The following is a 115343-nucleotide window of genomic DNA, read 5'->3' as shown; positions in this document are numbered from 1 at the left end:
TCCGCGCCGCTCCAGCGGAACTCATTGCTGCTCCAGCGAATCCATCAGGCAGGCCCGTCGCAGATAGGTCCGCGAGGCAGCCGGATCGGCCGCCAATTCACGGAGTCCACGGCGGTATTCGGCATCATGGGTGCGCAGCTGCGACCAGTTGTTGCGGCTGGTGCGTTGCACATGCTCCACCGCGACCGTGCGGCGGCGTCGGGCGGCCTGTTCGAGCACCTCGTCCGGCTCGCCGGACAGGACGTCTGCCAGCGCGTGCGCCATGCGTACGGCGTCGTGGATACCGCTGTTCATACCCAGACCGCCGAGTGGGTTGTTGACGTGCGCGGCATCGCCCATGAGCAGCACCCGGCCGTCGCGGAAGTACGGCACCACACGCTCGTGCACGTGATAGAGGGAGGCGTGGGCGATGTGCCAGGGCCTGCCGAGATCCACGACACCGGCCAAACGTTCGGGCAGACGGCGCAATTCGAGATCGTCGGGAGTATCCGCCGGTGTGGGCAGCAGCACTCGCCAGTGATCGGGTGTGCGCAGCAGCACGAGCCACTCCCGCGGATCGAAAACGTAATTGATGAGCGCGATCCCGGGCAGTACGGCCTCGAGGTCCTCGTCCACGGAGGCCACCAGGAACCGCTCCGGATACGTACTGCCCTCGAACTCCGCGCCGATCCCGCGCCGTACCGCCGAATGCGCCCCGTCCGCGCCGATCAACCAATCACACTGCACCACACCGCGAGTGGTCTTCACCCGCACCCCGCCGGGCCCGGTCTCGACACCCTCGACGGCATGTGCGAACCGCACCTGAGCCGAATCCGGCAACGCTTCCAGCAGTATCGGCGTCAGCTTGCTCTGTTCGCACTGCACCCGGAACGGGAATTCGGTGTCCTGCGACAACACCCCGAGATCCAGCGTCGCCACCGGATCACCGCCGCGCTCGCGGTACTGAAAAGTCCGGGCCACCAAACCCTTTCGCATCAACGCGGGCGTGATGTCGAGATCGCGCAGCATCTCCAGGGTGGGCGGATGGAACGTGGACGCACGAGATTCACCCGCGAGTGCCTCGCCCTGCTCCAGCACCGTCACATCGATCCCGCGCCGGGCCAGCACGAGCGCGGCGGTCAACCCCACCGGCCCCGTCCCGGCGATGGCGACGGTAGTCATGAGGTGTGCAGGGCGAAACGCCCCTCCACGCCGACGACCCGAGCCCCGGTGAAGAACCGCAGCGTCTCGGCCGTACCCTCTTCTCCCACACCGGAAATGCCCCATGCCGGGCGCGGCGTCATCAGATCCAGGCTCATGATCGAGGAACCGTTCACCTTGACCTCACCGGCCCGGATCCGCCGCGCCACGGTGCGCGCGAATTCGGTATCCGACCCGCACACATAGGCTTCCAGCCCGTAGGGGAGGGCATTGGCGAGTTGCACGGCATCCTCGACCTGCTCGTACGTCACCACCCCGGCGACGGGGCCGAAGATCTCCTCGGTCGAATCGCCGTCCAGAAGTGTGGGGGCGAGGAAATTGCCGTGCGCCGGAACATCGCCGAACGACCGGGCCGCACGCCCCTGGATCGCGTGACGAATCGTCGCCACATGCCGCGAGTGCACGAGCGGACCCAAATCGGTCTCGGTATTCAATGGCTCACCGGCACACAGTGATTCGAGTCGCACGCCGATCGCCTCGCGCAGCTCGTCGGCCAGCGCCGCCGGGACGATCAGCCGCCCCAGCGCACGGCACCATTGACCGTTGAGCGTGGTGAGCAACTCGGCGGCCATCCGCGCGGCGGTGTCGAGGTCGGCGTCGGGCAGGACGACCAGGGGGTTGTTCCCGCCCAATTCCAGCTGGCACGGCCGGAACAGCGGTGCCGACTCGGTCGCCACCGCGCGCCCGCCCGCCACCCCGCCGGTGAACGAGACGGCCTTGATCCGCGGATCGGCCACCAGCTGCGCGCCGGTGCGAGCGTCACCGTGCACGAGCTGGAACATCCCGGGCGGCACGTGCTCGGCGATGGCCTCGGCAAGCACGATCGAGCCGTAGGGAGCCAGTTCACTGACCTTGAGGATCACCGGGCAGCCCGCGGCGAGCGCGTTGGCGACCTTGTGCGCGGCCATCGGGGTGGGCGCGTTCCACGGGACCAGACACAGCGCCGGGCCGAGCGGCAGCCGGTGCACCTCGACCCCGTCGCGATCCTCGCGGAGTGCGCCGCCGCGAATCTGGGCGGCGGCCAAGCGAAACGAACCGGCGACGATCACACCCAGCAGCCGCGTCTGCCGCAGCGGCACCCCGGTCGCGAACGCGTCCAGCATCGCGATCCGTTCGAGGCGCTCCTCGAGGGTGTCGGCGACGGCCTCGAGCGTATCGGGGCCGATCGTTCCGGATGCGTTGTGCGCCACCGCGAGTGCGCGCTCGAGTCGCTCGGGGGAGGTGGCCACGGCCGGGGCGATCGTGGTCCCGGTCGCCGGATCCTCCAGGGCCACAGCCAGTTCCAGCGCCGGCTTGTCCCATCCGCCGTCGATGAACTCGAGGATGTCCGGTAGGTCCACGCTCATCGCACCGCCTCGGCCGGAGCGGTCGCGAACAGTTCGTTGGCGCGGGCATCGGTGACGATGCGCGCCACCTCCAGCACCCCGCGCTCGGCCGGGAACGTCATCACCAGCCCCATCGCCAGATCCCGCAGCGCCCGTCCCGCGAAACCGCTCATCGAGGCCGCGGACGTGCCGCCCGCCTTCAGCGCGCCGAGCGCGACCTGGAAACACGCCTCGGTGACCGCGCCCTTGCCCAGTCGCCACTGGGTGAACACCTCGGACTTCGGTTTGAACGGCGGTTCGGCGGTCTCGACGGCGAGCTGATAGCGCAACCACAGATAGGCGGTCTCCAGCTGCCGCGTCATCTCGCCGAACAGCACCTGGTGCACCGGCGCGGAGGCGATCGGTTCCCCGGTGTCGGCGAACTTGCGATTCGTTGTCGCGGTGAGGGTTTCGTCGTAGACGCGTTGTGCGCAGCCGGTGTAGACCGCGGCGATGGCGAGCTGATTGCCCACGAAACTGCCCCGGCTCATGGTGAGCATCCGGGTGAACGCCCCCGGCACGCCCAGGGCCTCGTCATCGGCGACGTACACGTTCTCCAGGCGGATACCGTTGTTGGCCGTGGCGCGCATGCCGAGCCCGTCCCACGGCGCGCGCACGCTGACCCCGGGTGCGTCGCGCGGAATGAAGAACGTGGCCAGCCCCTCGGCGGTGTCGTAACCGGCCAGTTTCGCGGAGGTCAGGTAGTAGTCGGCCACACCGGTCGCGCAGCCGAAGGACTTCTCCCCGTTGAGAATCCAGCCGCCGTCGACCTTGGTGGCGGTGGTCGCGATGGTGATGTTCGCGCCCGAGGTCTTGACCGATTCCGAGGCGAAATTGGCCAGCCAGATCCCGTCGGCCATCCGGGTGAGCACCTTCTCCGCGAAGGCCCGCACCACCGGGATCTCCTGTTCGTCGAACAGTCCGGCGTCGATCGCCTCGAGCGGCAGCAGGCCGCGCGAGGCGCTGGTGTTGTGGAAGAAGTAGGCCAGCGCGGTGGACGGGCAGGCGGTGCCCATGGCGTAGGTGGCCGCGGCCAGATCGCGCAGCGTGCCGCCGAGGCCGCCGAACTTCTCCGGAACCACCAGCCCGAGCAGCCCGGCCTCGCGCAGCAGCGCGATATGGGAGGTGGGGAAGGTGGCGGTGCGGTCGGCCTCCTCGGCCGCGTCGCGCAGGGCGGGTAGCACGGACTCGACCCGTTGGGCGCGTTCGCGTTCCGCGTCGGTCATATCCTCGACGAGTCGTTCTCCGATCATCGGGCAATCCCCTCGTGGGTAGGTGCGGCTGTTTCGACAGTGGAAACGACGTAACGCACAAGGTAACGCTGCGTGCCTGGTCGCGCAAGTGGAACGAGCGGAGTGGGCGTTTCCCATAGGGAAATCCTCCGCCTAGACTGGCTGCGTGACCGTCACCGAATCCGATACCCAGAGCCGGTCCATCGCCTCGGTCGAGCGCGCCATGGATGTGCTGCTGCTCTTCGGCCGTAGTGGCCGCCCCGATCTCGGCGTGACCGAGATCGCCAACGAACTCGGCATCACCAAGGCCGCCGTGCACCGCATCCTCACCGCGCTGCGCAGCCGCGATCTGATCACCGTCGAGCCCACCACCCGCCGCTACGCGCTCGGCCACGCGGCCATGGCGCTCGGGCGGGCGTATCTGGCGCGCACCGATCTGCGGGTGATGGCCGGACCCGAACTGCGGCGCCTGGCCACCCTGACCGGGGAGACCGCGACCCTCTCGATCCGCCGCGGCGACACCCGCATGTGCGTGGACCAGGTCGTCCCGGATCAGGAACTGCGCATGGAAGTCGCACTGGGACAACCGTACCCGCTGTACGCGGGCAGCTCCTCGAAGGCGATTCTCGCGCACCTGCGCGCGAAGGAGATCGACGACTATCTGGACCGGCACGAACTCACCGCCCTCACCGACGCCACGGTGACCTCACCGCAGGCGCTGCGCGCGGAATTGGCGACCATTCGGGCCGAGGGGTACGCGATGTCGTTGGGGGAGCGGCAGATCGGGGCCGCCGCCATCGCCGCGCCGATCCTGGATCACGACGGCGGGGTGGTCGCCGCGATCAGCGTGTGCGGTCCGCTGCCGCGGTTCGAGCCGCGGATGCGGGAGTGCGTGCCGCTGCTGCTGCGGGCCTCGGGTGCGTTGTCGACCCAATTGGGTTATGCGGGTTAGAGATTCGCGCCAGGCTTGAGGACGCCCAGGGCCGCCGCGGCCAGCACGCTGCCCCAGATGACCCAGACGTAGGGCAGGCAGCCGTTCACGCTGCGGCGCAGCGCGTGCTCCACCTCGGGGCTCGAACCTTCGGTCTGGAGCTTGCCGAACGCGGGGCCGAAGGGCCGCAACGTCTTCCGGATGCCCAGCCCCGCGGCCAGGGCGGCGGTGTAGAGCAGGATCTTGCCGCCCAGCCAGCGCGGGTTGGTGGTCACCCCGAACGGATCGTGCGCGAGAACGGTGTAGCACCCGGTCACGGTCAGGGCCGCGACCAGCACGTATCGAATCGTCAGATCGGTGCGGTGCACGACCACGATGCGCCCGTGCGTGCGATGCGCGGTGATCGCCAGGCCCAGCCAGGCCGCCGCGAACACCCACACCAGCGCGATCAGCCACCACGGGAACAGCGCGATGCCGAACAGTCGCGCGCCGTGCGGATCCAGCGCCATCAGCGTGAATCCGCTGGGCAGGAACAGGATCAGGCAGATCTTCGGACCGAGATCCAGTCCGCTCATGATGGCCAGGGCGGTGGCGCGGGCCGGTGGCGTGCGCTGCGGATCGATGACGAAGCGACTGGAGTAGAACACGCCCAGGTCGCCGCCGAGCCAGAAGACGAACAGCACCAGGTGCAGCAGGATCCACCAGCCGTGTGGATGCGGGCCCATAGAATTCCTCACGGTGAGAACGAAAAGTGTTGTGCGAGTGGTTGTTCAGGTCGCCGGGTGGTCCAGTGCGGCGAATGCGGCGGCCAGGTCGACGACATCGGCGTACTTGGCGTCCAGATCGAGCAGGTTGGCCTCGTGCAGGCGGGCATCCCGATCACCGCAGGCATCCGCGACCACGAGCGGCCGAAAGCCGTGTTGCAGCGCGTCGGTGGCGCTGGCGCGAATACAACCGCTGGTGGTCAGCCCGGTGACCAGCACGGTGTCGATCCGTTCCGCCGCGAGCGTCGCCGCGAGCGAGGTGCCGTGGAACGCACTCGCATACTGCTTGGTCACAACCACCTCACCGGCTACGGGCGCGAGCTCCGGCAGGAACTCACCCATCGGATTCCCCTCCTCGAAAGCACTGAGCGACGGCACTTTCCGACGGAACAGTCCCCCGTCCGCACTCCCCGGCCGATAACTCACCCGCGTGAAGATCACCGGCCGCCCCACCCCGCGAGCATGCGCGACCAACCGCCCCGCCGCCGCGACAGCCGCCTCGACCGGCGCCCGCAACGGCGACCCATCGGTCAGATAAGCGGCACAGACATCGACCACCAGCACCGCCGGCCGCTCACCGACACCCAACCGCGCGGCGAAACCGTGACGACGATAGTCCTCGGCCAGATCCGACATGGGCAATCCCCTCGAGCGCCGTTCCCAAATGGATACAATGTATCCCTTAGCGAAACAACCGGCAAGATCAGGAAGAAGACTGTAAGGGGGTCTCCGTTGTCCGATGCGGAGGTGGTCATGTCACATCCGGTGATCGATCTCGTGCTGCAACGGTATTCGAATGCGCTCGGACCACATGAGCGGATGTACCGCAACCACGTGTTCCGCTGCTACAACTATCAGCACCTGTTGCTACGGACCGAGGTGCCGGACACCGCGGCGCTGGCCTGGGTGGTGCACGATCTCGGGATCTGGACGGCCGGAACCATGGATTATCTGCATCCGTCCGCGGATCTGGCGGATCGACTGTGTTCGGAATTCGGCATCGGCGACATCGACACCGTACGCACCTTGGTACTCGATCATCACCGCATCCGTCCGGTGGCCGACAGGCTGAACGAGACCTTCCGTGTCGCCGATCGGATTGATCTCACCCGCGGGTGGCTGCGCAACGATCTGGAAAGACATCAGGTACTGCACATTCGGGCCGAGCTGCCACATCTCGGATTCCATGGCTTTCTCGCGCGACGAATCCCCTTGCACGCGTTACGGAATCCGTCGCATCCGTTCCCGATGCTGCGCTGGTGAGGTTGGCCGAGCGCCGTGCGCCCCAGGACGGCGTCGAGCGGCGGGTGGCTGGAATTCCGCCGCGCGCGAATTGCGGTGCGCGCGGCGGGATTCGTCAGTTCTGTTCGGCGGGCGTGGTGAAGAGGCGGTCGGCGATTTCGGTGGGGTGGGGCATGGTGGCGATGGCTGTGGCGAGGCGTTGGGCGCCGGTGCGGTAGCGGTCGTCGGCGAGGAGGGTGGTGAGGGCTTCGCCTGCCTGGGTTGGGGTTTCGATGACGAGGGCGGCCTCGTGGGCAGTGGCGCGGGCGGCGTTGGCGGGCTGGTCGGCGATCTGGGGGAGCAGGATGCTCGGGGTGCCGTTGGCGAGGGTGGCCAGGAGGGTGCCGCTGCCTGCCGCGCCGACGACGACATCGACGTGGGGGAGGACCTCGGCCAAGGGGGCGAAGCCGATCGCGTGGATGTGCGGGCGGTCGAACGCCGGGTCGGGGGCGGTGGTGACCAGGACTTCGGCACCGGCTTCGACCAGGGCGGCGGCGAGGGCGTCGAACAGGTCGCGGTCGCCGACGCTGGTGCCGGTGGTGACCAGCACGCGGGGGCGGTCACCGGCGGGCGGCAGCGTGACCTCGGTGGTCAGGCCGGGGACGGCATGGCTGTGCGCGACCGGGCGGATCGCCAGGTGGTCGGGGTCGGCGGGCGGGTCCGTCGGCACCCGCATGGCGAGGGGGTGCGGGTCGAGCAGGACGCTGCGGGCCTTGGGGGTGAGGCCGCGCTGCTGATGCTGCTGTTCGGCCCGCGTGTCGAGGGCCTCGTAGAAGATGTCCGGCAGCGGTGCGCCGACCGTCAGGCCGTACCACGGCAGATCGAGGTGTGCGGCGAGCAGCTGCGTGACGTAATCCATTGTCTCGCAGACCAATACGTCCGGCGCGAAGGCTTCCGCCGCGGGCAGCGCCTCATCCCAGGTGAGGTCGACCCGAACCCCGGCGAACAGTTCGGCCGCACCCGCGCCCGGATGCCGGGAATCCACCGTCGAGCGCGCCGCGGTCTCGGCCGCGATCTTCTCGAAACTCGCCCCGGCCGGAAGCAGCGTCCGCCCGTGCAGGAATGGGGCCATATCGGCCGCGGTCAGGAACGCCACCTCGTGCCCGGCCGCGACGGCGGCGTCGGCGAGGGGCAGCAGCGGCAGCACGTGCCCGGGGACGGGAGTGGATCCGAAGAGTATGCGCACAGTAGTTCTCGTCTCGTGGTCGGGTGGGGTCATGACATCCGGCTTCCACCGCCGGGGTCGTGTTCGTCGAGGATGGTTCGGGCGACGGTCCGGGCCGCATCGCACTGCTGCGCCACGGTCCGTATCGCCGGATCGGACTTGCCGACCTGCTGAGTGAGGTTGACCAGCAACGGTTCCGGGGCGCCGGTGTCGACGACGAGCATGCACGCGGTCTTGGTCACGCCGCTGTCCAGGCCCGCGGCCCACTGGCTGCCGACCCGCACCGCGTAGTACCGGTCGTCGATCAGGAATCGCTCGAAGAGTTGGGCGTAATCCTTGTCGACCATGGTCGCGGTGACCCCGCTGCCGTCGTCGTCGGGATATTCGCGCCGCCAGAACTTCCCGAACGGAGTGGCCGTGGTCATGACACCGACCACGGTGCTCTGGGCGCCGCCCACCCAGCAGCCGTGTCCGGGGACCATGGTGCTGGCCTGAATCCCTTGCGGCGCTTCGATTATCGCGTTCAGCTTCGCGGTGAACGCGGCACATTCGGACCCGGGCGCGAACACCGGCTCGCGGTCGGTGCGGAACTGCACGGTGGTGTCGTGCACCGAATTCGGTGCGAGCGTCGCGGCGTGCGGACCGGACGGCGTGCTCGAACCGCATCCGCCGATCGTCAGCAACGTGCCGAGGATCACCATCATCCGCATCGAGAATGACAGGGACACAACAGATCTGCCGCACGAGCGCGCGTCGGTGCTGGTTCCTGCCATGATTGCCGACCCTACTAGATCGCCGGTCGCCCCGCCCGACGGCCGGTTGCCGCCAGTCGACCGCTCAGTCGGCGTCCAGCAGCAGGACGGTCAGCGTGCGCGGGCCGTGCACACCCTGGACGCGCTGCAATTCGATATCGCTCGTGGCAGACGGACCACTGATCAGGGTGAGCGGGCGAGCCGGGTCGAGGCGGGCCAGCAGTTCCGGGACGCTGCGCACGATGCGATCGGCGGGCAGCAGGCAGATGTGGTGATCGGGAACGAGAGTCAGTGCCCGGCGTCCCTGACCCGGCCCCGCGTCCAGGGCGATGGTTCCGGTCTCGGCGCAGGCGGCCGCGCAGGTCGTGACCACCGCGGCGACCGCGTCGAGTTCGGTGGTGCCGAGCGCGGGATCGTCGCGGCGCGCACCGCCGGGTGTCCAGGATACGGGCAGATCCGGCGGGACGACGCAGCTGCGGCCGTCCAGCACCTCGGTCAGCACATCGATCGCGGCGGCCGACGTGGTGCGGTGAACGTGCGCGCCGTAATCGGTCAGCCGGTCGACGAGCAACGTGATCAGTTGCGGCGCATCGGTTTCCCGGACCCGCCGGTAATCGCGTGACGGCGCTGCCGCGTCGGCCGTACCGATCGCGCCCCGGATCCGCGCGAGCATGGCATCACGAGTGCTCATCGGTTCTCCCACCAGGTCCGGAACGTTTCCTTCGGCGGCGCGGGCAGATCGCGGGCACTGGTCCACGCCGACATCGGCGGCGGCAGCACCCCGATCGTGCCGCGCCGATTACGCAGCAACCGCGCCACCCGCAGCACCCGCGTCGCCGCGGTGAATCGCCGCGAGGACCGCATCACCCAGGACGCGGCCGCCATCCCCGCCGATTCCGCGGTCGGCCTCGAATGCGCGTCCGTCGCCTGGGCACGCAGATGCACCAGGATCGACGGGATATCGATACGCACCGGACAAACATCGAAACACGCCCCGCAGAGCGTGGAAGCATAAGGGAGCGAGGGGTTTTCGGCCACACCGGTCAACTGCGGAGTGAGCACCGCGCCGATCGGCCCGGGATACACAGACCCGTAGGCGTGCCCGCCGGTGCGCTCGTACACCGGACACACATTCAGACAGGCCGAACACCGAATGCAGTGCAGCACTTCACGTCCCACCTCATCGGCGAGCGTGTCGACGCGCCCGTTGTCCAGCAGCACCAGATGGAACCGCTGCGGCCCGTCGCCGGGATGCACGCCGGTCCACAGCGAGGTGTACGGATTCATCCGCTCACCGGTGGACGACCGCGGCAGCAGTTGCAGGAAAACCTCCAGATCCTGCCAGGTCGGCACCAGTTTCTCGATCCCCATCACGGTGATCAGCGTCTCCGGCAGCGTCAGGCACATCCGGCCGTTGCCCTCGGATTCGACCACCGCGAGCGTCCCGGTGTCCGCGACGGCGAAATTGGCCCCGGAGATCGCGACCTTCGCGCCGAGCATGGTGCGTCGTAGATGGGCGCGGGCCGCGGCGGCCAGCGCGGGCGGATCGTCGGTGAGATCCGGGTCCGCGCCGGGCATCCGGCTGCGGAAGATGTCGCGGATCTCGCTGCGGTTGCGGTGGATCGCGGGCACCAGAATGTGGGAGGGCCGATCGTCCGCGAGCTGCACGATGAGTTCGGCGAGATCCGTTTCGTGCGCGGTGATTCCGGCCTCGGCGAGCGCCTCGTTGAGGCCGATCTCCTGGGTGGCCATGGATTTCACCTTCACCACCTCGGATTCGCCGGTGGCGGTGACGATTTCGGTGACGATGCGATTGGCCTGCGCCGCGTCGGCGGCCCAGTGCACGATCCCGCCGCGCGCGATGACGTTCTGCTCCAACCGGATCAGCAGTTCGTCCAGATGCGCGAGCGTGTACCGCTTGATCTCCTGACCGTTGCGCCGCAACTGTTCCCAGTCGTCGACCTCCGCGACGACCGCGGCGCGCTTGGCCCGGATGGTCGCGGTGGCCGCGCCGATATTGTGCCGCAACTGCGCGTCGGCGACCGCACCGCGCGCCGCGTCCGGAAACGGCTCCGACCCGTGCAGCGGTGACGCGCCGTGCGGCGTCGGTACGCCGAGAAAGGTCGAGCTCATCCGGAAACCTCCTGGGATATCGGAGCCGAAGTGGATCGAATCATGCTGTCGCCGAAAGGATCTCGGCCAGATGCAGCGTCCGCGTACCCGACCGCAGGCGGCTCAGCCCGCCGCCGATGTGCATCAGGCAGGACGAATCGGCGGCGGTGCAGGTGTGCGCGCCGGTGTCCTGGACGTGCCGCATCTTGTCCGCCAGCATCGCGGTCGACACGTCGGGATTCTTCAGCGCGAACGTCCCGCCGAAACCGCAGCACTGATCGGCGTCGGGCAGTTCGACCAGATCGATACCCGACACCTGCCGCAGCAGCCGCAGCGGCCGGTCGTCCACCCGCAGCATGCGCAGCGAATGACAGGTCGGGTGGTAGGTGACCCGATGCGGATAGTGCGCGCCCACATCCTCCACACCCAGCACGTCGACCAGGAATTCGGACAGTTCGTAGGTGCGCGCGCCGACTTCTTCGGCCGCCGCGGCCAATCCGGCGTCCCCGGCCCGCCGCGCGAGCATCGCGTGCTGATGCCGCACCGAACCGACGCACGAGGCCGACGGCGCGACGATCGCGTCGTATCCGGCGAACGCCTCGGCGTGGTTGCGCACGAGAGGCATTGCGGTGGAAGGATATCCGGTGTTGATGTGCATCTGCCCGCAGCAGGTCTGCGCCGGGGGCGCCACGACCTCGTGCCCGAGTCGTTCGAGCAGGGTGACCGTGGCCTTGCCGACGTCGGGGAACATCGCCTCGACCAGGCAGGTGACGAACAGCGCGACTCTCATGCGGCTCTCTTCCGCGCGAGCGCGGTGACCCGGTCCAGTGCGGTCCGCCAGGCCCGGTCGCCGCTGGGCGAGTAGTGGGTGGGTGGATGCGTCCGTGCGACAAGGTACCGCGCGTGCGGCCAGTCGGGCAGCACATCGGCGGCGATGGCCTGGGCCAGCAGATTACCCAGCGCGGTGGCCTCGGCCGGGCCCGCCGCGACCGGCCGGTCACAGGCGTCGGCGGTGGCCTGACACAGCGACGCGTTGTGCACACCGCCGCCGACCAGGTGCACGACCTCGACCTCCGCGCCGTGCACGGCGACCGCGTCGGCCACGGCGCGGGCGTGGCCCAGGGCCAGACTGTCGATGACGCACCGGGTGAATTCGGCGGGCGTGCGCGGTACCGGGCCGTCGCAATGCGCGGCGATTCGCACGGTCATAGGCGGTTCACCGGCCTGCGCCGGGGCCAGGAAGTCGGGATCGTCGACGTCGATCAGCGTGCGCAGCGCGGGCAGTTCTGCGGCGGCCGCGACCAGTTCGGCGGTGTTCGAACCCGGCCATTCGCGCAGGCATTCCTGGAGCAGCCACAGACCCATCACGTTGCGCAGGAAGCGAATTCCCGCGACCCCGGTCTCATTGGTGAACCCGCGTTCGCGTGCGGCCGGTGTCAACAGCGGCGCGGGACGTTCGAGTCCGACCAGCGACCAGGTCCCGGTGCAGATATACGCGAACCGATCCGTCCGCGCGGGCATCGCCGCGACCGCGCTCGCGGTGTCGTGCGAGGCGACCCGGACCAGTTCGAGCGCCCGCCCGCCGATCGCGTCTCGCAGCGCTGGCCGCACCGGTCCAAGCGACGTCCCCGGATCCTCGATCGCGCCGAACAGCCGCTGCGGCAGGCCGATCCGATCGATCAACTCCCGATCCCAGTCCTGCCGGGTGGCATGGAACAGCCCGGTCGTGGACGCATTCGTCCGCTCGGCCCCGACCGCCCCGGTCAGCCAGTAACCGAGCAGATCGGGAATCAGCAGCAGATTCCGCGCCGCGCCGAGTCGCTCGGCAGACTCGGCCCGCAGCTGATGAATGGTGTTGAACGGCAGATCCGCGAGTCCCGTGCGTTCGAACAACTCCACCGGACCGATCGGCGGCGGCGCCGACGCCCGCGGGTCCCGATAGTGATACGGCAATCCCAACAGCGCCCCTTGAGCATCGAGCAGACCGTAATCCACTGCCCAGGAATCGATTCCAGCCGACCGCACCGGCCCCGCCGCCGCCAGCCCGACACACAACTGCTCGAACAGAGCACCGACATTCCAGTGCAAACCATCCGGCAGCGCCAGCGGCCGATTCACGAACCGATGCACCTCCCGCAACTCGATCCGCTCGGCATCGATCTCCCCGCGCACAACCCGCCCGCTCGACGCCCCCAGATCCACTGCGGCGAATACGCTCTCGCTGATCATGAGACCATCCGTGTGCCTGTGAGTACGAGTCCCTTTGCGGCGGAAGGTGTCTCGTTCATAGCGTCACCTGTTTGACGCTGCTGGTCGAGTGTGGTTGCGCTGCACTGAGTTTCACTCATCGCCGTACCGCCTCGGCGATGCTCCAGCCGACGTTGGTCGCGGGGAACGGCATCTCGTTCATCGCAGGAACGCCGCCGCCACACCGCCATCCACCGGGACGTGCAACCCGGTGGTATGCGACAACTCACCGGCCGTCAGCGCGAAGACGGCGTTCGCGACATGATCGGGCAGCACTTCCCGCTTGAGAATGGTGCGCTGCGCGTAGAACGCCCCGAGATCCTGCTCCGGCACCCCGTACACCGCCGCGCGCTGCGCACCCCAGCCACCGGCGAAGATGCCCGAACCACGCACCACGCCATCGGGATTCACCCCGTTGACCCGGATACCGTACTCGCCGAGTTCGGCCGCGAGCAACCGAACCTGGTGTGCCTGATCGGCTTTCGCGGATCCGTAGGCGAGGTTGTTCGGCCCGGCGAACACCGCGTTCTTGCTCACGATGTAGACGATGTCCCCGCCCATGTCCTGCGCGATCATCGCGCGGGCGGCCTCGCGGGCGACCAGGAACGAACCCCGCGCCATCACCGAATGCTGCACGTCCCAATCGGATTCGGTCGTCTCGAGCAGCGATTTGGAGATCGACAGCCCGGCATTGTTGACCACCAGATCCACCCCGCCGAACGCGAGCGCGGTCGCGTCGATCGCCGCGCGGATCGCCGCCGGATCGGTCACATCGACGGTGACCGGCACCGCCACATCGGCCGACCCGATCTCCGCGGCCACCCGCGCGGCGGCTTCACCGTCGCGATCGGCCACCGCCACACAGGCCCCCTCGGCCGCCAATCGCAACGCGATCGCCCGCCCGATCCCGGACCCACCGCCGGTGACCAGCGCGATGCGGGTGGCCAGCGGTTTCGGCTTCGGCATGCGCGCGAGTTTGGCCTCCTCGAGCGCCCAGTACTCGATCCGGAACTTCTCGGATTCGTCGATGGGGGAGTAGCGCGAGATCGCCTCCGCGCCACGCATCACATTGATCGCGTTGCGGTAGAACTCGCTCGCGACCCGGGCGGTCTGCGCGTCACGCCCGAAACTGAACATGCCGATCCCGGGCACCAGCACGATCGCCGGATCCGCGCCACGCATCGGCGGCGAATCGGGAGTCGCGTGCTGCCGGTAGTACGCCGCGTAGTCCTCGCGATACGCGGCGTGCAGTTCGCGCAGCCGGTCGAGCACCTGATCCAGCGGCGCGTCGGCGGCGGTGTCCAGCACCAGCGGTCGAATCTTGGTGCGCAGGAAGTGATCCGGGCAGGAGGTGCCCAGCGCGGCCAGCCGCGGATGTTCGGCGCGCGCCAGGAAGTCCAGCACCGCGTCGCTGTCGTCGAAATGCCCGATCTGCGGTCGATCGGTGGAGGCCAGCCCGCGGATCACCGGCGCGAGTTCCGCTGCGCGCCTGCGCCGTTGGTCCTCGGCCACGGGTGCGAAGTGATCCACGAGCGCGCCGAACGGTTCGGGCCGCCCGTGCGTGCGGATGAATTCCTCTGCGGTACGGATGATCTCGAGCGAATGCGCCTCGCACTCGGAAGAACTCGCACCCCACGCGGTGATACCGTGCCCACCCAGAATACAGCCGATGGCTTGCGGATTCTCCCGCCGGATCGCGGCGATATCCAGTCCGAGCTGGAACCCTGGACGTCGCCACGGCACCCACACCACCCGGTCGCCGAAACACTCCTTGGTCAGCGCCTCCCCGTCGGCCGCGGTCGCCAGCGCGATTCCCGAATCAGGGTGCAGATGATCCACGTGCGCGGCCTCGACCAGCGCGTGCATCGCGGTATCGATACTCGGCGCGGCGCCACCCCGCCCGTGCAGGCAGTAGTCGAACGCCGCGACCATCTCGTCCTCACGCTCCACACCCGGATACACCGAAGGCAGCGCGCGCAGCCGATCCATCCGCAGCACCGCGAGCCCGGCCTCGGTCAACGTACCCAGATCACCACCGGATCCCTTGACCCACAACAGATCCACCGACTCACCGGTGACCGGATCGACCTCCGCGCCCACCGCGGAGGTGTTGCCGCCCGCGTAATTGGTGTTGCGCGGATCCGCACCCAGCCGGTTGCTGCGGTCCAGCAGATCGCGCACGGTCTCGTTGCTCATGTTCAGGCTCCCCAACCGGCGGCCACGCCACCGGTACGTTCGTCGATGACTTTCTCGAGATAGCCCGAGCGCCGATACGCGGCGACCGGGTCGGGGTCCAGCCCCATCTCGACGCGCAGATCGGCCAGCAGCGGCCGCACGTCGGTGTTGTAGGCGTCCATCAGAATAGCGTTGGCCCCCAGCACATCTCCCTCACGTTGCGCGAGGGCCAGCGCGTCCCGGTCGACCAGCAGCGCCTTGGCGGTGGCCTCCTGGACGTTCAGCACCGAGCGGATCTGCGCCTGGATCTTGGGCTCGATGTTGTGGCACTGGTCGAGCATGAATCCGATGCCCGAATCCGGCGTCACCGCGTCGGCCAGCACGATCTCGTTCATGATCCGGAACAACTGGAACGGATCGGCCGCGCCGACCATCAGATCGTCGTCGGCGTAGAACCGGGAGTTGAAGTCGAACGCGCCGAGCTTGCCCTGGGCGATCAGGAACGCGACGATGAATTCGATATTCGTATGCGGCGCATGGTGTCCCGTGTCGACCACCACCTTCGCCTTCGGCCCCAACCGCAGGGTGTGCGCGTAGGCGGTACCCCAGTCGGGCACGTCGGTGGCGTAGAAGGCCGGTTCGAACAGCTTGTACTCCAACAGGATTCGCTGCTCACCGGTCAGCGCGTCATACACCTCGTCCAGTGCGTCGGCCAGGCGGCGCTGCCGGTCGGTCAGATCGTCCTGACCCGGGTAGTTGATTCCGTCGGCGAACCACAGCTTGAGCGCGTCGGATCCGGTCGCCGCCATGATCCGCAGGCAGTCCTTCAGATGTTCGATCGCCTTGCGCCGCACCGCCGGATCGGGATGGCAGACGCTGCCGAGTCGATAGTCGTCGTCCTGGAAAGTGTTCGAATTGATCACGCCGATCGAAACACCCAGTGCCGCAGCGTGTTCGGCGAGCTTGCCGTAATCCTCCACGGTGTCCCAGGGGATGTGCAGCGAGACCAGCGGTGCGATGCCGGTGTACCGCTGCACCTGGGCGGCGTCGGCGATCTTCTCGAACGGATCGCGCGGCACGCCCGGTTGGGCGAACACCTTGAACCGGGTGCCCGAGTTGCCGAACGCCCAGGACGGCAGTTCGATCCGCTGATTCCGCAGTGTCTCGCGGACGCGCTGGTCCGCACGTGGTGCACTCATCACCCACTCCTGATGAAACGTTTCAATATGTGAGCGAAGCTACAGCACTCCGAAATGGCGGTCAAGCACCCGGCAGAGGTTGGGCGTCCGTCAAGATCGCCCGTACCTGCGATCTTGAAATCCACTCGCTCGATCCGGGGGAGTTGTTGACGTGAGAGCGACCACGCCTCTATGGTGATCCCGGTAACAATCTGAAACGTTTCACTCGGAGTGTGTATGGGTGACAAACCTGAGCGCGTCTGCTTCGTCCTGGAGCTGCGGCCCGATCGCGTCGAGGACTACCTCGCCGCCCACGAGACCGTCTGGCCGGACCTGCTCGACGCGCTACGCGAGGCCGGCTGGTCCAACTATTCGCTGTTCCTGCGGCCCGAGGACGGTCTGGTGATCGGCTATCTGGAGACCGCCGACTTCGCCCGCGCGACCGAAGCGATGGCATCGAACGAGGTCAACACCCGCTGGCAGCGGACCATGGCCGAATACTTCCGGACGCCCGAAGGCGTAGCGGTCGACGTCTCCATGCGACGCCTGGACGAGTACTTCCACCTGGACTGATCCGTCCTATCCCCAGTTCACCGGCCCGAATGTCACCGCGCGGCGGCCATCGGGCACCATCTGCAACCGAGGAATCATGAAGTTAGGCGCACGTTCCACCACCGGCTGGCGGGCCACCATCTCCGTCGCCATGTCCAACTACATCGAGGCCGGATCGATCATCGCGATCGCCACCAGCCTGACCTTCTGGCAGCACGCCTACGGGCTGAGCAATCTGGCCGTGGGTCTGCTGGCGGCGTTCAGCGCGAACGCGTTCGGCGCGGCGATCGGCGCGGGCCTGGGCGGTCCGCTGTGTGATCGCTTCGGCCGCAAGGCGATCTACACCTACGACCTGCTGGTCTACATGGCCGGCGTGTTGATCGCGGCGTGCGCGGTCAACTTCGGCATGCTGCTGGCCGGATTCCTGATCACCGGCATCGCGGTGGGCGCGGGCGTCCCGGCCTCGTGGACCTACATCGCCGAACAGGCCCCGAACGCCGCGCGCGCCCGGCACGTCGGTACCGCGCAGCTGGCCTGGTCGATCGGCCCGCTGATCGGCTTCGCGCTGGCCGCGGGCCTGGCCCCGCTCGGGCTGCTCGGATCCCGGCTGATCTTCCTGCACCTGTTCGTGGTCGCCGCGGTGGTGTGGTGGGTCCGGCAGGGGCTGGCCGAATCGCAGATCTGGACCGAGGACGCCGAACGCGGCAGCCAGCCCTCCTCGGCGGGCGATCGCGGCCTGCGCGGCCTGTTCTCCCGGCGGGTGAACATCACCGCGCTGCTGATGCTGATGGGTGTGTACGGATTCTGGAACACCGTGGCCGGGCAGGCGGGCATCTTCATGCCGCGGGTGTACGACAGCGCCGGGGTGCACAGCGCCGTCCAGCAGGATCTGCTCCAGGTGCTGGTGTGGGGATGTACCGTGCTGGCAACATATTTCGGCTTCATGGCCTTCGCCGACCGGATCTCGCAGCGGATGCTCTACCTCGTCGGTGCGGCGCTGGGTGTGCTGGCCTGGTGTGTGCTGGTGTTCTTCACCTCCGCGGGCATGCTGACACTGCTGACCTTCGCGGTGCTGTGGGGCATCTCGAGCGGTATCGGCGCGCAGGCCTTCTACAGCCTGTGGACCAGTGAGCTGTTCGCGACGCCGTATCGCGCCAGCGCACAGGGGTTCATGTTCTTCGTGGTGCGCACCGCGACCGGTCTGCTCAGCTACTTCTTCCCGACGCTACTGGCCGCCACGGGCCTGACCTGGGTGGGACTGCTGCTGATCGCATTGCTGGCGCTGGCCTTGATCATCGGCACCGTGTGGGCGCCGAGCACCCGGAACAAGACGTTGCGAGAGATCGAGGTCGAAAGGTACGGGCAGGTCACCGATCCGGGCGATCCGGTCGCGGTGCGCGGCTGACCCGTCGCGGGCGCGGCCGGGCGGAGTGTCCGGCCGCGGCGATTATGCTCGCATTCGTCACGGGAAGGACACGCGATGGCGGTGAGCATCAAGGAAGTGGCCCGGCGCGCCGGAGTCTCGCTGGGCACGGTCAGCAACGTGCTCAACCGGCCCGATCAGGTGTCCGAGGCGACGCGCGAGCGGGTGCGCCGGGCGATCGCCGAAACCGGTTATGTGCGTAACGATTCCGCGCGGCAACTGCGTGAGGGGAGTAGCCGCACGCTGGCCATGGTGGTGCTGGACATGGCCAACCCGTTCTTCACCGATGTCGCGCACGGCGCCGAGCAGGAGGCCGCGCGGCACGACGCGATGCTGGTGATGTGCAACAGCGGTGACGATCCCCGGCGCGAGGAACGTCATCTCGAGCAGATCGCCCAGCAGCGCATGCGCGGAGTGCTGATCACCCCGGCCGACGGCGACGGTGAACAGGCGCTGCGCACGCTCTCGGCACAGGGCGTGCCCGCGGTCCTGGTCGACCGGCACAGCGATCGGCCGGATCGCTGCTCGGTCTCGGTCGACGACGTGCTGGGCGGTCGGCTCGCCGCCGAACATCTGCTCGCCGCCGGACACACCCGGATCGGTTTCGTCGGCGGCCCCGCGGCGGTGCCGCAGGTGCGCGAACGTCGTCGGGGCGCGGCCGAGACGATCGCCGCAGCCGCTGCCCGCCTCTACGACATCCCCACTCCCGCACTGACTTTCGAAGCCGGACGCGACGCCGCGGCAACACTGCTGGACGACCCCGACCGCCCCACGGCACTGTTCTGCGCCAACGACCTGCTCGCCCTCGGCGTCCTGCAAACCCTGACCCTGCGCGGCCTGGCCGTGCCCGGCGATATGGCCGTCATCGGCTACGACGACATCGACTTCGCCGCGGCGGCAGCGGTTCCGCTTTCCTCGATCCGCCAGCCCCGCGAGGAACTGGGCCGCACCGCCGCACGCCTGTTGCTGGAGGAAGCCGCGGGTGATGGCACGCATCGCCATCAGCACGTCGTCTTCATGCCCGAGCTGATCGCCCGGCGCTCGACGACGGCGTGAAAGCTACTCGACTTCCTGCCGCGCGAAACGCTCCCGAATGTCGGGCCGTTCCCGCAGATGCGGGGGATATCCGGGCCCCATCCGCAGCCGTGAATCCTCGATCGTCATCGGCTCGTCGCAGTGCTCGCACACCACTTTGACCTGGGTGTCGTGCCCACATGCAGTGTGGTGCACGGTAATCGGCGCGCCTTCGGCCCCGGCCAGCCAGCGATCGCCCCAGCGGTTGATCGTCAGCAGCACGCTCCAGAAATCCGCGCCCTTCTCGGTGAGGACGTACTCGTACCAGACGGGATCGGAGTGGTACGGACGCTTCTCGAGCAGTCCCTCGTCGACCAGGCGGCGCAGCCGATCGCTGAGCGTGTTGCGGGCGATGCCCAGCTGTTGCTGGAAGTCGTCGAAGCGGCGGATTCCATAAAACGCCTCGCGCAGCACGAGCGGCGTCCAGCGGTCGCCGAGCACATCCATCGTCCGGGCGATGGAACAGGGCCAGCGGGCGAACGACGTGTGCTTCATCCTGCGAGGATACAGGTTTCATGATGAGACTCCGCAGCTGACGGCCGGGACCGCGCGAGCGGCGGACCTGTCGTTTCGGGTATCACTCGATGCAGAATCGGTGTTCGACGGGTATCGCCCACGCGGCATAACCTCCTGTGACACCCACTTCCGGGTGACCCGGACCACAACCGTGACCGGGGATGCAGGAGGACGAGAATGCTGAAACCGGAATCCGGAGAACTCGCCGCGGCGGGCCCGGCCACACCCGCGCGCCCGGAACGTTCGCGGCGGATCCCCACCCGGTTCCTGGTGCTGGGACTGTTGTTCGTCATCACGGTGGTCAACTACGCCGACCGCAGTTCGCTGTCGATCACCGGTACCAGCGTGCGCGAGACCCTCGGCTTCTCCGCGGTCCAGCTCGGCTACATCTTCTCGGCGTTCAGCTGGGCGTACGTGGTCGCGCAGCTGCCCGGCGGGATGCTGCTGGACCGGTTCGGCGCGCGCCGGGTGTACGCGGGCAGCCTGGCGCTGTGGACGCTGGCGACCGCGGCGACCAGCCTGGCCGGACTGATCACCACCCGGGTCGTGATCGCGCTGGTGGTGATGTTCGCGCTGCGATTGCTGCTGGGCGTCTTCGAATCACCGGCCTTCCCCGCCAACGCCCGCGTCGCGACCATCTGGTTCCCGACCGCCGAACGCGGTCAGGCGACCGCGGTGTTCAACTCCGGGCAGTACTTCGCGACCGTGCTGTTCGCGCCGATCATGGCCTGGGTCACCCACGAATTCGGTTGGCGCTGGGTGTTCGTGCTGCTCGGCGCGCTCGGACTCGCGCTGGCGATCGTGTGGTGGGGCTGGATGTATCCGCCGCGCGAACACGGCCGGGTCACGCCGGGCGAGGTCGAGGCGATGAGTTCCGGTGGGGCACTGGTCGATATGGATGCGACCCCCGCGACCGCGCGCACCCGCGTCGACCGCCGGATGCTCGGCCGCGTGCTGGCCACCCGGCCGCTGTGGGGGATCTCGGTGTTCCAGTACGCGGTCAACTCGCTGAGCTATTTCTTCATCACCTGGTTCCCGATCTACCTCACCCAGGCGCGGCACATCTCGCTGGTGCACGCGGGATTCATCGCCGCACTGCCGGCCCTCGCTGCGTTCATCGGCGGCCTGTTCGGCGGATTCGTCTCCGATTTCCTACTGCGTCGGGGTGTTTCGCTGACCCTGGCGCGCAAGGCGCCCGCCGCGATCGGACTGCTGCTGGGCACCGTCATCGCGGTCGCGAACTTCACCGACAGCACCACCGTCATCGTGATGATCATGACCACCGCGTTCTTCGGCAAGGGCATGGGCTCGCTGGGCTGGGCCATCACCACCGACGTCGCGCCGACCGAGGCGGCCAGCATCTTCAGCTCGCTGACCAACGGCCTGGGCAATATCGCGGGCATCATCACCCCGATCGTCATCGGGTACATCGTGCAGACCACCGGATCGTTCAACGTTGCGCTCTGGTTCGTCGCGGCGCACGGCATCCTCGCGGTGCTGGCGCTGATCGGTATGGGACCGATCCGGCGGCTGAGCTTCACCGACCGGACCGAGGTCAGCGCGTGAGGACGGCCGTGGCGAGCGTGCGACGCAGTCGCCACGGCAGGGCGCCGAACAGTGACGTCATCGCGGCGGCGGTGCCAGGGAGATCGTCCCGGCCGGAGAGATAGGCGCGCTGTGTCGTGACCGGCAGGGCGAAGAAGGTGTCGAAGAAGACCGGGAGATCGGCCGGGGGCAGCGCGAGCAGCGCACGCAGCCCGGCCTCCCGCGCGAGGTGCACCGCGCGGGCGCGCGCCGAGCCGGTCGATCCGCCCGCGACGATCACGTCGGCCGCCGACAGTGCCGCCGCGACGCTGTAACCCGTTGCGGGGTGCATGAATCCGCCTGCGGTACCGAATCGTCCCGCGCCGGGCCGACCGCCCTGGAGTGCGAACCGGACTCGTTCGACGGGTTCGCTTCCATCGAATTCTATTCCCCGGCAACGCATCCTGGCGTACAGCCGATCGCGTAACCGGGCCGGATCGATAGCGGGACGTCCGGCCAGGCAGGTCTCCTCGAGCAGGATCTCGTCGTCGCTCAGCGGCACCGCGTACAGGAACGAGCGCGGCTCGTCCGGTGCGGTGCCGTTGTCGGTCCGCCAATCCATGAACATCGGCTCACTCCAGCGATCCCGTTGCAGCACAATGCCGTACGCGGTCTGCTCGGCCCGTTGAGGGGAGCGCGACACACCGCGCGCGTCGATCACCCGCCGGGCATACAGGATCTCCCCGCCGGACAGCCGCACCGATTGCAAGGCCCGGGACCGTCGCGGGCGCAGAATCTGTTCCACCCGATCGGCCACCACGGTCGCCGCACCGATATCCAGCGAATCCTGTAGTGCGGCAGTGCGAAAGACGGTGTAGTCCCGATCGATCTCGAACCGTCGCGTCCCCCACGCGACCGGTCGCGGAACCGTCGCGCCGACCACCTCCGGAGCGAGCCAGCCGGGCAACTCGTCCGACCACGCGGCATAGGTCGCGGTCCAGCGGCGCGCGGGCCGGGGATCCACCACGGTCACGGTCAGCCCGCGCACGATCGCACGATGGGCCAGCGCACGTCCGGCCGGACCGAGACCACAGATCAGAAGGTCGGAGCTCACACCCAGCATTGGACCAGACAATCTGCGTGGCACCGTGTCGGAGGGCTGCGGTAATCTTCGGCCGAAGCCTGGGGGGACGACCGCGACAGGGCGCTACGGCGACCCCGGGTGCGGAAGGAGGCAGTCATGACCTATCCCCCCGGCTCGGACCCCTACGGGAATCCCACGCCGCAATCGCCCGATGCGTCCGGGTGGGGTGGCTCCGGCGGTTATCAGCAGGTCCCGGATGCCGGATGGGGCCAGACCGGCAACGCGCATCCGGCGTATCAGCAGCCACAGCCCGGTTATCCGCAACAGCCCGAGTACCAGCAGCAGAGCGGCTATCAGCACGCCGGTCAGCCCGGCGATACCCAGCAGGGTTGGCAGGCCCAGCAGCCGGGCTGGCAGCCCCAGCCCGGACAGTTCGGTCAGCCCGGCGGATTCGAGCCCCCGCGCCGCAACCGGACGCCCCTGATCGCCGGTGGTATCGCGGCCGCGGTGGTGCTGGTGGTGAGCGTCGTCGCACTGGTCGTCGTGCTCAACCGGCATTCCGGCAGCGACGATTCGGCCAGCGCGTCCGGCCCGTCACTGGTCTCCGCCACCAGCAGCTCGTCCGCCGCGCCCACGACGACCACCACGACCTCGTCCGCGAAGTCCGGCCGGTTCAGCTACACCGAGTACGCCCACGACTGGAACTTCGGCCTCGGCGGAGTGCACCTGCACGCCGACTGGGTCGAGGGCCGCGACCACGCCACCTGCGGCGATATCGAGAACGACGGCAAATTGACCGCCCTGGGCTGCCAGTACGCCGCCGAGATGGTCTACAAGGCCGAGAACGGCGCGATCATGCTCACCCAGTACGTGATGAACACGACCGGCAGCGACGCCTCGGGCGAACTCGCCACCCAGTACGCCGATGCCGACCTGAAGATGCGGCCCGGCAGCTACATCGCCGACTTCGCGGTCGGCAAATGGCAGACCAAGGCACAGGGCGATTTCGTGGTGCTCACGGTGGTGACCGCGACGAGCGCGGTCACCGAGGACACCGCGAAGAACTACCTGCACTACCTGGAGGCCGATATGGCCAGCGCGCTGCTGTTCCGCTGAGCGACGAGGCTTTTCAGAGCCCGCCGGTGGCCAGCAGCCCGCCGTCCACGCGGACGACCTCGCCGGTGATCCACGCGGCCCGGTCCGAGACCAGGAACGCGATCAGATCGGCGACATCCTCCGGGTTGCCCAGGCGCTTCATCGGATAGCCGGAGGCCGCGGCCTCTTCGTCGGCGGAGTACAGCGCGTCGGCGAATTTCGTCTTGACCACCGCCGGCGCCACGGCGTTGACGCGGATGCCGGGACCCAGCTGCCAGGCGAGTTCCTCGGTCAACCGGATGAGCGCGGCCTTGGACGCGCCGTACGCGGCGATAACCCCGGTGGAGCGGATCCCGGCGACGCTGGCCACATTGACCACCGCGCCGCCGTTGGCGCCCATCCACGCCCGGTACGCCTCCTGCACGTAGCCCAGCGCCGCGACGACGTTGACGTCGAAGATCTTGCGGACCGCGTCCAGATCGGCCTCCATCAGCGAGCCGTAGACGGGGTTGATGCCGGTGTTGTTGATCAGGATGTCCAGCGACCCGAATTCGGCGACGGCGGTGGCCACCGCATCCGCACGCGCGGTCGCGTCACCCGAATTACCGGCCAGCGCGACGATCTTCCCGGCGTGGCCCAGGCCGCGCAGTTCGCTGGCGGTCTGTTCCAGCGGTTCGGCCTTGCGGGCGGTGATCAGCACATTCGCACCCCGGGCCAGCAATTCTGCCGCGACCGCCTTGCCGATACCACGGCTCGCGCCCGTGACCAGCGCACTCTTACCCTTCAGGTCATCGCTCATACCACCGCACGCTAGCCGATGGTCAGATCCGGCGGGTAGGGGCCGGTCCGATTTCCGCACCCTGCGTCCGGCCGCGCGGAACGCCGGTCGCCGCGGCCCGATCGCGGCTCGCGGCGGGCCTTCGCGGTGGTGGTAGTGGTGCGCGTTACGGCGGCCGATCGGGAGGATGCGTAAAATCGGTGGTTCTCGTGCGTTTCCCATCGACGCGCGTTCGAGCTATCACCCCGTGACCGACGATTATCTGCCGAGGAGACTGTTGTGATCACCGCGACCGACCTGGAGGTCCGGGCCGGAATCCGCACACTGCTGACCGCGCCCGGTTCGGGGCTGCGGGTGCAGTCGGGCGACCGGATCGGGTTGGTCGGGCGCAACGGCGCCGGTAAGACGACGACGTTGCGCATCCTGGCCGGTGAGGGTGAACCCTACGCGGGCAAGGTGACGCGATCGGGCGAAATCGGTTATCTGCCACAGGATCCGCGCGAGGGCAATCTCGATGTGCTCGGCCGCGACCGGGTGCTCTCGGCGCGCGGCCTGGACGCGCTGATCCGCGATATGGAGAAGCAGCAGGCCCGCATGGCCGAGGTCGCCGACGACGCCGAACGCGAGAAGGCGGTGCGCAAGTACGGCCAGCTCGAGGACCGGTTCTCGGCCCTGGGCGGCTACGTCGCCGAGAGCGAGGCCGCCCGCATCTGCAACAGCCTGGGCCTGCCCGATCGCGTGCTGAACCAGCAGTTGCGCACCCTGTCCGGTGGTCAGCGCCGCCGCATCGAACTCGCGCGGATCCTGTTCTCCGCCTCGGACGGTTCGGGCGGCCGCAGCGACCGCACGCTGCTGCTGGACGAGCCGACCAACCACCTCGACGCCGACTCGATCAACTGGCTGCGCGGCTTCCTGCAGAACCACGACGGCGGCCTGATCGTCATCTCCCACGACGTGGACCTGCTCGCCGACGTGGTGAACAAGGTCTGGTTCCTGGACGCGGTGCGCGGCGAGGCCGATATCTACAACATGGGCTGGAAGAAGTACCTCGACGCCCGCGCCACCGACGAGCAGCGCCGGGTGCGCGAACGCGCCAACGCCGAGAAGAAGGCGAGCGCACTGCGCGTGCAGGCCGCCAAACTCGGCGCGAAGGCCACCAAAGCCGCTGCGGCACACCAGATGTCCAAGCGCGCGGACCGGCTGCTCGCGGATCTGGACGACGTGCGCGTGGCCGACAAGGTGGCCCGGATCAAGTTCCCCGAGCCCGCCCCCTGCGGCCGTACCCCGCTGATGGTCACGGACCTGACGAAACTCTACGGCTCGCTGGAGATCTTCACCGGCGTCAGCTTCGCGGTCGACCGCGGCAGCCGCGTGGTGGTGCTCGGCCTGAACGGCGCGGGTAAGACGACCATGCTCAAACTCCTTGCGGGAGTGGAGACTCCGACCGCGGGCGGCGTCGAGCCGGGCCGTGGCCTGAAGGTCGGCTACTTCGCCCAGGAGCACGACACCCTGGACGACAACGCCTCGGTCTGGGACAACATCCGGCACGCCTCGCCGGACGCGGGGGAGCAGGAGTTGCGCAGTCTGCTGGGCGCTTTCATGTTCTCCGGCCCGCAGCTCGACCAGCCCGCGGGCACGTTGTCCGGTGGTGAGAAGACCCGTCTGGCGCTGGCCGGACTGGTCTCCTCGGCGGCGAACGTGCTGCTGCTGGACGAGCCCACCAACAACCTCGACCCGGTCTCGCGCGAACAGGTGCTGGACGCGTTGCGCAGTTACGCGGGCGCGGTGGTGCTGGTGACCCACGATCCCGGCGCGGCCGAGGCATTGAACCCCGAACGGGTCATCATGCTGCCCGACGGCACCGAGGACCACTGGTCGCAGGACTACCTCGAACTGATCCAGCTCGCCTAGTCGGTCAGGACAGGCTCTCGCGGGCCTGCTCGTAACCGCCCTCGAGGATTTCGCCGGGGCCGTACACGGTGTGGATGACACCGGTTTCGAAGGTGGCCGAACGCAGCAGCGTCAGTGGCAGCGGCGTCTCGGCCTCCTCGAACAGCCGCATCCCCGAACGCATCGCGATCGGATGGATCAGCAGATGCAGTTCGTCGATCAGCTTGGCGGCCAACAACTGTCGCACGATCGACACCGAACCGCTCAGTCCGATATCGCCGCCCGGCTCCTGCTTCAACGCGGTCACGGCCGCAACCAGATCCCCTTGCAGCACTTCGGAATTGCGCCAGGTCAGCGCGATATCGTGACGGGTGGCCACGATCTTGCGCACATCGCCGAAGTGCCGGGCCATCTCGGCGTCCGGCCCGCCCGCCGCCTCGCGCTCGGGCCAGGCCGCGGCGAAACCCTCGTAGGTCGTGCGGCCGAACAGCATGGTGTCGGCGGTGCCCATCTGCTCGCCGACCGCCGCGCCCATCTCCTCGTTGAAGTACGGGAAGTGCCAGTCCTGCGGCTCGGCGACGACGCCGTCCAGTGCGATGAACAGACCTGCGGTGATCCTGCGCATGGGGTGCTCCTGAAGTCCGGTTGATTGCGGTGTCGTTGTAGTGACGGCCCGGGACACCGAAATTTGTCGCCGGTGCCGATTCCGGACAATTATCGTGAGGTTGATCACACGGAAGCGTTGATCACTGCATGCTTGTAGCTCTAGCCTTGAATCAGGCAGGGCGACCGGAGGAAGCCATGAGTGACAGGCCCGCACAGGGGAAATCCACGCTGGGTAAAGGTACGCGCGTGACCGGAAAGTCCCGGGACCGCTTGCAAACCCAACTCAAGAAGCAATACGAGGCCGGGGCCAGTATCCGCTCGCTGGCACGCGAGACGGGCCGCTCCTACGGATTCATTCACAACGTGCTCGTGGAGTCGCATGTGCAACTCCGCAGCCGCGGCGGCGCGAATCGCCGAAAGGCCGGGGCGAGCAAGTAATCCGCGCGGCGCGGTATTCAGTCCTGCGGCACGCTCGCATCGCCGAGGACGAGATACCCTGCGAGACTGCGGAATATCGGCAGCCCGGTCTTGATCTCGAGATAGGCGAACTGCCCCTGGGGATTCACCTCCAGGAAGTAGTACTCCCCGTCGGTCCCGAGTCGGATGTCCAGCACGCCGAAGGTCAGTCCGAGCGCGCCCATCACGGTGGCGATGGATTTACTCACCGTGGCGGGCAGGCGTTGCGGAGTGAAGTCGACCGATGTGTCCAGGCGCGAATCCACCCGTCCCACACCGGATTGCGAATCGATGCGCACTGTCCACTCGACGCCGTCGATCCACACCACGCGCAGATCGCAGTCGGCCTCGACATAGTCCTGGAAGGTGGTGGGCGCGGACCGGATGGTGTCCAGGCGGCTCAGATCCGCGGGCGTGACCACGCGCGTCTCGGAGAACTCCGCGGGCCCGGTTCCGGTGCGCTTGTAGACCACCGCGCCGGGCCGGGAATCCACGAAGCTGCGCGCCTCGTCCGGATCGTTGGTGACCAGCGTTTCCGGGATCACGAATCCGGCCCGGCGCGCGGTCTCGAGCTGCACGATCTTGCGGGTCGCGGTGCGGTCGGTGCCGGGATCGTTGACCCAGACCGCGGGAATCGACCACAGCAGTCCCTGCAGGAATCCGTCGCATTCGGCCTGCCGGTAATCGTCGTCGTCACGGCGCACCCCGCTGGGCACCACGGCCCGATGCGGCCGCCGCCACCACACCGCTCCGACCTCGTCCAGGCCGTGCACATGCGACAGTGAGCGGGCGGTGCCCGCGCGATCGAGCCGGAAACTGCCGGTCGCACGGGGGAAGTCGCGCATGTCGAGACGAATCGGGTTGACGCCGTGATGTTTTCGCAGCGTCGCAACCATCGCGTCGGCGTGCAGGTCGTCGGCCTCGGTGACGATCAGCACCGACCCCGTCGCGCGGGCCATCGGAGGTGCACCTCTCAGTCGAGGCTGTCGCAGGCCATCGCGTCGTCGCTGCGCGCGAACGAGCGGGTGTGGCTGCGGGTCATGGTGATTCCGCCGACGGCCGGATCGGTCGGCAGGTGCAGTTCGCGGGCCCAGCGTTCGGTCAGGCGGGCCAGCAGATCGTCGCCGCGGGCGGGAGAGTGCTGCTGCGGCAACGTCATCGGGCGGTCGGTGAGCTCGATGCGCAGCCGCCGGGTGAAGTCCGCGGTCGCGCCGGAGCGGATGCGCACGCGCACCGGGCGCGCGGCCGGATCGGTGTCGGTATGCGACTGTTCGGGGACCAGATCGATGCCGAGAACGTCCGCGCGATCGAAGGTCCAGGTGCCCTCGCTCACGCGCACACTCACCGCCCGGGTCGATTCGGCTATCAGATAGCCGGACAGTAGCGGCGCAACCTCCTGGCTATCGGGGCGTGGTCCGGGAAATGTGGACACTGGGGGACGGACGGCATCGGTCATGGGGCTGGTCTCCGATCTGCTCGCGGTTTGCCACAGAAGCCGAGCGTGCCCTGGATCATATCCCGACCGGTACCCTGACCGGTCGGCAACGAAAGATTTCCGCTGCCCCGGCATCCCGGTAGCAGCGGCGCGGAATGCGCTATCGCCGAAAGATTTTCGGTTGAGCGCTCAACGCCTCACAGTCCCAGGATGTCCGCGGACTCGGACAGTTCGCGGAACCGCTCGATCGGATTCGGGACCAGTTTGCGTGCGGTGAGATCCATCAGACCGGTGACGACGACGAACTCGGCGGAGACCGTTCCGTCCAGTTTGCGGATCTGCTGGTTGATCCGGAACACCTTGCCCTCGCCCCATTCGAATTCGCAGGTGACGGTGACCTCGTCGCCCAGATGCAATTCGCGCAGATGCCGGACGGTCGACTCGAGCACCACCGGTCCGAGTCCGGCGTGCAACATCTTGTCCGGCACCAGACCGGCGGCGCGCATCGCCTCCCAGCGGGCGTGCTCGGCGTATTGGTGATAGACGGCTTGATTCATATGGCCGTTGACATCGAGCTCGTAGCCGCGCACGGTAACGGGGACAGCAAAGGTCATACCCTGGCGAACGTGCGGTGAACGACCGCTATTTCCGATTCCGGAGTGGTGCTCGACACGATTTGCCGAGACCGGTCGGAATTCATTTCGCCCGAGCTGCCGTATTCGGCCAGCAGTTCATGCGTATTCGCATTCGCTGCGATGATGCAACGCGTGCATTTTTGCATCGAGTGCCATCGCGGGACGTTTTTTCGGGCTCAGCTCTTGCGCCGCACCGACGCCTCGACCAGATCCAGCACGGCGGTGAGATTGTCGTTCGTATGCCCCGACGCGATCCGGGCGATCAGGCCGTCCAGTACCAGATCCAGATAGCCCAGCAGCACATCGGTGGGCACGTCGTCGCGCAGCGCGCCCGCGGCCTTGCGCCGCTCGAGCCGGGCCAGGGTGGCCGCGGTGAGTTCGGCCGAACGCTGGGTCCAGCCCGCCGCGAACTCCGGATCGGTGCGCAGCCGCCGGGCGATCTCCAGCCGGGTACCCAGCCAGTTGTACTGGGCCGGATCGGCCAGCATCTCCCGCATGACCTGCACCAGCCCCTGGGTGGCCGCGATGTCGGCCATCCGCTCGGTGTCCTCCTGGGCCAGGGCCAGGAACAGCGCGTCCTTGTCGCGGAAATGATGGAAGATCGCGCCGCGCGACAGCCCGATGGCCTCCTCGAGGCGGCGCACGGTGGCGCCCTCGTAGCCGAATTCGGCGAAACAGCGCCGCGCCCCGTCCAGGATCTGGCTGCGTCGGGCGGCGAGATGGTCCTCACTGACCTTGGGCATGGGGCTCCTCCAACGGAATGCGGCGCCCTGCGTCGGGATTCATCAGCACAGGGTTCAACGGTACAAGGTGGTGGAGGGTGCACTCCGCCAGTGAGATGTGCACCCTCCCAACCACGTTCGCCGGCGAGGCCGACGACCGAGCGGTACTACGCGTTGATCATGTTGCGAAGCACGAACTGCAGGATGCCACCGTTGCGGTAGTAGTCCGCCTCACCGGGGGTGTCGATGCGCACGACCGCGTCGAAGGTGACCTTGTCGCCGTTCTCCTTGGTGGCGGTCACCTGCAGGGTCTTGGGCGTCTTGCCCTCGTTGAGCTGGGTGATCCCCGCGATGTCGAAGGTCTCGGTGCCGTCCAGCTTCAGCGACGCGGCCGACTCACCGGCCGGGAACTGCAGCGGGATGACGCCCATGCCGATCAGGTTCGAGCGGTGGATGCGCTCGAACGACTCGGTGATCACCGCGCGCACACCCAGCAGGCTGGTGCCCTTGGCGGCCCAGTCACGCGAGGAGCCCGAACCGTACTCCTTTCCTCCGAGCACGACCAGCGGGATGCCTGCGGCCTGGTAGTTCTGCGAGGCGTCGTAGATGAACGCCTGCGGGCCGTCGGGCTGGGTGAAGTCGCGGGTGTAACCGCCCGAGACGTCGTCCAGCAGCTGGTTGCGCAGCCGGATGTTGGCGAAGGTGCCACGGATCATGACCTCGTGGTTACCGCGCCGCGAACCCAGCGAGTTGTAGTCCTTGCGCTCCACGCCGTGCGCGTCCAGGTACTGCGCGGCCGGGGTGCCCGACTTGATCGGACCGGCCGGGGAGATGTGGTCGGTGGTGACCGAATCGCCCAGCAGCGCCAGCACACGCGCGCCGGTGATGTCCTCGACCGGGGCCGGGGTCATCGACATGCCCTCGAAGTACGGGGCCTTGCGCACGTAGGTCGAGTTCTCGTCCCACGCGAAGGTGTCGCCCTCGGGGGTGTTCAGGCCCTTCCAGCGCTCGTCGCCCTCGAAGACGGTGGCGTAGGACTTGGTGAACATGTCCCGGCTGATCGCCGACTTGATGGTGTCGTCGATCTCCTGGGGCGAGGGCCAGATGTCCTTCAGGAAGACGTCGTTGCCGTCGGTGTCCTTGCCCAGCGCGTCGACCTCGAAGTCGAAGTCCATGGTGCCCGCCAGCGCGTACGCGATGACCAGCGGCGGGGAGGCCAGGTAGTTCATCTTCACGTCGGGGGAGATGCGGCCCTCGAAGTTGCGGTTGCCCGAGAGCACCGCGGTGACCGACAGGTCGTTGTCGTTGACGGCCTTGGAGATCTGCTCCGGCAGCGGGCCGGTGTTGCCGATGCAGGTGGTGCAGCCGAAACCGCCCACGTAGAAGCCCAGCTTCTCCAGGTACGGCCAGAGGCCGGCCTTCTCGTAGTAGTCCGCGACGACCTGCGAGCCCGGGGCCATGTTGGTCTTCACCCACGGCTTGGAGGCCAGGCCCTTCTCGACCGCGTTGCGCGCCAGCAGGGCCGCGCCGATCATGACCGACGGGTTCGAGGTGTTGGTGCAGGAGGTGATGCCCGCGACCACCACGGCGCCGTGGTCGAGCACGAAGTCGCCGCGCTCGGGATCGGAGACCCGGACCGGCTTGGAGGGGCGGCCGGTGTTGCCGTTGGAGGCGCTCGGGATGACCGCGCCGTCGTCGGCGAAGCTCAGCTCGGCCGGATCGCTGGCCGGGAACGACTCCTCGATGGCCTCGTCCAGCTTGGAGTGCGGGGCGGCCTCGGGGTCGTTGGTGTAGTTGTGGATGTCCTTGCGGAAGGCAACCTTGGACTCCGACAACAGGATTCGGTCCTGCGGGCGCTTCGGGCCGGCGATGGACGGCACCACGGTGCCCAGGTCCAGCTCCAGGTACTCGGAGTACGCGGGCTCGTTGTCCGCGTCGTGCCACAGGCCCTGTTCCTTGGCGTACGCCTCGACGAGCGCGAGCTGCTCGTCGGTGCGGCCGGTCAGGCGCAGGTAGTTGATGGTCTCCGCGTCGATCGGGAAAATCGCTGCGGTGGAACCGAATTCGGGGCTCATGTTGCCCAGGGTGGCGCGGTTCGCCAGTGGCACCTCGGCAACGCCCTTGCCGTAGAACTCGACGAACTTGCCGACCACGCCGTGCTTGCGCAGCATGTCGGTGACCGTGAGCACCACGTCGGTGGCGGTGACGCCGGGCTGGATCTCACCGGTGAGCTTGAAGCCGACGACGCGCGGGATCAGCATCGACACGGGCTGGCCCAGCATGGCCGCCTCGGCCTCGATGCCGCCGACGCCCCAGCCCAGCACGCCCAGGCCGTTGACCATCGTGGTGTGCGAGTCGGTGCCGACGCAGGTGTCCGGGTATGCCTGGCCGTTGCGGACCATGACGGTGGGGGCCAGGTACTCGATGTTGACCTGGTGCACGATGCCGACGCCCGGCGGGACGACCTTGAAGTCGTCGAACGCGCCCTGGCCCCAACGCAGGAACTGGTAGCGCTCGCCGTTGCGCTGGTACTCCAGGTCGACGTTGCGCTCGAGCGCGTCGGCGGTGCCGAAGACGTCCAGGATGACCGAGTGGTCGATGACCATGTCGGCGGGGGAGAGCGGGTTGACCTTGCTCGGGTCGCCGCCGAGGGCGGTGACGGCCTCGCGCATGGTGGCGAGGTCGACGATGCAGGGCACGCCGGTGAAGTCCTGCATGATGACTCGCGCAGGGGTGAACTGGATTTCGGTGTCCGGCTGTGCGGACGGATCCCAATTCGCAATGGCCCGAATGTGATCGGCGGTGATGTTGGCGCCGTCCTCGGTGCGCAGCAGGTTTTCGGCGAGGACTTTCAGTGCGTAGGGGAGTTTTTCGGTGCCGGGCACGGCGGAGAGGCGGAAGATCTCATACGACCGATCTCCGACCTCTAGGGTGCCCTTCGCGCCGAATGTATCGATGGTCGTCATACAGTTTCAGCTCCACTCGTCGGTGAGGTCGCCGCCGGCAGGGCTGTGTCGGCGACGCGGTCGAGGGCCCGATCAGCTGTGCGCCCTCATGCTGTCCAGGCTAACAGTACGCTTGTCCTGTGAAACGTTCGGGGGCATACCGCGCGGCGTGCCCGCAAACATCATGCACCGGTCGCGTACTGTGCATCCATGCGTTTCGGCGCAGCCTCGCTTCGCGCGCCGCTCCGGCGCGGATCATGTGACATGTGTTGGAAGCCAGTCGCCCCGGTTGGCGACTCGACGAGACCGGATGGAAGATGACCGTCACCTTTGCCTCGGTTGGTATCCCCAGCGCCGCGGAGATCCCGCCGGAGGTCGACGTGGACACCATCCTCGCGCATCTGGCAATGGATCACGTGTACGTCCCCAAGGGTGACGACCCGTCCGACCTCGAATCCGTCGTCGCGGATACTCGGGATCAAGGGATTTCGCTGAGCGTGGTGGTGGTACCGGGCAATCCGTCACCGGATTCGAGCCTGCGCGATCTGGCCACCGAGGTCGGCAAGGCCGAGCACGGCACGGTGCTGGTGCTCAGCGACGACTGGGCGGGCACCTACAGCGAGACCTTCAGCCGCTACCGGCTGGAGAAGGCCGAGGACATCGCCAAGAACCGGCATGGCGGGCACAGTGTGGAGGCCACGCGCGCGTTCGTGCAGAGCCTCGAGGCGAATCCGATCATCTCGTGGACGGTGTTCACGTACGTGCTGCTGGCGGGCCTGCTGGTGGTGACCGGGGGGCTGTACCTGGTCAAGCGGCGGCGGGCGGATGCGGCGGCGACTCACGTCGCGGGTGACCCGATCCGCTGATTCGAATCTCTTCCCGGCCGGTTCCGGCCGGATTCGTCGGCCGCCGCGGATGATCGCGGCGGCCGTTCTCGTGAATGGACGCGGACGTTGTCGAGTCCGTCGGTAGTCGACCCCGGCGCGTCGAGCCGGTGCGGGATTCCGCCGAGACGGCTGCCGGGTGATCCGGTTCCGCGTACCCGAATCCGGCGCTTTCCGGCGAAATCGGGCGAACGGTCGGTTTCCTGGCGAATTTCCGGCAGTGCATACAGCTATTGGTAGGCAATCGTCAAATTACGCGAATGTGATTACGTCGTGTGTGTTCTATCCGGGACTCATGTGTCGTACGGTTTCGAATGACACTCTTGGGGAAGAAGTGTCACAAGGGTATACAGCGACTGATGTTGAGCAGGGATGTTGCTGATACTCATGGGGTGATGACGCATACCTATCACCCCAGGTGAACTTCCCGGGTGACGCTTCGCCACCCGGGAACCGCAGTGTGGATCCAGGGAGGTGGGTGCGCGTGGCCGGGACAGTACGACGGGGGCCATTCAAAGTCGCTCTGGGATTGCTGGTGTGTGCGGCCACGGTGCTGCTGGTGACGCCGGTCGCCGAAGCGGTACCGCCACCGCCGCCGAACCCGAGCGATAACGACATCGCCGCCGCAGGCGCCCAGGTGACCAGCGGGATCGGCCAGGTCAGCGCGCTGATCAACGATGTCGCCGCGGTCGGCCAGCAGATCCAGCAGCTGGATTCGGTCGTCGCGGCCAAACGCGAGGCCGTGAACAAGGCGCTGGTCGATCTGCAAACCGCCCGGGACCAGGCCGATACCGCCGCGGCGGCGGTCACCGGAACGCAGCGCGCGCTCGTGGCCTCGGCGACGGCGGTGGATCTGGCCCGCACCAACTTCGACAAATTCGCCGAACAGGCCTATATGAGCCCCGGCTCGGACTCGATGGTCAACTACCTCTCCGGTGGCAGTCCGGCGCAATCGCTGGAGCGTGCGCAAATGCTGAGCGTGGCCTCCACCTCGCAGGACAGCGCGTTGAACGGTATGCGGCACGCGCAGATCGAGCGCGCCAACGCCGATTCGGCGGCGCGCCAGGCCAAACAGGTCGCAGATACCGCCGCGGCGACCGCGCAGACGAAGAAGTCCGAGGCCGAGACCGCGGTCAGTGCCGCGGAGGCGGCGGTGAACGAGCAGACCGCGCAGCGCAACGCCCTGGTCACCCAGCGCGACGTCGCCCAGCAGCGCCTGGACGCGGCGCGTCAGCAGGTCGCGGGCCTGCAGGGTGAGCGCGCCGCATACGAGGACTGGGATCGCCAGCGCCGCGCCGAGGAACTCGCCGCCGCCGCGGCTGCCGCGACCGCCGCGGTGCGCGCCGCCTCCGACGCCGCGGCCCGCGAGCGCGCCGCGCAGCTCGGCGACGGCGACACCTCGCACACCGAACTCGGCGACGATTCGGGCACGCACAAATCCATGCCCAGCAAGCCGTCGCGTCCGGACGGGACACCCGCGGAACTGATCGAAATGGTGGTCGACCGGGCGATGTCGCAACTCGGCGTCACCTACGCCTGGGGCGGCGGCAACGGCGACGGACCCACCAAGGGCATCCACGACGGCGGCGTCGCGGACAAGTACGGCGACTACAAGAAGATCGGCTTCGACTGTTCGGGCCTGATGGTCTACGCCTTCGCCGGGGTCGGCATCTCACTGCCGCACTACAGCGGTTACCAGTATCAGATGGGCACCAAAGTGCCTGTGGCACAACGTGAACGCGGCGACATGCTGTTCTGGGGACGCAACGGCAGCGAGCACGTGGCGCTGTATCTGGGCAACGGGAAGATGCTCGAGGCGCCGGAATCCGGTGAGGTGGTGCGGGTTACGGCCGTGCGCACCAGCGGCATCATGCCCAAGGCCGTACGCCTGATCAGCTGAGCCCCGGCGCGTCGGGCCGACTGCCCGGGCATTCGGTCGAGTGTCGATGCGGCGCTCGCGCTTCGAGATCTCGGTGGCCGCTCGCGGTGGTCGGCGCGTACGGTGTCCGGCAGGGCGGGGAGGCCGGGAATCGCGCGGTCGCACCCGCCGGTGGGCCCGGAGACAACACGCAGCCCGGTTGCGGCACCATGGGCCCGAACCTGGAATAGTTGTGGCAGCACGCACAAAGACCGACGTGAAAGCGGGGAGTTTGGTGACTTCGACTGATGGTGCAGGCGCAGTGGATTCGGTGAAGGATACGCCCGAGCCGGCGCCGAACACCCTCGAGCGCGATGTCCAGACCCTGGAGAAGGCGATCTACGAGGTCAAGCGGGTCATCGTCGGGCAGGACCGGCTGGTGGAACGGCTGCTGGTCGGCGTGCTCGCGCGTGGTCACGTGCTGCTGGAGGGCGTTCCCGGTATCGCCAAGACCCTCGCGGTGGAGACGTTCGCCAAGGTCGTCGGCGGCAGTTTCTCGCGCGTGCAGTTCACCCCCGACCTGGTGCCCACCGACCTGGTCGGTACCCGCATCTACCGGCAGGGCCGCGAGGAGTTCGACACCGAACTCGGTCCCGTGGTCGCGAATTTCGTGCTCGCGGACGAGATCAACCGCGCCCCGGCCAAGGTGCAGTCCGCACTGCTCGAGGTGATGGCCGAGCGGCACGTGTCGATCGGCGGCAAGACGTACCCGATGCCGGATCCGTTCCTGGTCATGGCCACCCAGAACCCGATCGAGAGCGAGGGCGTGTACCCGCTGCCCGAGGCGCAGCGCGACCGGTTCCTGTTCAAGGTGATCGTCGACTACCCCTCGGTGGAGGAGGAGCGCGAGATCATCTACCGGATGGGTGTCACCCCGCCCGAGCCCAAGAACGTGCTGCAACCCGAGGAACTGATCCGGTTGCAGAAGCTCGCCGCCACCACCTTCGTGCACCACGCGCTGGTCGACTACGTCGTGCGGGTGATCGCCGCGACCCGCAACCCGGCCGAAGTCGGACTCGACGACGTCGCGGGCTGGATCGCCTACGGCGCCTCGCCGCGTGCCAGCCTGGGCATCATCGCCGCCGCGCGCGCGGTCGCGCTGATCCGCGGCCGTGACTACGTCGTCCCGCAGGACGTCGTGGAGGTCATCCCGGACGTGTTGCGGCACCGTCTGGTGCTGTCCTACGACGCGCTCGCCGACGAGGTCAGCCCCGACGACGTGATCCGTCGCGTCCTGCAGACCGTCGGCCTGCCGCAGGTCGCCGCGCAGGCCAACGCGCCCGCCCCGGTCCCGGCCGGGGTTCCCGCCGCGCCGATGCCACCCTCGGGTCCGCACGGCGCCGCGCCCGCGCCGCAGCAGGCGGTACCCCAGCCGCCCGCGCCGCCGGTGCCGAACGGCCAGCCGCACCGCCAGTGAGGCGCGGTGTGGATTCGGTTGCGCCGGTGACGATCTCGTCGAATTCCCCCACTCATGCTCCGCCGTCCTTCCGGGGCGGGGACCTGACCGACCCGCGGCTGACCGCGGCGTTGAAAACGCTCGAGCTGACCGTGCGGCGTCGCCTGGACGGCGTGCTGCACGGTGATCACCTCGGCCTGATTCCCGGACCCGGTTCGGAGCCGGGCGACGCGCGGCTGTATCAGCCGGGTGACGATGTGCGACAGATGGATTGGTCGGTCACCGCCCGCACCACCCATCCGCACGTGCGGCAGATGATCGCGGACCGCGAACTCGAGACGTGGCTGGTGATCGATCTGTCCGCGAGTCTGGACTTCGGCACCGCGGGCTGCCAGAAACGCGATCTGGTGGTCGCCGCCTCGGCCGCGATCACCCATCTGACCAGCGGTGGCGGTAACCGGATCGGCGCGATCGTGGCCACCGGCGACCGGCTGGTCCGGCTGCCCGCTCGCAGCGGGCGCATGCACGCGCAGGCGATGCTGCGCCGGATCGCCACCACCCCGCGCGCCGCGGACGGCGTGCGCGGAGATCTACGCGGCGCGATCGAGTCGCTGCGTCGTCCGCAACGCAAACGCGGTCTGGCCGTGGTGATTTCGGATTTCCTGGGGGATCTGGACTGGCAGCGGTCGCTGCGCGCGGTCTCGGGCAGGCACGATCTGCTCGCCGTGGAGGTGCTCGATCCGCTGGATCTGGATCTGCCCGGCGTCGGTGACGTCGTGCTGCACGATCCGGAGACCGGCCACACCCGTGAATTCACCGTAACCCCCACGCTGCGAGCCGATTTCACGCGAGCCGCGCAGCTGCACCGTCGCCAGGTGGAGTCCGAGTTGCGCAGCTGCGGCGCGCCGGTGATGCGGTTGCGCACCGATCGTGACTGGATCTCGGACGTGGTCCGGTTCGTGTCCACCCGGCGCCACACCTTCGGCGCCCCGACCGGGCAGGTACCCCCTCAGTGAGTATTTCGCACTTCACCGCGTCGATCTGGCTGCTGTTCCTGGTCGTCATCGCGCTGATCGCGCTGCTGTACGTGGCCGTGCAACGCCGTCGCAAACGGCACATGCTCCGCTTCGCGAACATGGAGTTGCTGGAGGGCGTGAGCCCGAAGGGACCCAGTGCGTGGCGGCACGCCCCGGTGGCGTTGATGCTGGTCGGACTCGTGCTGCTGACCGTGGCCGCGGCCGGGCCGACCATGTCCAAGAAGGTGCCGCGCAACCGTGCCACCGTGGTACTGGCCATAGACGTCTCGCTGTCGATGGAGGCCACCGACGTCAAGCCGAGTCGCATCCAGGCGGCGAAGGAGGCGGCGGGGCGGTTCATCGATTCGATGCCGCACGGTATCAACCTCGGGCTGGTCAGTTTCGCCGGAACCGCCTCGCTGCTGGTCAACCCGACCACCAACCACGACACGGTCAAGGCGGCGGTGAATAATCTGCAACTCGCCGAACGCACCGCGACCGGTGAGGGCATCTTCACCAGCCTCAGCGCGATCGACACCCTCGCCACGGTGCTGGGCGGATCGTCCTCGCCGCCGCCCGCCCGCATCGTGCTGATGTCCGACGGTAAGCAGACCGTGCCGGACTCGGACGACGTGGACAACCCCCGGCACGAGTTCGTGGCCGCGCGACTGGCCAAGCAAAAGGGCGTGCCGATCTCGACGATCTCGTTCGGCACCCAGTGGGGTGTGGTCGACATTCCGGACGGTTCGGGCGGTTCCAAGGGGCAGCCGGTGCCGGTCGACGACGACGCGTTGCACAAGGTGGCCGATCTGTCCGGTGGGCAGTTCTTCACCGCGACCTCGCTCCAGGAACTCAACAACGCGTACGACAAGTTGCAGAGCCAGATCGGGTACGAACGGGTGGTCGGCGATGCCAGCCGGCCGTGGCTGCTACTGGGTCTGCTGATCACCGCGATCGGTGTGGTGGTGGGGCTGGTGTACCGCCAGCGCCTGCCCTGATCGGCAGCCGGTCGCGGCGCGAAAATCGTTGTGGCGGACGCCGTCCCATCGCCTCGGGCGATGCGGGCGGCGTCCGTCGTCGTATCCGGATCCGATCGGCGGGGGTCTACCGCGCCCCCGCGGTAGGCGTTTCGGTACCGACGCGTTAAGTTTGGCGCTATGCCTACAACTTCCAGGTCGGTACTCGTCACCGGTGGCAATCGCGGCATCGGACTCGCGGTCGCGCAGCGGCTCGCCGCCGACGGACACAAGGTCGCGGTCACCCATCGTGGCTCGGGAGTGCCGGACGGGCTGTTCGGCATGAAATGCGATGTGACGGACGCGGAATCGATCGATCGCGCATTCAGCGAGGTCGAGGCGCATCAGGGTGCGGTGGAGGTGCTGATCGCCAACGCGGGCATCGTGGACAACACGCTGCTGATGCGGATGAGCGAGGAGCAGTTCGCGCGCGTCATCGACGCGAACCTGACCGGTGCGTGGCGGGTGGCCAAGCGGGCCAACCGCGCGATGCTGCGGGCGCGCTGGGGCCGGATCGTGTTCCTCGGCTCGGTGGTCGGCCAGATCGGTATGGCCGGACAGGTGAACTACGCCGCCGCCAAGTCGGGTCTGGTCGGTATGGCCCGGGCGATCACCCGCGAGATCGGCTCGCGCAACATCACCGCGAATGTCGTCGCGCCCGGTTTCATCGACACCGACATGACCCGCGAGGACATGACCGACGAGATGAAGGAAGTCGCCCTCAAGGCGATTCCGGCCGGTCGCATCGGTGATCCGAAGGATGTCGCCGCCGCCATCAGCTTCCTGGCCTCGGACGACGCCGCCTACATTTCCGGCGCGATCATCCCGGTCGATGGTGGCCTCGGCATGGGGCACTGAGCAAAATATCTGCACGTCCGGCTGCCGGACCGTAGGGCCCGGCGAGAATCTCGAGAACGAGGAGAACCGACAACTCATGGGCGGATTGCTCGATGGCAAGACCGTACTGATCACCGGGATCATCACCGATTCGTCGATCGCGTTCCACGCGGCCGCGGTCGCACAGGAACAGGGTGCGAAGGTGATCATCACGGGCATTCCGGAGCGGCTGCGGCTGATCGACCGGATCGCCAAGCGGCTGCCGCAGGAAGTCCCCCCGGCCATCGGCCTGGACGTGACCAGCGAGGAGGATCTGGCGGGCCTGGCCGACCGGATCCGCGAGCACGCGCCCGAGGGTGTGGACGGCGTGCTGCATTCGATCGCGTTCGCCCCGCGCACCCTGATGGGTCCCGAGGCGCTGCCGTTCCTGGACGGTCCGGGTTCGGACGCGGCCAAGGCGTTCGAGATCTCGGCCTGGAGTTACGCCTCGCTCGCGCGCGCGGTGCTGCCCGCCATGAACGAGGGCGGTTCCATCGTCGGCATGGACTTCGATCCGCGCACCGCGATGCCGTTCTACAACTGGATGGGTGTGGCCAAGGCCGCGCTGGAGTCGGTGAACCGGTACGTCGCGCGGGAGGTGGGCGAGGCCAAGCGGGTCCGCTCCAACCTGATTGCCGCGGGTCCGATCAAAACCCTTGCGGCCAAGGCGATCGCGGGCACCGCGACCGATGACGCCAAGCAGCTCAACATGCTGAACACCTACTGGGACGGCGCGTCGCCGATCGGCTGGAACGTGGACGACCCGACCGTGGTGGCCCGCTCGATCGTCACGCTGCTCTCGGACTGGCTGCCCGGCACCACCGGGTCGATCATCTACGTCGACGGCGGCGCGAGCCACAACACCTGGTTCCCCGAGAACTTCTCCGGTAACTGAGAACCGTTCGCCGGTATGGGATTCGACGCGGTGCTGCTGCTGTCGTTCGGCGGGCCCGAACGCCCCGAGGACGTGATGCCGTTCCTGGAGAACGTCACTCGGGGCCGGGGCGTGCCGCGCGCGCGGCTCGAAGAGGTCGCGCAGCACTATCTGCACTTCGGTGGCGTCTCGCCGATCAACGCGCTGAACCGGGACATCATCGCGGCGCTGGAGGCCGAATTCGCCACGCGCGGTGTCGATCTGCCGGTTTACTTCGGTAATCGGAACTGGCATCCGATGGCGGAGGACACTGTCGAGACGATGCGGGCGGACGGCGTGCGGCGCGCGCTGGTGTTCCCGACCTCGGCCTGGGGTGGCTACTCGGGGTGCCGCCAGTACGACGAGGACATCGTGCGGGTGCGCGAAAAGGTCACGGACGCACCGGAACTCGTGAAGCTTCGGCAGTACTTCGATCATCCGCTGCTGATCGAATCCTTCGCGGACGCGATTCGCGCCGCAGTACAGGACATTCCGGCGGACCGGCGCGAGCGGGCTCGGCTGGTCTTCACCGCACATTCGATTCCCGTGTCCGCGGACAACTCGGCCGGACCTCCGGACGAGGGCGGGAAGCTCTACAGTCGCCAGGTCGCCGAGGCGGCCCGATTGTGCGCGGCGGCAACGGGATTCGCCGAGTACGACGTGGTGTGGCAGTCCCGTTCGGGTCCACCGCAGGTGCCGTGGCTCGAACCGGACATCGTCGACCATCTGGACGAACTCTCGGCCACCGGCGTCGACGCGGTCGTGATCTGCCCCGTCGGCTTCGTCTCGGACCACCTGGAGGTGGTCTGGGACCTGGACAACGAGGCGCGCGAGAAGGCCGGTGAACTCGGGATGGCCTTCGCGCGCGCGGCAACTCCGGGAAGTGATCCACGTTTCGCGCGGCTCATCGCCGAACTCGTCGCGGAACATCTCACCGACGTGGCCCCACGTCGAGTGGGCACGGTTCCGGGCTACGGCTGCACCGTGAACGGTGCGCCGTGCGCCGTCGGCTGCTGTGAGCCGCCGCGCCGAACGCGATGACGCACCGGTCGGGCGGTGGCCCGGCCGGATGCGCGTACTCGCAGTGGTCACTCGGCGGGAAGTCGAGCCGCACCATATCGGTGACGTCGTTACTTCGCCGACGTTTCCACGTCGAATCACGAACCTGACGTTGCTTACCTTGACCCTGATGTTCGATGACCCTGGTGTGCTTATGACCTTGGTGTTCGATCGGACCCGCAGGTCCGAAACCTTGTGTCCGCCGGTCTGACCGACATGAGCGTTGTCGGCCGCGTGGCTGAACTTTCTCGGCCGTGTGGTCGGACCTTGTTGGCCGTGTGGCCGAACTTTGTCGGCCGTGTGGCCGTACCTTGTCGACCGTGCAGCCGGAGCTTGTCGACCGTGCAGCCGTACCTTGTTGGCCGTGTGGCCGGACCTTCTCGACCATGCAGCCGGAGCTTGTCGACCGTGCAGCCGTACCTTGTTGGCCGTGTGGCCGGACCTTCTCGACCATGCAGCCGAACTTTGTCGACCGTGCGGTCGGACCCTGTCGACCATGCAGCCGGACCTTCTCGACCATGCAGCCGAACTTTGTCGAACTCTGTTGTGCTGCTGTCGAACTCTGTTGTTGTGAAAAGAATAGGTCGGGGTGTGGGCCCGCAGCCCGAGTAGGTCACTACTCGAATACCGTTGTGCCACGGGCTCGATCGCGCGTCGAGGTACTCGCAGATTCGGGGTGGGTTCGACCGGCCGCCGAGACCGGCGCTGCGCCGGTATTCATGGGATGTTTGAATGGAGATGTCATCCCGGCGATCCGGGCCGCGCGGGTGATCGGCGAATGGCGACGGGTCCGCGGCGATGAGGGATGGTGAGCGCGGGTGGGTCCGTGGCAGGCGCTCGAACTGCTGGGTGTCGGCTTCGCCGCGGGCCTGGTCAGTGTGCTGGTGAGTCTGGCCTCGCTGGTCTCGTTCCCGGCGCTGCTGGCGCTGGGGCTGCCGCCGGTGGCGGCGAACGTCACCAATACCGTCGCGTTGGTGTTCACCGGGCTCGGCGCGACCGCGGGGTCACGGACGGAACTGTCCGGTCGCGGGCGGGTGGTGTTGCGGCTGGGGCTGCTCGCGGCGGCGGGTGGCACGGTGGGTGCGGTCACGCTGCTGCTCGCCCCGGCGTCGTCGTTCCAGATCGTGGTGCCGTTCCTGATCGGTGGGGCGTCGGTATTCCTGCTCGCCCAACCGCGACTGGCGCGGCTGCGCGCCGCCTACGACGGCGCGGAACGGAAGTGGCGGCAGCGGGGCCTGCTGATCCTGCTGTTCGGCGCGGCGATCTATGCCGGATACTTCGGAGCCGCGGGCGGCATCCTCATCCTGGCGATTCTGACCGCCATGTTTCCGACGTGGACGCCGCAGCAGGTCAATGCGGTCAAGAACACGGTCGGTATGTGCGCGAACGGTACTGCGGCAGTGGGATTCGTGATCTTCGGTCCGGTGCACTGGGGTGCGGTGCTGCCGCTGGGTCTGGGATTCCTGATCGGCGGCTGGGTGGGGCCGGCCTTCGCGCGGCGACTGCCGGACAACGCGTTACGGGTGATCGCGGCGACCTGCGGGATCGCCATGGCGGTGAAATTCGCGCTGTAGCAGCGGGATTCACAGCCCCGTCGACGGGATGCGCGCGTAGACGCCCGGATAGCCGGGTTGTGCCGAACCCTTGCCCCAGGAGGTGATTCCGGCGACCGCGCCATCGACGAGAAGTGGTCCGCCGCTGTCGTATTCGCCGGTGTCGGCGGTGGTCGATCCGGCGCACAGGGCCTCGGCCGGCACGAATTCCGGGCCGTAGGCGGTCGCGCAGGACGCATCGGTGGCCAGCGGGACGGTGACCGCGCGCAGCTGTGCGTTCGAATCGTCGGCATCGGAGGTCGCGCCCCAGCCCACGACGGTGCCGGTGCGGCCGTGTGGCGCGGCGACGCGGGCGGTCGGACGCTTCAGCGGGGTCGCCAAGGTGAGTACCGCGATGTCGTGGTGGAAGCTCAGGTCGCCGTCGAAGGTCGAGACGTGGAAGGCTGGATCGACCCGGATCGCCTTGACGCCCACGGTGATTCCGTCGTGACGGGTCAGATCGGCGCGGCCGAAGGTGACCCGCAGCGCGCCCGGGGCGGGCTGGGCGAAGACCGCGCAGTGCGCGGCGGTGAGCACCTTGTCCGGGGCGATGAGCGCGCCACCGCAGAACTGGCCGCCGGGCCGCAGCGGAAAGGCGGGGGAGCTGATCGCGCCCAGCCAGGGATACGCGGTGGCCGGAACCGGTGCGCCGCCGACGACGGCGGTGGCGGGTGTGGTCGCGCAGAGGGTGGAACCGGCCGCGGCCAGCGCCAGGACCACGGCGGCGGTGCGTGCGTAATGCATGGGCGCGACCTCGATGTCTGCCGGGAACGGGACGATGATCATTCAATCAGAAGGGGCCGACAACCGGGGCCCGGAGCGGGATCGGCCGAATCTGTCGGTGGGCGGAGTTACCGTGAGCCGCATGACCATCTGGACCGAGTTCACCCAGGCGTCCCCGCGCATTTCGGAGGTGTTCCTGCGTCGCCACGCGGCGGCGGGGAATCTGTGCCTGCTGGCGACCACCCGCTCGGACGGATATCCGCGGATCAGTCCGTTGGAACCGCGGATCTTCGAGGGGGAGTTGTGGCTGGTGGGTATGCCCGGCACCACGAAATTCCTGGATCTGCGCCGCGATCCGAGATTCTGCCTGCACACCGCGACGCTCGACTCGCAGGTCGGTGACGGCGACGCCAAACTCTTCGGTACCGTGCGGGAGGTGCCCGATGCCGAGCTACAGCGCCGCTGGGCCGAATCGCTCTACGAGGACACGGGCTTCGATCTGCGCGGGGAGAAACTCGAACCGTTCTTCGCCGCCGATATCACCGGTGCCTCGGCCGTGCTGGTCGGGGACGGGCGGATGGAGGTGGTGATCTGGAAACCCGGCGAGCCCGAACGTGTCGTGGTCAAACATTGACGCGGGGTCTGGTCGAACACTGGCGGGGGTCTGGTCGAACACCGGCGCGGGTCCGGTCTAACAGCGACGCGGGTTTGATCGGACAGTGACGCGTGTTTGGTCGGACAGTGCGGCGGGTCGCGGTCGAACAGTGCGGTTCGGCCGGGTGATCACGCGGTCGCGTGGATCGCGGCCAGGCGTGCGGCGCGGATCGCGTTCCACAACGGGCGCAGCAGGGTCTCCTGGGCGGCCATGGCACTGGCCGAACTCGGTGCCGAGGCCGGTTCGTGCTGTGCCACGGTGAGGATCGCGGCCACGTGGTCGGCCGTGTCGAGGATGCGGCGGGCGCGCAGCGGGATGGAATCCGGATATTCGTGCCGGGAGTACTCGGCCAGTTCGTCCTCGATGAGTTCGCGCGGGTCCGCGCTGCCGGAGTTCACACCGGTGGTCTGCAGGCGGGCGAGCGCGTCGGCGGCGTCGCGGACGGCCTGGCGGATCGCGTACTCGGCTTCACCGAGCGGCATGTCCTGCTCCACGATCTGCGGCACCTCGGTGCGGTAGACGGTCCACTGCAGGGTCTCCTCGTCGACCCACTGCGGGACCAGGCCGATGCCGTCGTCGCCGGGCACGCCGATCAGGATGCCCTCCTGCGCCTCGACCGCCGCCCCGGCGAACTCACCGCCGGGGGGCAGCCCCCGGACATCGCCCGGCACCGGCAGCACCAGCCGGGTGCGCGCCCGCGGATCACCGGCGGCCTCGCGAATCAGCTTGAGCAGCAGCATGATTCCGACGCCGCCGCCCTCGAGGGATTCGCCGCCGGGCCACGGCAGGCCGGTGTGTCCGCCGGTGACCGGATCACCGGCGGCGACCAACTGGCGGGGCGCCCAGGCGTGCAGCGAGTCCAGCACGTCGTCGGGCGCGCTGCGACCGGCCAGCCACGCGGCGGCCCACGCCGTCAGCGTGGCACTGGGAGAACACATGTTTCGAGCATAACTGCGCCGTTGCTTGTGGGCCGCCCATGCCTGTCGGTCCGTTCGGATACTGTGCATGGCATCGACTACCAGGGGGAGATCATGAATCACACCGATCGGTCGTACGCGCTCGTCGATGGCTCGGGCGTGGCGGCCCTCGCGTCGGGAAGTCCGGATGTGAAGCCCGCCAACGACACCGTCGTGCGGCGCGCGATCGGAAAGTCGGATCGGGCTGCCGCGCAACGGTTCTGCGGAGGCCCGCGCGGGAACTTCGGCGGCTGCCGGGGCGGCACTTCGGAGCAGGCGGTACCCGTCGCTGTCGTCACCCGGCCCGGCCGTCGCCCGCCGGATGCGTTGCATTGCGTATCGGCGCGGCCGATATCGCCGACCCACACGAACCGTGCGCCGGAACCGCGCGTCGCGGCAGCGCGGCCCCCGCGCGGGCGGGGCAACCCGGTCGATCGAGTCCGACCGAGGCCGCGAGGGGGCTGGTGCGGCGGAATAGACTGACGCTCATGTCGGCTGACATCTCGGGCGGTCCCACGAGGCTGCTGCTGGCGGAGGACCATCCGATGGTGGTGATGGCGCTCGATTCGGCGTTCGAACTCGTCGAGGACATCGACCTGGTCGAGGCGACCGGTTCGATCGCGGACACCCTCGCCGCGGCCGCCCGGATCCGTCCCGACGTCATCCTGCTCGACCGGCGCCTGCCCGACGGTAACGGCATCGACGCCATCGAACGATTGCACGAGGTGTCCCCGGCGGCCAGGGTGCTGGTCTACACCGGGGACGCGGACAGACCCATGCGTGACCGGGTGATCGCGGCCGGTGGCGCGGGTCTGGTGCTCAAGACCGGCCTGTTCGACGACCTGCTGCGGATCGTGCGGCGGGTCGCGGCGGGCGAGAACTGTTTCGACGCGGATCTGTAGATTCCGACGGCCCCAGGGAAGCGGGGACAGCGATGACCACCGACACCGCCACGGCGGATCGTGTGAACAGCAACGACGAGCGCCTCCAGCCGCTGCTGGAGGGCCTCAAGGCGGTACGCGACGGGGATTTCCGGCGCTACCTGCCGGAGGTCGGCGATCCTGTGCTGGACGAGATTTCACTCGTCTTCAACGGCATGGTCGATCAGCTGGCGCTGTTCACCACCGAGGTCACTCGCGTCGCGCGCGAGGTCGGCACGGAGGGAAAACTCGGCGGTCAGGCCGCGGTTCCGGGGGTGTCGGGCAGCTGGAAGGACCTGACCGACTCGGTCAATGCGATGGCCGACAACCTCACCGCCCAGGTCCGCGATATCGCGAGCGTGGCGACCGCGGTGGCCAAGGGGGATCTGTCCCAGAAGATCGCCGTGGACGTCAAGGGTGAGCTGCTGGAACTGAAGAACACCCTCAACACCATGGTCGATCAGCTCTCCTCCTTCGCCGACGAGGTCACCCGTATGGCCCGGGAGGTCGGCAGCGAGGGCCGGCTCGGCGGGCAGGCCAAGGTGCCGGAGGTCTCGGGCACCTGGCGTGATCTCACCGAATCGGTGAACATCATGGCCGGGAACCTGACCGCCCAGGTCCGCTCCATCGCCGAGGTCACCACCGCGGTGGCGAAAGGTGATCTCTCGCAGAAGATCACGGTCGACGCGCGCGGCGAGATCCTCGAACTGAAGAACACGATCAACACGATGGTCGACACGTTGTCCTCGTTCGCCGACGAGGTGACGCGTGTGGCGCGCGAGGTCGGCACCGAGGGCCGGCTCGGCGGGCAGGCCCAGGTCGTGGGCGTGTCGGGCACCTGGAAGAGCCTGACCGAGTCGGTGAATTTCATGGCCGACAATCTGACCGATCAGGTGCGCTCGATCGCCGAGGTCGCCACCGCCGTCGCGAAAGGTGATCTGTCGCAGAAGATTCGGGTGGATGCGCGGGGTGAGATCCTCGAGTTGAAGGACACGATCAACACGATGGTCGACACGCTGTCCTCGTTCGCCGACGAGGTCACGCGGGTGGCCCGGGAGGTCGGTACCGAAGGTCGTCTGGGTGGTCAGGCGGATGTGAAGGGTGTGTCGGGGACGTGGAAGGGCCTGACGGAGTCGGTGAACGTCATGGCCGACAACCTGACCGCGCAGGTCCGCTCCATCGCCCAGGTCACCACGGCGGTCGCCCGCGGCGACCTGTCGCAGAAGATCCGGGTGGATGCGCGGGGTGAGATCCTCGAGTTGAAGGACACGATCAACACGATGGTCGACACGCTGTCCTCGTTCGCCGACGAGGTCACGCGAGTGGCGCGCGACGTCGGCACCCAGGGCCGTCTGGGTGGTCAGGCGGATGTGAAGGGTGTGTCGGGGACGTGGAAGGGCCTGACGGAGTCGGTGAACGTCATGGCCGACAACCTCACCGATCAGGTGCGCTCGATCGCCCAGGTCGCCACCGCCGTGGCCAAGGGCGACCTGTCGCAGAAGGTCACCGTCGAGGCCAAGGGCGAGGTCGCGGCGCTGGCCCAGACCATCAACACCATGGTCGACACGCTCTCGGCGTTCGCCGACGAGGTCACCCGTGTCGCCCGCGAGGTCGGCACCGAGGGCATCCTCGGCGGGCAGGCGCGGGTGCCGAACGTGGCCGGTACCTGGAAGAGCCTGACCGACAACGTGAATTCGATGGCGGGCAACCTGACCAACCAGGTCCGCTCGATCGCCCAGGTCACCACGGCGGTGGCCCGCGGCGAGCTGTCCCAGAAGATCGACGTCGACGCGCGCGGGGAGATCCTCGAACTCAAGACCACGATCAACACCATGGTCGACACGCTGTCCTCGTTCGCCGCGGAGGTCACCCGCGTGGCCCGCGAGGTCGGCAAGGAGGGACAGCTGGGTGGTCAGGCCGAGGTCGAGGGCGTCTCGGGCACCTGGAAACGCTTGACCGAGAACGTGAACGAACTCGCCGGGAACCTGACCCGTCAGGTGCGCGCGATCGCCGAGGTCACCGGCGCGGTGGCCACCGGCGACCTGACCCGGTCGATCTCGGTCGAGGCCAAAGGCGAAGTGGCCGAACTGAAGAACAACATCAACGCGATGGTGCAGTCGCTGCGCGAAACCACCCGGGCCAACGAGGAACAGGCGTGGCTCAACACCAATCTGGCCCGGATCTCCGGCCGCCTGCAAGGACACCGTGACCTCTCGGCCGTCGCGCAGCTGATCATGAATCAGGTGACCCCGCTGGTCGGCGCCCAGTACGGCACCTTCTTCTCGATGGAGTCCGAGCGGGAACGCGCCATGCTGCGGCTGATCGCCGGATACGGGCGGATCGAGGACGGTACGGTCTTCGACCTCGGCGAATCACTCGTCGGTCAGGTGGCGCTGTCCAAGCAGACCATCGTGATCGACCGCACCCCCTCGGATTACCTGCAGATTTCCTCCGGGCTGGGCGCGGGGCGTCCGGCCAGTCTGATCGTGCTGCCGATCATCTTCGAGGATCAGGTGCTCGGCGTCATCGAACTGGCCTCGTTCACCCGGTTCACCGTGGTGCAGCGGGACTTCCTCGAACAGCTCATGGAGAGCATCGGCGTCAACCTGAACACCATCATGGCCAACGCCCGCACCGACGCCCTGCTCGGCGAGTCCCAGCGGCTGGCCGGCCAGTTGCAGCAGTCCAACGCCGATCTCGAGGAGAAGGCCGAACTGCTGGTCCGCCAGAACCGCGATATCGAGATGAAGAACTTCGAGATCGAACAGGCGCGGCAGGAGATCGAGGAGCGGGCCCAGCAGATCGCGCTGGCCTCCAAGTACAAGTCCGAATTCCTCGCGAACATGTCGCACGAGCTGCGCACGCCGTTGACCAGCCTGCTGATCCTGGCCGGGGTGCTCGCGCAGAACGCGTCGCGGAACCTGACCGACAAGCAGGTGGAATTCGCCAAGGTGATCCAGTCCGCGGGCAAGGATCTGCAACAGCTGATCGACGACATCCTGGACCTGTCGAAGGTCGAGGCCGGGAAGATGGACGTGCGCACCGAGCCGGTCGCGCTGCCGCAACTGCTGGACTACGTGCAGAGCACCTTCCGTCCGCTCACCACCCAGAAGGGCTTGCGTTTCGAGGTGGAGGTCGCGCCGGACGTGCCGCCGCAACTGGAGACCGACGAGCAGCGGCTGCGTCAGGTGCTGCGGAATCTGCTGTCCAACGCGGTGAAATTCACCGAGACCGGGACCGTGCGGCTGCGGGTGTGCCGCACCGGCGAGCACATCGCATTCTCGGTGAGCGACACCGGAATCGGTATCGCCGAACAGAATCTGGAGACGATCTTCGCGGCGTTCCAGCAGGCCGACGGCACCACCAGCCGCCGCTACGGCGGTACCGGTCTGGGCCTGTCGATCAGCAGGCAGGTGGCGAATCTGCTGGGCGGGCAGATCAGCGCGGAGAGCCGGATCGGGGTGGGCAGTACGTTCACGCTGTCGCTGCCACTGACGCCGCAGCTGGAGATCGTCGCCGAATCCCGAACGCGGCCCGAATCATCCGCGCGCACGGTGCTCGTCCTGGAGGATTCGGTCGACCGTCCGCTGACCCGCCTGGTGTCCGGAGTGGTCGCCGAACTGGCCGACAGCGACGGTCCGGTGCGGCTCGAATCGGTGGGCTCCTGCGAGCGGGCCCTCACCGTCGCGGGGACCTGTCAGTGCGTGCTGGTGGACGTGAATCTGCCGGGCGCGTCCACGCCCGATTTCCTGGGTGCGCTGCGATCGGCGATGACGGTGAAAGGCGCTGCGGTGCTTGCCTATCCGGTAGGTGAGCCGGACGCGGAGCGGTATCGGTTCGTGGAGGCGAGCGCGCGGACGCATCAGGTGGAACTGGTCGGCACGGCCGACGAATTCCGGGAGCGATTCGTGCTGCTGCTCGCGCGCCCGCACCCGGCCGAGCCCGAACAGCCCGGCACCCATCGCCGGTATTCGGGACTGCGCGGCCGCAAGGTGCTGCTGGTCGACGACGACACCCGCAACGTGCTGGCCATCGCGGGCATGCTGGAGCTGAACGGGATGAGCGTGGACCATGCGGCCAACGGCCGCAAGGGAATCGAGGCGTTGCAGGCGAATCCGGACGTCGACGTGATCCTGATGGACGTGATGATGCCGGAGATGGACGGCTACGCCACCACCGCCGCGATCCGCCGGATGGCGCGATTCGACCGGCTGCCCATCATCATGGTCACGGCCAAGGCCATGGCCGGTGATCGTGACAAGAGCCTGGCCTCGGGGGCGAGCGATTACATCACCAAACCGGTCGACGCGGACGATCTGCTGGCCTGCATCGGGCGCTGGCTCAATGTGCCGATCGACGAGTAGCGCCGTGCCGAGTAAGGCTGCGGCTCAGTCGGTTTCGGTCACGAAGTCGATGAGCCGCTCCACCGCGCCCAGTAGCGGGGCCTCCAGATCGCGGAAGGAGTCGACCGCGTTGTAGACCCGCCGCCAGCCCTCCTGCGGTGTGCCCCAACCGAGTCGGCGGCAGATCCCGGTCTTCCAGTCCTCGTCGCGCGGCACCCGCGGCCATTCGGCGATACCCAGCGCCTGCGGCCGCACGGCCTGCCAGACGTCGACGTAGGGATGCCCGGTGACCAGCACGTGCGGGCCCAGGCCGGTGGTGAGGTTGGATTCCTTGGATCCGGCGACCAGGTGGTCGACCAGGACGCCGACCCGATGCCCCGGCCCGGGTTCGAATTCGGTCAGCCGCGCGGCCAGATTGTCCAGGCCCTCGAGGTGCTCGACCACCACGCCCTCCACCCGCAGGTCGTGCCCCCAGACCCGCTCGACCAGCGCCGCGTCGTGCACACCTTCGACCCAGATGCGGCTGCCGCGCGCGACTCGCGCGCGCAGTCCCTCCACCCGGGTCGAGCCCGACGCCGAGCGGGTCGATCGTTGCGGCGGCGCGGCCTTGGGGCGCACCAGGGTCACCGGCTTTCCATCGATCAGAAATGCGGCCTCGCGCAACGCGAAAGCCGCACCACCCCGTGCCGGTCCTCGAGTTTGACGAACTCGCCGTCGTAGGTGCGCTCGAAACCCACGACGGCGCCGCAGAATCCGGTGGCGGCGTCCTCGGCGACCAGATCGCGTTCGGCACTCACCTCGGGCACCGCGCGTTTGCGGGTGCGGGAGTGGCCGGAGTAGATGTCGCCGTACTCGTTCACGAGCTCGAAAATACAGTCTCGGCAACGTTTTGCGCGTCCTTGCCCGGTTCGGGACGTTCCGGACGGCTACTGTTGAGGGCGTGGCCGCTATCGTGTGGCTGGTCGCGGGCATCGCGCTCGCCGCCGCCGAAATGCTCACCGGTGACTTCACGCTGCTCATGCTGGGCGGTGCCGCACTGGTGACCGCCGGTGTGGCCGGAATCGGGGATACCTCGATCGTCACCGACGCCATCGTCTTCGGGGTCAGCGCGCTGGCGCTGTTGTTCCTGGTGCGTCCGATCATGTTGCGGCGCTTCTCCGTTCCGCCGCCGACACCGACGAATGTGCATGCCTTGCCGGGCAAGACGGCCAAGGTGCTCGAGACCGTCAACGACGAAACGGGCCGGGTCAAGATCGACGGCGAGGTGTGGAGTGCCAGGCCGCTGGACCCGGCCGAGGAATATGCCGAAGGGGAAACCGTGTACGTGATGAAGATCGACGGTGCGCATGCCGTCGTGTGGAAGGGGCCGTAAATGGTTGCACTGATCGTCGCCGTCGTCCTGGTCCTGCTGGTCGCGGTGGTGGTGTTCAAGTCGATCGCGCTGGTGCCGCAGGCCGAGGCCGCGGTGATCGAGCGGCTGGGCCGGTATTCGCGCACGGTGTCGGGGCAGCTGACCTTCCTGGTCCCGTTCGCCGACCGGGTGCGCGCCAAGGTGGATCTGCGCGAGCGGGTGGTGTCCTTCCCGCCGCAGCCGGTGATCACCCAGGACAACCTGACCGTGCAGATCGACTCGGTGGTGTACTTCCAGGTCACCAGCCCGCAGGCCGCGGTGTACGAGATCAGCAACTACATCGCCGCGGTCGAGCAGTTGACCATCACCACCCTGCGCAACGTGGTCGGCGGGATGACCCTGGAGGAGACGCTGACCTCCCGCGACCAGATCAACTCGCAGCTGCGCGGGGTGCTGGACGAGGCCACCGGCCGTTGGGGACTGCGTGTTTCGCGGGTCGAGCTCAAGGCGATCGATCCGCCGCCGTCGATTCAGGAGTCGATGGAGAAGCAGATGAAGGCGGATCGCGAGAAGCGCGCGATGATCCTGACCGCGGAAGGTAACCGGGAGGCGCAGATCCGCACCGCCGAGGGCGCCAAGCAGGCGCAGATCCTCTCGGCGGAGGGTTCCAAGCAGTCCGCGATCCTGTCCGCGGAAGGTGAGCGGCAGAGCCGGATCCTGCGCGCGCAGGGTGAGCGGGCCGCCGCCTACCTGCAGGCGCAAGGTCAGGCCAAGGCCATCGAAAAGGTCTTCGCCGCAATCAAATCCGGTAAGCCGACCCCGGAACTGCTTGCGTACCAGTACATGCAGACGCTGCCCGAGGTGGCCAAGGGCGACGCCAACAAGGTGTGGATGGTGCCCAGCGATTTCGGCAAGGCGCTGGAGGGCTTCGCGCGCAACTTCGGCACGCAGGGTGAGGACGGGGTGTTCCGTTATCAGCCCAGTGCCGATGACGCGGAATCTGCTGGAAGCGAGGACGATTCGGACGAGGTCGCCGACTGGTTCGACGTGAAGACCGATCCGGCGGCCGAACGCGCTGTGCGCGCGGCGGAAGCAGCGGCCGCGGCACCGGTCGAGGCGCCTTCGCTCGGCGGCGGCAGCCGTAATACGCCCGCGCAGGGCGCGATCGCCGAGCAGCCGCATCCGGCGCAGTTCCAGCCGCAGCCGCCGTCGTATCAGCAGCGGCCCCCGGCTCAGTATCAGCAGCCCCAGCAGCAGCCGCCGCGATCAGGTCAGGGTGATCCGCAGGGGTGGCGTCCGCCGGAGCCGCCGCGGTAACGCCTCGTCCCGGTCCGTCGATACCCGAATGACGGACCGGGACAACGCGGTTCACGTACTGCCAGGAAAGTTGTAGCGGGGGATGATCGCACGACGCGCGCTTCTGCAGGGCGGGTTGGTCCTGCCACTGGCCGCCGCGTGTGCGCCGGAGGTGCTGGGCGGGGATTCCGGGGCGGTGCGAATCGCGGTGTCCTGGAGCGGAAATGAGCTCGACGCGTTTCGCGCGGTGCTGAACGGGTTGGCGGCGGCGGGGACCTTCACCGGCCGGGTGGATGTGGTGCCGCTCGGGGATGACATCAATACCGCGCTGAGTGCGGGTGGGCGCGATGCGCCGGACATCGTCATGCTGCCCGACCCGGGCGCGATCCAGACCAAGGCCCGCGCCGGTCTGCGGCCGCTGTCGGAGCTGCGCGCCGAGGCGATCTGGAAGCCGGACGGGCAGCAGGCGTATGCCGAGCCCTGGTACGACCTGCTGTGGCATGCCGATTGCGGTCGGCAGCCGCAGCTGTACGGGGTGCCGTTCAAGGCCGCGAACATGTCGCTGGTGTGGTTCGATCGCATGGCCTTTCCCGGGTTCGATCCCAAGACCTGCACTTCAACCGGGGCCGATGGTCCCGATCAGTGGTCGTTGACGGACTGGGCCACCTATACCCGGCAGTTCGCCGACAGCGGTCGGCACCTGTTCGCGCTGGGTGCGGCGGATGGCTGGGTGCTGGCCTACCACTTCGCGAATGTGCTGCGCGCGGTCGCGCCGAGAGCCTACGAGGCGTTGTCCGCACCGGACGCGGCAGCCGGAAACTGCTGGCCGCCGCGGAAATCCGGACTTCCTGCCGCGAGTTGGAACCACCGTCATGTGCGGGCGGCGCTCACCGTGCTCGGCAAGATCTGGTGTGTGCCAGGGGGATTCGCCGGTGGTGTCGCCGAACCGCTGCGGCGGCAACTGGCCGACTCGATCCGCGATGTGTTCCAGCACCACCGTGCGGCCATGGTGGTGGCTCCGGACTACGCGGAACCTGTTGTGCGCGAATGTCTTCGGCGAGTCGGGCAGCCGGAGTGCACGGTGGGTGTGATCGGCTTCCCGGGTTATCTGGAGTGGAACGACCATCCGCCGTATATCGGCGGCGGTGATGTCATGGTGATCGCCGCGAACGCGTCGCCGCAGGCGGAGAAGCTGGTCGCGGCACTCGCCGCGGCGAATGCGTCCCAGCCATGGATACGCGACCACGGCGGCTTCGTTCCACCGAATGTGCGGACGGCCGACCCGGCGTCGTACTCGGGGCTGTTCCACGGTGTGACCGACCGGATGCGCCGATGGGACGTGTTCGACTTCGCCGACCTGGTCGGACCGCGCGGACGGCGAGACGGCCTGTGGCGCATACTGACCCGCTTCCTCATCGATGTCGGCGATCGGGGCGAGAAGGCGGTCGGCCCGGCGACCGACCGCGCCATCGGCGATCTGGAACGGACGTGGTCATGAGCGTCGACCGGATCGAGGCCAACGGCCTCGAGATGGAACTGGCCCCCCGCCGCCTGTCGGGCCGCCTCATCGGCGGCTGGTACCTGCGCGGCCTCGTGGCGGTCGTCGTACAACTCCCGGCCCTGGCCCTGGGCGCCCTCGTGCTGACCCCCACCGCCTGGTCGATCGCGGTCGTGGTCTTGTCCCCGCGCTACCGCTTCGTCACCGTCTGCTCGGCCGCGGTGATCTGCGCCGTCTGGACCTGGCGGCAATTATGGAGTCCGACAACTGAATCGGCGGATGGCACCTCGCCGGGACCTGCGGCGAGCGGTTCGGCCGGATCGGCGCAGAGTGCTGCGCGCGGACCGGTCCGGAACGGCTCGGCGGAGAGTGGTCCGCCAGGGGTGGCGGAGAGTGGTTCGCGAGAATCGGTCCCGAGCGGTTCGGCGGGGGTGGCGGTGAGTGGTTTGCCGAGACCGAGGGGGAGTGGCTCGTGGGGATCGGCCGAGAGTTGCCCGGCCGGTGGGGAAGAAGGCGAGCCGATGGTGAGCGGTTCGCCAGGACTGCCGGACCGGGAATCTGGCAAGGGCGGTTCGGGAAGATCGACACGGCGGGGCTCGGGGCGGCGGAGGTGGGTGCCGTATTGGCCCGAGTTGGGGGTGTGGTTGGCGTGGTTGGCCGGGGCTGTCGGGGCAGGGGTTCATTATGGGGCGCGGGGGAATTGGGGGTGGGCCGAGGCGGCTGGGGTGGGGGCCGTGCTGTTGGGGGTGTGGTGGTGGTTGGGGCGGCGGGGGACGAGGCGGTGGTATTGGGCGGCGTTGTTGCCGGGGGTGGTGGTTGCGGCGGGGATGATCGCCGCGATCGTGGCCACCGCGGGGAGTGAGGCGTATTGGATGACGGTCGTGTGGGTGGGGGCGACCTTCGGGCTGTTGGTTTTCACGGTGTGGATGGCGTGGTTGTTGCGGCGGACCTGGTGGCCCTGGTGGCCGCTGATCGTGCCGTTCGGGGTGTCGGCGTTCGTGGCGGGGCTGGCGTGGCGGTTGATCTTCGAGCCGATCGTGGATCCGGTGACGAGTGTGAAGATGCAGGCGTTCCTGTACGCGCTGATGCTGGGGGCGGCCTTCGCGTGGATCTGGTTCGGTGCGCTGTTCGTGCTGCTGCGGGCGGCGGCCGCGAGTATCGAATCGGATCCGGTGCGACGCGCGTATCTGGAGCGGCGGACGGGGATTCGGCGCTACTGGCGTCTGGTGGTGATGTTGAATCCGGTCATCATGATCGTCGGGCTGGTGGTCACGGTGGCCGCGGCGCGGGTATTCGACATCATTCTGGTGGGCGTGCCGGGGCCGTTGCAGTACACGTTGGACAGTGTGACCGTGCACTGGTGGCATCTGCCGTCCGATACCGCGGCGGATCATGTTGCCGCCGCGGCGTTCTCGCTGCCGCTGGCCCTGGTGGTCGGCGTCGTCGCATGGTTCCTGCAGGTCGGCATCCGGCGTCATCACGCGCGGTGGCCCGCACCGGGTCCGGCGGCGGTGCCGGTGCGATTGCGGATACCGGTGTCGGGTGTGTCCGGGCCGCGGCTGGCGAGGCACGAGATATGGATCCTGACCTGCGCTCGGGGCGTCGGTATCGGGTTCGCGAAGTGCTGGGCTCCGGTGCGGTCGGTCCTCGGTAGGAGAGTCGAAAGAATCGCGAATAACGGCAAAACCCTTGCGGCGCAGGATGATCCACCGCTGGGTACGCGACCGGCCGAACGCCGCCTGGTGGCCGTGGTGCGCGCGAGCCGACTGTCCTTCCGGATCGGCGCCGTACCGCTGGCGGCCCTGGCTCCGCTGGTAGTGCTGTTCGTGATGACATGGGCGGGATTCGACGGCCCGGCGTTGATCGGGGCGCGGTCGATCTGGGGCGATACCGAACTGTGGCGCGGTCTGATCGACACCGGCGTGGTCGCGGTGGTCGCCACCTTCCTGACCGTGAGCGCGGCACTGCCACCGGCCTACTACGCGGCGACCCTGCGGCCGGACAAGCTGCCCTCCCGCGCCCTGATGACGTGCCTGGTCGTCTTCGCGGTGCTGCCCGCGCAGGTCTACCTCGGCCCGATCCGGGCGGTCATCGTTCGATACGACCTGGCCGGGACGTCGATTCCGCTGATCCTCATGCACGCGGCGATCGGGCTGCCGATCGCGATCATGATCCTGCGCGGTGCGCTGCTCGCCCCAGCCGACGGCCCGCTGTCCGACACCCGCCGCGAACCGGCGAGCACCTCGATCATGGTGCGCAGCGTATTGCACAGTGCCGGACCGGCTCTCGTCGCGGTGGCGGTGCTGCAACTGGTGCAGGTGTGGAACGACTTCTTCATCGGCTTGCAGGTGCGCGGCGCGGACGCGAGCCCGTGGTCGCTGCTGTTGTGGAGTGACGCGCGCCAATTCCACGAGAGCACAGCACATCTGGCGGCGGGCGCATTGCTGTCGGCGGTCCCGCCGGTGGTGCTGCTGCTCGCGACCTGGCGGCGATTCCTGGTGCCGGGTTTGACCGGGGGCGCGCTGCGATGACATCGGCGGAAGATACGGTGGACTTCGGGCCGGACGAGTTCGCGGTCGAGTCCCCGGTGCAGATCGTCGCGAAATCCTCGCTGTGGCAGGGATTCCTGCGGACCGCGTCGGTGCTGAGTACCTCATTGCTGCTGGAATTGTTCAGCAAACTTCTGGAGAACAGGGTCGGGCAGAGTCCGACCCTGTCCGCGGCGTCGTCGTGGCTCAGCCGCATCGCCATTCTCGTGGTGCTCACTGCGGCGGCCTATCTGGTCCTGCGCAGAGTGGCCACGATGCGGGACCGGATGCGCGTGCGTCGGGAGATGCGGCTGACGGCCGATCTGATTTCGCCGGGCCCGAAGGTGAAATCGTGGCCGCCGCATTCCGCTGCGCTGAAACGCACTGTGCTGGGTAAATATCCGAGTGCGGCCGCATGCCCGGCGCTGTGGCGGTGGCCGCTGGTGCAACTCCTGTACGCGCTGCCGTTCGAACAGTACGAGGCCGTCGCACTCTACGAGATGGTCTCGGCGATCCTGACCGCCCGACGCCGGCTCCCGATCGACCTGCCGCAGCATTCCGCCTCGGCGACAACGGAAATCGACCGATTGACCCGGGCCGGACTGCTGGTGCGGATCGCCGACGACCGGGTCGCGGTGCGCCGCAGGATGCTGCATTGGGTCCGGGCGACGGCTCGACGGACCGAGGGTGCGTCGACACCGATCGAGAACGAGCCGGGATGGGATGCCGCCCTGCCCGCACTCATCCATCACCACGCGGATCGGGCGACCCGCTGGGCGGCCGCATTGGACACCCGTCGGCTGGGTGCGGGCGCGCAGCGCTGGTTCGAACAGGAGGCGGACCATCTGCTGGACCTGATCACCCGGTGCGCGCGGATGCGGAGGAATCCACGGCAGCGAGCCGTCGTCGAGGCGACTGTTCCGGAGCTGTTCCGCATCGCCGACGCCCTGGACCGCTGGTACGCCCGCAACGGCTGGAGCGGGTCGAAAAACGGCCTGGCGCAACAGATGTCGAAACTCCTCACCGTCGAGGAACAGCCTGTCGAATACGAGCTCACACAGATCCGCCTGCTCGACGCGGTTACAGAGCGCGATGGGTCCGTAACGCGCGACGCGGCGGGGAAGACTGCCACAGACCGCGCGGCGGATACCGAAACATCCAGCGCCGCAAGCGAACCCGGCCCGGCGATCGAATCCTCCGTATCCTGGCTGCATCGCTACAAGGCTTCCCTGACCGCCCGCCGCGACGAACGCGAGGCATGGAAACTCCTGACCCGGCGATCGACCCCGGAGTCCGTGCAGCGCGCGGGCGAACTACTCGAACGCGCCTGGCGGCGATTACCCGCCCGTGACGCCGCCGGTTCGGTCTGCCTCCTGGTCGACCTGGCGATCGTGCGGCTGCACGAGGGCAGGCTCGAGGCCGCGCGCAACTGTCTCGCGGTCGCCCAGACCCTGGCCGGTGACGATCGTGACCCCGCCGGTCTGGCACACGTCTACGAAACCCTCGGCGCGCTGCGCTGGATCCGCGGCGAACCCCGCCGCGCCCTGCACGACTGGCAGCGGGCGCTGACCCGCTTCCGGGATCTGGATCACGACCTCGGGACCTCCCGCTGCCTGCAACATCTGGGTTCGGCGCTGGCGGAGTTCCCCGAATACGGCGGGCTGCTGGTGAGCGGTGAGCCGGGCCTGGGTGAGGTGCTGCGCCAGGCGGGTGGCTGGCTGGCCGAGGCCGTGCGGCTGCGCGAGGTACTCGATCCGGATGCCGGGCCACCTGCGGAATCTCTCGCTGCCACGGCACTGTTGAAAGTGCGTGAACGGCTGGCTCACGAGCCCGGCCTGTTCGATCCGGAGCTGGATTCGCCCGAGGATCTGTTGCTCGAGGGTGTCGATCAATGGCCGCTGGCGGCCCCCGAGGACGCGATTTCGGCCTCCCGCGAGTCCTGAGGAAGAAAATTCAGAGACCCGGGTCACATTTATGTTGTGATCTCGAACACATAACGGGCCGTTAACGACATTTGTGTAATCCGTTATCTTTCCGATGTCAGCCCAGGGAAACCGGGTCCACTCTCATGGTTATGTTGACGGTATCGTCTCGTGATCTGAGCGTGATCTGTAGCGAATTCTCCGTTACCGTCGTTGGCGGCTCGGAAATCGAGCTGGAACTCGAATCGTCGAACACCGGAGACCTCGTCCCGTGATTCGAGTTCGGACCCGACTTCTCCGGGGACGAGGCCAGGCGCGGCACGAAGCGCCGAGGCGGATGGGCGCGGACAGGGAATCCTTATGCTTCGCAATCGCAAGATCAGCACTCTCGGAATCACCGCCGTCGCCGGGGCCCTCATCGCCGTCCCCTTCGGCCTGACCGCGACCGCCTCCGCACAGGGCGGCCACAACTGGGACGCCGTCGCGCAGTGCGAGGCCAGCGGCAACTGGGGCGCCAACACCGGTAACGGTTTCTACGGCGGCCTGCAGTTCACCCAGAGCACCTGGAACGCCAACGGTGGCAGCGGCAACCCGGCCAACGCCAGCCGCGCCGAGCAGATCCGCGTCGCGGAGAACGTGCTCGCGAGCCAGGGCCCCGGCGCCTGGCCGGTGTGCGGCTCGAACCTGTAAGTCGCGCTCGAACCGCAAAGTTCCATCTCGGCCCCGCCGTCCGGTATCCCCGGATGGCGGGGCCGAGGTCGTTTCCGGGGTCGGCTGGTTGCCTCGCCGCAGCGCTGCATCGATACTTCTGTTAGAGAACTATCAGTCTTGATGACTCCGGGCCGGACGGATCTCCCAGGCGACGGCCACCGCCGTGCAACGGCTGAATTGTTTGACTCTTCGCGTGATCGCTGCCCGCCGGACCGATCCGGGTCACACCGACGCTACCTCCATGATGTTCTGTTCTAGAATAATCATGTCGAGTGTGGGAGAGGTCGGTGATGGTGTTCGTCGAGTCGGCGCGCCCCCGGTTCGTGCGAGAGCATCCGCGCGCCGGTCTGCTCGCGGTCGGCGCGGTCTGCCTCGGCGCGTTCATGGGACAGCTGGACGCGAGCATCGTCACCCTCACCTTCCCGGCCGTGCAGCGCGAGTTCGGCGCGTCGCTGGCGGGTGTCGAATGGGTGTCGCTGGCCTACCTGCTGACCATCGTCGGACTCGTCGTGGCGACGGGCCGGATCTCCGACTCCATCGGGCGCAAGACGGTGTATCTCCAGGGCTTCGTCGTGTTCACCGTCGCGTCGGCGGCCTGCGCGCTCGCGCCGGGGCTGGGGTGGCTGATCGGGTTCCGGGTGTTGCAGGCAGTGGGGGCGGCCATGTTGCAGGCGAACAGCGTCGCGCTCGTGGTCACCAGCGTTCCGGCGAATCGGATGCGCGCGGCGCTGGGTGTTCAGGCCGGGGCGCAGGCGCTCGGGCTGGCGTTGGGTCCGGCGATCGGCGGGATGCTGGTGGATTCGGTCGGCTGGCGGTGGGTGTACGGGGTGAATGTTCCGGTCGGCATCGTGGCGCTGATCGCGGGACGGTATCTGCTGCCGCGCACCCGGCACCGCGCGATTCTCGACGAATTCGATTGGCGCGGACTGCTGTTGCTGATCGTGTGCACCAGTGCGCTGCTGCTGGCGGTGTCCTCGGTGTCGGGGCTCGGGGTTCCGGCGTGGGTTCCGGCGGTGCTGGTCGTGGTGTCGGTGCTCGCCGGGGCGGGACTGTGGTGGTGGTCCCGCCGCGCCGCCGATCCGCTGATCGATCTGGAGATGGTGCGGCCGAAGGCGGTCTGTCTGGGGCTGGCCGGGGCGTTCGGTGCTTATCTCGTGTTGTTCGGGCCGCTGGCGCTGTTCCCGCAGTTGCACGGGGCGAGCGCGGGGACCGGCCTGATCCTGACCGCGTTGCCCGCCGGATTCGCGCTCGCCGCCGTCGGTGGTGGGCGGGTGCTGCCGGACGCGTGGGACGGTCGTCGGCGCGAACGCGTCGGCGCGGTCCTCGCCACCCTCGCCTTGGCAGCGTTGCTGTGCGCCCCGGCGTCGGGGTGGTGGGTCTTCGGCTGGCTGGGGGTGCTGGGGCTGGGACTGGGCGTCTTCATTCCGAGCAACAACACCGGCATCATGAGCGCGGTCCCGGCGGGCCGATCCGGCACCAGCGGGGGACTGGTCAATATGGCGCGCGGTCTGGGCACCGCGGGTGGCGTCGCGGTGGTGACGTTCGCGCTGCACCTGGACGGCGACTCCGCGGGCCCGATCTCGGGTCCGCGGGCGGCGCTGCTCGGGCTGCTGTTCTTCGCGGTGCTGGCCGCCGCGACGACGCTGACCGGGCGTCGGGCACAATCCCGGACATCATCTCGGCGTGAGGAGTCACCGATGATCACATCCGCTGTCGAGCCCGCACCGGTGCGGACCGTGCGACCCGACGAGACCGCTGTCGCCGAGGTCATTGCCTGTCTGCGGCGCGCGATGCGCCGGGCGGCGCGGGCCGCGGATCCGGCCAACACTCTGTCGGTCGCCCAACTCGAACTGCTCTCGTGTGTATCGGAACATCCCGGCGTCCGGCCCGGTCAGCTGGCCCGGCTGCTGCGCCTCGCGCCCAATTCGGTGACCACCTTGGTCAACGGATTGCAGACGCGGGACATGATCACCCGCGCGCCGGGGGAGGATCGCCGCGCGGTGACGTTGACGCTCACCTCGGACGGTGAGGCCGCGGTCGAGGCATGGCAGGCGACCAACACCGATATCCTGCGCACCGCGCTGGACGACCTGCACCCCGGCTGGCAGCACCTGCTGGCCGCGGCCATGCCCGCGCTCACCGAACTCACTCGCGCGATCGATACTCTCGCCGATCCTGTTCCGGCGCAATGTGATTCGGACACGTCCGCGCACAGTGGATGATGCTCGGCCATAACGATCGGCGCAGGCGTTGTCTTGCCACACGGCCGGAATTGCGCGCAATCCTGCGGGCCGCAGGGCTTGCGCGAGAACAGGATCGGACCATTCGGACGCCGCGCCGGCCCTGGCCTCGGCCCGGCCATCATGGTGATGGCGCACAATTCCGGCCCTGCGTAATCCTCGAGTGCGTAATTCCGATGCCGCGCAATCCTGGCCTGGCGCAAGGTGCGCGCAATTCTGGCCTGGCACAGGGAGAATGAGCCGCCTATGAACCGGTCGCGCCGGTATCCTCGCGGCGAGTCCAGCCGGCCTCGAGCGCTGCGGCTTGCAGTGCGTCGATACCGAAGGCTTCGACCGGGCCCAGCGCGCCGATGTCGAGGAGGCCGCCGCCGAGGGCGGTGTCGGCTCCCCAGGCCAGCATGGCCGCGGTGAAACTGTAGGGATCGCCGCCGTCGAGGGTGATGCTCGCCGAGAGGTTTCCGGCGTCGTCGCGGGCTTCGGCGACGGCCCAGCCCTGATTGCGGTCGCGGGATCCGGCCGTGGGACCGCCGTTGGAGCCCTTGATGATTCGGGCCAGCGCGCCGTCGAGGGTGTGTTTCAGCGGCGTCGACCTGGCCGCGATCGCGGCGAGTTGCGATCCGGCGCGCAGGCCGTGCGCGACGAGCGTGGGCATGCCGAGGAAGACGTCGACGCGTCGCAGTTGCGGATGGGAGCGGGTCAGGGTGAAATGCTCGGATCCCGGCACCGATACGCCCGTGCGCTGTGTTCCGGCGACGTCGAAGGTACGCAGGTGCGCGCCGGAGAGCTCGGTGACGACGCGGCCGTCGCGCAGCGCGAAACCCGGTTCGAACAGCATTCCGGCCATCGAGGCGCGGGTGCCGCCGCTGGTGCCGGGATGGTCCATGAAGTATCCGATATCGAGGCGAGTGGCGTCGGGTGCCGCGCGCAATGCCAGTGCCGCGGCCAGATTGCCTGGGACGTAGTCGAATCCGAATGCGGTCAGCAGGGCCGATCCGGCGGCGCGGGCCTGCGCGTCGCGTTCGAAGACCTCGCGGATGAAGGGGCCCTCGCCGGTGGAGTCGAAGTAGTGTGCACCGGCGGCGACGGCCGCGTCGAGTGCGGGGCGGCCGTGGCGCAGGAACGGTCCGACCGTCGTCACCAGGACGTCGCCGCGATCGAGCAGCGCGCGCACCGACGCGGGGTCGGTGACGTCGGCGACCGCGGTCGGGGCGCCGCCGAGGTCGGCGGCGAGTTTCGCCAGGGCTGTCGCGTTACGTCCGGCCAGCACCGGTGCCGCGCCGCGCGCGATGAGGACCTCGGCGGTCAGTCGCCCGGTATATCCGGTCGCTCCGAACAGAACGATCTTCGGCATCGCCGTGATACCTGTCCCTTTCTACTGGTGGTGCTACCGGGGTAGTCGATCATCCGGCACGAGGTGGGTGATCGCGAGATCACGCAGCGCTGTGCCGGGTTCGCTCGCGTGGATCGGACGCAGGGCCTTCGTCAACTCCACGAGGGTGAGGTGCTCGGCCGGATGGAGTTGCTCGGTGGGGTGGAAATCGACTGTAGCCGTTGCGGTTCCGGCCGTCGTGGTGGTGACCAGACGGTAACGCAGCGGGACGTCCCCGATGCCGTGGGTGCGGATCGAGCGGTACGCGACCCGTTCACCGAGAGTATGCACCGCGCCGGATTCCTCGGCGTGCACGATCGGCGTTTCAGTGCTCGCCTCGGCGAACGCGGCGTCCTCCAATACCCGCAGACCGGCGAAATAGAAGTCCGGTAATGCGCTGTCGGGCACCGTATTCCACGGATACAGACCCTCCTCGGGCAGGTCGATCTCCTCGACCAATTCGATCCGCGTGATCTCCCGCGCCGCGGCCGCGAGCGATCGCGTCAGCCGGGCCGCGACCGCCGACTGGAAACCTCCGGTGGCATGTAACGTCGCCGACCCGACCCGGCACGCCGCACGAATCTCCGCCAGCGGCAACGCCTCGAGCGGCAGCGCGGTCACGACATCGCGCCCCGCCCGCAGGTGGGCGGGAATCTCGTCGACATCGGCGGCGAGATGCACGACAACCGCGGCCGAAGACGCTTCCACGACAACAACATCCGAATGCGCGGCAACCCGCTCGGCGAGCGAACCCCCGCCCACCACCGCGACCGGAAGCGCGGAACTCATACTGTCTCCAGACGGAATCGAGGGCTCAGATCGGGCGTCGCCACACCGGGCGGCGCGGCACACAGCTCCGGGATGACATCGAGCATGGCCTTGACCGAGATATCGGTGACCGCGGACCAGTCACCCTCGGACGACTCGTCATCCAACTCGTTGCGCAGCTCGATCCGCGCCGGGCTGCCGTCCAGCGTGATCACATGTCCACCGGCCAGGCTGCGCGGATGATCCGGGCCGAGATGCGCATTGCCCGCACCGACGTGCCAGCATTCGGCATTGGTCATGAACAGCCGATCCCCGATGTACCCGCGATAACTCATATGGATGGCCCCTACCGAACCGGGCTCGATCACACTGCCGCCCGCCTCCACCCGCACCCGCGCCGGAATCGGGTAGACGTGCCGTTCCACCCGGACCTGATCCGCGTCCACCCCGAACAACGCATGCCCCACATTCGCGAGCACCGCGTCGAAATAGAAATGCTGCATCAACGCGATGGCGTGATCGGAATCGACTGCGCTCAAAGGCATTCCGAACCCGAGGCTGGCCAATCCGCCCCACATGCCGTCCGGCGCCGCCGACAGATCGCCGACTTCCAGGAACCGCACCTCACGCACCTCGTCCAGCAACCCGGCCACGCGCAACAGCAGTTGTTCGACCATGAGCCCCGGATGCAGGCCGGTGCCGTGCAGTGAGACCCCGCCGCGCAGGCAGGCCGCCTGGAGTCGCTCGCCCGAGGCCCGGCGCGGGATCGCTCGATCCACCAGTGGTCCGGCGAGTTTGTCCAGCGTCGGTCGGGCGAATCCGACCGGCGTCGAATCGACCACGCGCATAACGGCTTTCAGTGCGGCCAGCGCCTTGGGCAGCTGCGGTCCGAGGGCGTTACCGGTGACGCGCATCCGCGCCACCGTGCGCAGCACCTCCAGCGCAGACCGTGTTTCGGACAGCCAGGTCGGCATGGCCGGGTTGTGGTACGACGCCGCCGACACCACGTTCTTACCCGACTCCAGCAGCTCCAGCACATCGGTGTCCGCGCCCTGCACCAGCGCGGGCGTGGTGGGCGTATGCACCACGCAATCCGCTTCCAGCGCAAGGATTTCCGCCTTCGAGGTGGTCGCGGTGACGCCGACCGGCGGTAGTCCGGCCAGTTCGCCGATGTCGCGGCCGTGCTTGTGTGGGCTGAACACCTTGACCCCGACGACCTCGAAGCGGGGTGACTCCAGCGCTGTGCGCAACGCCCGCCCGCCCATATCGCCGGGGCCCCAGATGATCAGTCGATGCCGACGTGTCACAGAGGTCTCCTTGCCGTTCGCGATATGTGTAGCACGTCAGGCGATGAGATACATAGACTTCCAGTCTCTTATCCTCTCGCTGGGCTCCGGCGGCGAGACTCAGCAATCGGCCGGATCGATGTCACGCAGCGCGCGGGCGATCATCCGGATCGGCTCGGCGCAGGTGCCGTACCGCCGCGCCGGATCCTTCGCCAGACATTTGCGCAGAATCGAACCGACCGCGCCCGGAATCCACGGGCGACGCCGGGAGATGTCGGGCGGTTCGGCGGACATCTGCGCGTCGGCCAGCCGGACCCGGTTCATCACCGGGAACGGCGTCTGCCCGGTGAGCAATTCCGCGGCCGAACATGCCAGCGCGTACTGGTCGGTCGCCGGGAGAAGTGTTCCGCCGCACAGTAATTCCGGCGCGGCATAGGGGAGTGAGCCCACGATGAATCCCTCGGGCGTCAACTGCGGACCGGATCCGTCGATCCGGCGGGCGGTGCCGAAATCGGAGAGTTTCACCCGTGCCACGGTGTTCGGATCGGGCGCGAACGCACCGCCTTCCGACAACGCCCGCGATTCGGCCGCGGTCGCCGGTTCCAGTCTGCTCAGCAACATGTTCGGCGGTTTCACATCCAGATGCAGCACCCCTTGCACGTGCGCATAGTCCAGCGCGTGGGCGATCGCGGTGAGGATCGCCACGACCAGCGCGGGATCCGGATCGGCGCGCGGCGCCGGACCGTGTGCGGCGGTGCCGTCGATGTATTCGTGCGAGGACCACAGTCGGCCGTCGAATTCACCGTGCGCGAACATCTGCACGATATTGGGATGATGCAGTTTCACCGCGATCTCGAATTCGTGCACGAATCGCGTTCGCGCCGCGGCCGAACGACTCGCGGCGGAATTCATGATCTTCAGCGCGACCGGTCCCTGCCCGTCCTCGGCCAGATAAACCTCACTACTGCCGCCGAGGCCCAGGGGCGTCCGAATGACGAACCCCGCGAACCGGTCTCCCGCGCTGAACAACACCGGCACAGCTTAGAACCGCCGCTGTCCGATTTCCCGGTGAAGATCGCTCAGGGTTTGCGCCCCATTCCCGCCCAGGCCCAGGCCGGACCCACGTGCGGGTCGGTCTCGTGCGGGAGGTTCTCGCCGAGCGCCGGATGCCAGTCCTCCAGCGTGGCGACTCCCGGCGGCACGAGATCGGTTCCGGCGAACAGCTTTTCGACCTGGGAGCGGTTGCGCGGGACGAGGGTCAGGCCGGCCCGATCTGCGGCTTCGGCCGCCTGCGCGGCACCGGAGTTGTTGAAATCACCGGTGAAATGACTGATCGCCAGCGAACTGCCCGGCGGCAGACCGTCCAGCAGCCGCGCGACGATCTCGTGCAGGCCGTCCGCGTCGTGGAAGTACATCAGCACCGAGATCAACATGAGCGCGATCGGGCGGTCGGGATCCAGGGTTTCGGTGCAGCGCGGGTCGCGCAGGATCGACGCCGGATCGCGCAGATCGGCGTGGATGAAGGCGGTCCGGCCCTCGGGCGTGCCCCTCATCAGCGCGCGGGCGTGCGCCAGTACGAGCGGATCCTTGTCCACGTAGACGATGCGCGCGGCCGGATCGATCTCCTGCGCCACCTGATGGGTGTTGCGCGCGGTGGGCAGGCCGGTGCCGATGTCGAGGAATTGGGTGATGCCCAGTTCGGTGATCGCGTACCGCACAGTGCGTCCGAGGAAGACCCGGTTGGCCCGCGCCATGCTGCGGATGCCGGGAATGTGCGCGGCGATCTCGTCGCCGAGGGTGCGGTCGGCGGGATAGTTATCGATGCCGCCGAGCCAGTAGTCGTAGACGCGCGCCTCGTGCGCCACAGTGGTGTCGATCGTGGTCGGCAGGCGGCCGTCGATGTCGCCGTCCGGCATGCTGCCCCTCTCCGGATGTCCTGTTCGCGACGCCAGAGTATGCCCGGTCAGCGGCCGGATGTGTGGGGTTCGGCGAATTCATCGGCACCCCACCGCGCATCGACGACCAGCCCGATGACGCCGACGGCGATGCAGGCTCCCGACAGCGCGAGCAGCGCGGGATTCGTGCGACCGGTCAGCGCGTCGCCCAGTACCACCGTGCCGACGGTGCCCGGGAGGCTGCCGATCAGGGTGGCCAGCAGGTAGGGCGGCAACCGCACCGAGGAGAGTCCGGCGCAGTAGTTGACCACCGAGAACGGGACCGGTGCGATCAACCGGAGCGAGCCGACGGCCAGCCAGCCCCGCTTGGCCAACCGGCGATCGACGGCGTGCACGGCGGGATGCTTCAGTCGCGAGGCGACTTGATCACGGTCCAGCGCACGCACCAGAAGTAATGCCAGGACGGCGCTGAGCGTGGTCGCGCCGATCGCGATCCCCACCCCGAGCACCGGGCCGAACAGCAATCCGGCGCTGAGCGTGAACACCGTGCGCGGGAACGGCGCGACGCAGACGACCGCGTGTATGACGAAGAACACGATCGGGAACAGCGGCCCGACCGAATGCGCCCAGTCGCGGATCTGCTGCGGCGCGGGATGCGGCGCCAGCAGGGCCACCGCGACCAGCACGCCGCAGAGCGCCAGCAGCGCGATGACGCGCGGATTGCGGAGTCTGCTCAGCACCGAGCCAGGGTACCGGCCCGCCCGCCGGGGCAATCGAACGGCCGGTCGAACGACGGGCGAACTTCTGCTCGGCGGGTGACCGCGAGCCCCGCCGAAAACCCAGGTGGACCGCTGCGAACGAGGCACACAGCCGTGTGCGAAGGTGGTGCGAAGAGTTGGTTGCCGATCCCGGTGTCCGGTACAGGTAGAAGTGTCGGACTGGAGTGGAAGAGGTACAGCAGCGATGCCGATTGGTGCGGATCCCGGCGCGGAACCGGTTCCCGGTTATGCCGCGTGGCGCAAGGGTGTGGCCGGGGTGCTGGCCAAGACGCGCAAGGTCGAGGCCGCCGAACTCGGCGACGAGCCGGAGCGCCTGCTGGACGTGTCCACCTACGACGGGCTCACGATCGCCCCGCTCTACACTCGTCGCGACGAACTCCCCGAGCCGCCGCTGCCCGGTGAATTCCCCTTCGTCCGCGGTACCGACGCGACCCGCGACGTGCAGCGCGGCTGGCATGTGACCGCCCGTTTCGACGGTTCGGACGCCGCCGCGGTGAACGAGGAGATCCTCGCGGCGCTGGACAACGGCGTCAGTTCGGTGTGGCTGGGCGTCGGCGAACGCGGCGTTCCGGTCGCGGATCTGCCGGTGGCCCTGCGCGGTCTGCTGTTCGACCTCGCCCCGCTGGCCCTGGACGCGGGAGCCGATGCGAGCGCCGCGACCGCGCACTTGTTCTCGATCCTGGACGGCTATCAGGCCGCCGAGCCCGCCGACATCCGGGTCTCGCTGGGTGTGAGCCCGCTGACCAGCCAATTCAACGGCATCACGCACGCCGATCTGGATACCGCGGTGGCGCTCGCGCAGCAGGCCGTCGCGCGTCCCGAGACGATCCGGGCGCTGACCGTCTGCGGTGTCGCGGTGCACAATGCCGGAGCCTCCGACGCGCAGGAACTCGGTGCGGCGGTGGCCGCGGGCCTGGAGTACCTGCGCGCGCTCACCGGCGCGGGTGTGGGTGTGGCGGATGCGTTGGGCCAGTTGGTGTTCCGCTTCGCCGCCACCGACGACCAGTTCGGCACGATCGCGAAATTCCGTGCCGCGCGGCGGTTGTGGGCCCGCGTCGCCGAACAGCTCGGCGCGCCCGAGGCCGGTAACGCCCCGCAGTGGGCGGTCACCTCGGCCCCGATGATGACCCAGCGCGATCCGTGGGTGAACATGCTGCGCACCACGCTGGCCGCGTTCGGCGCGGGCGTCGGCGGCGCGGATCAGGTCACGGTGCTGCCTTTCGACTCCGCGCTGCCCGCCGGGGAACTCGATGTGTCCCAGGCGTTCTCGCAGCGCATGGCTCGTAATACCCAGTTGCTGCTGCTCGAGGAATCGCATCTGGGTCACGTGCAGGATCCGGGTGCCGGGTCCTGGTACGTGGAGAGCCTGACCGACGCGCTGGCCGCCAAGGCGTGGGAGTTCATGCAGGAGCTCGAGGCGGCGGGTGGCTTCCGGGCCGCGCTGGATTCGGGTCTGCTGGCCGAGCGGGTCGCGCAGACCCGTGCGCAGCGCGATCGCGACGTGGCACACCGCAAGACGTCGGTGACCGGCGTCAACGAATTCCCGAACCTGGCCGAGACCCCGCTGTCCGAGGCCGCCCGCGAACCCGCGAGCGTGGCCCGTTACGGCGCGGCGTTCGAGGCGTTGCGCAATCGCTCGGACGCGTACCTCGCCGCCCACGGCGAGCGCCCGAAGGCGGTGCTGATCCCGCTGGGACCGGTGGCCGAACACAACGTCCGCGTCACCTTCACCGCCAACGTGCTGGCCTCCGGCGGCATCGAGACGAACAGCCCAGGTGCGCTGGAACTGTCCGAGATCGGTACCGCCGCAACCGAATCCGGTGCGAAGGTCGCGGTCCTGTGCGGCACCGACGGCCGCTACGGCAGCGAGGCCGGCGCCGCGGTGACGCAGTTGCGTGCGGCGGGTGTGACCACCGTGCTGCTGGCCGGTCCGGAGAAGGCCGTCGCCGACCTGCCCGACGCGCAACGACCGGACGGATTCCTCACCGCCCGGATGGACGCGGTCGCGGCCCTGTCCGGCCTGCTGGAGAAGCTGGGAGCCTAGAGGATGAGTGAGAACGACGTGATCGGCAGTTTCGCCGAGGTGCCGCTGACCGGCGGCGAACCGGGTGCGGCGCAGGTCGGCGAGGAGCAGGTGCGCGAGTTCGTGCGCGCGTCCGCCGAGGCCAACCAGAGCACCCCCGAAGAGCTGGTGTGGGCCACGCCCGAGGGTATCGACGTGCCGCCGGTATTCACCCGCGCGGACCGGGATCGTGTTGTCGCGGAAGGGTATCCGCTGGACAGTGTGCCTGGCGTGGCCCCGTTCGTGCGTGGCCCGTACCCGACGATGTACGTGAACCAGCCGTGGACCATCCGCCAGTACGCGGGTTTCTCCACCGCCGCGGACTCCAACGCCTTCTACCGCCGCAACCTGCAAGCCGGTCAGAAGGGCCTGTCGGTCGCGTTCGACCTGGCCACGCACCGCGGCTACGACTCCGATCACCCGCGCGTGACCGGTGACGTCGGCATGGCCGGTGTGGCGATCGACTCCATCCTGGACATGCGGGAGCTGTTCGATTCCATTCCGCTGGACCAGGTTTCGGTGTCGATGACCATGAACGGCGCGGTGCTGCCGATCCTGGCGCTGTACGTCGTGGCCGCCGAGGAGCAGGGCGTCAAGCCCGAGCAGCTGGCCGGAACCATTCAGAACGACATTCTGAAGGAGTTCATGGTCCGCAACACCTACATCTATCCGCCCAAGCCCTCCATGCGGATCATCTCCGACATCTTCGCCTACACCAGCGCGAAGATGCCGAAGTTCAACTCCATCTCGATCTCCGGCTACCACATCCAGGAGGCCGGGGCCACAGCCGATTTGGAGCTGGCGTACACCCTCGCCGACGGCGTGGAGTACATCAAGGCCGGTATCGAGGCGGGTATGGAGGTCGACAAGTTCGCGCCGCGGCTGTCGTTCTTCTGGGCCATCGGCATGAACTTCTTCATGGAAGTCGCCAAGATGCGCGCGGGCCGGCTGCTGTGGAGCGAGCTGGTTGCGCAGTTCGAGCCGAAGAACACCAAATCCCTTGCGCTGCGTACACATTCGCAGACCTCGGGCTGGTCGTTGACCGCGCAGGACGTGTTCAACAACGTCGCGCGTACCTGCGTGGAGGCGATGGCCGCCACCCAGGGGCACACCCAGTCGCTGCACACCAACGCCCTGGACGAGGCCCTCGCGCTGCCGACGGACTTCTCCGCCCGCATCGCCCGCAACACCCAGCTGCTGATCCAGCAGGAGTCCAACACCACCCGGCCCGCCGACCCGTGGGGCGGCTCGTACTACGTCGAGTGGCTGACCCACCAGCTCGCCGAGCGGGCCCGCGCCCACATCGCCGAGGTGCAGGCGCACGGCGGTATGGCACAGGCGATTTCGGAGGGTATTCCGAAACTGCGCATCGAAGAGGCCGCCGCCCGCACGCAGGCGCGCATCGACACCGGCCAGCAGCCGGTGATCGGCGTCAACAAGTACCAGGTCACCGAGGACACCCCGATCGAGGTGCTCAAGGTCGAGAACTCCCGGGTGCGCGCCGAGCAGAACGAGAAGCTGCGTCGTCTGCGCGCCGAACGCGACTCGGGTGAGGTCGAGCGCGCGCTGGCCGAATTGACCAGGGCCGCATCGTGGGAGCGGAGCTTGCGGAGCGACCCAGTAGCCACAGCCGAAGGCGGGATGGACAACAACCTGCTGGCGCTGGCGATCGACGCGGCGCGCGCGAAGGCGACCGTCGGGGAGATCTCCGACGCGCTGGAGAAGGTCTACGGCCGTCACCAGGCCGAGATCCGCACGCTCTCGGGTGTCTACCGCGAGGAGGCCGGGAAGGTGACCAATATCAGCCAGGCCATGGCACTGGTGGAGGAGTTCGCCGCCGCCGAGGGCCGCCGTCCCCGCATCCTGGTCTGCAAGATGGGCCAGGACGGGCACGACCGCGGCCAGAAGGTGATCGCCACGGCCTTCGCCGATCTGGGCATGGACGTCGACGTGGGCCCGCTGTTCCAGACCCCCGAAGAGGTGGCGCAGCAGGCCGCGGACAACGACGTGCACGTCGTCGGCGTGTCCTCGCTCGCGGCCGGTCACCTCACGCTGGTGCCCGCCCTGCGGCAGGCGCTGGCCGATGTCGGGCGTCCCGACATCATGGTCGTGGTGGGCGGTGTCATCCCGCCCGGCGACTTCGACGAGCTGTACGCGGCGGGTGCGGCGGCGATCTTCGCGCCCGGCACCGTGATCGCCGACGCCGCGGTGGATCTGCTGCGCAAACTGGCTGCCGGACTCGGTCACGAGATCGGCACCGGCGCGGGCGAATGAACGAGCCCGTCGCGACCGGCAGCGGTGCGGAGTCCGTCGCATCGACCACGGATCGTCGTCGTTCCGCCGTGTCCGCCGAACCCGCCAACGGTGAGTCGCAGCCCTCGCCGGGTGCGCAGGTTCCCGGGTCCGGGAACGCCGAATCGACTGCGGCGCAACAGCAACGCCGCGAGGAGTGGGTTCCCACCGGACATCCGCGCCTGACCTCGACCTCCGGCGTCGGTGCGCTCGGAGCCGGTCCGGGCGCGGGATCGCCTGTCCCGCAACGTCGCACGATCGACGTCGATCAGCTGGCCGACGCGGTACGGCAGGGTCAGCGCAGCGGTCTGGCGCGTGCGATCACCCTGGTCGAGTCGACGCGGGCGGATCATCGCGAGCTGGCCCAGCAGTTGCTGTTGAAGGTCGGTTCGGAGGGGGCCGAGGGCTCCAATCGTGTGGGTATCACCGGTGTTCCGGGCGTAGGCAAGTCGACGTTCATCGACGCGCTGGGCATGTATCTGATCGGGCAGGGACATCGCGTCGCGGTGCTGGCAGTGGATCCGTCCTCCACCCGCACCGGCGGTTCCATCCTCGGTGACAAGACCCGCATGGCGCGGCTGTCGGTCGAGCGCGACGCGTTCATCCGGCCCTCGCCGACCGCGGGCACGCTGGGCGGGGTGGCCAAGGCGACCCGCGAGACGATCGTGCTGCTCGAGGCGGCCGGATACGACGTGGTGCTGGTGGAGACCGTCGGCGTCGGCCAGTCCGAGGTCACCGTCGCCAATATGGTCGACGTGTTCTGCTTCCTGACCCTCGCACGCACCGGAGATCAGTTGCAGGGCATCAAGAAAGGTGTCCTGGAACTCGCGGATCTGGTCGCGGTCAACAAGGCCGACGGCAGGCACGAACTCGAGGCCAAATCCGCCGCCCGCGAACTCCAGGGCGCGATGCGCCTGATCCACCCGCGCGATTCCCTGTGGCGGCCACCGGTTCTCACCATGAGCGGCCTGAACGGCACCGGCCTGGACACCTTCTGGGACACGGTGTTGAAGCATCGCGAAACCCTCACGGAGGCAGGCGAGTTCGCCGAGAAACGCCGCCGCCAGCAGATTGACTGGACCTGGACCATGGTCCACGACCAACTCCTGCGCCGCCTCGCCGACAGCCCGGCCGTGAAAGCCATCCGGACCGAGGTCGAGGACCGCGTCCGCGACGGCTCGCTCACCCCGGCCCTGGCCACCGAGGAGATCCTGCGCGCCTTCGACAGCTGAGATCCCTTCGGCGCGAAGGTGATCGGGACGTCCATCCAGGTCTAGCGCTCCGGAAGCGGCTCCAACTCGAATAAGCGGGCGGCATTCGCGTAACAGACATCGCGCAACCAGTCGTCGCCGAGTTCCAGGCGCTGCACGGCGTGCAGCGCGTGCGCGTACGGGTACGGGATGTTGGGGAAGTCGCTGCCGAACAGGATGCGGTCGCCGAGGTCGAGCAGGCGGGGGCGTTCGGCGGCGGGGAAGGCGTCCTGCGATTCGAAGAAGTCGGTGAAGTTCATCGTCGTATCGAGATGGACCAGGGGATGCTGCTCGGCGATGTCCAGGAACGCGGTGTAGTCGGGTGCGCCCATGTGGGCGATGATCAGGCGCAGGCGCGGAAAACGTTGCAGCAGTTCGACAATCGGTCCCGGACCGGTGAACCTGCCGGGAGCCGGACCCGAACCGCAGTGGATGAGCACCGGAACGCCGGTGTCGGACAGGACCTCCCACACCGGGGTGAGCAGCGGGTCGACGGGGGAGAAGTCGCCGACCTGGATGTGCACCTTGAAGATTCGCGCCCCGGCGTCGATCGCGGACCGCACGTACTCGCCCGCGCCCGGCTCCGGGAAGAAGGTCGCGGTGTACAGACAATCGGGGGTGCGGGCGGCGAAATCGGCCGACCACCCGTTGAGCCAGGCCGCCATCTGCGGTTTGTGCGGATAGACCAGCGCGGTGAACGCGCGAACACCGAAGTCCCGCAACGTCTTCAACCGGACCTGCTCGTCCTCGCGATAGGCGATCGGCCACGCCCGCCCGGTGAGCGGCCCGGCCGAATCGAAGTACGCCCACACCTTGCGCAGCACCGGCTCGGGCATGAAATGCGTATGCACGTCGATGATTCCGGGCAGCCCGAGTCGCTGCTGGAACTCGTGGACGTAGGCGTCGTCGTCTGCGTTCATACCGCGATCTCGCAATCCTCTTCTCAGGCCGGGTACACCGTGCGGGCGAAATCTCCCACCCGCTCGATCAGCCGGTCGAAGAAGACCGCCGGATCGGTGCCGACGACGATGTCCGCGTTGGGTTCCCGGCCCCACATCCCCGCCCAGTCGGCCACGGTGGCGCCCCGGGTGAGCGTGCCGCCCAACTCGACGTCGACCGTGGCCGCGCGGGTGCGGGCCAGCCCGGGATCCAGCGCGACCGCGGCGGCGAAGGGATCGTGCATGTGCGCGAGATAACCCTGGTCGTACTGCCGGTGGAATTCGAAGTAGAACCGCACCGCGTCGGTCAGGAACCGCACCACCGGATTGCTCGCCTTCGATCGCGTGCCGGGTGCGTCGTGTTCGGAAACCTCGTGTGCGGGAAGGCTTTCCGCGCGTTCGGCGAGCCGGGTGAGATGTTCGGGGAACATCTCGATGGTCTCGGTGATGTTCAGCCCGCACACCAGCGGCCGTCGGTCGGCGGGTGCGGCGCGGAACGCGGCGAACACCTCGTGCCAGGCTTCCGGATCGACGTGCACGTTCCACTCGTTGGTGGGCGTGGTGTTCCCCGGATGGTTGAACGCCCCGCCCATCACCACCAGCCGCCCGAGCAGTTCGGGCAGTCTCGGCTCGATCCGCAGCGCGAGCGCGAGATTGGTGAGCGGCCCGGTGCACAACCCGACGATCTCGCCGGGATGCGCGCGCACCAGATCCACCCACAGCTGTGCCGCGGACCGGTCCGAGAGCCGACGTGTCGGGGGCGGGAATTCGGCATAGCCGATGCCCTGCGGCCCGTGCGTGTCCTCGGTGGTGCGCAACGGGATCGCCAGGGGAGCCTCGGCGCCGAGCGCCACCTCGATCTCGGGCGCTCGGCACAGTTCCAGCAGGGCGAGGTTGTTCGCCGCCACCTGCGGGGTGGGGACGTTGCCGGCCGTCGAGGCGATGCCCACGAGTTCGGCCTCGGGGCTGGCCAGGATGTAGAGCAGTCCGAGGGAATCGTCGATGCCGGTGTCGACATCCATGATGATCTTCTGCCGCACCGGCACGATCCTATTCGGTGGGCCGCGACGCGGTTGCCGCGGTGTCGCTGAAGTAGGTCGGCAGCTGGTAGTCGTCGGTCTTGCCGAAGAACATCTTCATCATCACCGGGCGCATCATCCGCGACATCATCACGCGGTTGACGGTGCGACGCGTGGTGGTGCCGAATCGACTGTGCGACAACATCATCTGGATGCCGCCGCCGGGCAGTTCCCTGGCCTTGTCCAGGAACGGGGTCACCTGCCGCTCGTACCGGCGCAGGGCGTCGGGGAGGTCGTCCGGGGTGCGGGCGATCTCGCCCGCGAGCAGGTACGCGCCGACCATCGCCATCGCGGTGCCCATGCCGGTCATCGGTGAGCCGCAGTATCCGGCGTCGCCGAGCAGGGTGACGCGGCCGGCGCTGAGTGAGGGCATATCGATCCGGGTGAGTTCGTCGAAGTAGAAGTCGTCGGCCGCGGCCATGCCCGCGAGAACCGCGGGGGCGTGCCAGCCGTCGCCCTCGAGGTGGCGGTGGACGAGCCGGTGTTGGGCGTCGAGATCGCCGCGCAGGGCCGGATCGCGATCGGTCAGCATGGTGAGAATGGCCTTGGCGGTATCGGGTCGGCCGTCGGGCCGGATGCCGACCGCCGCGCCGGGGATCATTTGCATGGTGAACCAGCCGGGCCGGATGTTCGGCGGGGTCGGGATCGTGAAGAAGGACATGTATCCGCCCAGATAGGTGCTGAACTGCTCCTCGGGGCCGAAGGCCAGCCGCCGGGTGGCCGAGTGCACGCCGTCCGCGCCGACGACCAGGTCGAAGCTTTCGCTCTGCCCGGAGGCGAATTCGACCCGCACCCCGGCATCGTCCTGGTGCAGCGCGGTGATCCACTCGCCGTACCGGTAGTCGAGAGTCCCGCCGAGTCCGGCGAGTTCGTTCAGCAGCACCTGGTTCAGGTCGCCGCGGGTGATCTCGATCTCGGCGACCGGGCCCTTGCCCTCGAAGTACTCCATCGACATGTTCGCGTAGGTGCGTCCGCGCGGGTCGACATAGGTGATGCCGAGCTCCTGGAGCTGGGACTTGCCGATCGCGGGCATCAGGCCCATCCGCTCGGCGACCTCGCGGCTGGGACCGCGCAGATCCACGGCCTGCCCGCCGGGCCGGGGAGCGGTGGCGCGCTCGACGATGGTGACGGTGATGCCGGCCCGAAGCAGTTGCAGCGCAACGGCATTACCGGCGATACCGCCACCGGAGACGAGGATGCGCGGGGTGCTGGTGGTGCCCATGATGTCGGTTCCCTGTCGTGTGGATCGAATGTTGATCGAATGTCTTAGACAAATGTGCCACACGATTGGCACATCTGTCTAGAACAAATGTCTAAGACGTTGTAACCTGGGCATATGGGTAATCGAGAGGATCTACTGGCGGCGGCGAAGAAGGTGATCCTGGAACGCGGGCTCGCCAAGGTCACCGCGCGGGATATCGCCGGGGTCGCCGGGGTCAGCCTGGCGGCGATCGGCTACCACTTCGGCTCCAAGGATCGGTTGATCTCCGAGGCCATCACCATGTCCGTCGGCAGCGATATCGGTGACGGTATGGACGAGGCGATCCGCGCCGCGGGGGAGGGACGGGCGCTGTCCGAATCCTTCGCGCCGACCCTGAACGGCCTGGTCGACGTGGCATTCCGCTATCGGGAGCAGTTGCTGCTGAGCCTGGAGAACGGTCTGCGCATCGCCCGCTCGCCCGACTCGCAGGCATTCCTGGCCGAGGCGACGAGCGAGGCGTACGCCGAACTGGCCGGGCTGTTGCGCGAGGTGTATCCGGACCTGTCCGATGCGCAAGCGCGCGCGGTCGCCAAGCTGTATTTCGTCCTGTTCCAGGGCATCGCGATGCTGGCTCTGCTCGAGCCGGACGGCGAACTGCTGCTGGGCGACGATCTCGCCGTGGCCCTCTCGGCGCTCCAGGGAAAATAGCGACCGGGTACCCTCGGCCCGACGAAGAGCGATATCGAGCGGAGGGAAGGTTCGTGGCGGGACGGATTGCAGCGGGTGGCTGGTTGCGTGAGTTGCGAGCGGTGCCCGATCCGCGCACGGTGCTGGTGTGCTTCCCGCCCGGTGGTGGTTCGGCCAGTGCGTATCGCGCCTTGGCGCAGCAGATACGTTCCGACACAGCGGTTTTCGCGGTGCAGTATCCGGGTCGACAAGATCGGCTGGGTGAGCCGTTGCTCACCGATCTGCGGGTGCTCGCAGATCGTGTCGTTCCCGAGCTGTCGGTGGGTGCGCCCCGGCTGGCACTGTTCGGACACAGCATGGGTTCGACGGTGGCGTTCGAGACCGCGCGTCGGCTGGAAAGTGCTGGGCGGCAACTGGTTCGGCTGTTCGTCTCGGGACGTATCGCGCCGGACGCGGCCTACGTCGGCGCCATCCATCAGGCCCCCGATGCCGAGGTGATCGCCGAGTTGGAGCGGCTGGCGAATGATCCTGCCTCCGTGGCGATTCTGCGTTCGGAGCCGAGTCTGGCCGAGTTGGTCCTGCCCGCGGTCCGCGCCGACTATCAGGCGGTCGAGACGTACGAGTTCGAGCCGGGGGCCACCCTGCGATGCGATATCTCGGCGCTGCTCGGCGATGCCGACCCGACCGTCACCCCCGAACAGGCAGGGGAGTGGAAGCGCCACACCACCGGTGCGTTCGACCTGTCCACCCTGCCCGGACGACACTTCTATCTCGACGAAAAGGTCTCCGAGGTAGCGACTTTCATCAACGAACGCTTGGCCTGAGCGCCCGATGATGCCGCGGCAACCACACATATCCCGCCCACGACAACGCCACCACGAGCACCACCAACATCCGCACCAGATCCAACGCACCGCGCGGATAGAACACCCCGGTGATGTAGTGATCGATGAACCCGCCGGCCGGTAGCGGCGCCTCCCCACCCCGCCCCCGCGCCCAATTCTCCAGATGCGTCAGCGGACACGAAATATCGAAGATCACTGTGCCGAACCCCCACCCGAACGCGGCCAGATGCGTCCACAGCGACCACCGCCAATGCCAGGCAAGATAGCCACCGACCACGACGTAAACAACGAACAGGAAGTGCACCACCGCAGTGGCGTCGGCCAGCAGACGGTACATCATCCATCCAGAGTAGGCGCGCCCCAGCCCCCTCCCGCCCGTACGTGATCGTATTGATGCGTTCGATCCTGACCACCCGTCAGCCCCGCGAGACGTCAGCGGGGGAGCCCGACGAGCTGTTATCGGCTCCCGCGTCGTCAGCGAATCCTCCTGCACCGTAACGGAATCCGTCGCGTCCTGGAGCAGAGCCCCGCCAGTCGCATCGAGAAGCTGACCGGTAACCCAGCTCGCATCGTCCGACACCAGGAATACGACCACACCCGCAACATCAGCGGGCAGCCCCACGCGGGCCAGCGGCGAACGGGCCGCGGTCGCAGCGTGTGCATCGTCGCTCGAGCGCAGCCATGACGCATTGAGATCGGTGTCGATCGCACCGGGATCGACCGCGTTGACGGTTATCCGCGTGGCCTGATTTCCGTGGCCAGTGCTGTGGTGAACACGTCGATGGCGGCCTTGGGCATTGCGTAGGCGGCGAGCCACCGCTCGGGTCTGCCCCACCTGCTGGTCGACTAGGGAATCGGGTCCGGATTGGTGGCTTATGGAATATCAATATTGGAATATGCGCATTGAAGCATATGTGTTCGGAATGTTCGAGATGGACAGGACCGCATGGAGGCGGGGAGGGGTTACCAGTTGGACGGTTCGAAGTCCTTGAGGAAGCAGCCGTGGAGGTCTTCGCCGTTTTCGCCGCGGACGATCGGGTCGTAGACGCGGGCTGCGCCGTCCACCAGGTCGAGGGGGGCGTGGAAGCCTTCTTCGGCCAGGCGGATCTTGGTGTAGTGGGGGCGTTCGTCGGTGATCCAGCCGGTGTCCACGGCGGTCATGAGGATGCGGTCGGCTTCCAGCATTTCGGTGGCGCTGGTGCGGGTGAGCATGTTCAGGGCGGCCTTGGCCATGTTGGTGTGGGGGTGGCCGGGGCCCTTGTAGCCGCGGCCGAAGACGCCTTCCATCGCGGATACATTCACCACGTACTTGCGGCGTGCGGCGGCGGAGGCCATCGATGGGCGCAGTCGGGAGATCAGGATGAACGGGGCGACCGAGTTGCAGAGTTGCACCTCGAGCAGTTCGGTGGCGTCGACCTCGGCGACGGTTTGTACCCAGCTGTTGGTGTGGGCGAGATCGGGGACCAGGCCCCCGGCGTCGATCGCCAGTCCGCGCGAAATACGTTCGGGCGTAGCGGATCCCGCGACCAGTGCCAGTTCGGTGACCTCGGCGGCGGTGAGTGCGGGGGCGAGGGAGGCGGTCAGGGCGGTGGGGTGCGCCTGCATGGTTTTGCCGAAGCTGATGGTGTCGGGGAGTTCGCCGACGGGCAGCGGGTCGGATTCGGCCTCGACGAGTGCGCCGTAGGCGCCGTTCGAGCGACGCACGGTCTGGGCGGCGTTGTTGATCAGGATGTCCAGCGGGCCCTGCGCGGCGACGTCCTCGGTCAGCGCGACGACCTGGGCCGGATCGCGCAGATCGATACCGATCACGCGCAGCCGGTGGATCCAGTCGGCGCTGTCGGGCTGGGCCTTGAAGCGGCGGATGGCGTCGTTGGGGAAGCGGGTGGTGATGGTGGTGTGCGCGCCGTCGCGCAGCAGGCGCAGCGCGATGTACATGCCGATCTTGGCGCGGCCGCCGGTGAGCAGGGCGCGGCGGCCGGTCAGGTCGGTGCGCGCGTCGCGTTTGGCGTGGCCGCGCGCGGCGCAGTCGGGACACAGTTGGTGGTAGAAGGCATCGACGCGGGTGTAGCGCTGTTTGCAGATGTAACAGGGGCGCGGTTTGAGCAGCGTTCCCGCCGACGCGCCGGAAACGTTGGAGGTCAACGGGATTCCGGCGGTCTCGTCGTCGATGCGGTTGAGTGATCCGGTGGCGGTGGCGTGCACGACGGCGCGATCGTTCTCCGCGACGGCCTCGCGCGCGGCGATGCGGCGGCGGCGCTTGAGCATCTTGAACATGTGCCCGACCGCGCGCTGCACCTGCACCGAATCGGGGTGGTCCTTGTCCAGGTCGCCCACCTGATCCAGGACGCGCAGGCAGATGGCGAGGTCCTCGGGATCGATGGCCTGGTGTGCGGCGGTATCGGTCGTCGGGTCGTGGTCGGCCATCGTGCTGCGGGTGTTTCCTTCGTGCGGGCGGATACGGATCGGATCATTCTCGCATCAGCGCAGGTGTGCCCCCGCACACGGCTGCCGTACGCGAGTTCGCGTGGTTTGTTGACAGAATGCCAACAGTGGTCCACGCTGGTGCGGAGGTCGGCGGGCTGCCGACCGGTGTGTGCGTCCGGTGGGTGAGCGGTCCGGGCGTGCGCGGTGAATCGGCTCGGTACGAGAGGTGAGACGAAGATGGCACGCGCGGTATGGAGCGACGACGAGGTCGAGGCGGTCCGGGAGCTGGCGAGAGATTTCTTCGCCAAGGAGGTCGTTCCGCACGAGGAGAAGTTCGTCGCGCAGGGCCATCCCGATCGTGAGCTGTACAACCGGGCGGGCGAGCTGGGCCTGCTGTGCGCCGCGATCCCGACTGAATACGGCGGTGGCGGTGGCACTTTCGCGCACGAGGCGGCCATCATCGAGGAGCAGTCCTTCGGTGGTGAGGGCGCGCTGGGCATGCCCGTGCACTCCTCGATCATCGCGCCGTACCTGGCGCACTTCGGCAGCGAGGAGCTCAAGCGCCGGGTGCTGCCCAAGGCCGCGACCGGTGAGATGGTGCTCTCGATCGGCATGACCGAGCCGGGCACCGGATCGGATCTGCAGGCGATCAAGACCCGCGCGGTACGCGAGGGCGACGAGTACGTCATCACCGGCTCGAAGATCTTCATCTCCAACGGCTGGCTGTGCGACGGCATCATCCTGGCGGTGAAGACCGACCCGACCAAGGGCGCGGCGGGCGTCTCGCTGATCTTCGCGGAGGTCGGCGACGACACTCCCGGTTTCAAGCGCGGCCGGATCCTGTCCAAGATCGGTGGCAAGGGGCAGGACACCGCGGAGCTGTTCTTCGACGGGCTGCGGGTGTCGGCCTCGAACCTGCTCGGTGAGGCCGAGGGCCAGGGCTTCTACCAGATGATGCAGCTGCTGGCGCAGGAGCGGCTGGTCACCGCGATCATGGCGGTGGCGATGATGGAGAAGGCCGTCGAGCTGACCGTCGAGTACACCAAGGGCCGCGAGGCGTTCGGCAAGCCGCTGTTCGCGATGCAGAACACCAAGTTCGAGCTCGCGGAGTGCAAGACGATCGCGCGGGTGAGCCGGACCTTCCTGGACGACGCGATCAGCAAGCATCTCGTCGGCGAACTGGACATCCCCACCGCCGCGATGGCGAAATATTGGCTGACCGATCAGTTGGGTATCGTGGTGGACCGTTGTCTGCAACTCTTCGGCGGCTATGGATACATGACGGAATACCCGATCTCCCAGCTCTACACGGGCGCGCGGATCCTGCGTATCCTGGCCGGTTCGAACGAGGTGATGAAGGATCTCATTGCCCGCTCACTCTGAAACCCGTCCCACGGTGGCCGCGTCGCAGGTTCCGTCGCGTCGTCGGCTCGATCCCGACGAGCGGCGTGCCCAGATTCTGGCGCGCGCCATCGAGATGTTCGGTGAACGCCCGTACGCGGCGGTGTCCACCGCAGAGCTCGCGCAGCGTGCCGGGGTGGCTCGTGGCCTGATCAACCACTATTTCGGCAACAAGCGGGATCTGTATCTCGCGGTGGTGCGCCGGATGGTGACCCTGCCGCGGCCGGACAACATGGTGCTGCCGACCGGTAGTGACCGCGACCGGGTCGACGCGAGTGTGACGTGGTTGCTGGACATCATCGGTGAGCACGGCAGCACCTGGGTGAAGGTGACCGGGCACGAGGGCATCGGCGACGATCCGGAGGTGCAGCGCATCCTGGACGAGGCCGACGACGCGGCCGCGGCCCGTCTGCTGGATATGGTGGGGCTGAGCGGATCCCGGCACTCCGCGGAACTGCGGGCGATGGTTCGCGCGTACGGCGGTCTGGTGAAAACCGCTGGGCGCGAATGGATCATCCGCGGCACCCTGACTCGCGAGCAGGTCCACATCCTGCTCGCGGACATGTTGTTCGCGTTGATCACCACGTCGTTCGCGAAGATCGATCGCTGATCGGCGTCGAAAGCACCACGGACGCCGCCCGATTCGCCGTCGCGCGCGGGCGGCGTCCTGGTGCGAGGGGCCTGCTCGCGACGGTGTAGGTCGGATCGATCGAGGTCTGGGCCGCAGGGGCGTGCCTCGGTCGGATGTGTCGGGGCGGCGCGGAATTGTGACGCGCTGCCCTCGGTGCGGCACCTGATCATCGACGCGACCGGCGACCAACTCACCCTGGTACAGCCGCCGCTCACGACACTGCGGCGCTGCGCCGGTGGACGCGTGCTCGGTCGTGGCGCCGCTGGTGCGGTGAGGGGGTCCGGGCGGTCAGTCCTGGGTGCGGGCGCGGCTGGGTTGGACGCGGGGTGGTTCGTTCGGCATCTTCGGGTACTGCGGTGGCCAGGGCGCGTCGAGCAGGCCCGAATCCTGGTCGCGGGCAGCCATTTTCAGCAGGGGCTCGATGGATTGCGGGGTGCGGTCGGCCCAGGGATCGCCGAACTCGGCTACCCGGGCGGGGACGGTGGCGATGGTGAGTTCGTCGGGGACGACGGTGGCCAGGGCGTCCCAGGAGATCGGGGTGGAAACCTGTGCGCCGACCTTGGGGCGCACGCACCAGGCCCCGAAAACCGTTCGGTGCGGGGCATTCTGGTTGTAGTCGATGAAGACGCGGCTGCCGCGCAGTTCCTTCCACCATTGTGCGGTGATGCGGTCGGGGTGGCGGCGTTCGAGTTCGCGGGCCAGGGCGACCGAGGCGGCGCGGACCTGGTAGCCGTCCCAGCGGGGTTCGAGGGCGACGTAGATGTGCAGGCCGCGGGAGCCGGAGGTTTTCACCTGCGAATCGATGCCGAGTTCGGTGCACAGTTCGCGGGTGAGTACGGCCGCCTCGCGGAGGTCGGCGAAGCCGATGCCGGGGGAGGGGTCCAGGTCGATGCGCAGTTCGTCGGCGATGGCCAGATCGCCGAGGACCTCGGTGACCGCGTGCGGGGTGGGGGTGTGCCCGGCGGCGACGTCGGGTGGTCCGGCCGCGACGTGGTTGGCCCAGACGTGGAAACCCAGGCAGCCCAGGTTGACCGCCCACAGGATGTGCGCCATGTCGGCGGCGACGAGGGCGTCGCTGGTGGTGCCGTTGGGGGTGGCGACCTTGGTGGTCTGCAACCAGTCCGGGACCGAGGCCGGGACTCGTTTCTGGAACCAGGATTTGCCGCTCGCGCCGTCGGGATAACGCTCCAGCAGCACCGGCCGGTTGCCGATGGTGCGCATGATGGGTTCCTCGACGGCCTGGTAGTAGCGCACCAGATCGAGTTTGGTCTCACCGCGTTTGGTGAAGTAGATCTTGTCCGGATTGCTGATGCGCACGGTGTGCCCGGCGGTTTCGATGTCGATCGACGCGCTCATTTGCGGGCCTCGGCGAAGATGTCGGCGAGTTCGGCGGGGGCGACCTGTTCGAGTTGGGCGTAGGTGCACGATGCGGGTGTGCGGTCGTCGCGGAATCGGACGAGGCGGCCGCCGTGGCGTAATCGCCCGGCCATGACGTGTTCGTAGCGGACCTCGGCGACGAGTTCGGGCCGCAGCGCCTCCCAGGACAGGTCCTTGGTCCCGGTCCAGCGGCTGACGCCGCCGGGCATCTTGCCCTCGGCCTTGGCCTGGGCCGCGGCGTCGGCCCACTGCCGCCACGGGTGGTTCTCGAGGGCGTTCTCGCGCAGCGGTGCGAGTTCTTCGACGAGTGCGGCGCGGCGGGCGGCGGTGAAACTGCTGGCCACCCCGACGTGGTGCAGATTGCCCTGTTCGTCGTACAAGCCGAGCAGCAGCGATCCGACGCCCTGGCCGTCCTTGTGCCAGCGGAATCCGGCTACCACGCAGTCGGCGGTGCGCTCGTGTTTGACCTTGATCATCACCCGTTTGTCCTGGAGATAGGCCAGATCACCGGCCTTGACCACGACGCCGTCGAAGCCGGCGCCTTCGAAGCGGGTGAACCAGTCCCGGGCCAGGGCCGGGTCGGTGGTGATCGGGGTGAGGTGCACGCGGTCGAGCGAGTGGTCGACGATGGTTTCCAGGATCTTGCGGCGTTCGGCGAACGGTTCGCCGGTCAGATCCCGGTCGCCGAGGGCGAGCAGATCGAAGGCGACGAAGCTGGCCGGTGTCTCCACGGCGAGTTTGTTCACCCGGGAGGCCGCGGGATGCAGCCGGTTCTGCAGGGTGTCGAAATCCAGGCCGTGTTCGGTGACCACGACGACCTCGCCGTCGACCACGCAGCGCGGTGGCAGCGCCTGCGCGAGCAGGGTCACCAATTCCGGGAAGTAGCGGGTGAGCGGTCGGTCGTTGCGGGAGCCGAGTTCGATCTCGTCGCCGTCGCGAAAGACGATGCAGCGGAAGCCATCCCATTTGGGTTCGTAGAACAGCTCCGGGTCGCCGGGCAGATCCGAGGCGGATTTGGCCAGCATCGGTTTGACGGGCGGCATGACGGGCAACTGCATGGTGGCCTCCGCTTCGCTCCGGTGGGTCGACGGTGTTCACGTCATAGACGATGCGGACGACGGAAATTCATCGCCCGCATCGTCGTGGAGATCGTATGACGTGGTACCGACAGAAACCGGGAACGCCGGTCAGCCCTCGAGCCAGCCGTGTTGTTCGGCGAACGCGGCGAGGCGGTCGCGGATGGTGACGATCTCGCCGGCGGTCAGCGCCGGGCTGGCGTCGAGCAGCAGTTCGGTGATCAGCCGCTTGTGTTCGGCGGGGGTGAGTACCCCCGCGCCGCCTGCGCGGTTGCGGTGCCGCGTCACCGGCGGCTGCCCCGCGACCAGGGTCAGATTGACCGCCTTCGGGCCCCGATCACCCTCGGTCACCTCGAATTCGAAAACCCGTCCCTGCCGCAGTTCGTCCTCGTCCAACCCGATATCGTTCACATGCACGAACACATCGGGGCCACCGTCTTCCGGCCGAATGAATCCGAACCCCCGTGAACTGTCGAAGGACACCAATTTCCCGATCGACACCTGCACCCGCTCCTCATTGCCGTCAACTGTGCGGTCACTCTAGCCCGCACGATGTTCACTGTCGTCGGATTCACCGTTGGCGGACAGAGCCTTCTGTAGCGAATTGAACACCGTCAGTCCCTGGCCCACCATTCCGTTGATCAACTCGCCGACACCGTCGGGCCCGTTCAGTACGGTGAGGTTGGCGTTGGACAGTCCGGCCGAGGCCTGCTTGACGATCTCGGGGAGCTGTTCGATGAGCAGCTGATCCAGGGCGATGCGGTTGTTGGAGGCCGCGGCCTCGGCCTGGATGCGGGTGCGGTCGGCCTCGGCCTGGGCGAGCACGCGCACGCGTTCGGCCTCGGCTTCGGCGGGTTTGACCACCTCGGTCTGCAGCTGCTGTTCGCGCAGTTGTGCCTCCTTGCGGGCGCGTTCGGCCTGCGCGGTGAGCACCTCCTGCAATGCGATGGCCTCGGCGAGCGGTCCGGCCTGGGACGCCTCGGCCTTGGCCTTGTCGATGTCGCGCTGGTATTCGGCCTGCAGGATCGCGGTCTGGCGCTGGTATTCGGCCTGCTTGCGGCGGGAGGCCTGTTCGGCCTCGGCGGCGGCCTGCGAGGCGGCGGCCTGGGCGATCTGCGCGTCCCGCTGGACCGCGGCGTTGTGCGGGGCGGCGAGGGCGGCGATGTAGCCGAGGTTGCCGTCGTCGATGGACTGGATCTGCAGGGAATCGACCCACAGGCCGATATTGCTCATCTCCAGCTTCGAGGCGACCAGTACCTCGTCGGCGAGCTTCTGGCGTTCGCGGATGATCTCCTCGACGGTCATCGAGCCGATGATCGAGCGCAGATGTCCGGAGAAGATGCGGCCGGTCAGGACGGACATCTCGCGTTCCTGTTCGGACAGGAAGCGCTGCGCGGCGTTGACCACCGACTGGGTGTCGTTGGCGACCTTGAAGGCGATCACCGCGCGCACGTCGAGTTGGATGGCCTGTTTGGTGACGCACCGCTCCTGGATCTCGGCCTCGTACATGGCCAGCGACAGATATCTGACCTTGCGGAAGAAGGGCATCACCCAGGTGCCATGCCCGGTGATCACCCGGAACGGCGCGTTGTCTCTGCTCTTGCCGCCGCTGACGAGCATGGCCTCGTCCGGATCGGGCACGTGGTACCCCAGCACTGTTGTCTCCCTTGTTATCTCGACAATTCCCCACCCGGTCCGATGTCCAGCGGGATCCAGGGAACGACATCGACGATCCGGCCCGGATGCACCTCGATGATCAGAACGGTCGCGAACTGATCGATGGGCTCGGTGGATCGTGCGATGTAACTCTCTGTCCCCCCTCGGATCGCGACCAGGACCTCCCCGAGCATCCCTGCGCCGCGGATCGGCGATGTGAGCGTACCGGTCAAACCCCGCACCGGGTCGGTCATCGCATCGATCTCCTTGCCGGGCAACGGTGAACCGGGTGATTTCCCAGCGTACCGCTCTGTATCGCCGAGTAGAACCGAATATTCGCGCGCTGCGGGATGTCCCCACACAGGGAAAATAGACTCTGGTCATCCGGGCGTGTCCGTGCAAGGCTGAAGCGGTGACCACTCCTCCGGATAGTCAGACCGCACAGCCGGATCCGACCTCCGACAAGCTCGACGCGGGCGTGTTGAAGGTGGCCGGTGTCGTGGTGCTCGGCGCGATCATGTCGATCCTCGACATCACCGTCGTCACCATCGCTCTCCCGACGTTCCAGAACACCTTCCACGCCACCTACGCGATCGCGGCCTGGTCGATGACCGGCTACACGCTCGCCCTGGCGACCGTCATTCCGCTGACCGGTTGGGCGGCGGACCGATTCGGCACCAAACGCCTCTACATGATGGCGCTGACCTTCTTCGTGCTGGGCTCGCTGCTGTGCTCCACGGCATGGAACATCGAGTCGCTCATCGCCTTTCGCGTGATCCAGGGCCTCGGCGGCGGCATGCTGATGCCGCTGGGCATGACGATCATGACCCATGCCGCGGGCCCGCAGCGGATCGGCCGGGTGATGGCGGTGCTCGGTGTGCCGATGCTGCTGGGCCCGATCCTGGGTCCGATCCTGGGCGGCTGGCTGATCGACGTGCACTGGTTCGGTATGGCCGGATGGCACTGGATCTTCCTGATCAACGTTCCGATCGGGGCGCTGTCCCTGATCCTGTCCTACGTGGTGTTCGCACCCGACCGGCCCGAACCCTCCGAGACGTTCGACTTCGTCGGAATGCTGCTGGCCTCACCGGGTTTGGCGCTGTTCCTGTTCGGGGTGTCCTCGATTCCCGAGAAGCACACCGTACTGGCCTCGCGGGTGTTGATTCCCGCGATCGTGGGGCTGGTGCTGATGGTGGCGTTCGTGCTGCACGCGCTGCGCACCGACCATCCGCTGATCGATGTGCACCTGTTCCGGAACCGGTCGCTGACCTTCGCGGTGCTGACCATGGTGTTCTTCGCGGTCGCGTTCTTCGGGGCGGGTCTGCTGCTGCCCAGTTATCTGCAACAGGTGCGCGGCCTGACGCCGTTGCACGCCGGATTGCTCATCGCGCCACAGGGATTGGGCGCGATGCTGACCATGCCGATCGCTGGTCGGCTGGTGGACAAGATCGGTCCGGGGCGGATCGTGCTGACGGGTCTGGTCGTGATCGGCATCGGGACCGCGTTCCTGACCCAGTTGCACGCCGACACGTCCTACGGGCTGCTGATGGCGGCGTTGTTCGTGATGGGTCTGGGCATGGGCTGCACCATGATGCCGGTGATGACCGCGGCGATCCAGACGCTGACCCATGCGCAGGTGGCGCGGGGCACGACGCTGATGAACATCGTGAACCAGACCGCGGGGTCGATCGGTACCGCGGTCATGTCGGTGGTGCTGACGAACCTGCTGAACAGCAAGCCGCTCGCGCAGCCGGCGATCGCGTCGCGCTTCGACCCGGCGATCGCCAAGCAGTTCCCGCCGGGTGCGCTGGCCGCCGGATTCGACCAGGCCGCAACGGCATTCGCGCACACCTTCGTGGTGGCGGTGGCGCTGGTCGTGGTGACGTTGATTCCGGCGTACTTCCTGCCGAAGGTGAAACCGGCCGCGCCACAGGATTCGGCCGATGCGCCGATCATGATGGGGCACTGAGTAGTTGGAGTGCAGCGCCCGCGTTCCGGATTTCGGAACGCGGGCGCTGTTGTGTGTGAAGCTATGGCCCATCGGGTCGAATCGCTTGTGCCAGAGCCTGTTCCAGTCCGGAGATGACATCAGATCCACACCGCGTTCGCGTCCTCAACGATGTTAACGCATGGTGGTCGCAACCGAACTTAATGTTGTTGAGGAGAATGATCATGAAGGCCGCGATCCTGCACACCTACGGCGAACCCCCGCGATACGGCGAGTTCCGCGAACCCGAACCGCGCGAGGGCGAGCAGCTCGTCGAGGTCACCGCCGCCGCGCTGACCAACCTGGCGCGCTCGCGCGCGGCCGGGACGCACTACAGCGACCACGGCGAACTGCCCGCGATCGTCGGGGTCGACGGCGTGGGCGTGCTCGCCGATGGCCGCCGGGTGTTCTTCACCGGCCCGCGCGAACCCTTCGGTTCGATGGCCCAGCGATCCCTCGCGTCCCGGCGCACCTTCCCGGTGCCCGACGGACTCGACGACCTCACCGCCGCCGCGTTGCTGAATCCCGGTGTGTCGGCGTGGACTTCGCTGGCGCACCGCGCCGAGTTGCGGCCCGGGGAACGGGTGCTGATCCTCGGGGCCACCGGCGTGACCGGCAAACTGGCCGTGCAGGCGGCGCGCTCGATGGGCGCGGGGGAGATCGTCGCGGCGGGCCGCAATCGCGAATCACTGCGCCGGGTCGGTGAACTCGGCGCGGACGTCACCATCGAACTGGATCAGGACCCCGGCGCGGCATTCGCGGAAGCGGTGGGGGACAAGGGATTCGATGTCGTGATCGACTACCTGTGGGGTCCGCCGATCGAGGCGCTGCTGGGCGCGCTGGGCCGCGCGGATCTGCACGCGGCGTCGCGGCGAACCCGCCTGGTGCACGTCGGGGGGATGGCCGGACCCTCGATCACTCTGCCCGGAAGCGCTCTGCGCTCGAGCGATCTGGTGATCATCGGCACCGGCACGGGATCGTGGAATCCGGTCCAGCTCGCGGAGTCCGTCGAGCATGTCATGCGGGGCGCGGTCGCGGGTGAGCTGACCATCGACGCGCGCCCGGTACCGCTGGCCGAGGTCGAATCGGTGTGGAACCTCGACGGGAAGGGCACCCGCACGGTCCTGATTCCGTGAGGCTCGGGGGCGTCGCGACGACGATGTCGCGACGCCCGGCCGGTCGTTCCGGTATCAGCCCACGGGCGTGGTCTCGGGTTCCTCGGACGGGGTGGGCCGCCGCCCGCGCAACAGGATCAACCCCAGGGCCGCCGCGGCGAGGGAGAATCCGACGCTGATCCACGAACCGGTCGACATGGCCGCGGAGAAGGCGGACTTCGCCGGACCGCTCAGGCCCAATTGAAAAGCGGCACCGATGGACTCACGGGCGGCGGCCGGTGCGTCGGCGGGCATGTGCGCGGTGTACACCCCGGCCAGGACGCTGCCGATCACCGCGATGCTGATCGCCTGGCCGACCTGCTGGAGGGTGTCGTTCATGGCCGAGCCGACTCCGGCGTGTTCGACGGGGATGGCCCCGAGGATCGAGGAGTAGGCGGCCGGACCGGCCAGACCGCCGCCGATACCCATGATCATCATGCTGGCCAGCACCCATGGATAACTGTTCGCACAGGCCAGCACCGCGAACGCGCCCGCCATCACGACCAGCCCGGACACGATGAGCGTCTTGTTGCTCAGCGTCTTGCCCAGGGTCGCGCCCAGGCCGTTGAACACCGCGGCGGCCAAGGCGTACGGCAGCAGCGCCCAGCCCGCCCGCATCGGTCCGTAGCCCAGGACGAATTGCAGATACTGGGTCAGGATCAGCAGCACCGCGCCCATCCCGAAGATCATCAGCAGCAGTGTCAGGCAGGTGCCGGTGAAGTCCCGGTTCCGGAACACGCCCAGCGGCAGCATCGGATGTGCCGAGCGGTGTTCCCAGAACCCGAAGCCCACGCCCGCGAGCACGGCCAGCGCGATCACCGGAATGTTCCACTCGCGCTGGATGATCACGTACACCGCCGAGGTCAACGCCACGATCGACAGCACCACCCCGACCGGGTCGACCGGCCGCTGCTCACCGCGGGTCTCGGGCATCAACACCACCGCGGCCGCGATCGCGAGCACCGCGACCGGGATGTTCAGCAGGAACACCGAACCCCACCAGAAGTGTTGCAGCAGTAGGCCACCCAGCGTCGGTCCGAGCACGATGCCGACCAACGACACCGTCGACCAGGCCGCCATCGCCTTGCGGCGCTCGTCCGCGGCGAAGGTCGTCATCAGGATGGACAGCGTGGAGGGCATCAGCAGCGACCCGCCCACACCCATCGCCGCGCGCGCCGCGATCACCTGCCAGGGCGCGTCGGCCAGCACCGCCAGCAGCGAGGCCGCGCCGAACACGGCAAGTCCGGTGATCAGCATGCGACGTCGCCCGAAGCGGTCGGACAGGCTGCCCGCGGTGAGCAGCAGTCCGGCGAAGACCAGGATGTAGGCGTCGAGGATCCACTGGATGTCCGACGGGGTCGCGTTCAGGTCCCGGATCAGGGACGGGATGGCGATATTGAGCACGGTGCCGTCGATCATCAGCACCAGCAGCGACAGGCACAGCACCACCAGAATCCACCAGCGGCGCGGGTCGCGGACCTGGGTGTCCGCCGGTTCCGGTACAGCGTTCGATTTCACTCGCACACCGTACGACAAACTCGAACGGTGTGCGAGTGAATTACAGTGGAGGCCGTGTCCAAGCCATTCACCTCGGTATGGGCGCGCGAGCCGCGCCGCCCCAGAAGCTCCGGACTCGGCCGCGAGCAGATCGTCACCGCGGCGGTGGAGATGCTCGACGCCGAGGGCCTCGAGGCGCTGAGCATGCGCAAACTCGGTGCGCGGCTCGGCGCGGGCGCGACGAGTCTGTACTGGTACGTCGCGAACAAGGACGAACTGCTGGAACTGGCCATGGACGAGGTCTGGGGACTGGTCGAGGTACCCGACCCGGATCGCGCGCCGTGGCGGGAGGTCGTCACCACCACCGCCTACGGGCTGCGGGTCACGCTGCGCGCGCACCCGTGGATGGCGAATCTGTTCGGCCGGATGCCGATGGCCGGTCCGCACGCGTTCGCGATGACCGACCGGCTGCGTCGCGCGTTCGTGCGCGCGGGATTCACCGGCGTCGATGTCTACCTGGCCAGCGGCACGCTGATGGGTTTCGTACTGGGACAGGTCATTCCGGAGATCGGCATCCGTCAGGTGACCACCGACGGCCGCTACGATCCGGCCGGTATGGTCGCGGTGGTCGACCGGGTGGCCGCGGACTACCCGGAGATGCGCGCGGAATTCCGCGAGACCGTCGAGATGGACCCCGAGGCCGCGCGCGCCATGGCCTTCGACTTCGCCCTGCTGTGCGTGCTGGACGGTCTCGAGGCCCGCCTGGCCGCCGCCCGCGCCACCGAACCGGCCGTGCGCGAGCGCGAATGATCTTGCGACACCACCGAAGCGGCGTCGTTCGGGTTCTCTCGCGCGGTGTGGTGCGGCCCGTCGGATGCTCGGCTAACGGTACATCGTGCGGTACGCGGAGATGGTCTCCACGACGTGATCGATCAACTGCTCCCGGTTCGCGCGCAGGCGTCCGGCCAGCCACGCCGAGAACATCCCGGCATTGCCCGCGGCCATCGTGACCGCGGCCAACCGGCGCTGGGCCGGATCGGCGATATGGGTGAACAGATGGTCCTGGATCAGGCGGGTGAAGGCGGGCATCACCGCGATGGTGGTCTGGCCCAGACCGGTCGAGGAGTACGGCTCCACCAGGAACAACCGGGACTTGCGCGGATCGGACAGCACCGTATCGATGAGGATCTCGGCCAGCGCGCGGATCCGTTCGGGATCGTCGGCGTCGGCGAAGGCGGTCATCGGTTCGAGGAATTCGGTGGCCACCTGGCGGTACAGCACGTCGAGCAGATCGTCGCGATCGGTGAAGCTCTCGTAGAAGTAGCGGTCGGTCAGCCCCGCGCGGCGGCAGACCGCGCGCATGGTCACCCCGGCCGCACCGGACTCGCCGATCAGATCCAGCGCGGCCTCGAACAGCGCGGCCCGGCGGGCCTCGCGACGTTCGGTGAGAGTGGTCCCGCCCCAGATGCGGGTTTCGGGACCGGGGGAGTCCTGAGCTGAATGCACCCGAACAACATTAGTGCCGAACGCTCACCCGAGTAGCTCGTCGATATAGCACCAGCGCCACTTCTCGCCCGGTTCCACGCTGCGCATCACCGGGTGCCCGGTCCCGGTGAAGTGGCCGCTGGCGTGATTGCCCACCGAGGAGTCGCAGCAGCCGACATGCCCGCAGGACAGGCACATTCGCAGATGCACCCAGGTCAGGCCCTCCGCGACGCATTCCGCGCACACCTCGGGCAGATCCGGGACCGGGATGTGCGGCGCCTCGCGCAGATGTTCGCACGCCCCGATCGTGGGGCCGCGCAACGGATCCGGCGGCAGATCGTCGGCCTCGGCGACCCGATCGATGGTGGACTCCTCGATATCGAGCACACCCATCACGTGATCGAGCACCTCGTGGTCCAGGGTGCCCGAATCACGCACGCGCAGTACGACTTCGCGTTCGGCGGCCAGCATCGCCAGGCGCAGCCGCCGGTACTCCCCGCTCGGGGTGATCCGCACCGACTCCGCGCGACCGAGCTGCTCCCAGGCCGCGTGCGCCCGGCGCTCGACCCGATCCCGCAGTGCGGCAACCACTTCCGGGGGCGTCTCGGCGACGACGTGCTCCTCGAGGGCGACCAGCCCGGCCGCGGTGGCCTGCTGGAGCAGATTGGCCTGTTGCAGCGCGTCCTCGGCGCGACTGGGACCGCGCAGCCGCAGCAACCGCACCAGCAGCGGCAGCGAGACACCCTGCAACAGCAGGGTGCCGCCCACGACCACCAGCGCCAGGAGTTTGAGAGTGGCCAATTCCGGTGTGCCCGAAGGCAACAGCAGCGCACCGGCCAGGGTCACCACCCCGCGCATCCCGGCCCAGGACACCACCGTGGGACTGGTCCACGGCGGCGCGGGCTTACCGCGCGGCCGCGACTCGACCCACCACGCGAAATAGGTCGCCGGATACACCCAGATCGGCCGCGCCACCACGACGGTCACCAGCACCGCCGCGCAGGTGAGCAGCAGGGTGGTGTGGTCCAGGCCGCTGGACCAGGCGTCCTCGAGGATGCGCCGCACCTGCAAGCCCATCAGCAGGAACACCGCGTTCTCCAGGATGAACTGGATGGTGCGCCAATTGGTGCGCTCGGCGATCCGCGAGGCCGCGGTCTGCCACTTCGGCGCACCCTGCCCCAGGATCAGCCCGCACACCACCACCGCGATCACCCCCGAGGCGTGCGCGGCCTCGGCGGGCAGATACGCGGCGAACGGCGCGATCAGCGACAGACTGGTGTCGAGCACCGGATCGACGATGCGGCGGCGCAACAGCGCCAGCACCCCGGCCGCGACCACCCCGATGGCCGTGCCGCCCACCGCGGACCACAGGAAATCGCCCCCGGCCTGCCACACACTGAACGCCCCGGCCATGGCCGCCACCGCGGTCCGCAACGCCACCAGCGCGGTCGCGTCGTTGAACAGCGCCTCACCCTCGAGCAGCGTCACCACCCGCCGCGGCATCCCGACCTTGCGGGCGATCGCCGTGGCCGCCACCGCGTCCGGCGGCGACACGATCGCCCCGATCGCGACGGCCGCCGCGAACGGAATGTGCAGCATCGCGTGCACCACACCGGCCACCGCGAAGGTCGTGAACAGCACCAACCCGACCGACAACAACCCGATCGAGAGCTTCTTGGGCTTGAACTCCACCAGCGAACTGCTGATCGCCGCGGTGTAGACCAGCGGCGGCAACAACCCCAGCAGCACCATCTCGGGATTGATGTCGACCTCGGGCAGGAACGGCAGATACGACGCGCCGATCCCGGCCACGGTCAGAATCAGCGGTTCGGCCATGCCGACTCGGCGGGCGAGTGCGGCCAGTCCCACGGTGACCGCGATCAGCGCCACCAGTCCGAATGCGATATGCACCCTCATATCCTGCCAGCCGGTCACCGTGGAGTCGTGGTGACGGGGTTGCGCCGGTGGCGTACCTGGGTAATTCGGTCGGTGAGAGGTGTGTGCGGGAGGTGTCGGCTGTGGGACGTGTCGGAGGGGACCCGCATACTGGTGGCGTGAGTGCGGTTGCGGGCGATGAGGTCGGGGGCAGTGAGGTGGAGTTGTGAGTGCGTCGCGGGAGAACACCGGTTCGGGGCCGATCGTCACGGTGTCCGGGCCGATCGGCCGTCGCAATCCACGTCGCGACGAACTGGTGCTGTGCGTCGCGGCCGTGGTGATCGTGGCGCTGGCGGCGTTGGCGATGTCCGCGGCCACCGGCGGCGGGGCCGATTCACTACGCTGGTCGCTCACGGTTTTCGTGGTGCTGGTGGGGCTGGCGCACGTGGCGGTGCGGATCCTGGCGGCCAAGGCGGATCCGGTGATCCTGCCGTGCGTGGTCCTGCTCAACGGCCTGGGCCTGGTCCTGATCGACAGGCTCGACCGGGCCGAGGCGACCTCCGCGGCCGCCCTGGGCCAACCCGCCCCCTCCTCGGACGCGGCGCACCAGCTGATCTGGACCGCGGCGGGCATCGCGATATTCGCGATCGTGCTCGCGGTCGTGCGCAACCACAGCCAGCCCGCCCGCTACGCGTACACCTGCGGCCTGGCCGGCGTGGTGGCGCTGCTGGTGCCCGCGGTACTGCCGGACCGGTTCAGTGAGGTCAACGGCGGCAAGAGCTGGATCATGTTCCACGGCTTCTCGATTCAGCCCGGCGAGTTCGCCAAGGTGCTGCTGCTGATCTTCGTGGCCGGATTCCTGGTGGCCAACCGCGATCTGTTCAGCACCGCGGGCAAGAAGGTGCTGTGGTTCACCGTGCCGCGGCTGCGCGATCTGGGTCCGCTGCTGCTGGTGACGTTCCTCGCGGTGATCGTGCTGGTCTACGAGAAGAACCTGGGCTTCTCGCTGCTGGTGTTCGGCACCGTGCTGGCGATGGTGTACATCGCGACCCGGCGCGCGTCCTGGCTGCTGATCGGGATCGGGATGTTCGCGATCGGCGCGATCATCGCCTACAACCTGTTCGCCCACGTGCGAGTGCGGGTGCAGGTGTGGGAGGACCCGTTCGCGACCTACTACACCAACGGATTCCAGATCGCCCAGGGCCTGTTCGGCCTCGGCACCGGCGGCCTGTGGGGCGCGGGCCTGGGCGCCGGGCGGCCGCAGGAGGTGCCGTTCGCCAAGACCGACTTCATCATCGCCACCATCGGCGAGGAACTGGGCCTGTTCGGGCTGACCGCGGTGATCATCCTGTTCATGATCATCACGCTGCGCGGCTTCAGCGCCGCGCTGACCACCCGCGACTCGTTCGGCAAACTGCTCGGCGGCGGGCTCGCGTTCTCCCTGGGCTGGCAGTTGTTCGTGGTCGTGGGCGGTGTCACCAAACTGATTCCGCTGACCGGTCTGACCACACCGTTCATGTCCTACGGCGGGTCCTCGCTGCTGGCCAACTACGTCATCATCGCGCTGATGATCCGCATCTCGCACGACGCGCGCAGCGTCCCGCCGCCGACCGCGCCGCCGGTGGCGCCGATCGCGGACGCCATGACCGAACACATCGCGCGCCCACAGAACTGACCGTCCCGACGGTTCACCCGCGTGGTGAGCCTTCGAGGGGTTTGCCGGCATCGCGCCAGGCCAGGATGCCGCCGTCCAGGCTGCTCGCGTCGAATCCGGCGCGCCGGGCCCGCGCCGCGAACCGCCGCGACACCTCACCGACCGGGCACACGAACACCAGCGGACGACTGCGGGAGAACGGAATGCCCTGGGCGAACATATCGTCCAGTTGATCGTCACGAATATTGAGCGACCCCGGGACGTGCCCGATCCGGTACGCCATCGCGCCCCGGGTATCGACCACGACCGGCGGCACCGCACCCTCGGCCCGGCCGTCGAGCCGCTCGAGTGCGTCCGGACTCACCACGGGCACCGCCGCGAGTTCGTCCGCGTCGGGCGCGGCGGCCCGGGAATCGTTGCGGCCGAACAGATCCGGTCGCCGCTTCTTGATGTACGACAGGTACGGTTCGATCCGATCACACACGACGACCACCGCCACCACCGGATCATCGCGGGACACCGCCGAACGATCGAGCGCGCCCAGATGTTCGACCGCCGCGGCATAGGCCGCCCCGCTGGTCGGCCCGGCCAGCACGCCGTACCCGGTGGCCAGCTCGAGCGTCCCCTCGATCGCGTGCGCGGCGGTGACGGTCATGACGCGGTCGTAGAACTCGGGCCGGAACAGCCCCACATCCCACATCTCGGTCTCGGACCGGATCCCGGGAATGAAGTCGCCACGTTCGGAAACGACCGCGACGGTACGCAATTCGGGATTGTGCTTGCGCAGATAACTGGCCGTGCCCCGAGTCGATCCGGTGGTACCCAGCCCGCCGATCAGATAGTCCACGCCCCGCCCGCCGAGGTCCTCGTGGATCTCCCGGCCGGTGCCGTGATAGTGCGCCTCGATATTCTTCTCGTTGGTGTACTGCGACGGATGATGGTATGCCCCAGGATGTTTGGCCATCGTCGCCTCGATCACCGAGTACACGTCGTTGGGCGTGGTCGGGTCCGGGCATTCGGACAGGCCGGGCAACTCCTGGATCCTGGCGCCGAACAGTTGCAGCAGATCACGCACCTCACCGACCTTGATCCGATTGGTGATCGCATGCAGTTCGACCCCGCGCATCGCCCCCAGAATGCGCAGCGCCTTGGCGGTATTACCGCTGGACGCCTCGATCAGCGTCCGCCCGTGCTCGGCGATCGCGTCGATATCGTCGCTGATCATCGCCCACGCCACCCGGTCCTTCACCGAGCCGAACGGGTTGCAGGACTCCAGCTTCGCGTAGAGCTCGACGTTCTCGAGCCCGTGCACGGCCGGATCCAGCCGCAGCAGCGGGGTGTTGCCGATGAGTTCGGTGATGTGGTCGTAGCGCATCAGGCGACCCCGTCGGCGGCGGCGTGCAGCGCCTCGACCACGGAGTACCCGCCGCGATCGGTGACCGGCGCGGGGTCGTACTCCTCGTCACGACAGATCCGGAACTGTTGCCCGTCACCGATGACCGCGAGCTTGGGCGGCGGTTCGTGCATCGCCGCCGAGGCCGCCGACAGATCCATGTGATACGCGGCGGTATTCGGGAACACCACCAGATCACCGGGCCGCGGCACGGACTCCAGCCACACCTTGTGATTGGTGATCAGATCACGCTCGAGGCACAGCCGCCCGGCGAAGTACACCCCCACCCGGCCCGGCTCACCCGCCGCATCGGCGCTCGAATCACATGCGGCACAATCGGATCCGGACGCATCGCGGCGAGCGCTACCGGGCAACACCAGCGGATCCACCATGACCTCCTGATCGGCCGGAGTGACGGAATCACGCGAGAGATCCACATTCACCAGCACACTGCCATCGGCCGCGCGCTTGACGAATTCGACCCGGGCGACGGTGATTCCGGCATGATCGACCAGCGACTTACCGGGCTCGAGCCAGACCTCGAGCATGTTCTCGGTGACAACCTGAGCGAACGTGCGCCCACCGTGCCCCTCGAGCGGCGCGCCGAGCAACTCGTCGAGCATGCGGGTCGCGGAAACGGTATTGGCGTACTTGTGGAACACCGGCGTCCCGTGCACCCCGGCGCCCTCGACCTGATAGCCGAAAGTGTTGCCGCCCCACGTCATCGGCTCACCCCGCCCCAGCAGTGATTCGCGCAACGCCAGCACATACGCGTCGAAACGCTCGACATCCGCGGTGAACACCTGCCGGAACCCACCACCGATATCCAGCACCGACGGGGCCAGATCATAGGAATACGCCGCCTCGATCAATTCCAGGCAAGCCTCGGCGGCCCGCAGCCGTTCGGCGGGTTCCCCGGAATCGATGTGAAAGGCAAGCCCCCGCAGATCGAGCCGCTCACGATGCGCCGCGAGGACCCGCAACGCCTGCCCGGCCTCACCCACCGCGATACCGAACCGACTCACCGCACTGTTCCGGAAACCCGAGATCCGCAGCAGCACAGGAACTCTCGAATGGTCCCGAGCCAACTCGGCGAGCCGCTCCAACTCCCACGGATTGTCCACATTGACGCTCACCCCGGCCTCGACCAGCTCCCGCAGAAACCGCTCACCCTTGGGCCCGGTCGCCTCGATCGACGTCGCGGGAAACCCCACCCCGACAGCGGCGGCCAACTCCTGCCGCGAGGCCACATCGACCGCGATACCGGCTGCCGCGGCAGTCCGCAGCAGCGCCCGCGAACGATTCGCCTTGTGCGCGTAGCAGATCCGATACCGCGACAGCTGCCCATCCAGCACCGACCGCATCCGGCCCAGATTCTCCGCGAACACCTGCGGGAACAACAGATGCGCGGGGGAGTCGAACCGCCTCACCGCCCCCTGCACCGCGCCGGGCGTGTCCAGGAACGCCCGCACCAGCGTATGGACTTTCGCCGGAAGCCCCGGCGCGGCGACCGCGCGACCGTCATTCACGACCGGCACCCCCGAGAACGACTGGCGCACTTGCCTTCCGAGGACGGAACCGTCCTCATCGGGCGATCTCGGGTCGTGCGGCAGCGATTTCGGATGTCGCCGCCGCGACATGGGCGGGCGCGGCGAGCGCCGGGTTGTATCCGCTGTCCCGCAACGCCTCGAACGCTCGATGCCGATTACGCGGACTCCGGAACTCCGCCACCACCCGCTTACTGATCAGATCGATATCGTGCACCCGGATCCGCATCGACTCCAGCACCCCGGTGATGGTGCGCACGCAATGCTTGCAGTTCATATCCGGCACGTGGAACACCTGATTCTCCGCGTCGAGCGCCCCGTCGTCGTGCACGGTGTCATCGGCGACCTCGGCGATGCGCAACCGCGGCACGATCGCGGTGAACAACTCCACGAACCCGTCCACCACCATCGGCAACACGCTGTAGTGCTCACCGTCGAGCCGATGCGGCATCGCGGCCAGACACGCCGGACGGGTGCCCGGTGGCAGCAGCGCGTACTGACGCGAGATCAGATCCAGCTCGTCGTGGTACTTCTCGATCGCCGCGGACACCGACAAACCCTCGGTGGTGGTGGCGCGGCGCATGACCGCGTGCGCGTCGGCGATGGTGGCGTCCTTCATCGCGCGCAGCGTGGCCACGGTGTCGGCGGTGTAGCGGACGGTGCCGTCGGGCTGCGCGGCGAAACTCACCGGAATCATCCCGCGTCGATACGTCGAGGCCTGCAACTCCCAGTACCAGCGCGTGGCCACCGCCCCGAAAACACCCGAATCGCGCATCCCGCAGGCGAATCCGACCGGTGTGCGATACGAGGTGAGGTGCGCGAGCAGCGCGTGCTGCGCCAGCGCCCGCCCGGTCGCCTCGATACCGACCCGGAAGACATCGATCGGATCGTGATCGGTGGTGGTGCCCTCGAGAACCTTGCGATCGGATTGCGGCAGCGCCGAAATACGTTCGGCGAGTGCGGAATCGACCTCCAGCGCCCGCCACAGCGCCAGTACCGCCTCGCGGGTGGCGATCGGCACGATCGGCCCGAGCCCGTCGCCGCGCACATGCCCGGTATTGGGGATGCCGTCGCTGTCGGTCCAGGTGATGCGATGGGAGGCGCTGGTGACCTGATCGGGACGACACGGCCGCATGAACCGCTCCAGATACATCCGCTGCGAGAGCGTCAGATGACCGTCCGGTTCGGGCCGCATCACCGTACGGGTGTACTCGATCCGCGTCGCGCCCACCGGTGGCAGCCGATCGAAAAGGCCCGGCCGGGCCAGTGTCGCGAGCACGCGTGCGGCCGCACGCCGATCGTAACGCGGGTGTGGCGGGCTGAGAGTCATGGTCCGACCTCCCTGGCGATCTCGGCGAGATATCCGACGAATCGGTCGATATCGTCGGCGGTGGTGTAGATGTGCGTGCTGACCCGGACCGAATCCGCGTCGTCCCGGCCATCGGCGGGCGGTACGCAGTGCGCGCCGGTGCGAACCAGGAACCCGGCCTCGGCCAGCACGAACCCCAGATCCGTGGAACCGATCCCGGCGAGAGTGAACGACACTGTGCCGTAACCGATCTCGCACGGCGCGTGCGCGGGGCCCGGGGTGAACTCGAGTCCGGGCAGCGGGCGCAGGCCGTCGATGAGCCGCCGCGTCAGCACCCGATTGTGCTCGGCGACGAGCTCGACACCGATCCGCTCGAGGACCTCGAGCGCCGCCCCCAGGGCCAGGATGCCGGGAATATTGTGCGTGCCACCCTCGAGCCGCTCGGGCATCGCGGCATACGCCAGACCCGAATCATCCGGTGCCACACCGGAATTCCCGCCGGGCAGGAACGGCACCAGCTGCTCGTGCACGCGCCGAGCGCAATAGAGCACACCGGTGCCGGGCGCACCGAACATCTTGTGCGCGGACAACACCGCGAAATCCGCGCGCAACTCGGTGACATCGATCGGCACATGCCCGCCGCTCTGACTGCAATCGAAACACAGCAGCACCCCCGGATCGAGCCGATCCCGCACCTCTTCCAGGGTGTTCACCGCACCGAACACATGATGCAGGTGACTCACCGTGATCAGCCGCGTCCGGGGCGACAACCGATCCGCGATATCGGCGGTATCGGCCTCACCGAGCGCGGTGACCCGATAGGGGACCAGCCGGATCCGGTGACCGAACCGCGCCAGGGTGTCCCGCAGATGCAACCACGGATACACGTTCGAGGCGTGATCGCGTGGGCTGTACAGGATTTCGTCACCGTCGCGCAGATTCGCCAGCCCCCAGCTCAACGCCACCGCGTTCAGGCCCGCCGTCGCCCCCGGGGTGAAGACGATCTCCTGCGGCGCGGCGCCCAGCAGCGTCGCGGTGCGTTCACGCACGTCGGCGATGGTGCGGGTCAGCGTCGTGGCCCACGGATAACTGCCGCGCCCGGCATTGGCGGTGCGCTCGCGCAGATACCCCTCGACCGCCGCGATCACCGGCGCGGGCTTCTGCGTGGTCGAGGCGCTGTCCAGATAGATCTGCGGCGACGCGGCCACCGCGGGGAACAATCGGCGCACCGCCGCCGGTGAGATCGGTTCCGGCGGTGGGGTTATCGGCCCGGACCCGGGCGGGTTCGGCGCGGGAGCCCGGACCGCCGGATGCGGAGCGGGGACAGACCCGGATACAGCTGACCGCAAACGCGACGCTCCCTTCGGCTCGTACGCTCCGACCCGTTCAACGATACGCACATTCGGCGAGTTGTTCGAAGAGTGTCGCCGACAACGACTTTCGCGGCCGCAATCGGTGCAGGATACCCGGTCACTTACCGGCTACCGGATCACTTGCCCGCCGGATCGGGGCCGCCCGGATTGCACAGCGCCTGCACGGTCGCGTCGTACCCGACCGCGGGCCGCCACGGTTCGAGGTTCCAGCTCGGCTTGTTCGGCGAGACCAGTCGCGCCCACTGCCAATGGCATTCGAACTGGTCGTACATGCCCGGGGTGTTGGCCTCGGGCGCGTCCTTCAACACCTCACCCCAGGCGCGGTTCAGCGCGGCCGGGAACCAGTCCTCCCGGCCCGCGGTCGTGGGATAGACGTGCAGGCGGCGGCCGTCGGTGTCCTCGGTCCACTGCGTGTGATCGATGAGCGGGCTGTTCGGAAACGGATCGGTGGTCGGAGCGCTCGCGGTCGTGGTCGCGGCCGCGGAGCTGGCCGGATGCGTGGTGGCCGGGGCCGCGGTGGACGGGGCGGGCGCGACGGTGCCGACCGCGACCGGCGCGGATTCGTCGGCCGCGCCGCAACCACTGGCCGCCAACGCCGCCAGCGCCAGTATCGACACCAGCGGCCGGGTGATCACACACCTCATCCAAGGCCCCCTTCGCAAGTTCCGTCCCGCCCGCAACCGTACCGCGTGCGATCGCGCGCACCGGTGGCGGCCGATCGGGCACGCCCGTCCTGCCCGACATGTCCGTGCCCTGGACGTACCATGGTCGGGTGGCCGCACAGCTGACCAAGGGACAGATCGACCATCTGACAGTCGGGGATCTCACCGTATCCGTACAACACAGCGAGCCGATCGATGTCTCGGCGCTGCTGTTGAATTCGGCCGGGCGGGTCCGCGGCGAACGCGATCTGATCTTCTTCAACCAGAACTCCGGACCCGGCATTCGCCTGGCGGACGGGCAGATTCCGGGTGTGTCGATCGAATTGCGCGCGCTGCCACGGGATGTCGAACACGTCCGGGTGATCGTGAACCTCGCCGATCAGCAGGCGCACTTCGGCGATTTCGAGGCGCCGGTGCTGCGCGTGGCGGGACCGGGCGGAAAACCGTTGTACGAGTACGTCGTCGACGGTCTGGGCCGGGCGGGCGTGGTGGTGGCCCTGGACCTGGACCGGGTCGGCGGGGCCTGGCAGCTGCGGATGATCGGCGAGGGCTACGACGCCGGATTCGACGCGCTGGTGACCGGGCACGGCGTGCGCGTCAGCGGTCCGGGCGAACAGGATCCGGGCTATCGCGGCCCCGCCGAACTGGCCCCGGGCCAGGAGGTGTCCCTGCACAACGTCCGCAGCGGCGACCTGACCCTGGTGAAGATGGCGCTGGGCTGGGACCCGGTGCGCGGGCGCGGATTACGCAAGGTCGAGGTCGATCTCGATGCCTCAGCTCTGATGTTCGCCGGCGACCGCGTGGTCGACGGCGCCAACTTCCACCAGCTGGCCTCCCTCAGCGGCGCGGCCCGGCACTCGGGTGACAACGTCGACGGCAGCGGCGCGGGTGACGACGAGATCATCACCGTGAATCTGGGACAGCTGCCCCGGCATGTCACCGCGGTGGTGTTCGTGGTGACCTCCTACAAGGGCCACACCTTCGAACGCGTCCGCGAGGCATTCTGGCGGATGGACGACGGCGTTGCGGGCATGCAGCTCGCGCGCGGCAACCTGCGGGCCGGTGGCGCGCACACCGGCATGATCGTCGCGAAGGTCTACCGCGACGGCAGCACCTGGCGGATGGCCTCGATCGGCGCCCCGATCCAGGCCACGCACCCCGTCGAGGCGATCCCGCAGATCCTGCCGTACCTCTAGTCCGGTATCGGCGCGCTCAGGCGCTGTCGCGGCCGGTGATCTGCACGATCGGCAGCACCAGCGCCGCGGGAGCCGACGCGGGCACCACCGGATTGTGCGGTGCGACAGGGGAAATGCGGCGATAGCCCGCGCTCTGCTCGGGCCGGGAGTCCTGCTCACCCTTGTTCGGCCACAGCGCCGCGGCCCGCTCGGCCTGGGCGGTGATGGTCAGCGACGGATTCACCCCGAGATTCGCCGACACCGACGCACCGTCCACCACACTCAACGTCGGATAGCCGTACACCCGGTGATACGGATCGATCACCCCGTGCTCGGCATCGGAACCGATCGGCGCGCCACCCAGGAAGTGCGCGGTCAACGGAATATTGAACACCTCACCCCAACTGCCCCCGGCGATCCCGCCGATGGTGTCCGCGACCTTGCGCGTCACCTCGTTACCGGCCGGGATCCAGGTCGGATTCGGTTGTCCGTGGCCCTGTTTGGAGCTCATCGTGCGCTGCCCGAACAGCCCGCGCTTGGTGTAGGTGGTGATCGAATTGTCCAGGTTCTGCATGACCAGCGAGATGATGGTGCGCTCACTCCAGTTCCGGACCGTCAGCATCGAGATCAGCCGCACCGGATGCTTGAGTACCTCGAGCACGAAACGCAGCCACCGCGGAATCCGGCCGCCACCGTCGACCATCAGCGTCTGCAACAGCCCCATCGCATTGGATCCCTTGCCGTACCGCACCGGCTCGACATGCGTATCGGCGGTCGGATGGATCGAGGAGGTGATCGCCACACCCCGGGTGAAATCGCGATCCGGATCCACCTTGCGGGTGGCCGCGCCCACGATCGACTCGGAATTGGTCCGGGTCAGCTGACCCAGCCGCGGCGAGAGCGCGGGCAGAATTCCCTTGTCCCGCATGGCGAACAACAGCTGCTGGGTGCCCCGGGTCCCGGCCGCGAGCACCACGTGCGAGGCGGTCAGCGTGTGCGGCGACCTGCGGAACCACGCCCCGGTCCGCTCGGTGCCGACCTCCCAGGAGCCGTCCGGCAGCGGCCGCACCGCGGTCACCGTGGTCAGCGGAAACACCTGCGCCCCAGCCTGTTCGGCGAGATACAGATAATTCTTGACCAGTGTGTTCTTCGCCCCGTGGCGGCACCCGGTCATACATTCCCCGCATTCGGTGCATCCGGTGCGCTCGGGCCCCGCGCCACCGAAATACGGGTCCGCGACGGTCTTTCCGGGCTCCCCGAAGAACACCCCGACCGGCGTCTGCACGAAGGTGTCACCGAAACCCATCTCGTCGGCGACCTGTTTGAACACCTCGTCCGCGGGGGTCATGTGCGGGTTCTGCACCACGCCGAGCATCTTGCGGGCCTGCTCGTAGTAGGGGGTCAGCTCGGACTGCCAGTCGGTGATATCGCGCCACTGCGGATCGGCGAAGAACGGCGCGGGCGGAACATACAGGGTGTTGGCGTAGTTGAGCGAACCGCCACCCACCCCCGCGCCGCCCAGGATCAGCACATCGCGCAGCAGATGGATGCGCTGAATCCCCAGGCAGCCGAGTTTGGGCGCCCAGATGAACTTGCGCAGATCCCAGCTGGTCTCGGGTAGCTCGTCGTCGGCGAACCGCCGCCCGGCCTCCAACACCCCGACCCGGTAACCCTTTTCGACCAGCCGTAACGCCGTGACACTACCGCCGAATCCGGAGCCGACGATCAATACGTCGAAATCGGTGTCCCGCTGGCTCATGGTCCTGCTCCTCGCGTGCCGTCTCCTGTGACCGCGCTAACGTTACTACTCGGTAAGTTCGGTGGACGCGGCAAGTCCGCACCCTCGTTCGCACTCACAACGCGCGGTGGTTCGCGGCCGGGGCGCGACACGCGAGCACGGCGCTGCCACATAGGATTTCCCGCGTGACCGGATACGACGACGCCTTCGAGCACCTCGACACCTCGACCCTGCCGCCCCGCCAACAGCGGATCCTGACGGCGATCCGGGATTCGGTGGTGCGGCACGGCTATCCGCCCAGCACCCGCGAGATCGGCCACGCCGTCGGCCTGCGGTCCACCTCGACGGTCTCGCGGCATCTGAAAGCGTTGGAGGACAAGGGTTTCCTGCGCCGCAGCGAATCGGTGACGCGCCCGATCGACGTGCGGCTGTTCCTGCGCTCGACCACCTCGCCCGAACGCGACGAGCACGCCGTGGAGGTTCCGGTGGTCGGCGATATCGCGGCCGGCGCCCCGATCCTGGCGCAGGAGCACGCCGAGGACACCCTCACCCTGTCCCGGCAGCTCGTCGGGCGTGGCACGGTGTTCGGCCTGCGGGTGCGGGGCGATTCGATGATCGATGCCGCGATCTGCGACGGCGACATCGTCGTGGTGCGCCGTCAGCCCGACGCGCAGACCGGGGAGATCGTCGCGGCCATGATCGACGGCGAGGCCACGGTGAAGGTGTTCCGGCGACGTAACGGCCACGTCTATCTGGAACCGCGCAATCCGGCCTATTCGGTCATCGACGGTGACGAGGCCGTGGTGCTGGGCAAGGTCGTCTCGGTGATGCGGCGGATGTGACGCCGCACAATCTGAAACATGTGTGGTTCGTCGAACGATAGGCCGTCGACTACAGTTCCGGGCGTCCTGTCGTCCGGGGCATCGCTTCGGAAGTCTGTAACGGAGGTGCGCATGAGGCGCGGGATTCGGATCGCAACGGCTGCCGCGGTGGCCCTGTTCGCGGGGTTGTCGACCGTGGTCGCGGCAGGCCCCGCCGCCGCGTCCGGCGATCCGCTGATCACCTCGAAGGCCCCGCTGGCCCACCCGGTGTCCGCGGACGGTTCCACACTCGCCGGATTCGGCGTCGTGGATGCCACGCACCTGAAACTCAGCGTGTTCTCCGCGGCGATGAACAAGCCCGTCATCGTGGAGGTGCAGCGCCCGGCCGACACCTCCGCACCGCGGCCGACGCTGTATCTGCTCAACGGCGCGGGCGGCGGCGAGGACAGCGCCAGCTGGGACGCCCAGGCCCCCGAGGCGCTGAAGTTCCTGGCGAGCAAGAACGTCAACGTGGTCGAGCCGATCGGCGGCGCGTGGAGCTACTACGCCGACTGGCGCAAACCGGATCCGACCCTGGGCGTCAACAAGTGGAAGACCTTCCTGACCCAGGAGCTGCCGCCGATCATCGACGGCGCGCTGGGCACCACCGGCGTGAACGCGATCGCCGGGCTGTCCACCTCGGGCACCTCGGTGCTGGCCCTGGCTATCGCGAAGCCGGGACTGTACAAGTCGGTCGCGGCCTACAGCGGCTGCGCGCAGATCAGTGACCCGATCGGCTACCGGTTCGTCAACATGGCCACCGAGGTCTGGGGCGGCGGTAACACCCTGAACATGTACGGACCGGAGAACGACCCGATGTGGGCGGCCAACGACCCGTACGTGCACGCCGATCAGCTGCGCGGGCTGAACCTGTTCATCTCCAGCGGTTCCGGGCTGCCCGGTAAGTACGACACGCTCAACGGCCGCTACGCGCTGCCGGGTCTGTACGGGCTGGGCAACCAGCTGATCATCGGTGGCGTCATCGAGGCCGCGGTCAACGGATGCAGCCACAACCTGCAAGCCAAGCTGAACAAGCTCGGTATCCCGGCCACCTACGACTTCACCGCGACCGGCACCCACTCGTGGGGTTACTGGCACGACGACCTGCTGCGTTCGTGGCCGGTGCTGGCCAAGGGCCTGGGTCTGCCCGCCTGAGTCTCCGCGCCCGAACGCCCCGTCGCACGTGCGCGGCGGGGCGTTCGTCGTGTCAGACCACGACCGGTTTGCTGCAGCTGTCCGGCGGATCGACTTTCGAGCAGGCCAGGGGAGCGCGGGTCGGGCGATAGTTCGCGGGCACCCCACCGGCCCGGGTGATGTCCCGATACACCGCGACCGCGTCGGTGGGCTTGCGGGTCAGGCTCGGATCGGTGGTCACATCGACGGTGTAGAGGCCGAAACGTGGTGTGTAACTGCCCCATTCGTAATTGTCGGTCAGACTCCAGTAGTTGTATCCGAGCAGGTTCATCCCGTCCGCCTTCGCCCGTTGCAGCCAGTAGACGGTGTCGCGCAGATGATCCGCGCGGGTGTACCCGTCGGGGCGGGGCTTGCCGTTCTCGGTCGGCATCCCGTTCTCCACCACGTACAGCGGTTTGCCCGGAAAAAGCTTGGCGTAGTGCCGGAGTGCGTAATAGATGCCCTCGGTTTGCAGGGGCAACTGCCACATTCCGGGCGCACCCGCCGAACTGCCCGCGGCCGTGGTGCCCGGATCCGGGCCGAAATAGTAGTCCACGCCCAGGAAGTCGAGTTTGTTCGCGACCTTGTCGACGAAGGGCTGATTCACCGAGGTCTCCGCGCCCGGCACGAAACCCAGATTGCTGGTCACCATCGCGTCGGCGTGGGCGTGGTGGATGTGGTCGTAGATCTCATTGTGCGCCTGGGCGAGTCGATCACGCATGGTGGTCGCCGCGCTCTGCGGCAGCGCGCCGATGCGCAGTTCGGTGCCGATGTAGGCGATCGGTTCGTTGATCGTCACCCACAGCGGATTGCGGGATGCGTAGCGGTCCACCATCTTTCGGGCATTGGTCAGCCAGTCGCGGACCATGTCCGGATGCTGCCAGCCGCCGCGCGCCGCGGCCCAGCCCGGATACACCCAGTGGTCCAGGGTGAGCATCGGGCGCATACCCGCGCGCACGATCGCGTCCACGATGCCGTCGTAGGCGATCAGCGCCGCATCGTCCCAACTGCCCGGATTCGGTTGCACCCGTGCCCATTCGATGCTGATCCGATAGACCTTGACGCCCAGTTGCGCGGCATGGGTGACGTCATCGGCGTAGTAGTCCCAGAACCGCACCGCCTCGAGACACGGATCGGCCTTGCCCGCACCGATGTAACGGGTCCAATTGCTGTCCGCCGCATGGCCTTCGGTCTGGAAACCCGAGGACGACACGCCCCACAGGAATCCGTCGCCGAGTGGCGGTACCCCGCCCGAGGGGGCCGGTGGCGGGGCGGCCGAGGCCGGTCCGGGCACGAACACGGCCGCCGCGGCGGCAGCACCGGCGGCGAGGATCCGCCGACGACTCGACTGTCCCATCGAGCAAGCGTAGCTGTGCGGTAGCTGAAAATCGGCGCAGTGACGTGCGTGTCGTCGGCGAAGGGCTCCGCGGATCGATCACTCACTGAGCCGCCCGCCGCACCGGATCATGCTCGTCGCTGCGGCGGGCGGCTCCTTCGAGGTGTGGGATCGCTCAGTGCGGCGCGGCGGACAGGTCGAACATGACCAGCCCGTCCATCCGCTCGGGCGTGTAATGCGCCGACACCCAGTTGAAGATGTCGGTATTGCCCACCGGGTGCCACAGTGCCGCAGCCGGATCCTGCTGGGCGGCAGGCTGATCCGGGGTGGACTGCGGGTGCGCGGGCTTCTTGCGCCACGAGTCCGGCAGCTTCACCTCCGGCGCGATGTAGTAGGTGACCTGGTGGGTGCGGACCAGGTCCCGGAACTGCGCCAGGGTCGGTGCCGGGTCCTCGGAGGTGAATCCGCCGATCGCGATCACCGATGTGCGACTGGACAATTCGAGCCCGGCGGCCGGGCCGGAGCGTTCGGTGGCCGCGGACCACCTGGTGGTGGTGTGCCGCAACTTGTCGATCAGCTGCGGCGGGTAGTCGTCCCCGCCCATGAACATGCCGAACGCGTGCCGCATCTGCGCGAACGCCGGCGGCAACTCGTCCTTGTGCGCGGGACCGACCGAGGGGCTACCGCCGGTATGGGCCTCGGGCAACGTGGCCGCGGCGTAGGCGGTCGAACCGCCCAGCGCGGCGATCATTCCGACGGTGACCAGGACGGTGGTGACGCGTCGGGACGTCCGGCGCGACAGCGCCGGAATCGTAGTGAGCGCCAGACCCGCGGCGGCCAGCACGGTCACGACCAGGATCGTCCACCGCAACCACGGCTGCCACTCCGAATTACGGTGCAGCAGCACGAATCCCCACACACCACCGGCCAGAACCAGTGCGGCCGAACCCAACCGGCCCAGGATGCCGTCCCGTCGCCGCCACATCTCCAGCACACCGAGCGCGAGCGTGCCCACGATGGCCGGTGCGATGGCCAGGGTGTAATAGGCGTGCATGCCGCCCTGCATCCCAGCGAACGCTGCGCCGTCGATCAACAGCCACAACCCGAACGTCAGCGCCGCGCCCCGCACCAGATCGGTGCGCGGGGCCCGGCCGCGCGAGATCAGCACCAGCACGAACGCCAGGATCGCCGCGGGCAGCAGCCAGGAGATCTCGAAACCGATCTCACCGGTGAACAGCCGCTCCACCCCGTTGCCACCGCCGAACGGACCACCGCCGTGGAAGTGCGGGAACTCGTACCCGGCGGGCATCTCGAGCATCTTGCGCCCCATGTGGTTATGGCCCAGATACCGCGCGAAACCGTTGTAGCCCAGGACCAGATCCATGAACGTGTTGTTCGTCGACCCCGCCAGATACGGGCGCGAATCCGCAGGCCACAGAATCGTCAGCAGCACATACCAACCCGCGGAGACCACCAGCGCGACCGCGGCGGCCAGCAGATGCCCGATCCGCCGCCCGAACCCGGTCGGCGCCACCACCAGATAAGCCAGCCCGAGGGCGGGCAACACCATCAGCCCTTCGAGCATCTTGGCCAGGAACGCGAACCCGAGCGCGACCCCGGCCAGGATCAGCCAGCGCATACTCGCCACGCGCAGCGAACGGATCGTGCAGTACGCCGCCGCGGTCATCAACAGCACCATCACCGCGTCGGGATTGTTGAACCGGAACATCATCGTCACGACCGGCGTCACCGCGAGCATCGCACCCGCGAGCAGACCCGCACCCCGGCTGTCCGTCGCACGGGTGATCGCGCCGTACATCAGCGCGACCGCCGCCACGGCCATCAGCGCCTCGGGCACCAGCATGCTCGCACTGCCGAACCCGAACAGCTGCCCCGAGAGCCCCATCACCCACTGCGACACCGGCGGTTTGTCGACGGTGATGAAGTTGCCCGGGTCCAGCGAGCCGAACAGCAGCGCCTTCCAATCCCGTGCCCCCGCCCACGCCGACGCCGCATAGAAACTGTTGCCCATGCCGTTGACGGTGATGTTCCACAGATAGGCCACGGCCGTCCCGAGCAACAACACCACCAGCGCGATCCGCTCCCAGCGGCGCGCGGGCCCCAGGCCCGGATTGCGTTCGACCAGCGGGGGAGGGGTGGATTCGGACACGGCGGTATCGGTAGAGGTCGCTGTCACCGCGCAAGTCTGCCCCGAACATCGGTGAGAAGTCTGGCGTCCGGCTGTGAGAAGTCTGTGAAATCTAATGGAATATGTCGTTGATCAGATCGTCGCCCAGGCCGAACCCGCACCCATCGCCATCGCACCACCGAACGAGCTGCCCAGGAACCGGTGCAGCATCCCGCCGCCTATATTGACCGGCAAGCTGTTCCACCACTCCCGGAGGAGATCCGTTGCGCCGCACCCTGTTCACCGCATCCATCCTGACCGGCCTCGCCCTGACCCCCGGCCTGGCCGCCGCCCAGGGCCTGGGACAGGTCACCATCCAAGTGCAGGCATCGACCCTGGGCACCAACTTCCCGGTCACCGGCTTGACCACCACGGTCACCCCCTGCTCCGGCGGCAAACCGGTAGCCTCCGCCACCACCGGCCCGAAAGGCACCGCCACCGCCTTGGTCGGCCTGGGCTGCTACCGCGTCAAAGCCACCGCCGTCCCCGCCGGCTGCTCCCTCGACGGCAACCCCACCACTCAGGTCGTCGCCCTGCCCGGTTCCTCTCCCCGGGCCACCTACCACGTTCGGTGCGCCTGACGGATTCCGTTGCCGGGCAGCCGGATCCGCACCGGCGAGCGACGCCCGAACCGGTCGCCGTCGGTGCTCGTTCGGCAGTAGTGTGTCCTGCGGATGACGATGACCGGCATCGCCGGGTGACGGGGGCTCGAATGGATTCCGACGACCACACCGAGATCTACGAGGTGGCGCTACCCGTCCGAATCCGACCGGATTTCGAGCCCTCGGCGGTGACGGAATTCCACGAAGACGGCTTCGTCATGGAACTGACCACCACCCTGCCCGACGTGTGCAGCGAGCACGGATTACCGGCAATCGGCAAGTGCGTGAAGGATATTCGCTTCCGTCGAACCGAGGGCGGATGGGCACAACGCACAGCCATCACCCTACTCGGCGACGTGTCCCGAATGCTCGGACGCTGGGCCGTCAGCCTGGGCATGGGCTGGTCGAGCTGGACAACGCACCGCGACCCCGACGGCGTCCTGGAAGGCGTATGGCCGTTCTGCACGCACTGCGTACGCGTGGCACGAATGTATCGCTGGCTCGCCCACGCGGTAATCATTGCCGGAGTCGCTGTTTTCCTCACGGGGTGCGTGCTGGGTTTGATGGAGATCCGAAGCGTCCCGCTGGCGGCCGTGACATTCTTCTCGATAGTGTGTGGTCCGTACCTCGCGGCACTCGCCTACATCCGGTCGGGAACTTTGGTTCGCATTCAGCCGATCACCGACGCGACCACCGTGACATTGGACGCCGCCCCCGCGTTCGTCGCCGCATACGAACATGGCACGGCCGCTGGAAATCTCGGTTAGCCCGTCGTGCCGAGATCCGCAAGGTGCAGTCCCGCAATGCGCTTGATCTTGGTGTGGAGTCTGATCTACTGTCCGCCTCGCGTTGATCGCGCACTCCTGGTGTTGCGGTCGCCTGCCGCTGAACGGAGGTTGTCATGCACAAGCTGGTGGTTCTGTATCCCGAGCCCGCCGATCCCGACCACTTCCGCGACTACTACGTGAACACCCATCTCCCGCTGGTCGCGCGCATGCCCGGCCTGCTCGCGTACCGCTACAGCTTCGAGGTGGCGGCGACGCAGGGACAGACGCCGTACTTCGCGGTCTTCGAGGCCGATTTCGCTGACGTTGCGGCGATGACCGCGTCGAGGGAGTCTCCGCAGGGCCGCGAGGTGGGTGCCGATGTCGCCAACTACGCCACCGGCGGTGCGGTCGTCATCCACTATCCGGTGCAGAACGGCACCCTCTGAGCCTGGCCCGACTGAGGGCGACAGCCGAGAGCAAGCAAGTTGCGGTCTCGGCGCTTCTATGAGACGCACCGAGACCACAACCGATCTCGATGGGGGCGTTATGCGTTGTGCCCGTTGAGCTTTCCGCTTGTCACCCCGGCAGTGAACGCGTCCCACTCGTCAGCGTCGAACACCAGGGCTGGGCCCGACGGGTTCTTCGAGTCGCGAATACCGACGTGGGCTTTGGGCAGGTGTGCGACCTCGACGCACTCGCCACCGTCGTTACTGTAGGTGCTCTTGAACCAGCTTGCGGCGGATAATGTTGTGATCACGCTCCGTACTCCTCTGTGATCTCATGAGAGCGGCATTATGCGTTGTGCCGGTTGATATTTCCGTGCATCACGCTGGCGGTGAAGGCATCCCACTCGTCGGCAGTGAACACGAGGGCCGGGCCTGATGGGTCCTTCGAGTCGCGGATACCGATTTGCCGGGCCGGCAGGTGTGCGACCTCGACGCAGTCTCCACCGTCCTGGCTATGACTGCTCTTGAACCAGTGTGCGCTGGATAGTCTTTCGCTCATACGCCGTACTCCTCTGCGATCTCCAGTACCAGACGCCTGGTGTCCTCTTCACTCAACGCTACCGCGCGGATCCCCGTCACTGCTGCCCTGTGACGTTCGATCATGCCCTCGTCTTCGAGGAACAGCGCGCCCGTGAAACCCTCGACGAAGACCACCGGGGGCTCGGGTGATCGACTGGTATGCAAGGACCGAAATTCGAAGAGTGTGAACGACTGCGACACGAGACCGGAGTGAGGGCCCGCGCCGAACGGAATCACACGAATGGATACATTCTGAAGCCGTCCGAGGCTCGCGAGGTGGGTCAACTGTTCGTGTATCACTTCCCGGTTGCCGACGTGATGTCGCAAGGTTGCTTCCGATAACAGTACTTCCAGAAAGAATTCAGGATCTTCGGTGATCCTCTGCTGCCGCCGAGCGGTCAATTCCAGCTGTCGTTGCGTATGTTCCACTGATTTCATCGGGTCGGACATCTGTCCGTGGCCATGAGAAAGTCTCCACTGGTGGCCGGTTGTAGGTCCCCGCTGGTGGCCAGGTAGAAGTTCCCGTTTCCCCTTGCTTGTCGTGTCGATGCCCGGAGCTCGTGGCCTGGGCGGTGACG

100 protein-coding genes and 2 pseudogenes (1 of these 102 running past the window's edge) are annotated in these 115343 nt (G+C 67.9%); 45 read left to right on the top strand and 57 right to left on the bottom strand.

The annotated features are described in order from the left end of the window. The 4 genes in view from NRB20_RS19740 to NRB20_RS19725 are tightly spaced (each overlapping or abutting the next) and all read right to left on the bottom strand, a layout consistent with a single transcriptional unit that may run on beyond the window. Nucleotides 1-25: the beginning of an aldehyde dehydrogenase family protein gene (locus NRB20_RS19740; protein WP_153411635.1), read on the bottom strand. Its footprint begins 1400 nt before the window's first position; 25 of the gene's 1425 nt are visible here — the first part of the coding sequence; its start codon is at nucleotides 23-25; its stop codon lies beyond the left edge, outside the window. Continuing rightward, entirely contained in the window at nucleotides 22-1161 is a 1140-nt protein-coding gene (locus NRB20_RS19735) for an FAD-dependent oxidoreductase (protein WP_153411634.1), read from the bottom strand. The genes NRB20_RS19740 and NRB20_RS19735 overlap by 4 nt, the downstream gene beginning before the upstream one ends. After that, nucleotides 1158-2546 carry an aldehyde dehydrogenase family protein gene (locus tag NRB20_RS19730; protein WP_153411633.1) on the bottom strand — a complete coding sequence of 463 codons (1389 nt, stop codon included), beginning with the start codon at nucleotides 2544-2546 and terminating at the stop codon, nucleotides 1158-1160. Before NRB20_RS19730 ends, NRB20_RS19735 begins: the two co-directional genes overlap by 4 nt. Then, a complete protein-coding gene (locus NRB20_RS19725) occupies nucleotides 2543-3817 on the bottom strand; it encodes an acyl-CoA dehydrogenase family protein (RefSeq protein ID WP_227833684.1) in 1275 nt (424 codons plus the stop codon). The genes NRB20_RS19730 and NRB20_RS19725 overlap by 4 nt, the downstream gene beginning before the upstream one ends. 145 nt (nucleotides 3818-3962) lie before the next feature. On the opposite strand from NRB20_RS19725, the gene NRB20_RS39340 reads away from it, so the two are divergent. Beyond that, a complete protein-coding gene (locus NRB20_RS39340; protein WP_319945144.1) occupies nucleotides 3963-4748 on the top strand; it encodes an IclR family transcriptional regulator in 786 nt (261 codons plus the stop codon). Here NRB20_RS39340 and NRB20_RS19715 read toward each other — a convergent pair. Together NRB20_RS19715 and NRB20_RS19710 are read right to left on the bottom strand one after the other, a co-directional pair. Then, complete coding sequence (locus NRB20_RS19715) at nucleotides 4745-5452, bottom strand: hypothetical protein (protein ID WP_153411632.1); 708 nt, start codon at nucleotides 5450-5452, stop codon at nucleotides 4745-4747. The two genes, NRB20_RS39340 and NRB20_RS19715, sit on opposite strands and share 4 nt — an antisense overlap. A 45-nt stretch (nucleotides 5453-5497) precedes the next feature. Further along, nucleotides 5498-6127 carry an isochorismatase family protein gene (locus NRB20_RS19710; RefSeq protein WP_153411631.1) on the bottom strand — a complete coding sequence of 210 codons (630 nt, stop codon included), beginning with the start codon at nucleotides 6125-6127 and terminating at the stop codon, nucleotides 5498-5500. A gap of 117 nt (nucleotides 6128-6244) precedes the next feature. Here NRB20_RS19710 and NRB20_RS19705 point away from each other — a divergent pair, with 117 nt between their 5' ends. Then, entirely contained in the window at nucleotides 6245-6754 is a 510-nt protein-coding gene (locus NRB20_RS19705; RefSeq protein WP_153411630.1) for a hypothetical protein, read from the top strand. Between the two features lie 94 nt (nucleotides 6755-6848). Here NRB20_RS19705 and NRB20_RS19700 read toward each other — a convergent pair whose 3' ends face one another. The 8 genes from NRB20_RS19700 to rhaI form a co-directional block, all read right to left on the bottom strand. After that, nucleotides 6849-7991, bottom strand: coding sequence for a glycosyltransferase (locus tag NRB20_RS19700; RefSeq protein WP_194289929.1), 1143 nt, complete (start codon nucleotides 7989-7991; stop codon nucleotides 6849-6851). Then, on the bottom strand, nucleotides 7988-8710 hold the full coding sequence (locus NRB20_RS37625) for a hypothetical protein (protein ID WP_194289928.1): 723 nt from the start codon (nucleotides 8708-8710) through the stop codon (nucleotides 7988-7990). Before NRB20_RS37625 ends, NRB20_RS19700 begins: the two co-directional genes overlap by 4 nt. Before the next feature lie 64 nt (nucleotides 8711-8774). Beyond that, nucleotides 8775-9380 carry a LutC/YkgG family protein gene (locus NRB20_RS19695; RefSeq protein WP_153411628.1) on the bottom strand — a complete coding sequence of 202 codons (606 nt, stop codon included), beginning with the start codon at nucleotides 9378-9380 and terminating at the stop codon, nucleotides 8775-8777. Next, nucleotides 9377-10822, bottom strand: a complete 1446-nt coding sequence (locus NRB20_RS19690) for a lactate utilization protein B (RefSeq protein WP_153411627.1) — start codon at nucleotides 10820-10822, stop codon at nucleotides 9377-9379. Before NRB20_RS19690 ends, NRB20_RS19695 begins: the two co-directional genes overlap by 4 nt. A gap of 40 nt (nucleotides 10823-10862) precedes the next feature. After that, the gene (locus tag NRB20_RS19685; protein ID WP_153411626.1) at nucleotides 10863-11591 is read right to left on the bottom strand and encodes a (Fe-S)-binding protein; all 729 of its coding nucleotides are present in this window, start codon (nucleotides 11589-11591) and stop codon (nucleotides 10863-10865) included. After that, complete coding sequence (locus NRB20_RS19680; protein WP_153411625.1) at nucleotides 11588-13030, bottom strand: rhamnulokinase; 1443 nt, start codon at nucleotides 13028-13030, stop codon at nucleotides 11588-11590. Before NRB20_RS19680 ends, NRB20_RS19685 begins: the two co-directional genes overlap by 4 nt. Before the next feature lie 177 nt (nucleotides 13031-13207). Beyond that, the gene (locus tag NRB20_RS19675; RefSeq protein WP_153411624.1) at nucleotides 13208-15244 is read right to left on the bottom strand and encodes a bifunctional aldolase/short-chain dehydrogenase; all 2037 of its coding nucleotides are present in this window, start codon (nucleotides 15242-15244) and stop codon (nucleotides 13208-13210) included. A gap of 2 nt (nucleotides 15245-15246) precedes the next feature. Beyond that, on the bottom strand, nucleotides 15247-16422 hold the full coding sequence (gene rhaI / locus NRB20_RS19670) for an L-rhamnose isomerase (RefSeq protein WP_153411623.1): 1176 nt from the start codon (nucleotides 16420-16422) through the stop codon (nucleotides 15247-15249). A 216-nt stretch (nucleotides 16423-16638) separates the two neighbouring features. Here rhaI and NRB20_RS19665 point away from each other — a divergent pair, with 216 nt between their 5' ends. The 3 genes from NRB20_RS19665 to NRB20_RS19655 all read left to right on the top strand — a co-directional run bounded on the left by NRB20_RS19665 (nucleotide 16639) and on the right by NRB20_RS19655 (nucleotide 19432). Further along, nucleotides 16639-16974, top strand: coding sequence for an L-rhamnose mutarotase (locus NRB20_RS19665; RefSeq protein ID WP_153411622.1), 336 nt, complete (start codon nucleotides 16639-16641; stop codon nucleotides 16972-16974). A 76-nt stretch (nucleotides 16975-17050) separates the two neighbouring features. Then, on the top strand, nucleotides 17051-18358 hold the full coding sequence (locus NRB20_RS19660) for an MFS transporter (protein ID WP_153411621.1): 1308 nt from the start codon (nucleotides 17051-17053) through the stop codon (nucleotides 18356-18358). Between the two features lie 75 nt (nucleotides 18359-18433). Continuing rightward, the gene (locus tag NRB20_RS19655; RefSeq protein WP_153411620.1) at nucleotides 18434-19432 is read left to right on the top strand and encodes a LacI family DNA-binding transcriptional regulator; all 999 of its coding nucleotides are present in this window, start codon (nucleotides 18434-18436) and stop codon (nucleotides 19430-19432) included. Between the two features lie 3 nt (nucleotides 19433-19435). Here the strand turns inward: NRB20_RS19655 and NRB20_RS19650 are convergent, their stop codons facing one another. Further along, entirely contained in the window at nucleotides 19436-19945 is a 510-nt protein-coding gene (locus tag NRB20_RS19650; protein ID WP_153411619.1) for a winged helix-turn-helix transcriptional regulator, read from the bottom strand. Nucleotides 19946-20143: 198 nt separating this feature from the next. Between NRB20_RS19650 and NRB20_RS19645 the strand changes: the two genes are divergently transcribed. Then, the gene (locus NRB20_RS19645) at nucleotides 20144-21532 is read left to right on the top strand and encodes an MFS transporter (RefSeq protein ID WP_153411618.1); all 1389 of its coding nucleotides are present in this window, start codon (nucleotides 20144-20146) and stop codon (nucleotides 21530-21532) included. Here the strand turns inward: NRB20_RS19645 and NRB20_RS19640 are convergent. Continuing rightward, a complete protein-coding gene (locus tag NRB20_RS19640) occupies nucleotides 21522-22613 on the bottom strand; it encodes a lycopene cyclase family protein (protein ID WP_153411617.1) in 1092 nt (363 codons plus the stop codon). The two genes, NRB20_RS19645 and NRB20_RS19640, sit on opposite strands and share 11 nt — an antisense overlap. A 117-nt stretch (nucleotides 22614-22730) precedes the next feature. Between NRB20_RS19640 and NRB20_RS19635 the strand changes: the two genes are divergently transcribed. Further along, complete coding sequence (locus NRB20_RS19635) at nucleotides 22731-23690, top strand: hypothetical protein (protein WP_153411616.1); 960 nt, start codon at nucleotides 22731-22733, stop codon at nucleotides 23688-23690. A 13-nt stretch (nucleotides 23691-23703) separates the two neighbouring features. Here NRB20_RS19635 and NRB20_RS19630 read toward each other — a convergent pair whose 3' ends face one another. Beyond that, nucleotides 23704-24468, bottom strand: coding sequence for an SDR family oxidoreductase (locus tag NRB20_RS19630; RefSeq protein WP_153411615.1), 765 nt, complete (start codon nucleotides 24466-24468; stop codon nucleotides 23704-23706). A 258-nt stretch (nucleotides 24469-24726) separates the two neighbouring features. On the opposite strand from NRB20_RS19630, the gene NRB20_RS19625 reads away from it, so the two are divergent. After that, a complete protein-coding gene (locus tag NRB20_RS19625) occupies nucleotides 24727-26358 on the top strand; it encodes an ABC-F family ATP-binding cassette domain-containing protein (protein ID WP_319945143.1) in 1632 nt (543 codons plus the stop codon). Nucleotides 26359-26362: 4 nt separating this feature from the next. On the opposite strand, the gene NRB20_RS19620 is transcribed toward NRB20_RS19625, so the two are convergent. After that, the gene (locus NRB20_RS19620; RefSeq protein WP_153411614.1) at nucleotides 26363-26962 is read right to left on the bottom strand and encodes a dihydrofolate reductase family protein; all 600 of its coding nucleotides are present in this window, start codon (nucleotides 26960-26962) and stop codon (nucleotides 26363-26365) included. 176 nt (nucleotides 26963-27138) lie between these two features. Between NRB20_RS19620 and NRB20_RS19615 the strand changes: the two genes are divergently transcribed. Next, nucleotides 27139-27381 (top strand): helix-turn-helix domain-containing protein, encoded by a 243-nt coding sequence (locus NRB20_RS19615; protein WP_153411613.1) that lies wholly within the window; start codon nucleotides 27139-27141, stop codon nucleotides 27379-27381. Nucleotides 27382-27398: 17 nt separating this feature from the next. Here NRB20_RS19615 and NRB20_RS19610 read toward each other — a convergent pair whose 3' ends face one another. The 5 genes from NRB20_RS19610 to acnA all read right to left on the bottom strand — a co-directional run bounded on the left by NRB20_RS19610 (nucleotide 27399) and on the right by acnA (nucleotide 33157). Further along, nucleotides 27399-28358, bottom strand: a complete 960-nt coding sequence (locus NRB20_RS19610; RefSeq protein WP_153411612.1) for an MvdC/MvdD family ATP grasp protein — start codon at nucleotides 28356-28358, stop codon at nucleotides 27399-27401. A 14-nt stretch (nucleotides 28359-28372) separates the two neighbouring features. Next, complete coding sequence (locus NRB20_RS19605; RefSeq protein WP_153411611.1) at nucleotides 28373-28855, bottom strand: hypothetical protein; 483 nt, start codon at nucleotides 28853-28855, stop codon at nucleotides 28373-28375. 176 nt (nucleotides 28856-29031) lie between these two features. Beyond that, entirely contained in the window at nucleotides 29032-29448 is a 417-nt protein-coding gene (locus tag NRB20_RS19600; RefSeq protein ID WP_153411610.1) for an acyl-CoA thioesterase, read from the bottom strand. A 197-nt stretch (nucleotides 29449-29645) separates the two neighbouring features. Continuing rightward, nucleotides 29646-30212, bottom strand: coding sequence for a TetR/AcrR family transcriptional regulator (locus tag NRB20_RS19595; RefSeq protein ID WP_153411609.1), 567 nt, complete (start codon nucleotides 30210-30212; stop codon nucleotides 29646-29648). A 146-nt stretch (nucleotides 30213-30358) separates the two neighbouring features. Then, complete coding sequence (acnA, locus tag NRB20_RS19590) at nucleotides 30359-33157, bottom strand: aconitate hydratase AcnA (RefSeq protein ID WP_153411608.1); 2799 nt, start codon at nucleotides 33155-33157, stop codon at nucleotides 30359-30361. 245 nt (nucleotides 33158-33402) lie between these two features. On the opposite strand from acnA, the gene NRB20_RS19585 reads away from it, so the two are divergent. From NRB20_RS19585 to NRB20_RS19545, 9 genes are all read left to right on the top strand, one after another. After that, nucleotides 33403-34002 carry an Rv1476 family membrane protein gene (locus tag NRB20_RS19585; protein WP_319945142.1) on the top strand — a complete coding sequence of 200 codons (600 nt, stop codon included), beginning with the start codon at nucleotides 33403-33405 and terminating at the stop codon, nucleotides 34000-34002. Nucleotides 34003-34555: 553 nt separating this feature from the next. Beyond that, a complete protein-coding gene (locus NRB20_RS19580; protein ID WP_319945141.1) occupies nucleotides 34556-35920 on the top strand; it encodes an NlpC/P60 family protein in 1365 nt (454 codons plus the stop codon). Between the two features lie 280 nt (nucleotides 35921-36200). Next, a complete protein-coding gene (locus tag NRB20_RS19575) occupies nucleotides 36201-37355 on the top strand; it encodes an AAA family ATPase (protein ID WP_319945140.1) in 1155 nt (384 codons plus the stop codon). A 26-nt stretch (nucleotides 37356-37381) separates the two neighbouring features. Continuing rightward, nucleotides 37382-38350, top strand: coding sequence for a DUF58 domain-containing protein (locus NRB20_RS19570; RefSeq protein WP_319945139.1), 969 nt, complete (start codon nucleotides 37382-37384; stop codon nucleotides 38348-38350). Next, complete coding sequence (locus NRB20_RS19565; RefSeq protein WP_319945138.1) at nucleotides 38347-39348, top strand: VWA domain-containing protein; 1002 nt, start codon at nucleotides 38347-38349, stop codon at nucleotides 39346-39348. Before NRB20_RS19570 ends, NRB20_RS19565 begins: the two co-directional genes overlap by 4 nt. A 159-nt stretch (nucleotides 39349-39507) precedes the next feature. Next, nucleotides 39508-40224, top strand: coding sequence for a 3-oxoacyl-ACP reductase FabG1 (gene fabG1, locus NRB20_RS19560; protein WP_153411606.1), 717 nt, complete (start codon nucleotides 39508-39510; stop codon nucleotides 40222-40224). Between the two features lie 76 nt (nucleotides 40225-40300). Next, complete coding sequence (gene inhA / locus NRB20_RS19555) at nucleotides 40301-41137, top strand: NADH-dependent enoyl-ACP reductase InhA (RefSeq protein WP_040824697.1); 837 nt, start codon at nucleotides 40301-40303, stop codon at nucleotides 41135-41137. A 15-nt stretch (nucleotides 41138-41152) separates the two neighbouring features. Next, nucleotides 41153-42196, top strand: a complete 1044-nt coding sequence (locus NRB20_RS19550; RefSeq protein ID WP_153411605.1) for a ferrochelatase — start codon at nucleotides 41153-41155, stop codon at nucleotides 42194-42196. An 836-nt stretch (nucleotides 42197-43032) separates the two neighbouring features. Continuing rightward, on the top strand, nucleotides 43033-43788 hold the full coding sequence (locus NRB20_RS19545; protein ID WP_319945137.1) for a sulfite exporter TauE/SafE family protein: 756 nt from the start codon (nucleotides 43033-43035) through the stop codon (nucleotides 43786-43788). 9 nt (nucleotides 43789-43797) lie between these two features. Here NRB20_RS19545 and NRB20_RS19540 read toward each other — a convergent pair whose 3' ends face one another. Continuing rightward, complete coding sequence (locus NRB20_RS19540) at nucleotides 43798-44550, bottom strand: serine protease (protein WP_153411604.1); 753 nt, start codon at nucleotides 44548-44550, stop codon at nucleotides 43798-43800. A gap of 121 nt (nucleotides 44551-44671) precedes the next feature. On the opposite strand from NRB20_RS19540, the gene NRB20_RS19535 reads away from it, so the two are divergent. Then, complete coding sequence (locus NRB20_RS19535; protein WP_153411603.1) at nucleotides 44672-45163, top strand: pyridoxamine 5'-phosphate oxidase family protein; 492 nt, start codon at nucleotides 44672-44674, stop codon at nucleotides 45161-45163. 149 nt (nucleotides 45164-45312) lie between these two features. Here the strand turns inward: NRB20_RS19535 and NRB20_RS19530 are convergent, their stop codons facing one another. After that, entirely contained in the window at nucleotides 45313-46122 is an 810-nt protein-coding gene (locus NRB20_RS19530; RefSeq protein WP_153411602.1) for a hypothetical protein, read from the bottom strand. A 506-nt stretch (nucleotides 46123-46628) separates the two neighbouring features. Between NRB20_RS19530 and NRB20_RS37620 the strand changes: the two genes are divergently transcribed. After that, the gene (locus NRB20_RS37620; protein ID WP_194289927.1) at nucleotides 46629-47042 is read left to right on the top strand and encodes a response regulator; all 414 of its coding nucleotides are present in this window, start codon (nucleotides 46629-46631) and stop codon (nucleotides 47040-47042) included. A gap of 32 nt (nucleotides 47043-47074) precedes the next feature. Continuing rightward, a complete protein-coding gene (locus NRB20_RS19520) occupies nucleotides 47075-51424 on the top strand; it encodes a HAMP domain-containing protein (RefSeq protein WP_153411600.1) in 4350 nt (1449 codons plus the stop codon). 24 nt (nucleotides 51425-51448) lie between these two features. On the opposite strand, the pseudogene NRB20_RS19515 reads toward NRB20_RS19520, so the two are convergent. Next, nucleotides 51449-52263 (bottom strand): annotated as a pseudogene (locus tag NRB20_RS19515) (DUF3097 domain-containing protein). A gap of 80 nt (nucleotides 52264-52343) precedes the next feature. Between NRB20_RS19515 and NRB20_RS19510 the strand changes: the two are divergent. From NRB20_RS19510 to NRB20_RS19480, 7 genes are all read left to right on the top strand, one after another. Continuing rightward, nucleotides 52344-52775 (top strand): NfeD family protein, encoded by a 432-nt coding sequence (locus NRB20_RS19510; protein ID WP_319945136.1) that lies wholly within the window; start codon nucleotides 52344-52346, stop codon nucleotides 52773-52775. Beyond that, entirely contained in the window at nucleotides 52776-54071 is a 1296-nt protein-coding gene (locus NRB20_RS19505; RefSeq protein ID WP_153411599.1) for an SPFH domain-containing protein, read from the top strand. An 82-nt stretch (nucleotides 54072-54153) separates the two neighbouring features. Further along, the gene (locus NRB20_RS19500) at nucleotides 54154-55548 is read left to right on the top strand and encodes an ABC transporter substrate-binding protein (RefSeq protein WP_153411598.1); all 1395 of its coding nucleotides are present in this window, start codon (nucleotides 54154-54156) and stop codon (nucleotides 55546-55548) included. Further along, on the top strand, nucleotides 55545-58079 hold the full coding sequence (locus NRB20_RS19495; protein ID WP_153411597.1) for a hypothetical protein: 2535 nt from the start codon (nucleotides 55545-55547) through the stop codon (nucleotides 58077-58079). The genes NRB20_RS19500 and NRB20_RS19495 overlap by 4 nt, the downstream gene beginning before the upstream one ends. After that, nucleotides 58076-60019, top strand: a complete 1944-nt coding sequence (locus NRB20_RS19490; RefSeq protein WP_153411596.1) for a tetratricopeptide repeat protein — start codon at nucleotides 58076-58078, stop codon at nucleotides 60017-60019. Before NRB20_RS19495 ends, NRB20_RS19490 begins: the two co-directional genes overlap by 4 nt. A 339-nt stretch (nucleotides 60020-60358) precedes the next feature. Next, on the top strand, nucleotides 60359-60688 hold the full coding sequence (locus tag NRB20_RS19485) for a transglycosylase family protein (protein WP_153411595.1): 330 nt from the start codon (nucleotides 60359-60361) through the stop codon (nucleotides 60686-60688). Between the two features lie 311 nt (nucleotides 60689-60999). Next, on the top strand, nucleotides 61000-62931 hold the full coding sequence (locus NRB20_RS19480) for an MFS transporter (RefSeq protein ID WP_227833702.1): 1932 nt from the start codon (nucleotides 61000-61002) through the stop codon (nucleotides 62929-62931). A gap of 262 nt (nucleotides 62932-63193) precedes the next feature. Here the strand turns inward: NRB20_RS19480 and NRB20_RS19475 are convergent, their stop codons facing one another. The 6 genes from NRB20_RS19475 to NRB20_RS19450 form a co-directional block, all read right to left on the bottom strand. Then, a complete protein-coding gene (locus NRB20_RS19475; protein WP_153411593.1) occupies nucleotides 63194-64300 on the bottom strand; it encodes a saccharopine dehydrogenase family protein in 1107 nt (368 codons plus the stop codon). Nucleotides 64301-64333: 33 nt separating this feature from the next. Further along, complete coding sequence (locus NRB20_RS19470; protein ID WP_153411592.1) at nucleotides 64334-65107, bottom strand: hypothetical protein; 774 nt, start codon at nucleotides 65105-65107, stop codon at nucleotides 64334-64336. Beyond that, nucleotides 65104-66393, bottom strand: a complete 1290-nt coding sequence (locus tag NRB20_RS19465) for a hypothetical protein (RefSeq protein ID WP_153411591.1) — start codon at nucleotides 66391-66393, stop codon at nucleotides 65104-65106. The genes NRB20_RS19470 and NRB20_RS19465 overlap by 4 nt, the downstream gene beginning before the upstream one ends. 99 nt (nucleotides 66394-66492) lie before the next feature. Continuing rightward, the gene (locus NRB20_RS19460) at nucleotides 66493-67404 is read right to left on the bottom strand and encodes a serine/threonine-protein kinase (RefSeq protein WP_153411590.1); all 912 of its coding nucleotides are present in this window, start codon (nucleotides 67402-67404) and stop codon (nucleotides 66493-66495) included. A 47-nt stretch (nucleotides 67405-67451) separates the two neighbouring features. Continuing rightward, nucleotides 67452-68288 carry an SAM-dependent methyltransferase gene (locus tag NRB20_RS19455; RefSeq protein WP_153411589.1) on the bottom strand — a complete coding sequence of 279 codons (837 nt, stop codon included), beginning with the start codon at nucleotides 68286-68288 and terminating at the stop codon, nucleotides 67452-67454. Between the two features lie 47 nt (nucleotides 68289-68335). Further along, complete coding sequence (locus tag NRB20_RS19450) at nucleotides 68336-69007, bottom strand: TVP38/TMEM64 family protein (RefSeq protein ID WP_319945135.1); 672 nt, start codon at nucleotides 69005-69007, stop codon at nucleotides 68336-68338. 223 nt (nucleotides 69008-69230) lie between these two features. Here NRB20_RS19450 and mutA point away from each other — a divergent pair, with 223 nt between their 5' ends. The 3 genes from mutA to meaB all read left to right on the top strand — a co-directional run bounded on the left by mutA (nucleotide 69231) and on the right by meaB (nucleotide 74632). Further along, the gene (gene mutA, locus NRB20_RS19445; RefSeq protein ID WP_153411588.1) at nucleotides 69231-71090 is read left to right on the top strand and encodes a methylmalonyl-CoA mutase small subunit; all 1860 of its coding nucleotides are present in this window, start codon (nucleotides 69231-69233) and stop codon (nucleotides 71088-71090) included. A gap of 3 nt (nucleotides 71091-71093) precedes the next feature. Next, complete coding sequence (gene scpA, locus NRB20_RS19440) at nucleotides 71094-73382, top strand: methylmalonyl-CoA mutase (protein WP_153411587.1); 2289 nt, start codon at nucleotides 71094-71096, stop codon at nucleotides 73380-73382. A 275-nt stretch (nucleotides 73383-73657) separates the two neighbouring features. Then, on the top strand, nucleotides 73658-74632 hold the full coding sequence (meaB, locus tag NRB20_RS19435) for a methylmalonyl Co-A mutase-associated GTPase MeaB (protein WP_319945184.1): 975 nt from the start codon (nucleotides 73658-73660) through the stop codon (nucleotides 74630-74632). A 41-nt stretch (nucleotides 74633-74673) separates the two neighbouring features. On the opposite strand, the gene NRB20_RS19430 is transcribed toward meaB, so the two are convergent. The 3 genes from NRB20_RS19430 to NRB20_RS19420 are packed head-to-tail and all read right to left on the bottom strand — an operon-like array spanning nucleotide 74674 to nucleotide 77889. Continuing rightward, nucleotides 74674-75570, bottom strand: a complete 897-nt coding sequence (locus NRB20_RS19430; RefSeq protein WP_153411586.1) for an amidohydrolase family protein — start codon at nucleotides 75568-75570, stop codon at nucleotides 74674-74676. Nucleotides 75571-75593: 23 nt separating this feature from the next. Next, nucleotides 75594-76610, bottom strand: a complete 1017-nt coding sequence (locus tag NRB20_RS19425; RefSeq protein WP_153411769.1) for a nucleoside hydrolase — start codon at nucleotides 76608-76610, stop codon at nucleotides 75594-75596. A gap of 28 nt (nucleotides 76611-76638) precedes the next feature. After that, on the bottom strand, nucleotides 76639-77889 hold the full coding sequence (locus NRB20_RS19420) for an FAD-dependent monooxygenase (protein WP_153411585.1): 1251 nt from the start codon (nucleotides 77887-77889) through the stop codon (nucleotides 76639-76641). A gap of 114 nt (nucleotides 77890-78003) precedes the next feature. Here NRB20_RS19420 and NRB20_RS19415 point away from each other — a divergent pair, with 114 nt between their 5' ends. Both NRB20_RS19415 and NRB20_RS19410 read left to right on the top strand, forming a co-directional pair. Then, entirely contained in the window at nucleotides 78004-78576 is a 573-nt protein-coding gene (locus NRB20_RS19415) for a TetR/AcrR family transcriptional regulator (RefSeq protein WP_153411584.1), read from the top strand. A gap of 53 nt (nucleotides 78577-78629) precedes the next feature. Continuing rightward, nucleotides 78630-79379 carry a thioesterase II family protein gene (locus NRB20_RS19410; protein WP_319945134.1) on the top strand — a complete coding sequence of 250 codons (750 nt, stop codon included), beginning with the start codon at nucleotides 78630-78632 and terminating at the stop codon, nucleotides 79377-79379. On the opposite strand, the gene NRB20_RS19405 is transcribed toward NRB20_RS19410, so the two are convergent. The 3 genes and pseudogenes from NRB20_RS19405 to NRB20_RS19395 all read right to left on the bottom strand — a co-directional run bounded on the left by NRB20_RS19405 (nucleotide 79360) and on the right by NRB20_RS19395 (nucleotide 81824). Further along, nucleotides 79360-79740 (bottom strand): DUF2784 domain-containing protein, encoded by a 381-nt coding sequence (locus NRB20_RS19405; RefSeq protein ID WP_153411767.1) that lies wholly within the window; start codon nucleotides 79738-79740, stop codon nucleotides 79360-79362. The genes NRB20_RS19410 and NRB20_RS19405 overlap by 20 nt on opposite strands. A 246-nt stretch (nucleotides 79741-79986) precedes the next feature. Continuing rightward, nucleotides 79987-80217 (bottom strand): annotated as a pseudogene (locus tag NRB20_RS39335) (SDR family oxidoreductase); the annotation flags it as partial. Between the two features lie 146 nt (nucleotides 80218-80363). Beyond that, entirely contained in the window at nucleotides 80364-81824 is a 1461-nt protein-coding gene (locus tag NRB20_RS19395; protein ID WP_153411583.1) for an SDR family NAD(P)-dependent oxidoreductase, read from the bottom strand. 237 nt (nucleotides 81825-82061) lie between these two features. Here NRB20_RS19395 and NRB20_RS19390 point away from each other — a divergent pair, with 237 nt between their 5' ends. Continuing rightward, entirely contained in the window at nucleotides 82062-83207 is a 1146-nt protein-coding gene (locus NRB20_RS19390) for an acyl-CoA dehydrogenase family protein (RefSeq protein WP_153411582.1), read from the top strand. After that, on the top strand, nucleotides 83191-83835 hold the full coding sequence (locus NRB20_RS19385; RefSeq protein ID WP_153411581.1) for a TetR/AcrR family transcriptional regulator: 645 nt from the start codon (nucleotides 83191-83193) through the stop codon (nucleotides 83833-83835). Before NRB20_RS19390 ends, NRB20_RS19385 begins: the two co-directional genes overlap by 17 nt. Nucleotides 83836-84144: 309 nt before the next feature. On the opposite strand, the gene NRB20_RS19380 is transcribed toward NRB20_RS19385, so the two are convergent. The 5 genes from NRB20_RS19380 to NRB20_RS19360 all read right to left on the bottom strand — a co-directional run bounded on the left by NRB20_RS19380 (nucleotide 84145) and on the right by NRB20_RS19360 (nucleotide 88219). Continuing rightward, nucleotides 84145-85212 carry a DNA polymerase domain-containing protein gene (locus NRB20_RS19380; RefSeq protein WP_153411580.1) on the bottom strand — a complete coding sequence of 356 codons (1068 nt, stop codon included), beginning with the start codon at nucleotides 85210-85212 and terminating at the stop codon, nucleotides 84145-84147. Next, nucleotides 85209-86291 carry an ATP-dependent DNA ligase gene (locus NRB20_RS19375; RefSeq protein ID WP_194289926.1) on the bottom strand — a complete coding sequence of 361 codons (1083 nt, stop codon included), beginning with the start codon at nucleotides 86289-86291 and terminating at the stop codon, nucleotides 85209-85211. The genes NRB20_RS19380 and NRB20_RS19375 overlap by 4 nt, the downstream gene beginning before the upstream one ends. 129 nt (nucleotides 86292-86420) lie before the next feature. Then, entirely contained in the window at nucleotides 86421-86816 is a 396-nt protein-coding gene (locus NRB20_RS19370) for a cold-shock protein (RefSeq protein WP_319945133.1), read from the bottom strand. 33 nt (nucleotides 86817-86849) lie between these two features. After that, nucleotides 86850-87965 carry an SPFH domain-containing protein gene (locus NRB20_RS19365; RefSeq protein ID WP_319945132.1) on the bottom strand — a complete coding sequence of 372 codons (1116 nt, stop codon included), beginning with the start codon at nucleotides 87963-87965 and terminating at the stop codon, nucleotides 86850-86852. 14 nt (nucleotides 87966-87979) lie between these two features. After that, on the bottom strand, nucleotides 87980-88219 hold the full coding sequence (locus tag NRB20_RS19360) for a hypothetical protein (protein ID WP_153411579.1): 240 nt from the start codon (nucleotides 88217-88219) through the stop codon (nucleotides 87980-87982). Between the two features lie 158 nt (nucleotides 88220-88377). On the opposite strand from NRB20_RS19360, the gene NRB20_RS19355 reads away from it, so the two are divergent. Together NRB20_RS19355 and NRB20_RS19350 are read left to right on the top strand one after the other, a co-directional pair. Continuing rightward, nucleotides 88378-89934, top strand: coding sequence for a DHA2 family efflux MFS transporter permease subunit (locus NRB20_RS19355; protein WP_319945131.1), 1557 nt, complete (start codon nucleotides 88378-88380; stop codon nucleotides 89932-89934). 203 nt (nucleotides 89935-90137) lie between these two features. Further along, nucleotides 90138-91088 carry a quinone oxidoreductase family protein gene (locus NRB20_RS19350; RefSeq protein ID WP_153411577.1) on the top strand — a complete coding sequence of 317 codons (951 nt, stop codon included), beginning with the start codon at nucleotides 90138-90140 and terminating at the stop codon, nucleotides 91086-91088. Nucleotides 91089-91142: 54 nt separating this feature from the next. Here the strand turns inward: NRB20_RS19350 and NRB20_RS19345 are convergent, their stop codons facing one another. Next, nucleotides 91143-92624 (bottom strand): MFS transporter, encoded by a 1482-nt coding sequence (locus NRB20_RS19345; RefSeq protein ID WP_319945130.1) that lies wholly within the window; start codon nucleotides 92622-92624, stop codon nucleotides 91143-91145. 54 nt (nucleotides 92625-92678) lie between these two features. On the opposite strand from NRB20_RS19345, the gene NRB20_RS19340 reads away from it, so the two are divergent. Beyond that, nucleotides 92679-93413 carry a TetR/AcrR family transcriptional regulator gene (locus NRB20_RS19340; protein ID WP_319945129.1) on the top strand — a complete coding sequence of 245 codons (735 nt, stop codon included), beginning with the start codon at nucleotides 92679-92681 and terminating at the stop codon, nucleotides 93411-93413. Between the two features lie 72 nt (nucleotides 93414-93485). Here NRB20_RS19340 and NRB20_RS19335 read toward each other — a convergent pair whose 3' ends face one another. Then, complete coding sequence (locus NRB20_RS19335) at nucleotides 93486-94109, bottom strand: TetR/AcrR family transcriptional regulator (protein ID WP_319945128.1); 624 nt, start codon at nucleotides 94107-94109, stop codon at nucleotides 93486-93488. Nucleotides 94110-94133: 24 nt separating this feature from the next. Further along, nucleotides 94134-96005, bottom strand: coding sequence for a Na+/H+ antiporter (locus tag NRB20_RS19330; RefSeq protein WP_153411576.1), 1872 nt, complete (start codon nucleotides 96003-96005; stop codon nucleotides 94134-94136). 184 nt (nucleotides 96006-96189) lie between these two features. Between NRB20_RS19330 and NRB20_RS19325 the strand changes: the two genes are divergently transcribed. Beyond that, entirely contained in the window at nucleotides 96190-97638 is a 1449-nt protein-coding gene (locus tag NRB20_RS19325; protein WP_406603856.1) for an FtsW/RodA/SpoVE family cell cycle protein, read from the top strand. A 13-nt stretch (nucleotides 97639-97651) separates the two neighbouring features. Here the strand turns inward: NRB20_RS19325 and NRB20_RS19320 are convergent, their stop codons facing one another. From NRB20_RS19320 to NRB20_RS19300, 5 genes are all read right to left on the bottom strand, one after another. Further along, nucleotides 97652-98992, bottom strand: a complete 1341-nt coding sequence (locus NRB20_RS19320) for a pyridoxal-phosphate dependent enzyme (protein ID WP_153411575.1) — start codon at nucleotides 98990-98992, stop codon at nucleotides 97652-97654. After that, nucleotides 98992-100539, bottom strand: coding sequence for an alanine racemase (locus tag NRB20_RS19315; protein WP_319945127.1), 1548 nt, complete (start codon nucleotides 100537-100539; stop codon nucleotides 98992-98994). The genes NRB20_RS19320 and NRB20_RS19315 overlap by 1 nt, the downstream gene beginning before the upstream one ends. Nucleotides 100540-100594: 55 nt before the next feature. Next, nucleotides 100595-101887 (bottom strand): heavy-metal-associated domain-containing protein, encoded by a 1293-nt coding sequence (locus tag NRB20_RS19310; RefSeq protein WP_153411573.1) that lies wholly within the window; start codon nucleotides 101885-101887, stop codon nucleotides 100595-100597. Then, nucleotides 101884-103074: an aminotransferase class V-fold PLP-dependent enzyme gene (locus NRB20_RS19305; RefSeq protein ID WP_319945126.1), complete on the bottom strand. Its 1191-nt coding sequence runs from the start codon at nucleotides 103072-103074 to the stop codon at nucleotides 101884-101886. The genes NRB20_RS19310 and NRB20_RS19305 overlap by 4 nt, the downstream gene beginning before the upstream one ends. Before the next feature lie 281 nt (nucleotides 103075-103355). After that, nucleotides 103356-103883, bottom strand: coding sequence for a DUF2599 domain-containing protein (locus tag NRB20_RS19300; protein ID WP_153411571.1), 528 nt, complete (start codon nucleotides 103881-103883; stop codon nucleotides 103356-103358). A 128-nt stretch (nucleotides 103884-104011) separates the two neighbouring features. Between NRB20_RS19300 and NRB20_RS19295 the strand changes: the two genes are divergently transcribed. Continuing rightward, nucleotides 104012-105097, top strand: a complete 1086-nt coding sequence (locus tag NRB20_RS19295; RefSeq protein ID WP_194289925.1) for a TerD family protein — start codon at nucleotides 104012-104014, stop codon at nucleotides 105095-105097. A gap of 16 nt (nucleotides 105098-105113) precedes the next feature. On the opposite strand, the gene NRB20_RS19290 is transcribed toward NRB20_RS19295, so the two are convergent. Next, the gene (locus tag NRB20_RS19290) at nucleotides 105114-106835 is read right to left on the bottom strand and encodes a GMC oxidoreductase (protein WP_153411569.1); all 1722 of its coding nucleotides are present in this window, start codon (nucleotides 106833-106835) and stop codon (nucleotides 105114-105116) included. Between the two features lie 164 nt (nucleotides 106836-106999). On the opposite strand from NRB20_RS19290, the gene lexA reads away from it, so the two are divergent. After that, nucleotides 107000-107656, top strand: coding sequence for a transcriptional repressor LexA (lexA, locus tag NRB20_RS19285; RefSeq protein WP_319945125.1), 657 nt, complete (start codon nucleotides 107000-107002; stop codon nucleotides 107654-107656). A 111-nt stretch (nucleotides 107657-107767) separates the two neighbouring features. Then, nucleotides 107768-108829: an alpha/beta hydrolase gene (locus tag NRB20_RS19280; RefSeq protein WP_153411567.1), complete on the top strand. Its 1062-nt coding sequence runs from the start codon at nucleotides 107768-107770 to the stop codon at nucleotides 108827-108829. Between the two features lie 52 nt (nucleotides 108830-108881). On the opposite strand, the gene NRB20_RS19275 is transcribed toward NRB20_RS19280, so the two are convergent. Together NRB20_RS19275 and NRB20_RS19270 are read right to left on the bottom strand one after the other, a co-directional pair. Then, the gene (locus NRB20_RS19275) at nucleotides 108882-110204 is read right to left on the bottom strand and encodes a family 1 glycosylhydrolase (RefSeq protein WP_153411566.1); all 1323 of its coding nucleotides are present in this window, start codon (nucleotides 110202-110204) and stop codon (nucleotides 108882-108884) included. Nucleotides 110205-110358: 154 nt separating this feature from the next. Beyond that, nucleotides 110359-112380: an ArnT family glycosyltransferase gene (locus tag NRB20_RS19270; protein WP_319945124.1), complete on the bottom strand. Its 2022-nt coding sequence runs from the start codon at nucleotides 112378-112380 to the stop codon at nucleotides 110359-110361. Between the two features lie 215 nt (nucleotides 112381-112595). Here NRB20_RS19270 and NRB20_RS19265 point away from each other — a divergent pair, with 215 nt between their 5' ends. The 3 genes from NRB20_RS19265 to NRB20_RS19255 all read left to right on the top strand — a co-directional run bounded on the left by NRB20_RS19265 (nucleotide 112596) and on the right by NRB20_RS19255 (nucleotide 114186). Further along, the gene (locus tag NRB20_RS19265) at nucleotides 112596-112952 is read left to right on the top strand and encodes a hypothetical protein (RefSeq protein WP_153411565.1); all 357 of its coding nucleotides are present in this window, start codon (nucleotides 112596-112598) and stop codon (nucleotides 112950-112952) included. Nucleotides 112953-113083: 131 nt separating this feature from the next. Beyond that, nucleotides 113084-113740: a hypothetical protein gene (locus tag NRB20_RS19260; protein ID WP_153411564.1), complete on the top strand. Its 657-nt coding sequence runs from the start codon at nucleotides 113084-113086 to the stop codon at nucleotides 113738-113740. A 134-nt stretch (nucleotides 113741-113874) separates the two neighbouring features. Next, on the top strand, nucleotides 113875-114186 hold the full coding sequence (locus tag NRB20_RS19255; protein WP_153411563.1) for an EthD family reductase: 312 nt from the start codon (nucleotides 113875-113877) through the stop codon (nucleotides 114184-114186). A gap of 98 nt (nucleotides 114187-114284) precedes the next feature. Here NRB20_RS19255 and NRB20_RS19250 read toward each other — a convergent pair whose 3' ends face one another. The 3 genes from NRB20_RS19250 to NRB20_RS19240 are packed head-to-tail and all read right to left on the bottom strand — an operon-like array spanning nucleotide 114285 to nucleotide 115215. Next, nucleotides 114285-114497 (bottom strand): DUF397 domain-containing protein, encoded by a 213-nt coding sequence (locus NRB20_RS19250; protein ID WP_319945123.1) that lies wholly within the window; start codon nucleotides 114495-114497, stop codon nucleotides 114285-114287. A gap of 35 nt (nucleotides 114498-114532) precedes the next feature. Next, nucleotides 114533-114745 carry a DUF397 domain-containing protein gene (locus tag NRB20_RS19245; protein ID WP_153411562.1) on the bottom strand — a complete coding sequence of 71 codons (213 nt, stop codon included), beginning with the start codon at nucleotides 114743-114745 and terminating at the stop codon, nucleotides 114533-114535. Beyond that, the gene (locus tag NRB20_RS19240) at nucleotides 114742-115215 is read right to left on the bottom strand and encodes a DUF5753 domain-containing protein (RefSeq protein WP_153411561.1); all 474 of its coding nucleotides are present in this window, start codon (nucleotides 115213-115215) and stop codon (nucleotides 114742-114744) included. Before NRB20_RS19240 ends, NRB20_RS19245 begins: the two co-directional genes overlap by 4 nt. Nucleotides 115216-115343: the final 128 nt, after the last annotated feature.

The sequence above is a fragment of the Nocardia macrotermitis genome, from assembly GCF_009604405.1.
Classification (GTDB): Bacteria; Actinomycetota; Actinomycetes; order Mycobacteriales; family Mycobacteriaceae; genus Nocardia; species Nocardia macrotermitis.
The sequence above is the reverse complement of the archived record's forward strand: the minus strand, read 5'-3'. Positions and strand labels throughout refer to the sequence as shown.

Excerpts from the sequence above, each read along its gene's own strand:
- NRB20_RS19695 (WP_153411628.1), bottom strand. The coding sequence starts at position 9,380 with ATGAGCACTCGTGATGCCATGCTCGCGCGGATCCGGGGCGCGATCGGT.
- NRB20_RS19415 (WP_153411584.1), top strand. The coding sequence starts at position 78,004 with ATGGGTAATCGAGAGGATCTACTGGCGGCGGCGAAGAAGGTGATCCTG.
- NRB20_RS19605 (WP_153411611.1), bottom strand. The coding sequence starts at position 28,855 with ATGACCGATGCCGTCCGTCCCCCAGTGTCCACATTTCCCGGACCACGC.
- NRB20_RS19430 (WP_153411586.1), bottom strand. The coding sequence starts at position 75,570 with ATGAACGCAGACGACGACGCCTACGTCCACGAGTTCCAGCAGCGACTC.
- scpA (WP_153411587.1), top strand. The coding sequence starts at position 71,094 with ATGAGTGAGAACGACGTGATCGGCAGTTTCGCCGAGGTGCCGCTGACC.
- mutA (WP_153411588.1), top strand. The coding sequence starts at position 69,231 with ATGCCGATTGGTGCGGATCCCGGCGCGGAACCGGTTCCCGGTTATGCC.
- NRB20_RS19395 (WP_153411583.1), bottom strand. The coding sequence starts at position 81,824 with ATGGCCGACCACGACCCGACGACCGATACCGCCGCACACCAGGCCATC.
- NRB20_RS19405 (WP_153411767.1), bottom strand. The coding sequence starts at position 79,740 with ATGATGTACCGTCTGCTGGCCGACGCCACTGCGGTGGTGCACTTCCTG.
- NRB20_RS19645 (WP_153411618.1), top strand. The coding sequence starts at position 20,144 with ATGCTGAAACCGGAATCCGGAGAACTCGCCGCGGCGGGCCCGGCCACA.
- NRB20_RS19650 (WP_153411619.1), bottom strand. The coding sequence starts at position 19,945 with ATGAAGCACACGTCGTTCGCCCGCTGGCCCTGTTCCATCGCCCGGACG.
- NRB20_RS19470 (WP_153411592.1), bottom strand. The coding sequence starts at position 65,107 with ATGAGTTCCGCGCTTCCGGTCGCGGTGGTGGGCGGGGGTTCGCTCGCC.
- NRB20_RS19245 (WP_153411562.1), bottom strand. The coding sequence starts at position 114,745 with ATGAGCGAAAGACTATCCAGCGCACACTGGTTCAAGAGCAGTCATAGC.
- NRB20_RS19320 (WP_153411575.1), bottom strand. The coding sequence starts at position 98,992 with ATGCGCTACGACCACATCACCGAACTCATCGGCAACACCCCGCTGCTG.
- NRB20_RS19485 (WP_153411595.1), top strand. The coding sequence starts at position 60,359 with ATGCTTCGCAATCGCAAGATCAGCACTCTCGGAATCACCGCCGTCGCC.
- NRB20_RS19595 (WP_153411609.1), bottom strand. The coding sequence starts at position 30,212 with ATGCCCAAGGTCAGTGAGGACCATCTCGCCGCCCGACGCAGCCAGATC.
- NRB20_RS19300 (WP_153411571.1), bottom strand. The coding sequence starts at position 103,883 with ATGAGGTGTGTGATCACCCGGCCGCTGGTGTCGATACTGGCGCTGGCG.
- NRB20_RS19480 (WP_227833702.1), top strand. The coding sequence starts at position 61,000 with ATGGTGTTCGTCGAGTCGGCGCGCCCCCGGTTCGTGCGAGAGCATCCG.
- NRB20_RS19620 (WP_153411614.1), bottom strand. The coding sequence starts at position 26,962 with ATGCGCAGGATCACCGCAGGTCTGTTCATCGCACTGGACGGCGTCGTC.
- rhaI (WP_153411623.1), bottom strand. The coding sequence starts at position 16,422 with ATGAGTGCACCACGTGCGGACCAGCGCGTCCGCGAGACACTGCGGAAT.
- NRB20_RS19390 (WP_153411582.1), top strand. The coding sequence starts at position 82,062 with ATGGCACGCGCGGTATGGAGCGACGACGAGGTCGAGGCGGTCCGGGAG.
- NRB20_RS19310 (WP_153411573.1), bottom strand. The coding sequence starts at position 101,887 with ATGACTCTCAGCCCGCCACACCCGCGTTACGATCGGCGTGCGGCCGCA.
- NRB20_RS19490 (WP_153411596.1), top strand. The coding sequence starts at position 58,076 with ATGACATCGGCGGAAGATACGGTGGACTTCGGGCCGGACGAGTTCGCG.
- NRB20_RS19700 (WP_194289929.1), bottom strand. The coding sequence starts at position 7,991 with ATGACCCCACCCGACCACGAGACGAGAACTACTGTGCGCATACTCTTC.
- NRB20_RS19725 (WP_227833684.1), bottom strand. The coding sequence starts at position 3,817 with ATGATCGGAGAACGACTCGTCGAGGATATGACCGACGCGGAACGCGAA.
- NRB20_RS19710 (WP_153411631.1), bottom strand. The coding sequence starts at position 6,127 with ATGTCGGATCTGGCCGAGGACTATCGTCGTCACGGTTTCGCCGCGCGG.
- fabG1 (WP_153411606.1), top strand. The coding sequence starts at position 39,508 with ATGCCTACAACTTCCAGGTCGGTACTCGTCACCGGTGGCAATCGCGGC.
- NRB20_RS19350 (WP_153411577.1), top strand. The coding sequence starts at position 90,138 with ATGAAGGCCGCGATCCTGCACACCTACGGCGAACCCCCGCGATACGGC.
- NRB20_RS19530 (WP_153411602.1), bottom strand. The coding sequence starts at position 46,122 with ATGTGTTCTCCCAGTGCCACGCTGACGGCGTGGGCCGCCGCGTGGCTG.
- NRB20_RS19615 (WP_153411613.1), top strand. The coding sequence starts at position 27,139 with ATGAGTGACAGGCCCGCACAGGGGAAATCCACGCTGGGTAAAGGTACG.
- NRB20_RS19420 (WP_153411585.1), bottom strand. The coding sequence starts at position 77,889 with ATGGGCACCACCAGCACCCCGCGCATCCTCGTCTCCGGTGGCGGTATC.
- NRB20_RS19475 (WP_153411593.1), bottom strand. The coding sequence starts at position 64,300 with ATGCCGAAGATCGTTCTGTTCGGAGCGACCGGATATACCGGGCGACTG.
- NRB20_RS19500 (WP_153411598.1), top strand. The coding sequence starts at position 54,154 with ATGATCGCACGACGCGCGCTTCTGCAGGGCGGGTTGGTCCTGCCACTG.
- NRB20_RS19495 (WP_153411597.1), top strand. The coding sequence starts at position 55,545 with ATGAGCGTCGACCGGATCGAGGCCAACGGCCTCGAGATGGAACTGGCC.
- NRB20_RS19715 (WP_153411632.1), bottom strand. The coding sequence starts at position 5,452 with ATGGGCCCGCATCCACACGGCTGGTGGATCCTGCTGCACCTGGTGCTG.
- NRB20_RS19280 (WP_153411567.1), top strand. The coding sequence starts at position 107,768 with ATGAGGCGCGGGATTCGGATCGCAACGGCTGCCGCGGTGGCCCTGTTC.
- NRB20_RS19685 (WP_153411626.1), bottom strand. The coding sequence starts at position 11,591 with ATGAGAGTCGCGCTGTTCGTCACCTGCCTGGTCGAGGCGATGTTCCCC.
- NRB20_RS19380 (WP_153411580.1), bottom strand. The coding sequence starts at position 85,212 with ATGAGCGCGTCGATCGACATCGAAACCGCCGGGCACACCGTGCGCATC.
- NRB20_RS19730 (WP_153411633.1), bottom strand. The coding sequence starts at position 2,546 with ATGAGCGTGGACCTACCGGACATCCTCGAGTTCATCGACGGCGGATGG.
- NRB20_RS19705 (WP_153411630.1), top strand. The coding sequence starts at position 6,245 with ATGTCACATCCGGTGATCGATCTCGTGCTGCAACGGTATTCGAATGCG.
- NRB20_RS19600 (WP_153411610.1), bottom strand. The coding sequence starts at position 29,448 with ATGACCTTTGCTGTCCCCGTTACCGTGCGCGGCTACGAGCTCGATGTC.
- NRB20_RS19240 (WP_153411561.1), bottom strand. The coding sequence starts at position 115,215 with ATGTCCGACCCGATGAAATCAGTGGAACATACGCAACGACAGCTGGAA.
- NRB20_RS19635 (WP_153411616.1), top strand. The coding sequence starts at position 22,731 with ATGACCTATCCCCCCGGCTCGGACCCCTACGGGAATCCCACGCCGCAA.
- NRB20_RS19255 (WP_153411563.1), top strand. The coding sequence starts at position 113,875 with ATGCACAAGCTGGTGGTTCTGTATCCCGAGCCCGCCGATCCCGACCAC.
- NRB20_RS19630 (WP_153411615.1), bottom strand. The coding sequence starts at position 24,468 with ATGAGCGATGACCTGAAGGGTAAGAGTGCGCTGGTCACGGGCGCGAGC.
- NRB20_RS19520 (WP_153411600.1), top strand. The coding sequence starts at position 47,075 with ATGACCACCGACACCGCCACGGCGGATCGTGTGAACAGCAACGACGAG.
- NRB20_RS19550 (WP_153411605.1), top strand. The coding sequence starts at position 41,153 with ATGGGATTCGACGCGGTGCTGCTGCTGTCGTTCGGCGGGCCCGAACGC.
- NRB20_RS19535 (WP_153411603.1), top strand. The coding sequence starts at position 44,672 with ATGACCATCTGGACCGAGTTCACCCAGGCGTCCCCGCGCATTTCGGAG.
- NRB20_RS19290 (WP_153411569.1), bottom strand. The coding sequence starts at position 106,835 with ATGAGCCAGCGGGACACCGATTTCGACGTATTGATCGTCGGCTCCGGA.
- NRB20_RS19505 (WP_153411599.1), top strand. The coding sequence starts at position 52,776 with ATGGTTGCACTGATCGTCGCCGTCGTCCTGGTCCTGCTGGTCGCGGTG.
- NRB20_RS19330 (WP_153411576.1), bottom strand. The coding sequence starts at position 96,005 with ATGAGGGTGCATATCGCATTCGGACTGGTGGCGCTGATCGCGGTCACC.
- NRB20_RS19610 (WP_153411612.1), bottom strand. The coding sequence starts at position 28,358 with ATGGCCCGCGCGACGGGGTCGGTGCTGATCGTCACCGAGGCCGACGAC.
- NRB20_RS19260 (WP_153411564.1), top strand. The coding sequence starts at position 113,084 with ATGGATTCCGACGACCACACCGAGATCTACGAGGTGGCGCTACCCGTC.
- NRB20_RS19360 (WP_153411579.1), bottom strand. The coding sequence starts at position 88,219 with ATGACCGACCCGGTGCGGGGTTTGACCGGTACGCTCACATCGCCGATC.
- NRB20_RS19655 (WP_153411620.1), top strand. The coding sequence starts at position 18,434 with ATGGCGGTGAGCATCAAGGAAGTGGCCCGGCGCGCCGGAGTCTCGCTG.
- acnA (WP_153411608.1), bottom strand. The coding sequence starts at position 33,157 with ATGACGACCATCGATACATTCGGCGCGAAGGGCACCCTAGAGGTCGGA.
- NRB20_RS19640 (WP_153411617.1), bottom strand. The coding sequence starts at position 22,613 with ATGCTGGGTGTGAGCTCCGACCTTCTGATCTGTGGTCTCGGTCCGGCC.
- NRB20_RS19680 (WP_153411625.1), bottom strand. The coding sequence starts at position 13,030 with ATGATCAGCGAGAGCGTATTCGCCGCAGTGGATCTGGGGGCGTCGAGC.
- NRB20_RS37625 (WP_194289928.1), bottom strand. The coding sequence starts at position 8,710 with ATGGCAGGAACCAGCACCGACGCGCGCTCGTGCGGCAGATCTGTTGTG.
- NRB20_RS19425 (WP_153411769.1), bottom strand. The coding sequence starts at position 76,610 with ATGGATGTCGACACCGGCATCGACGATTCCCTCGGACTGCTCTACATC.
- NRB20_RS19735 (WP_153411634.1), bottom strand. The coding sequence starts at position 1,161 with ATGACTACCGTCGCCATCGCCGGGACGGGGCCGGTGGGGTTGACCGCC.
- NRB20_RS19665 (WP_153411622.1), top strand. The coding sequence starts at position 16,639 with ATGGGTGACAAACCTGAGCGCGTCTGCTTCGTCCTGGAGCTGCGGCCC.
- NRB20_RS19375 (WP_194289926.1), bottom strand. The coding sequence starts at position 86,291 with ATGCAGTTGCCCGTCATGCCGCCCGTCAAACCGATGCTGGCCAAATCC.
- NRB20_RS19690 (WP_153411627.1), bottom strand. The coding sequence starts at position 10,822 with ATGAGCTCGACCTTTCTCGGCGTACCGACGCCGCACGGCGCGTCACCG.
- NRB20_RS19455 (WP_153411589.1), bottom strand. The coding sequence starts at position 68,288 with ATGCCGGACGGCGACATCGACGGCCGCCTGCCGACCACGATCGACACC.
- NRB20_RS19540 (WP_153411604.1), bottom strand. The coding sequence starts at position 44,550 with ATGCATTACGCACGCACCGCCGCCGTGGTCCTGGCGCTGGCCGCGGCC.
- NRB20_RS19660 (WP_153411621.1), top strand. The coding sequence starts at position 17,051 with ATGAAGTTAGGCGCACGTTCCACCACCGGCTGGCGGGCCACCATCTCC.
- NRB20_RS19275 (WP_153411566.1), bottom strand. The coding sequence starts at position 110,204 with ATGGGACAGTCGAGTCGTCGGCGGATCCTCGCCGCCGGTGCTGCCGCC.
- NRB20_RS19675 (WP_153411624.1), bottom strand. The coding sequence starts at position 15,244 with ATGAGCAACGAGACCGTGCGCGATCTGCTGGACCGCAGCAACCGGCTG.
- NRB20_RS37620 (WP_194289927.1), top strand. The coding sequence starts at position 46,629 with ATGTCGGCTGACATCTCGGGCGGTCCCACGAGGCTGCTGCTGGCGGAG.
- inhA (WP_040824697.1), top strand. The coding sequence starts at position 40,301 with ATGGGCGGATTGCTCGATGGCAAGACCGTACTGATCACCGGGATCATC.